Genomic DNA, 109787 nt, shown 5'->3' with positions numbered 1-109787 from the left:
GGATTCCCCAGTCCGACTGATCCGGAGGCGAGGCGCCGTGAACAGGTCCCGGTTCGTCGGCCTCGCGCTCGCCGCGTTCGGCCTCGTCTTCGTCTCGTTCGTCGTCCGCGGCACGACCCGCCTCGTCGCGCCCTACGAGGTCGCCGTGGCGCTGTCGGCGCCGATCCTCTTCGCCGCCGCGGCGCTGCTGGTCGGGCTGGTCGCGATCGCGACGCTGGACGTGACCGGGATTCGGCCGCTGGAGTGAGGGGGTCGATCGGCCGAGCCGAGCGAGCGCCGATCGTCGAGGGAAGAGTCGGAACGCCCTTTTGACCGCGGTCCCGAGTGCGGGTATGGACGTACGAACCGTCGCCGACCTCTCGCCGGCCGAGCGCCGCGCCTTCTTCGAGCGCGACGCCGGCGTCGACGCGGTCCGCGACGACGTGAGCGAGATCGTCGGCCGGGTGCGCGAGGAGGGGGACGTGGCGCTGCGGGAGTTCTCCGAGGAGTTCGACGGCGTGGCCGTCGGCAACATCGACGTGACGGACGACGCGGAGCGCGCGCACGCCGAGCTCGACGACGCGGACGACCCGGTCCTCGACGCGGTCCGCGAGGCGGCCGCCAACATCCGCGCGTTCCACGAGCGACAGCGACCCGAGGACTGGCGCGAGGCGTTCGGCGACCGCGAGCTGGGGCGCCGGTTCCGCCCGATCGACCGCGCGGGGGTGTACGTGCCCGGCGGCGCGGCGGCGTACCCCTCCAGCGCGCTGATGGGCGTCATTCCCGCGACCGTGGCGGGTGTCGACCACGTCTCGGTCGCGACCCCGCCCGCCGAGGAGCTGAACCCGGTGACGCTCGCGGCGATCCACGAGGCCGGCGCCGACGCGGTGTATCAGGTCGGCGGCGCGCAGGCCATCGCGGCGCTCGCGTACGGGACGGAGACGGTCACGAACGCCCAGAAGGTCGTGGGGCCCGGCAACAAGTGGGTCACCGCCGCGAAGGCGGTCGTGCAGGGCGACGTGGAGATCGACTTCCTCGCCGGCCCGAGCGAGGTGCTCGTGCTCGCCGACGAGACGGCCGACCCCGACCTCGTCGCCGCCGATCTGGTCGCGCAGGCCGAGCACGACCCGAACGCCTCCGTGGTCGCGGTCACCGACGACGCCGCCCTCGCCGACGCGGTCGACGAGGCGGTCGACGAGCAGGCCGCCGGCCGCGATCGCGAGGAGACGATCCGGGCCGCCCTCGACAACGACGCCTCCGGCGTCCTCCGCGCCAGATCGATGCCCGAGGCGGTGCTGTTCGCCGAGGAGTACGCGGCCGAGCACCTCTCGATCGTGGCCGACGACGACGAAGCGCTGCTCTCCCGGATCTCGAACGCGGGCTCGGTGTTCCTCGGGCCGTACTCCCCCGTGGCCGCCGGCGACTACGCGGCCGGGACGAACCACGTGCTGCCGACGAACGGCGGCGCGAAGCGGTACGGCGGGCTCTCCGTCAACACCTTCCTCCGGTCGTCGACGGTCCAGCGCCTCGACCGCGACGCGCTCGACGGGCTCTCCGACACGATCACGACGCTCGCGGAGGCTGAGGGGTTGGAGGCGCACGCCGAGAGCGTCCGGAAGCGGTTCGAGTGACGGAATCGAGTCGATGAGGCGGAAGGCGGCAGAACTGCTTCTCAGGACCGGTCGGCGAAGACGACGGCGTCGCAGTCGGCGCAGGCGTGAACCGCGCGCTCGGGGTCCCCGCTAACGCCCCCCGGCCCGCCACAGCAGTTCCGCAGCGTCGTCTCGCGGACCGGACCGTCGCAGACGGGACAGGTGTCGAGAAACGAGCGGAGCGGTCGCGCCGCCCGCCGGGCGACCCCGTCGCCGACGCCGCGCTCGCGGAGCGTCTCCGCGGCGGCCGTCTCCGCCAGCGCGACCGGCCGGCTCAGCCACGCGTCGCGCCCGCCGGCGAGCAGTATCCGGCCGTCGTGGACCTGTCCCTCGATACCGGGGCCGGCGAGCGCCGCGGCGCGCTCGGCGAGCGCCTCGTCGGGGGCGCGGCGGAGCGCGTCGATCCGGTCGGACAGCGCGGCGCGGAACGACTCGTCGAGGAGGAGCGTCTCGCTGTCGTCGACGAGGACGCCGTCGTCGACGAGCGTCGCCACGAGGGTCTCGGGATCGACCGGGTCGCCGGTTCCGTTGCTCTCGCCTCCCTCGCCGTCCTCGGGGTCCGCGCCCCCGTCGGTCGGCGCGATGCCGGCGTCGTAGCCGGGGTCGGGATCGGCGGCCGGCGAGTCGGCGTCAGTCTCGTCCGTCCCGTCGGTCCCGTCGGTCCCGCCCGTCGCGAGGTCGTCGCCCCGTTCGGCCTCGCCCGCCGCTTCGACCGTGACCGCGCCGTCGGCGAGCGAGTCGGAGTCGAGCCCCGCGCGGTGGTCGGGACCGACCTCGATCGGGAGCGGGTCGACGAGCCGCGGGGCGAACCGCGGCGTTCCGGGGACGACGTAGCCGCGGAGCCAGATCGCCGCGCCGCCGATGACGGCGGCGAGGAGTCCGAGGGACCGGCGGCGGCGGGAGAGCAACCCGGCGACGACCGCGACGCCGAGGGCGTTGAGCAGGGTGCAGGGGAGACAGCGATTCGCGCCGGTGTACTCGGGATCGGAGAGCGCTGCGACCGCGTCGCGGAGCGCGTCGACGGCCGCCTGGTCGTCGCTCATAGCTCCACCCCGGGCGACCGCTGGAGCGGTTCGCCGTGGACGGCGCGGTAGACGCGGGGGAACGCCGCGAGGCCGAGCGGCTGGACCACGCCGCCGAGCAGGGCGACCCACAGCGACCCGGCCGCCGTCGCCGCCGCCGCGACCCCGACGGTCGCGAGCAGGAAGAGTGCGCTGAAGTAGCCGACGCGAAGGGGGACGGTCGCCAGCTCGCCGCGGCGCGGCCACGCGCCGACGTCGAGGACCGCCGCCCGGAACAGTGCGATCGCGACGCTCCCGAACCCGATCGCGAGGAGCCCGGCGATCGGGACCGCGTCGGGGTACCGGCCTTGGAGGACGAGCACCGCGACGAACGCGGGCGACGACAGCAGCGAGAGCTCGGCGCCCCCGAAGAACACGCGTTCGAGCCACTGAAGCACTCCGTCTCGGAGCCGTCCCGCGACCGCGCCGGTGGAACCCATGACTGACACCCACTCGACGCTCGGGGCCCATAGCCGTTCCGCCGGCGTCGAGGGGGAGCCCTCTGCGGTTCGGACGGCGCGGTCGGGGCGGTTCGGACGGCGCGGTCGGGGCGGTTCGGACGGCGCGGTCGGGGCGGTTCGGACGGCGCGGTCGGCCGAATCCCCTCGCCAACGCGTGCGCCCGATCATGCTGAGTGTTAGCATCAATAATTATATATGGGCGTATTTTGTAACAACAGGTGTAATGGTCGACACCGAATCCGATCAGGGGAGCGGACGCGTGGGGGTATCGCGGCGACAGTTCCTGGAGGCGACGGGCGCGGCGGGGGCGGCCGTCGGGCTCGCCGGCTGTTCCGGCGGTGGGGGCGACGGGCCGATCCAGATCACGATGGACAGCGAGTGGGCGGGGATCGCCGACTCGGTCAGCCAAAGCCTCCACGACGCGGGGCTCGGCGAGGATATCGAGATCGAGATCCTGCCGGGCGACTTCGAGTCGGGGGCGCGCCGATCCGAGTTCACGTCGGCGCTGGACGCCGGGCGGGCGACCCCGGACATCTTCATGATGGACTCCGGGTGGACCATCCCGTTCATCGCGCGCGGCCAGCTCGTGAACCTGAGCGAGGAGCTCTCCGCCGAGACGCTCGATTACGTCCAGAGCGACTACCTCGACAGCGCGGTGAGCACCGCGAGCGACCCGGAGAGCGGCGACCTGTTCGGCCTCCCGCTGTTCCCGGACTACCCGGTGATGCACTACCGGAAGGACGTGGTCGAGGACGCCGGCTACGACCCGGACGGCGAGAACTGGGCGACCGAGCCGATGAGCTGGCAGGAGTTCGCCGAGATGGCCGCCGACGTGTGGGAGCAGAACGGCGGTCCCGGCGGCGACTTCGACTACGGGTTCACCACGCAGGCGGACAACTACGTCGGGCTCGCCTGCTGTACGTTCAACGAGATGATGACCTCCTTCGGCGGCGCGTACTTCGGCGATCACGAGAACCTCTTCGGCCCCATCGGCGACCGGCCGATCACGGTCAACGAGGAGCCCGTCCACGACACGATCCGCATGATGCGGTCGTTCATGGAGGGGCCGGACGCGGAGTACGCCCACCCCGACTTCCCGCAGATCTCGACGACGGACCTGCTCTCCTTCACCGAGGAGCCGGCCCGCGAGCCGTTCACGGGCGGGAACGCGATCTTCATGCGCAACTGGCCGTACGCGATCCCGATCAACCTCGACTCCGACAGCTTCGACCCGGCGGACTACGACGTGATGCCGCTCCCGTACGGCGTCGAGGCGGGCGAGGGCGCCTACGAGGGGACCGGCGGCCCCGCCGGGGCGCTCGGCGGCTGGCACCTCACGATCAACCCGAACACCTCGCGGCTCGACGAGTGTGTTCAGGTGTTGGAGGCGTTCGCCAACGAGGCGGTCATGACGAACAACTTCGCCGAGGGCGGGTACCTGCCGCCGGTCCCGTCGGTCACCGAGGAGGCCGATCCCGACGACGTGGGCGCGCTCGGCGACTTCCTCGACACGCTCGCGGTCGCGGGTCAGAACACGGTGCCGCGCCCCGTCACCGTGGCGTGGGCCGACCAGGGGAGTCAGGTCGCCTCCGAGGTCTCGGCCGCGTATCAGGCCGAGAAGTCGCCCGAACAGGCGATGTCCGACCTGCAGAGCTCGCTCGAATCGGTCGAGTCCGATCTGGCCGAGTAACGAGGGCCACGCATGTCAACCGACACGCGAGCGGACGAGGGCGGTTCGCTGCTCGCCCGGCCGCTCGACTGGCTGGAGACGCAGAGCGAGGAGGTGTACGCCTACGTCCTGTTAGCGCCGGCGTTCCTGCTGCTCGCGGTCGTCGCCTTCTACCCCCTTATCGAGACGTTCCGGTTCTCGCTGCTCGCGGACGCCGTCGCCTCGGCCGACCCGTTCGGCGAGTTCGTCGGCCTCGACAACTACGTCGCGCTGTTGACCGGCGACACGAACTTCACCCAGCAGTTCATCTCGGTGTCGCTCACCGACTCGTTCCCGTTCGTGGCGTTCGGCGCGCCGGTCCTCCAGCAGGCGCTGTTCGTCACGCTGGCGTTCGCGGTCTTGAGCGTCCTGTTCGAGACGCTGATCGGGTTCGGGCAGGCCCTCGTGCTCGACCAGGACTTCTACGGCCGTCGGTGGGTCCGGGTGTCGATCATCATCCCGTGGGCCATCCCCATCGTCATTCAGGGGATGATCTTCTTCCTCCTGTTCAACCCCACCATCGGCTTCGGGACCGAGTTTATGCAGTGGCTCGGCGTGTTCGGCGACAACCCGCTGTCGAGCAGCACGGACTCGTTTATGATCGTGTTGGTCGCCGACATCTGGAAGACGACCGCGTTCATGGCGCTCCTTATTCTGGCGGGGCTCCAGAGCATCGACCGCGGGCTCTACGACGTGGCGAAGGTGTCGGGCGCCTCGCCGTGGCAGCGGTTCCGGTACATCACCCTGCCGCTCGTGGCTCCGGCGCTGCTCGTCGCGATGCTGTTCCGGACGATGGACGCGATGCGCATCTACGGGCTGGTCGACGCCACGGCGGGCTGTGAGACCGTGCCGTCGCTGACCTGTCTCGTGATCATCGCGCTACAGGAGAGCCGGCGCTGGGCGACCGCCTCCTCGGTGGCGTTCCTGACCGCGGTCGTCATCAGCGGGTTCGTCGTCGCGTACCTGCTCGCGCTGCGCAACAGCGACGGGGGTGTGGCATGAGCGCCGACCCCGCGGGCGGCGAGTCGGTCGACGAGGCCGATCCGACCGTCGAGATGGCCGAGCAGGCCGGCGTCGACGAGCCGGACCTCGATCGCGGCATCGTCGAGGCGTGGGCCGCGAGGATGATCTCCAACCCGGACCGCGCGTACCGGGCGACCTTCTACGTCGCGACGATCTTCTTCCTCGTCACGACGCTGTTCCCGTTCTACTGGCTGTTCGTCATCGCGGTGACGCCGCGGAACGCGCTCAGCACCACCGGGGTGTTGACGCCCGGCGGGACGCCCCGCGCCGACGTCGAACTCCCGCTGATCGACGCGGCGCTCTCGGTGCCGGTCGGGATCGGCGAGATCAACCCGGCGGCGTTCGTCGAGATCTTCCAGACGCTTCCGTTCCACCGGTACGTGTTCAACAGCTTCCTGATCGCGACGGTCGCGACCGTCGCGGTGCTGCTCGTCGGGAGCCTCGCCGGCTACGTGTTCGGGAGGCTCCGGTTCCGGGGGCGAAACGCGATGCTCCTGCTGGTGCTCGTCACGTCCTTCTTCCCGCCGGCGGCGTTCTTCATCCCGCTGAACCGGCTGTTCAACACCAACGTCGAGGCGTTGCGGCCGCTGATCTCCGCCGGGTCGCTGTACAACACCCCGTACGCGATCTTCATCCCGCTGTCGGCGATCTTCCTGCCGCTGTCGATATTCATCCTGATGACGTTCTACTCGCAGATCCCCGACGGGCTGGAGGACGCGGCCCGCGTGGAGGGGACGACCCGGCTCGGCGCGCTGTTCCGGGTCATCGTCCCGCTGTCGGCGCCGGGCGTCGCGACCGCCGGCGTGTTGACGTTCATCTCGGTGTACAACGAGTACTTCTTCAGCTCGCTGATGACCGACGGGCAGCCGGACAACTGGGCCCCGATGCTCGAAGGGATACTGCGGTTCCAGGGCGAGTTCGAGGTGCTGTACAACCTCATGGCCGCCGCCAGCATCGTCGCGGTGCTGCCGGTTGCCATCCTCGTCGTCGTCGCACAGGAGAAGATCGTGAGCGGGCTCACCACGGGGGCGGTCAAGGAGTAACCATGGCATCAGTCACACTAGAGGGAATCACGAAACGGTACGAGGACGTAACGGCAGTCGACGACATGACTCTGGAGATCGAGGACGGCGAGTTCGTCACCTTCGTCGGTCCCTCCGGGTGCGGGAAGTCGACCACGATGGAGACGATCGCCGGGCTCACGCTGCCCACCGGGGGCACCATCGAGATCGGTGGGCGCGACGTGACGAACCTCCCGCCGAAGGACCGGGGGATCTCCATGGTGTTCCAGAACATCGCGCTGTTCCCGCACATGGACGTGTACGACAACGTCTCCTTCGGGCTCCGGCTCCGGAAGTACGAGCAGGAGGAGGTGGACCGGCGCGTCGAGGAGGCGGCCGACATCGTCCAGTTAGAGGGGATGATGGACCGGATGCCGAGCGAGATGTCCGGCGGACAGCGCCAGCGTGTCGCGATCGCCCGCGCCATCGTCCGGAACCCGGACGCGTTCCTGATGGACGAGCCGCTGGCGAACCTCGACGCGGAGCTGCGGGTCCACATGCGCACCCAGCTCCAGCGGCTCCACCGCGAGCTCGACACGACGATCATCTACGTCACGCACGACCAGGCGCAGGCGATGACGATGTCGGACCGGATCGCGGTGATAAACAGCGGCGTGCTCCAGCAGGTGGCGCCGCCCCTGGAGTGTTACAACGAGCCCGCGAACCTGTTCGTCGCCGGCTTCATCGGGTCGCCCGCGATGAACTTCGTCGAGGGGGAAGTCGTCGACGGCGGCTTCGAGTCCCAGTACACCCAGATCGACTCCGATCCCGAGGCCCACGGAGTCACGCCGGGACAGGACATCACGGTCGGGGTCCGCCCGGAGGACGTTCACTTGGAGCGGAACGCGGCCGAGGCGGACGCGCCGACGAAGGCGTTCGACGCCGTCGTCGACGTGATCGAACCGATGGGCAAGGAGGTGAACGCCTACCTGCTGTTCGACCGCGACGTGGAGGCGAGCGCCGAGGGGCGCGGCGAGGGCCAACTCCTCATCAACCTCGACCCCGACACGGAGATCGCCGAGGGCGACGACGTCCGGATCGTGATGGACCGCGAGAAGACGCACCTGTTCGATCGGGCGAGCGGCGACGCGATCACGCACTCGCTGGAGTAGCGGGTTCGCCGGAGCGGCGCGCGACCCGGGTTTTTTCGGAGGAGATCGACGCCGCGCTCACTCCACGTCGACGACCGTGACCCGATGGGCCTCGACGGCCTCGACCATCGCGCCCCAGCCGCCGACCTCGACGGGGCCGTCGTCGGTCTCGACCACGAGCGCGACCCGGCCGCCGTAGCTCGCGACGGTCTCGGCGGCCACGTCGTCGTCGCCGGTGACGATGACCTCGGAGAGTTGTCCCTCCACGACGCGGTCGGCGCCGGTGTCGGTGTCGGTCCCCTCGATCCGGACCCGCACGGTGTCGCCGTTCCGGAGGAGCGGGGCCACGTCGCGGACGCAGTACCGGATGTCGATGTAGTCGATCGGCGGTTCGTCGTCGATGGACGTGTAGATCGGCTCCCATGTGTCCCACTGGGTCGTGAGGAAGTACCAGTGGAACACGTACGTGTGGGTGCGGTCGTCGACGAGCACGCCGTACTCGTTGGTGGAGCCCGCGTGGGGCGCGAAGCAGGTCCGCGTCCGGTCGACGATCACCACGAACGGGGAGGGGAGCCGCCGGTGGCGCGCCTCGGAGCAGACGTCGGCGAGGTCCTCGGGGTCGGGCAGCGCCTCGGTGTCGCCGTCCGGAGTGTGGACGGAGAGGTTGACGCGGACGCCCTTTTCGGTCGCGGCCCGCAAGGCCGGGCGGAGCCGCTCGAAGTGCTCGGCGCCGACGGAGACGTTCACCTGCGTGTCGGCGTCGCGGATGAACTCGTCGGCGTTCTTGATCACCGTCTCGAAGCGAGTGACGATGCTGACGGTGGACTGCTCGACGGAGGGCTCGTTCCAGCGGCGCTCGATCTCCTCGGTCGCCTCGGTGAACCGGTTCGCCCGCGTCCGGAGGTCGTCGGTGATCTCGTCGAGGCTGTTGGCGCGGGCGTACAGCGACTCCTGCTCGTAGGTCTCGATGTAGCCGGCGCTCTCCAAGTCGCGCAACACGTCGTAGATCCGAGGGTCGGGAACCCCGCTGGCGTCAGCGATCCGGGTGACCGGCGCGGAGCCGAGTTCGAGGACGGTCACGTAGGCGTCCGCCTGATACGGCGAGAGCCCCGCGTCCTCCAGCGTCTCGGTGAGTTCTGCGCGGTCCACCTTCATCCCCCGCGTGCGATCCCGCGGCAGTCCGTGCGATCGCGGCGGTCGCGGCGGTCCGTCGCGGTTCGACTGACAGCGCCGCGCTTCGATCGCTCTCGTTCGGTGCGTGTTCCTGCCATGTTCTCAACTACCACGGCCGTGATAAAACGTTTTATTTCCGTGACGGGGGTGGCCGCCGACGGATCGCCGTTCCGACTGAAAAGGCTTTATTCGGTCGCTGGCGGAGGTGGCGTATGCACGAGACGCCGAAGAGCGACGGCGGTCGCCCGCGGTCGCGGTGGACCAGAGCGCAGGCGGCGTCGATCGAGCGCCGCCGCGGGAACGTCGCGCCGGCGGCTGGCGCCCCCGAGATCGACCCCTTTCCGGAGCTTCACGTCTGGGACACGTGGCTGCTCCGCGACCGCCACGGCGGGATCGCCGACGTGGACGGGTACCGACTCGCGTTCTCGCTGACGGCGCCGGCCGACTTCCTTCCCGGCACGCGCCACGACGTGGCCGAGATCCGGTGTTTCTACTCGCCGGACGGGACGGAGTGGCGCGACGCCGGCCCGGTCTTCGACGGCGGCGCGCTCGGCCAGCGACAGTGGGCCGGCTCGGCGCTGTACGACGACGGCGAGGTCTACCTCTACTACACCGCCGCCGGCGACGAGACCGCGGCGGAGATGACGTACGCCCAGCGGATCGCGGTCGCGCACGGCGGAACGGTGCGCGCCGACGAGGACGGGATCGAGCTCTCCGGTCCGTGGAGCCACGAGACGCTGCTGACGCCGGACGGCAAGTGGTACGAGACGGAGGCGCAGTCGCGCGGGATGACCTACACGTTCCGGGACCCGTGGTTCTTCGAGGACCCGGCGACCGGCGAGACCCACCTCCTCTTCGAGGCGAACGCGCCCGCGCCGGAGCGCGAGGGCGACGACCCGGAGACGACGCACCGGCGGGAGTTCAACGGCTGTATCGGGGTCGCCGCCTCGGAGTCGGGCGACCCGCTCTCGTGGGAACTCCGCCCGCCCCTACTGGACGCGACCGAGGTCAATCAGGAGCTGGAGCGTCCGCACGTCGTCGTCGCCGACGGGCGCTACTACCTGTTCGTCTGCAGCCACGTCCACACGTTCGCGCCGGGCGTGACCGGTCCGGACGGGCTCTACGGGTTCGTCGCCGACGCCTTCGAGGGCGAGTACCACCCCCTGAACGGCTCCGGACTGGTCGCCACGAACCCGCCGGAGGCGCCGTTTCAGGCGTACTCGTGGATGGCGTTCGCCCACGAGGAGGAGGCGCTCGTCCAGAGCTTCCTCAACTACCACGACTTCGCGGGCGACTCGCTGGACGCGATCGCCGACCTCCCCGAGACCGAGCAGCGGGGGCGGTTCGGCGGGACGCTCGCGCCGACGCTCAGGCTCGCGCTCGACGGCGACCGAACCCGGCTGCGCGGGACGCTCGACGCGTGGCGAATCCCGACCCTCGACGAGCCGCTGCCGCCGGTCGACGGCTCGGAACTCCCCGACGGCGACGCGCTCGGCGGGCCGATCCGGGAGGGCGGGAGCGTCGGGGGGTACGCCGCGGGACCGAGCGGGGCGGTCGACGGCGGGAGGGCCGGCCCGGCCGACGGGGGAGGCGAGTAGCCCGGCGGGGACGGCGAGTAGCCCGGCGGGGACGGCCTCGGAGGGAACGGCGGTTCCCACGGCGCGATCTGAACGTCGGAGAAACGCCGGAGAGCACGCCCGAACGCTCGCGGGTGTGAGAACTGCCCGAACACCGAGCCTCGGTAGAAGGCTTATGGCTGACCGTCCGATAGGTTCGGGCATGGAGCGAACGACCTCGCAGAAGCGGCCGTGGCTCGCCGCCCTGCTCGGAGCGCTCGCGACCGGGTTCGGCCACCTCTATCTCCGACGGTGGCGCCGCGCAGTCGGGTGGTTCGCGGTGCTGTTCGCGGTGAGCTACCTCTTCGTCGATCCGGCGGCGATCGACGCGCTCGCGGCCGGCGAGCCGGTCGACCCGCTGAGCGTCGCCCCGACCCTGCTCGTGGGGGGCGCCAGCGTCGTCGACGCGTACGTCCTCGCCCGCGCGCAGAACGCGCTCGCGCGGACGACGGGAACGGCCGAGGCGGGGGCGAGGGAGGCGACCGAGGAGACGAAGCACGCAACCGGAGAGACGACCGACAGCTGTCCGAACTGCGGGAAGGAGGTCGATCCGGAGCTCGACTTCTGCCACTGGTGTACGGCCGATCTGCCGGGCGGCGCGGAGGCCGACTTCGGAGGCGACGGGATCGAGGACGCCGACATCGAGGGGTCCGAGCGCTAAGCGTCGGTGTCGCGGAGCGTCGCGTCGACGTACTCCTCCGCGGTCGCCCGCGCGCGCTCGTACTCGCCCACGTCGTCGAACACCACCGACCTGGTGCGGGCGCCGTCGACGATCGTCATCAGCGACCGCGTGACGCGGTCGGCGTCGACGTCCGCGAAGGCGCCCTCGTCGATCCCGTGGTTGATGACCGCCTTGACCAGGTAGCGGACGTACTCGTCGTTCTGCCGGAAGCGCTCGGCGAACGCCTCGTTGTAGGGGGCCTGACTCCGCATCTCCAGCAGCGCGACGGACAGGTCCGGGTTCTCCTGCGGCGCGACGAGGAGCCTGTCGAGCAGGTGCGTCAGGCGCTGTTCGGGGTCGGTCGTCTCGACCTCGCGGATGGCGGCGACGAACCGGTTCAGGATGTAGTCGAGGAACGCCGCCAACAGCTCCTCTTTCGTGTCGTAGTGGTAGTGCACCGCGGCGGTCGACTTGCCGTACTCCGCCGCGATCCGCTTGACCGTGAGGTCGGCGTACCCGTACTCGCGGAGCGCGCGGTAGGTCGCCCGCATGATCTCCTCGTCCGCCTCCGAGAAGGTCCGCCCCGATGGTTCGGCCATGTCACCACGGTTCCGGCCGCGGGCGAATAACGATTGCGGCCGAACCCGACGAACCCCGTCGAGAACTTATCGAAAGGTCATCAGCGAATACCGAAGAAACCGCAGAGAGCTTGACGTATCAGAACCGCTCCGTCTTCAGAACGTTTTTGACTGACTGGTCAGTAAGTACGGTATTGACCACGATGGACCATAGCGCCACGGTGATCTCGACGGCAGCGTTCCGTACCGATCGCGAGGTGAGGGGCGCGGGGGGCCGCGGAGAGCCGGCCGACCCGCGGAGCCGCGCGGAGGCGTCCCGCTGATGGGGCTCCTCGACCGCGTCGACGCCCTGTTCAAGGGGCCCGAGGAGTTCGATCTCACGTCGGGAGGGATCGCGAAGCCGCTCTTTTTCCTCTCGATGCCGATCGTCGTCACGAACCTCTTTCAGACGGCGTACAACCTCGCGGACACGTTCTGGCTGGGGCAGTACAGCACGGACGCGTTGGCGGCGATCAGCTTCGCGTTCCCGCTGGTGTTCCTGCTCATCTCGCTCGGGATGGGGATCTCCGTCGCGGGCAGTGTGCTCGTCGCCCAGTACACCGGCGCGGACGAGGCACGCGAGGCCGAGTACGCCGCCTCGCAGACGGTGACGTTCGCGGTGCTCGCCTCGGCGCTCCTCGGCGGCGTCGGCTACTTCTTCGTCGGGTGGTTCCTCGACCTGATGGGCGCGTCGGCGGACGTGTTACCCCTCGCGTCGAGCTACATGGAGGTCATCTCGCTGGGGCTCGTCGCCATGTTCGGCTTCGCGGTGTTCATCGCGCTCATGCGGGGGTACGGCGACACGATCACCCCCATGCTCGTGATGTTCGGCTCCGTCGTGCTCAACATCGCGCTCGACCCGTTCCTCATCTTCGGGTGGGGGCCGTTCCCCCCGCTCGGGATCGAGGGCGCGGCGATCGCGACCGTCTTCTCCCGGGCGCTGGCGCTGGTCGTGGGGCTGGCGATCATGTTCCGCGGGGTGCGTGGAGTCCAGATCAATCTCCGGGACATGGCGCCCGACGCGAACTACCTGCGCCGGCTCCTCCGCATCGGCCTGCCGGCCTCGATCGAGGGGACCGGCCGGGCGATCTCGATGAACCTCCTGCTGTTCATCGTCGCGCTGTTCCCCGACCCGGTCGTCGCCGCCTACGGGATCGGCACGCGGGTGTTCTCCGTGATCTTCTTGCCGGCGATCGCGGTCGCCCGCGGCGTCGAGACGATGACCGGCCAGAACATCGGGTCGGGCAAGCCCGACCGGGCCGAGCGGGCCGCGAACCTGGCGGCCAAGACGCTGTTCGCGGTCCTCTCGGTCGCCGGGGTCGTCGTCTTCCTCGTCCCCGAGCCGATCGTCTCCGTGTTCGTCGGCGCCGATCAGGCCGACGCCGCCCGCGTGGTCGCGGTCGGCTCGCAGTTCCTCCGGATCGTCGCGCTGACGTTCGGCTTCATCGGCATCATGCGCGCGTACACCGGGAGCTTCCGCGGCGCCGGCAAGACGCTCACCGCCGCGGCCATCTCCGTGCTGATGCTCGGGATCGTCCGGTTCCCGATCGCGTGGGTCGCCGCCGGCCGGATCGGCGAGACCGGCATCTGGCTGTCGTTCGCGATATCGAACGTGGTGGGCGCGGTCATCGCGTACGCGTGGTACCGCCGGGGGACGTGGCGCCGCGGCGACCTCACCGACCGGGGCGTCGCGGGCGACGTCGACGAGCCGGTAGCGACCGCGGAGTCGACGGACGACTGAGCGCCGGATCGCCGTTCTGCCGACTGCCGGTCGCCGCCTCGGCCGCTTACTCCCCGCCTGTCGGCATCGCCTCGCCGAGTTCCCACGCCGACAGCGACGCGATCGCCGCGCGGCCGCCCTCGGCGCGCGCAGAGACGCCGACCGCGTCGTCGCGGGTCGGGTACACCCGGCTCGTGAGACAGTGGCGCCCGTTGGCGTAGATCTCGATCACGGACCGGTCGAGGAACACGCGCAGCGAAAGCGGCTCGTCGTAGGGGGTGACGGCCATCGACTGCGCGTCGGCGAACGCGCGCGCGTCCCGGCTCGACGGGGCGCGGTCGACCGACAGCGTCCCGTCACGCGCGTAGCGGATCGGGGTGTGTTCGGCGCGGTCAGGCGTCTCGAACACGGAGAGTTCGACCGCCTCGGCGTCGTCGAGGGCGATCTCCGCCTCGATCTCGATCGCCGCGCCCGAGACGTCGAGCCGGCGCCGGTCGTCGGGCGCGAGGGCGACCGTTTCGTCGTCGGCGAGCCGCCCCGTCCGGAGGTCGGTCACCTCGTCCGCGGGGCGCTGGTGGAGGTCGCCGTCGGGGCCGGTCTCGATCACGCGGGGGAGCGAGAGCGCGCCGGACCAGCCGGCGTCCCACTGCGCGTCCACGTCGCGGGCCTCGGGGAGCCAGCCCCAGGTGAGCGAGCGATCGGGGCGGTCGGGGTGGCCGGCGTCGTCGCTGCCGTCGTCACCCCCGCCCGCGTCCGCGAGCGACTGCGGCGCGTAGAAGTCGCCGTGGTCGAGCAGCCCCTCCGACTCGACCGCGAACTCCCCGTCCTCGACGCTCCCGAGGAAGTAGACGACGTTCTCATAGTCGGAGACGTGAAGGAGCCGGCGGTCGCCTAGATCGAGCAGTTCGGGACACTCCCACACGGCGCCGGCGTCGGGCCCGCCGGCGAGCAGGGGGCCCTCGTAGGTCCACTCGGTGAGCGTCTCGGCGGTGTACAGCAGGGCCGCGCCGCCGCCGCCGTCGGCGAGCCCGGTCCCGACGAGGTGGTGCCAGCGCCCGTCCTCGCGCCAGACGTTGTGGTCGCGGAACTCGGCGCGCCAGTGCTCCGTTTCGAGCACGTCGAGGTCGGCCGGCGGCGACTCGATGACGGGGTTCCCCTCGTACTTCTCCCACGACCGGAGCCCGGGGTCGTCCGTCGTCGCGAGACAGGGGAGCTGGTCGCGACCGTTGCCGCCGGTGTACAGCAGCGTCGGGGTGCCGTCGTCGTCGACGGCGCAGCCCGACCAGCAGCCGTCCCGGTCGGGACCGTCGGGGGAGGGCGAGAGCGCGACCGGCTCGTCGCGCCACGTCACGAGGTCGTCGCTGACGGCGTGGCCCCAGTGGATCGTGTTGTGGAACGGGCCGGCGGGGTTGTACTGGTAGAAGACGTGGTACCGCCCGCCCCACCGGAACAGCCCGTTCGGGTCGTTCAGCCAGTTCGCGGGCGGCGTGAGGTGGTACTTCGGTCGGCCGCCGGGGCCGTCCTCGCCGGCGGCGTCGACTCGGTCGCGGAGCCGGCGCATATCGTCGGCCTCGGTCGGGCGGGCGGGCGTGCCGTCGTCGACCGCGAGGCTCCGGAGGCAGCCGGCGACGAGGCGATCGCGCGTCTCCGCGAGGCCCGCGGCGTCCGGGGCATGTCCCTCGCGACCCTCGCCGGCCGGCGGCTCGGCGAACAGGACCGGCGCGCCGAGTCCGAGGACCGCGCCGCGCTCGCCGGAGCCTCCCGAACCGCCGACCCGCCACGAGACCGCCGTCACCTCGTCCGGGACCGCGGCGTCGCCGCGGACCGTCGAGGCGAGGGGTTCGCCGCGCTCGGGGAGCACGCGCTCGTACCGGACCGCCGGGACCGTGCCGCGCTCTCGGACGTGGTGTCGGAGCCCCTCCAGCGACGCGGTCGCCGGGTGGTCGGCGTACAGCGACCGCCACAACACGCCGGTCGGCTCCGCGAGCGACTCCTCGCCGACCCGGTCGGGCGGGACCGACTCGGCGGAGAGGCGGTCGATCGAGGCCATCGCGCGGAGCGTCAAGAGGAGGCCGCCGCCGTCGGCGAGGTACCGGTCGATCGCGTTCGCAGCGTCGGCGAGGGGATCGCTCTCGGTGAGCGGGGCGGCGCGGTGCCACCAGAGCGCGTCGAATCGGCGGAGCGGGTCGGCACCGGGTCCACGGTCGCCGACGCCCGGGCCGGGGTACGACCCGGTTGACTCTCCCGTGGCGAGCGGTTCCGAGGTCGGCGCGGGAGCAGCCCCCGTAGCGAGATCGTCGAACGCGACCGTCTCGACCGCGATCCCGTCGCGCGCGGCCAGCCAGTCGGCCGCGGCGCGCTGCTCCTCGGAGCGGTCCCCGTCGGTGAGAACCCCGACGCGGGACGGCGACGCCGTCATACTCTCGTTCACTCGCCACCGAGTCAAAACCGTGTCGCCCGGGGCGCCGGCGCCGGCAGGGTTTTTATCGTTCGGACGGAACGTGTTCGCATGAGCACCGAAACGGTCGACGCGGGAAGCGACCCGGCGATCGAGGTGACCGCAGACGCCGCGGAGGAGGCGCTCTCGCTCCTCGAGGGCGAGGGCCTCGACACGGAGGAGGCCGGGCTTCGCCTGTTCGTCCAGCAGGGCGGCTGCGCGGGCCTCTCGTACGGGATGCGGTTCGACACCGAGCCGGAAGACGACGACCTCGTCGTCGAACACCACGGGCTGCGCGTGTTCGTCGACCCGGCGAGCCGCAACTACATCGGCGGGAGCAAGCTCGACTACGAGCACGGCCTGCAGGCGGCGGGCTTCGAGGTCGAGAACCCGAACGTCGTCTCCGAGTGCGGCTGCGGCGAGTCGTTCCGGACGTAGTCGGGCCGGTTGCGGTCCGGGACAGATCGTCGGCGATCCCCGCAGCCGAGTAATCCTTTTAAACGCTTCCGACCGGTACGGACGGGCATGAGTCTCGACGCGTCGACGACGGCCGACGGCGAGCGGGTGTACACCGACCGGACGCAGGTCGAGCGGGGCGCCGAAGGTCCCTTCTACGTCGTGTTCGCCGACGCCGGCGGGTCCTCGCGGTGGGGGTATCGATGTGGGAACTGCGAGTCGTTCGACACCGCGATGGACACGATGGGACGGATACAGTGCACGGAGTGCGGCAACCTCCGGAAGCCCGACGAGTGGGACGCCGCCCACGAGTGAGTAGGGGCGAACCGGCCGGAGCGGGGCCGCCGCGTTACGACCCCGAGAAACGGAGGTTCGCCCCGCGAGCGACCGGGATCGCGTGCGATCGAAATCGTGAGAAGGTTTATCACGAAAGCCGGCCAACGTCGAGGTAGATGGCCACTGCGAGCATCCCACCGACGACGGAGGCCAGAGACGTTTTTCGCGAACTCGGGTACACCGTCTCCGAGGGCGGACAGGAGTTTGTCGCGGAGCGAAAATGGCGGCGCGTGCTCGTGACCGTACTCTGTATGGACGACGACGATCTGGACCCGTATCTGGCGGACGGCGGCGAGACATCGCGCCTCCGGTGTTTCGTCACGTGGCGCGACCGGGCGGAGGACCTGCGAGATCGGCTCGTCTCCACGAAGCCCCCGTACGACTGGGCGGTGATCGGCATCGACGCCGACGGCGAGGACTTCGCGGTGATGGAAGGCGCGCCCGGCAGTCCCTGACTGCGACGGCAGACTCACGCGCCGCCGCAGAGTTCCACCTGTTTTATATGAACGTGCGTACAACTAGCACGCGACATGGTGTTTAAAAAGATCACGCTGATCGGGACGAGCGAGGAGAGCTTCGACGCCGCCGCGGACGACGCGCTCGACCGCGCCGAGGACACGCTGGAGAACGTCTACTGGGCGGAAGTGGAGGAGTTCGGCGTCGAACTGGAGGGCGCGGCCGACCGACAGTATCAGGCGGAGGTCGAGGTCGCGTTCGAGCTGGAGGGCTGAGATCGGCGCTTTCCGGACCTCCGGGCGACACCGATCGAGTGAGTCCGGTCGGCGGGTACCGTCGCACGCCAACGGACGAGCCGCCGGCACTCCACCGAGTCGCCGGCACTCCACCGAGTCGCGATCGCTTCGACGAATCGCGGCCGTCTCGGTACCGGTCCATAGCGCTCTGTTGCCGTACGACGGGCTCATAGTTCGTTTTATTCACGCACCGCGCGTGTTCCGACGCAATGGGAGCGACTGACGGCGTTCGGCAGCGGTGTCGAGTCGCGGCGGAACCGAACCGCAATGGGGCCGTGACGCTGTACGGTTCCGACGGACGGACGTACCAAGTTATCGACGCGGACGAAGGCGCTCGCGAGCGGGTGGGGGATCTGAGTTACGGGGACACCGTCAGGGTCGTCCTGAAACCGGTCCGCTGCCGGGGCGACGGCTGGCGGATCGCACGGGTGGAGGAGGTTACCCCGCGCGGGCACCCGTTCCGGTGACCGGTCCTGGCACAGAGAGGCGCTCCGTCGCGAGGGCGACTCGCCGGGAGGTCCCCCGCGTCCCGCAGGTTGTCGAGTGTCGGCCGGCGTGACGAGACGCCGCAGCCCCTCAGTGGTGAGTCATCACCGATGCGCCCACCTATTTATCCGATCGCCCCCACGGACCGCCAATGACTGCGTCACGCGCGCCGGCGGAACCCGACGTTCGGGAGTTCGAGGCGACGGTCGAATCGGTCGACGGCCGGGAGGTCGTCCTCGACGAGACGGTCTTCTACGCCGAGTCGGGCGGCCAGCCGGCGGACCGGGGAACGATCGACGGGGTTCTCGTCGAAGACGTGATCGAGCACGACGGGACGGTGATCCACGTTCTCGACTCGGGCACTGAGAGCCTTCCCGCGCCCGGCGAGACCGTCTCCGCGATCGTCGACGACGCGTTCCGGACCTACTGCGCCCGCGCGCACACCGCCTCGCACGTGCTCTACGGCGCGGCGCGCCGGACCTGCGAGGACCTCGGCTACGCCGGCTTCGACATCTCGGAGACGAAGGTGCGCGTCGACCTGACGACCGCGGACCCCCTCGACGACACCGACCTCGTGGAGCTGGAGCGGCTCGCGAATCGGGCCGTCTGGGACTCGCTGCCGGTGTCGTGGGAGACGCTGCCCGAGGACAAGGCCCGTGCGCTCGACGGGATCGCGTTCAACACCAAAACGGAGGAGGGCGCGATGAGCGGGACCGAGGCGGTCCGGGTCGTGACGGTCGGCGAGCGCGGTGGGGAGCGAAATGGGGAACGCGGCGGCGAGCGAGACGGGAAGCAGGGCGGGGCGGACGCGCCGACGTGGGACGTGGCCGCCTGCGGCGGGACCCACGTCGAGAACACGAGCGAGATCGGCCCGATATCGGTCCTCGACCGGTCGAACCCCGGTAAGGGCGTGACCCGGGTGGAGTTCGCGGTCGGCCCGACCGCGATCGATCACGAGGGCGCGGTCCACGCGGCGGCGCTCGACGCCGCCACGACCCTCGACGCGCGGATCGGCGACCTCCCCGACGCGGTCGACCGGCTCCGCGAGCGGGCCGACCGGCTGGAGGCCGACCTGCGGGCCGCCACGACCGACCTCCTCGCCGCGTGTCTGCGCGAGTTCCCGACGATCGAAGCCGACGCCGACGGTGCAACGTGGGCGGTCGGGACGGTCGAGGACGCCGACCCGAACGACCTGCGCGAGCCGGCCCAGCGCGTCCTCGACGAGGGGGACTCGCCCGGCGCCCCCGACGCGATCGCGGCGGTCGGGACTGGGAACGCGCCGTTCGTGGTCGCCGCGGTCGCGGACGACGCGGTCGGCGGAGGTGACGCGGACGACTCGGACCGCGTGGACGCCCCCGACGCCGGCGCGGTCGTGGCCGCCGTCACCGACGAGTTCGGCGGCGGGGGCGGCGGCGGCCCGACGTTCGCGCAGGGCGGCGGGCTCGACGCCGACCCGGAGGCCGTCGTCGCGTGGCTCCGCGACCGATGACCGGCAAACTCGGCCCCGAGGCGCTCGCGGAGGTGCTCGCGGCGACCGGAGTCGACGACGCTGCGGTCGACGTGGGGCCGGCCTACGGCGAGGACGCGGCCGCGATCGACCTCGCAGGCGCTGAGTCGACCCTCGTCGTCGCCGCGGACCCGCTGTCGCTGGCGGCGGACGCGGTCGGGGAGCTGGCGGTCCACGTCGCCTGCAACGACGTGGCCGCCAGCGGCGCGGACCCGCGGTGGCTCACCCACACGCTCTTCCTCCCCGATGACGACCCGGCCCGCCGCCGGACCGTCACGGAGCAGGTCGACGAGACCGCCCGCGAGCTGGGCGTCGCGATCGTCGGCGGTCACACCGAGGTGTTGCCGTCGCTGGACCGCCCGCTCTGCTCGATGACCGCGCTCGGCACCACGGACCGATTCGTATCGAGCGGCGGGGCCGAGCCGGGCGACCGACTCCTGCTCACGAAGGGTGCCGGCATCGAGGCGACCGCGATCCTCGCGACCGACTTCCGCGAGGCGTGCGCCGAGGCCGGGGTCGCGGAGGAGACGCTCGACGCGGCCGCGGACTTCCTCGGCGAGGTGAGCGTCGTCCCCGACGCGGCCGCCGCCCGCGACGCCGCGAGCGCCATGCACGACCCCACCGAGGGCGGCCTGCTGACCGCCCTCGTCGAGACCGCGAGCGCGAGCGGGGCCGTCCTGTCCGTGGAGCGCGACCGGGTCCCGATTCGACCCGAAACGGAGGCCTGCTGTGCGGCGTTGGGCGTCGACCCGCTGGCGACGTTCGGCTCCGGCGCGCTGCTGGCGGCGGTGCCCCCGGAGCGCGTCGGCGAGGCGACCGACGCGCTGGCGGCCGCCGGGATCGACGCCGGCGAGATCGGCGAGGTGCGAGCACCGGGCGACGGCGGCGACTCTGAGGAGGGCGACACCTCTGGCGACGGATCCAGCGTCGGGACCGTCTTCCTCGACGGCGACCCGATCGACGAGGCGCCGCGAGACGAGTTGTATCCACTGTGGGAAGACCGCTGACTCCCACCCCCGATCGCTCACCTTTTTCAGCGTGAGATCGAACCGGAAGGTATGACTGGCGCACGCGTCGGCTCGTCGCTCACCGACGAACAGGAGGCGATCCGCGACCTCGTCCGCGAGTTCGCGGCCGAGGAGGTCCGGCCTGGGGCCGGGGAGGCCGACGAGGCCGAGTCGTTCCCGGAGGACGCCTGGGACGGGCTCGCCGAACTCGGCCTGACGGGGCTGACGGTGCCCGAGGCGTACGGCGGCTTCGAGGCCGACGAGACCACCTACGCGGTCGTTAACGAGGAGCTGGCGTACGGCCACCTCGCGGTCGCGACCGCGCTCTCCGTCCACTGCCTCGCGACCTCCTGTATCGCCGAGTTCGGGAGCGAAGCGCAGCGGGAGCGCTGGCTCCCCGAGATGGCGGCCGAGGGCCGCCCCGTCGGGATGTTCTGCCTCTCCGAGCCGCACGCGGGGTCGAACCCGGCGGAGATGTCGACGACCGCCGAGTACGACCCGGAGACGGACGAGTACGTCCTCGACGGAGAGAAGCAGTGGATCACGAACGGGAAGCGGGGCGGGGTCGCGATCGTCTTCGCGAAGGCCGTCGACCCCGGGGCCGAGGGGGCGGAGACGGACGACGGCGACGCCGACCGCGACGATACGGGATCGATCACCCAGTTCCTCGTCCCGGCCGACACCGAGGGGTTCGAGGTCGGCGAGAAGGAGGAGAAGCTCGGGCTCCGCGCCTCCGACACGACCGGCATCAGCTTCGACGACTGCCGGGTCCCGGCCGAAAACCGGCTCACCGAGGAGGGGGAGGGGCTCTCGGCCGCCTTCCGGACGCTCACCGGCGGCCGGATCGGGATCGCGGCGCAGGCGGTCGGGCTCGCGCAAGCCGCCTTCGACGAGGCGGAGTCGTACGCCGCGGAACGCGAGCAGTTCGGCGGACCGATCGACGACATCCAGACGATTCGGCACACGTTCGCGGAGATGGCGACCGACATCTCGGCGGCCCGCCTGCTGGTCCGCGAGGCGTGCCGGCAGGCCGAGGCCGGCGAGGACAACCGCGTCGCGGCCTCGCAGGCGAAGTACCGCGCCAGCGAGACCGCGATGTCGGTGACCAACGAGGCCGTGCAGATCCACGGCGGCTACGGCTACACGACCGAGTTCGACGTGGAGCGGTTCTACCGCGACGCGAAGATCACGGAGATCTACGAGGGGACGACGGAGATCCAGAAGACGATCATCGCTCAGGGGGTGTTGGGCAAATGACGGACGAAGACGCGCAGGGGGTCGAGACGGACGGAGACGCTCCCCAAACCGCCGCCGAAAGCGTTCCGAGCGCCGATCGACCGATCGACCTCGCCGCGTACGACGCGGTCGTCTACGACTTGGACGGCACCCTCGTCGAACTCGCGGTGGACTGGGGCGCGGTCGCGGAGTCGGTGCTCGACGTGTACGCCGAGCACGCGATGATACCCCCGACCGACGAGCTGTGGGGTCTGCTCGAAGCCGCCGGGGAGTACGGGATCCGCAACCCGGTCGAGGAGGCCATCGCGGTCCACGAGCGGGCCGGAGCGCACGAGTCGACGCTGCTCCCGCTCGGCGGGCGGCTGATCGAAGCCGTCGAGGAGATCGAGGACGGCCGAGGCGGTCCTCCCGCGGGCGTCTGCTCGCTCAACTGCGAGGAGGCCTGCCGAGTCGCGGTGGAGACCCACGGGCTCGGCGATGCGCTGGACCCGGACGCGATCGTCGGGCGCGACACGGTCGGTACCCACAAGCCGGATCCGGAGTCGTTGCTCGCGGCGATCGAGCGGCTCGGCGCCGAGCCGGCGCGTGCGCTGTTCGTCGGCGACTCGCGGCGCGACGCCGTGGCGGCGGAGCGCGCGGGCGTCCCGTTCGCGTGGGCGGCGGACCTGCTCGACCGGTGACGGCTGTCGGTCGGCGAGTCAGGCGCTGCCGGAGTCAGCGTCGCCCGCGTCCTCGGGGTCGGCGTCAGCGCCGTCGGCGTCGTCCGCCCCGGCCACCCCGCCGTCCCCCGCGTCGGTGCGCCGCGCGTAGACCGCGACGGCGACGGCGGTGACGAACCAGATGGGGGCGCCGACCCGGACGGCGAAGGCCGCACGGGCCGGCCACGAGTCGAGGGTGACGAACGCGGAGAGGGCGGCGACGACGGGCGCGCCCACGAGGATGGTGACGACGAACGTCGTCTGCATCACCCAGCCGTAGTCGATCCCCTCGTACTCGGCCCGCTCGACAGGTTGCACGGGGAGCCCTCGGTGGCGGACGTGCAAATCGGTGGCGGTCCGCGGGAGCGCGGAGAAGGGATCTGTGGGGGCGGTCCGAGCGGTCCCGATTCTCCGGATTCCGGCGACTTTAACCCGACGCCCGGCCGTGTTCGAGGTATGACCTCGGCGCGGGCACTCCGGGAGGGCGACGAGCCGATCACGATGCTGACCGCCTACGACGCCCCGACGGCGGCGGTCCTCGACGAAGCCGGGATCGACATCGTGCTCGTCGGCGACAGCATGGGCAACGCCGCCCTCGGCTACGACTCCACGCTCCCCGTGACGTTCGACGAGGTCGCGAGCCGGACCGCGGCGGTCGCCCGCGCGACCGAGGACGCGCTCGTCGTCGCCGACATGCCGTTTCTCTCGTTCGGCGTCGACGAGGCGGAGTCGGTGCGCAACGCCGGCCGGCTCCTGAAGGAGGCGAACGCCGACGCGGTGAAGATCGAGAGCGGCCCCCACACCGTCGAGATGACGCGACGGATGACCGATGTCGGGATTCCGGTGATGGCGCACCTCGGCCTGACGCCCCAGCACGTCAACCGACTCGGCGGCTACACCCGACAGGGGACCGATCAGGAGGCCGCCGAGGAGATCATCGACCTCGCGGGAGCACACGCCGAGGCCGGCGCGTTCGCGCTCGTGTTGGAGCACGTCCCCGCGAACCTCGCGGGGGCCGTCACGGAAGCCCTCGACATCCCGACGATCGGTATCGGCGCCGGGCCGGACTGCGACGGGCAGGTGCTCGTGATCAACGACGCGGTGGGGCTCGGCGAGTGGTCGCCGCCCTTCGCGAAGCGGTTCGGCGACGTGCGGAGCGAGATGCTCGGCGCCGTCGAGGCGTACCGCGACGCCGTCGAGGCCGGGGAGTTCCCGGCCGAGGAGCACTCGCACGTCGAGGCGGAACTCGAGAACTTGTACTGACTAAGCGAGCGCGGCGATCCGCACCGAACACCGCGCTTCGATCCCCACGACCGCCACCCCGGCGTGGGGTATATAGGCGTCAGCGGCCTACGTGAACCAGTGACAACCCGGACCATCCGCGCCCGCGACCGGCCGGTGTTCGGCGTCGACGTGCACAGCGGCGACGTTCGCGGCGACGACCCCTCCTACGCCCTCGTGGTCTTGGACCCCGTCGACGATGACGACCCGGACGCCCCCGACGCGGACGGCCCGATGGCGCGGGTCACTCGCGACGTGGTGTCATTCCGGAAGCTCTGCCGGCTGATCGACGACCGCGAACCCCTCTACGTCGCCACCGACAACGCCTACGAACTGGCGGCGGACAAGGGGGAGCTCGTCGGCTTCCTCCGGTCGCTCCCCGACGGGACGCGGCTGGTGCAGGTGACCGGGGCTGAGCGCCCGGAGCCGCTCTCGCGGGTCGCCTCTCGCCACGGGATTCCGTACGGGAAGGAGCCGATGAAGGAGGCGGAGGCCTCGGCCCGGCTCGCGGCCGCCAACGTCGGCCACGAGGTGACCGCCTTCACCGACGAGACGACCGTGAAGGTGTCCCGCGGCCGCTCGACCGGAAAGGGCGGGTGGAGTCAGGACCGCTACACCCGGCGCATACACGGCAACGTCCGGAAGCGGACGCGGCAGGTCCAGTCGAAGCTGACGGAGGCGAACCTCGACTTCGAGCGCGACGTGACCGAGAAGTACGGCGGCTACGCGAACGCGACGTTCGCGGTGGAGGCGCGCCCCGAAGACATCCCCGTGTCGAACTCGCGGGCCGGCGACGTGCGCGTCGAGGTCGAGCGCGAGCGCCGCGACGGGATCGAGTACGAGCCGCTGGTGCAGCGGCGCGACCGGGTGATCGTCGGGATCGATCCGGGGACGACCACCGCCGCCGCCGTGGTCGGGCTCGACGGCACCGTCCACGCGCTCTACTCCTCGCGGACCGCGGACACCGCGGACGTGACCGAGTGGATCATCGATCAGGGGCGCCCGATCATCGTCGCCGCCGACGTGGAGCCGATGCCGGAGACCGTCGAGAAGTTCCGGCGGTCGTTCGACGCCGCGGGCTGGCGCCCGACCACGGACCTGCCCGTCGACGAGAAGCTCCACCGGACCCGCGAGACCAACTACGCGAACGACCACGAGCGCGACGCGCTGGCGGCCGCGCTGTACGCCTACGACGACCACGAGGACCAGTTCGAGCGCATCGCGGCGAAGACCCCGCCGCGGCTCGACCGCGAGGCGGTGATCGCGGGCGTCGTCGCGGGCGACGCCTCCGTGGAGTCCGTCATCGCGGAGCTGAGCGAGGACGACGGGAGCGGCGGGGGTAGCGGGGGCGGCGACGGAGACGCCGACGAGGCGGACCCCACCGAGCCCGAGCGCACCGAGGAAGAGGAGACGATCCGCCGGCTCCGCGAGCGTGTCGACCGGCTGGAGTCGCACGCCGAGTCGCTGGAGGACGACCTCACGGAGCGCGAGGAGCGGATCGAAGAACTGGAGGGCGAACTGGAGGAGGCGAAGCGCGAGGAGCGGATCGAAGCGCGGAGCCGGCGTGCGGTCTCTCGACTCGAACGCGAAACGGACCGGCTGGAGCGCGATCGCGACGAGGCGCGCGAGCGCGTCGCCGAACTGGAGGGCAAAGTGGAGACGCTCAAGGAGCTGTGGCGGCTCGACCACTCGAACTTCGACGACGTGGCCGACGACCGGGGGCTCGTCAGCGTGAAGATCGTGGAACAGTTCACGCTCGACGCGATCGAGTCCGCGGACGAGGCGTACGGCCTCGTCGCCGGCGACGTGGTCTACCTCCGGGACGCCTCCGGCGCGGGTCGCCGGACCGCCGAGCGGCTGGCGGAGACGGAGCCGCGCGCCGTGATCCGTGACGGAAACCTCTCGGACGCGGCCGATCAGGTGCTGTTCGACCATAACGTGCCGGTCCTCCCGGCCGACGCGGTCCCGGTCCGCGAGGTCGACGAGCTGGCGGTTGCGAGCGAGGAGGCCGTGACGGCCGCGATCGACGACTGGGAGCACCGGGCAGAGCGCCGGCAGAAGGCCGAAAAACAGGAGCATCTCGACCGGATCATCTCGGAACACCGGGCGGGACGGACGCTGCCGGAGACCGAGGAGTAGGGGAGCAGGGCGGGCGGCCTTCCGTCGGGACGCACCCCCTCGCCACCCGTCCGCACGCATCCAGAAGTCATATGACCGACAACCGCGCAGTCGGGTGTATGGACGCTTACGAGCGGATCACCCGGAACGCGGCCGAGGTGGTCACCGAGGAGGAGATCGAGGCGCTGGCCGACGACCCCGACGGGAAGCGGGCGTACGTCGGCTACGAGCCCTCGGGCGTCCTCCACATCGGGCACATGCTCACCGCGAACAAGCTCATCGACCTCCAAGAGGCCGGGTTCGAGGTGACGGTGCTGCTCGCCGACGTGCACGCCTACCTCAACGACAAGGGGTCGTTCGAGGAGATCCGCCACACCGCCGAACGGATGCGCGACCAGTTCATCGCCTACGGGCTCGACGAGTCGAACACGCAGTTCGTGCTCGGCTCCGACTTCCAGCTCGACGACGACTACACGCTCGATCTGCACTCGCTGGAGCTCGAGACGACGCTCGCGCGGGCCGAGCGCGCAATGGCCGAGATCACCTCCGGCGACTCCGTGAAGGTGTCGCAGGCGGTGTACCCCCTGATGCAGGCGCTCGACATCCCGTACCTCGGCGTCGACCTCGCGGTCGGCGGGATGGAGCAGCGGAAGGTCCACATGCTCGCGCGCGACGTGCTCCCGAGCATCGACCGCGAGCCGCCGACGAGCCTCCACACCCCGCTCATCGCCGACCTGGGCACCGGCCGCGGGAAGATGTCCTCCAGCGAGGGCGTCACCATCTCGATGGAGGACTCCCGCGACGACATCGAGTCGAAGGTGAACGACGCGTACTGCCCGCCGACGGCCGACCCGGAGCCGACTGACGACGGCGAGGCGCGAGAGAACCCCGTCCTGCAGGTGTTCGAGTACCACGTGTTCCCGCGGTTCGAGACGGTCGTCGTCGAGCGTCCCGAGGAGTACGGCGGCGATCTGGCGTACGAGACCTACGACGCGCTGGAGGCCGACCTGGAGTCCGGCGAGCTCCATCCCGCCGACGCGAAGGGCGCGCTCGCGGAGTACCTCGACCGGCTCATCGCGCCGGGACGCGAGCAGCTCGCGGAGTAGCTCGGTAGACGCTTTTCAGTTCTCGTTCGCGGTGTGACCGCCCAGCTCGCAGCTCCCGTCCAGACAGCCGCGGCCGGCGGCCGTCTCGAAGACCGGGAGCCCGCAGTCGCACTCGTCGACGACGACGCCGGAGGGGATCGAGAAGGTGGTCTCACAGTCCGGACGGTGCTCGCAGGCGAGGTAGACGCGGCCGGGCGCGGACTGGACGGTGAGGTCGCCCTCGCAGTCCGGGCAGTCCCAGACGCGGTCGAACCGGTCGCTGACGGCGACCTCCATCGGATCGCACGCGGGGTCGAGACAGAGGTGGAACGGCTCGCCGCGCTCGATCCGGATCTTCGGGAGCCCGCAGTCGTCGCAGACCCCGTCGGTGACGCTCGCACCGGCCGGGAGCCCCCAGCGGGTCTCGCAGTCGAGACAGACCACGTCGCCGCGCGAGCGCACGAGCACCCCGCCGTCCGCCGGGCAGGTGCCGACCGGGAGGCCGGCCTCGGTGACCGGCAGCGCGCGGCTCGCGGTCGCCTCTTCGGCGACGACGCGGAGCCGACGGGCGCCGTCGCGGGCGGTGACGGAGAAGCCGTCGCCGTCGCCCTCGACGACGACCGAGTCGGGACGGGTGAGCCACGCGACCGGCTGGTAGCCGTCGGCGTCGTGGACGAGGGTGGTGTCGTCGGGCTTGATCAGGACGACGACGCGCCCGCGGTGGGTCCGGGAGCGGTCGCCGCGTTCGGTCACCCGACAGTCGCCTGCGAACACGCGGAGTCGTTCGGGCATACCCCCGGGTGGCCGCGGTATGGGTGAAAAGCGGTCGGCGCGAGGTTTATAAAGGCAACAGCAGCGCGCCGCCCTCGGCCATCCCCTCGATGTCGCCGCCGTAGGTGACGGTGACGTACAGGATCGTGAAGATGACGGCGTTGTGGAGCCCGTGGAGCAGCGCGGGAACGACCAGGTTCTCGGTGTACTCGTACACCGCGCCGAAGACGAGGCTCGGGACGAAGAGGATCGAGACGGTGGTGAGCCGGGCGGAGACGCCGCCGGTCAGCGCCATCACGTGGATGGCCGCGAAGATCGCGGAGGCGATCAGGATCGCCGGGGCGGCCGGCAGCGCCTCGCGGAGCCGTCCCTGCACCACCCCGCGGTACAGGATCTCCTCGCAGGGACCGATCACGAGGAACGACGCGGCGACGAAAAGCGGGATGATCTGCGGGTTCCCCAGCGCCAGTTCCGCGCTCTGGTTCGCCGCGGTGTCGGTGCCGAGCAGCTGGACGACGACCGACACGACCATGATCGTGATCAAGATCACGACCCAGCTCCCGATCACGATCCCGATCTCCTTGAGGCTCGGCCGGCGCACGCCGAGATAGGAGACGATCCCCGCGTGGTCGAACCCCCGCCACGTCAGGTACGCGACCGCCAGTCCGCCGAAGGCGACGTACTGGCCGAAGATCAGCGTGAGCACGACGTTGGCGGCGAGCGGGAGTCCGCCGACCGCGAGGTCGATCGCGAACACCCCGACCCCGCTCGCCAACGCGATCAGCGGACCGAGCGCGCCGAGCAGCACCGCCGTCCCGACCGCGACAGCGACGGCGCGTCCGTCGAGCCCGTCCGCCCCTGTCTCGTCCGCTCCGGGCTCGGGTCCGCGCTCTCCGGGTCCGGACCCGCCGGTCTCCGTTCCGTCTCTCCCCGTCTCGGTCGCGGTCGAACGGCCGCCCGGATCGCCGCTGGAGGGATCTGCCATTGCCGCGCCTACGACTCGCCAGGTAATATGGCTGTTCGTGCGCCCCGACGCTTGCGGGTTCCGCGGTAGGCCCGGTGGGGTCGTCTTCGGTCCCGTTCCCGGGATCACCGGTGGAGAAGCTCGTACCACAGCACGGCGGTCACGGTCCGCCCGTCGCGCAGTCCCTCGTCGACGACGGCTTCGAGCAGGTCGTCGTACGGCACCGTCTCGACCGCGATCGACTCGTTGTGGTCGAGATCCTGCTCGGCGGTGGCCTCGCAGCCGGTCGCGAGGAAGTGGTGGTGGACCGAGTTCGCCATCCCGTTCGTCGGCTCGACCGTCGTCAGGCGCTCGAAGGCGTCGGCCTCGTACCCGGTCTCCTCGGCGAGTTCGCGGGCGGCGGCGCGTTCGAGGTCGTCAGCGTCCTCCGGCTCCACCGACCCCACGGGGAGCCCGCGGTTGACCCGGCCGACCGCCTGCCGCCACTCGTCGATGACGACCGCGTCGCCGTCGGGGGTGAGCGGGAGCACCACGACCGCCGGCGGCTCGTCGACGTAGTGGTACCCGTCGGTGTCGCCGTCCGGGAAGCGCACCTCGTCGCGGTGCACGTCGAAGCCGGGGCAGCGGTAGTCGATGTCGGTGTCGAGCGTCTCCCACGCGAGTTCGTCGGCGGAGTCGTCCATGTGTCGGGGTCGATGCTCGGGCACCTAAACCCCCTCACTCGGGGGAGCCGTCTCCGCTCAGGGCTCGTCGGAGGCCGGCCGCGCGGACAGCGGCCCGGCCGGCGACCCACGCGAGCGTCCCGAGCACGAACGCCTCGACGCCGACGAAGACCAGGCCGTCGACCGCCAGCAGGGCGGCGACCCGTCCCTCCCAAGACCGCCCAGAGAGCCCGAGCAGGTAATGGACCGCGTTGTATCCGAGCAGGGCGGCGTAGACGGCCGCCCACGCGAGCGCCAGCCCCGCCCGACGGAAGGCGAGGCCGGCGGCCGCGACGACCCCGACCAGCGCCGCCTGTCCCGCGAGGAACACGACGCCGCCGCCGATCTCGAAGATCCCGAGCGCGTAGGCGGCGAAGACGACGAGAAACAGCAGCGGCGGGACGAGGAGACGATATCGCCGGTCGGGGGCGTTTCCGGTCGAGCCGAGGAGGACGCGGCGAGCGAGGGACATACCGCGGATCGTCAAAGTCGCCAGATAAATCCGGGTGCCGCCCGCGGCGTCGTCGTCGGTCCGTCCGTGTCGTCGGCGGTCCGTCCGCGTCGTCGTCGGTCCGTCCGCAGCACCGCGGACGAACCTCACCCCCAGTCGCCCAGCGATGCCTGCCCGTCCGCGGTTTCGCCCGTCCGCCGGTCTCCGGCCTCGTCCGTCTCGTCCCCGTCGGCCGCGTCCGATTCGCCCCCTACCCAGTCGGTGAGCTTCCCGCCCTCGCCGCCGGAGGCGACCGACTGCGGTTCCGGCTCGCGGTCGCGTCCGCCGTCCTCCGAGGCGCCTCCTCCTGTCTCCGCGTCGAACCCGCCGAGCGTCGCTTGATCGCTCTCGGCGAAGTCGAGCTTCGAGACGCGCACCCCGAGCTTTCGCACCCGGTCGTCGGCGAACTCGTCGAGGAGGTCCAGCGCCACCGACTCCACGAGGTCGGGGTCGTCGACGGGGCCGGGGAGGCTCCGAGCGCGGGTGTTCACCTCGTACGGGGGCTCGACCGCCTTGATCCCGATGGTGCGGTACAGACACCCCCGCTCGCGGGCGCGGCGGGCCACGTCGGCGCCCAGCGCGCGCACCGTCTCGCGCTTGCGCTCCTCGTCGGCCGTCGCCGACAGCGACGACTCCCGCGAGAGGCTCTTCGGGAGCCCCGTGGGCGTCACCTCCCGGTCGTCCTCGCCCCGCGCCCGCCGGTACAGCTCCCGGCCGCGGTCGCCGAGCGCCTCGCCGAGCCGGTCGGGGTCGGCGGCGGCGAGGTCGCCCGCGGTCTCGATCCCCATCTCCGCCAGCGTCCGCTCCGTCACCGGGCCGACGCCGTGGATCTCGGCGGTCGGCAGCGACGCGAGGAAGGGCTCGACCTCGCCCGGCGGCACGACGACGAGCCCGTCGGGTTTGTCCGCGTCGCTGGCGACCTTCGCGGTCGACATGTTCGGCGCGACGCCGACGCTCGCGGGCACCCCGGCCTCGCGCTCGATGCGCTCCTTGACGTGCCGGGCGTACCCCTCCGCCAGCGTCCGGACCTCGGCGGGGCCGGCCGCGGCGCTCGGCGGGGGACCGTCGGGATCGCCGGCGGCGTCCCACGCGGTGCGGTCGGTCACGTCGAGGTACGCCTCGTCGACGCTCACCTCGCGGAGCACGTCCGCGCAGTCGCGGAGGACAGTCTTCACGTCGCCGGCGGCCGCCTTGTAGTAGTCGAGGTCGACGGGGAGGTACCGGCCAGCCTCCTCCGGGTCGGGCGCGTCCGGGTCGTCGGGGTCGGCGTCGGCCCGGCGGGGGAGCAGCTCCAGCGCCTCCGAGATCGGCATCGCGCTCTCGACGCCGAACGCGCGGGCCTCGTAGCTCGCGGTCGCGACCGCGCCGATCGTCTCGCCCGCCTCGTAGCCCATCCCGACGACGAGGGGCTCGCCCGCCAGCTCGGGGCGCCGCAGGCGCTCGCAGGAGGCGTAAAAGCAGTCCATGTCGACGTGGAACACGACGCGGTCGCTCCCCGCGTCGTCGTCCGCGTCGGTCCCGGGGAGGGTTCCGCCCGCCATCGCCAGAGGCTCCGCGCCGCGCGGCCTTAAGAACCGGCCACGCGCGGCGGTAGTGAAACGGGTACCGTGGCGGTCGTGGAACCGGGGCGTTTCGGGGGGAACACTCGCGTCCTCACGACTGATACCCGAGCCGGTATTCGTTTATCGGGAGAGCCTGAAGCCCGTGCCATGTCCGAACGGATCGACGTGTTACACGTCGACGACGACTCGTCCGTGCTGGACCTCACGGAGGCGTACCTCGAACGCGAGCTGGAGTCCGTCGCGGTGACGATCGTCACGGAGCCGTCGGCCGCGCTCGACCGGATCGAGTCGATCGTCGAGCGCCCCTCGTAGCCGGCGGCGGAGCAGTCCCGGAATCGGAACGCGGTCCGCGGGTACGGATCCGGTTCCGCCGCCGGAACCGGATCGATCCCCGCCGTTCGCAAACGCCTTTGTGCTCGCGGGCGAACCCGCGTTCCGATGGGGTTACTCTCGGGCGTCGCCGACACCGACCGCCGAGTTATCGTGCTCGCGCTCGCTCGGATGGTCGGCGCCGCCGGCAACTCCTTTCTCATCGTCGTCCTGCCGCTGTACATCGCGAGCGACCTAGTCGACATCGAGTCGCTCCTCGGGACGGCGGTCGGCGTCGGCGCGGCGTCGGTGACCCTGACCGAGCCGCTGCTCATCGGGCTCGTGCTCTCGCTGTTCGGCTTCCTCAACAGTCTCTCGCAACCGCTCACAGGGCGGCTCTCGGACCGGACGGGCGTGCGACGGCCCTTCGTGTTGGCCGGCATCCTCCTTCTGGGGACCGCCAGCGGACTGTACACGGTCGCGGATGCCTACTGGCAGCTGATCGCGCTCCGCGCGGCGCAGGGGTTCGGCGCGGCGCTCATCATCCCGGCGACGGTCGCGCTGGTCAACGAGTACGCCGCGAGCGACGCCGACCGCGGCGGCAACTTCGGCGTGTACAACACCTTTCGGCTGATCGGGTTCGGCTTCGGCCCGGTCGTCGCCGGCGCCGTCGTCGAGCGCGGCCCCTACGACCTCTCCGCGATCGGGCTGCCGGTCCTCGACGGGTTCGACGCCGCGTTCGTGGCGGCCTGCGCCGGCGCGTACCTCAGCTTCGCCCTCGTCTTCCTCCTCGTCCGCGACGCCGCCGAGTCGAGCGAGGCGAGCGACGACCTCTCGATCCGGGTCCGCGGCGAGGGACGCCTGCTGGACCCGGTGTTCGCGCTCGGGCTGGCGACGGTCGCGATGGGGATCTGCATCGCGCTGTTCGCGACCCTCCAGAACCAGGTGAACGTCCGGCTCGACCAGCCGCCGGTGTGGTTCGGCCTCCAGTTCGCGGCGGTCACCATCGCGAACGTCCTCTTTCAGGTGCCGGTCGGGCAGGCCAGCGACCGGATCGGGCGCCGCCCCTTCCTCTTGGCCGGGTTCGTGCTGCTCGCGCCCACGACGCTGTTGCAGGGGGTCGTCACCGACCCGCTGGTGATGACGCTCGTCCGGCTGGCGCAGGGCGTCGCCGTCGCGTGCGTGTTCGCGCCGTCGCTGGCGCTCGCGGGCGACCTCGCGCGGGAGGGCGAGTCCGGAACGACGCTGTCGGTGCTCACGATGGGGTTCGGCTTCGGGGTCGCGATCGGGCCGCTGGCGTCCGGCTGGCTCGTCGGCTTCGGCTTCGTCGTTCCCTTCGCGGTCGGCGCCGCGCTCGCCGTCGTCGCGCTCGTGACCGTCGTGACGCAGGTCGAGGAGACGCTGGGGGCGGGCGAGGGCGCCGCGGACGCGGCCGCGGCGGATTGATGCCCCCCGCGGACTGACGACGGGCGCGCCGGGCTGACGACGGACGGGGGCCGCCGACTGAACCTTATAAGTCCCCGACGGCCGAACCGGCGGCCGTGTCCCGCGACCGCGTCCACTGCGTCGACTGCCGGGAGCCGATCCCGAGCGACGCGCGGATCTGTCCCCACTGCGAGACCGTCCAACCGTCGCCGCTCCTCGACGTCGGCGTCGTCGTCGCCGGCGTGTTCGCGTTCGTCTTCGGCGCGATCCTCGCGCTGATGACGCTGGGGACGACCCGCATGCTCGGGCTCGGACTGATCGTAGTGGGGTTCGGCCTCGCCGTCGGCGGCTACACCCGGCACATCGACCGGCAGGCGGGCCGTCGGGGGCGGTGAGGCCGGGCGTCGGGAGCGGTGAGGACGGATGTCGAGTCGGCTTCCCGCCGGTGTCGACGTTCTCGTCTCGCGACCTTTTAAGTCGGATCGGTGTTCACGTGGAGACATGATCACGCCACTCTCCGCCGGACTCGTCGTTGCGGGGCTGCTCCTCGCGTTCGTCGGGGCCGCGGTCTCCGTCTACGCCGTCACGATAACCGGGGTCCTCGTCGGGGCCGGTGCGGGCTACCTCGCCGCGCCGAACCTCGCGGGGGTGCTCGGGGCCGACGGGCTGGTGCTGGTCGGCGGAGCCGCCGCGCTCGGCGCCGCGGTGGGCGGGGTCCTCGCGTACGCCGGGCTCTCCTTCGCGGTCGTCGCAATCGGGGGAATCGTCGGCGGCTTCGCCGGGCGGTTCGCGGTCGGGCCGATGTACGCGGCCGACGCGGCCGGGATGGAGGGGACGCTCCTCCTCGTCGGCGCCACGCTGGCCGGCGTCGCGGTCGGCGCGCTGCTCGGGTTCGTGATGAGTCGGACGACGCTCGTCGTCTCCACGGCCCTCATCGGCGCGGCGTTCGCGTCGCGGTCGATCACGCCCGCGACGCTGGACGCGGCCGCCGCGCAGACGACGGTCCAGCCGCTGCTGTTCGACGTGACGGCGCCCGCGTTCCTCGCCGTGTTCGTCCTCGGGGCGCTCTCGCAGCTCGGGCTGTTCCGGTTCGGCTACGTGACGAAGCTCGTCGGCCTCCTCCCCGGCGCGCGCCGGTGGACCGCGAGCGACGACACGGACGCTGAGAGCGCCGAGAGCGCCTGACCCGGACCGCCGCTACTCCTCGTCGTACTCGTAGAACCCCCTACCCGTCTTCTTGCCGAGGTCGCCGGCCGCCACCTTACGTTTCACGAGGTACGCCGGCTTGTAGCGGTCGCCGAGCTCGGCGTGGAGCGTCTCGCTGGCGTCTAACACCACATCGAGCCCGATGTGGTCGGCGAGTTCGAGGGGACCCATCGGGACGTTCGTCCCGAGCCTCATCCCGCGGTCGATGTCCTCCCTGTCGGCGACGCCCTCGTCGTACGCGCGGACGCCCTCGTTGATCCACGGCATCAGGACGCGGTTCGTGACGAAGCCGGGCTTGTCGTCGGCCTCCCACGTCTCCTTGCCGAGGTCCTCCGCGAACGCGTGCGCGAAGTCGACCACCGCGTCCGCGGTGCGCTCCCCGACGACGACCTCCACGCCGTCCATGATCGGAACCGGATTCATGAAGTGGAGCCCGATCACGTCGCCCGCGCGGTCCGTGGCGCTCGCGATGCTCGTGATCGACAGCGTCGAGGTGTTGGTCGCGAGGGCCACGTCGTCGTCGGTCACTTCGTCGAGGTCGGCGAAGACCTCCCGCTTCACGTCGAGGTCCTCGACGGCGGCCTCGATGACCACGTCCGCGGCCGCGAGCGCGTCGAGGTCGGTCGTACCCTCGATCCGGTCGCGGATCGCCGCCGGGTCCTCGTCGAGTCGCTCGTTCCCGTCGAGCCGAGCGAGGCTGTCGTCGATACTCCCGAGTCCGCGCTCGACGTACTCCGGCTCGATGTCGCGCATCACGACCTCGTAGCCGGCGGTCGCCGCGACCTGTGCGATCCCGTTGCCCATCGTGCCGGCCCCCACCACGCCGACGACGTCGATGTCGGATAGCTCCCGCATGCGGGACGCTGTCGCGGCGGCGATGGTAAGTATTGCGACTCCGGGGACGAGGGTCCGCGATCCGTCCGAGAGCGCGCAGAATTAACTATTTGAGTAGTAATTGAGGGATCGGTGAACCGGTCGATAGCGCCGCCGAGGAAGGCTGTATATACGGTCTCTAACCGGACGTAACGAATCGAACGACCATAGCGTTTTTTTACCGATGTAACGGGAGTACGAACTGATGCTTCCTCACGCCGACGACGCCATCTCGCGGGACGGCAAGTCGCTCATCCTCGCGTACGACCACGGGCTCGAACACGGCCCGGTCGACTTCGATCCGAATCCGGCGACGGCCGATCCGGAGCGGCTGTTCGAGCTCGCCACCCACGACGCGGTCACCGCGCTGGCCGTACAGAAGGGGGTCGCGGAGGCGTACTACCCCGACTACGAGGACGACGTGAACCTCCTGTTGAAGCTGAACGGCACCTCGAACCTCTGGATGGGCGAACCCGACAGCCCCGTCAACTGCTCGGCCGAGTACGCCGCCGACCTCGGCGCCGACGCGATCGGTTTCACCCTCTACGGCGGCTCGAACCACGAGATCGAGATGGCCGAGGAGCTCCGCGAGGCCCAGGAGGATGCCCGCGAGCACGACATGGGCGTCGTCATGTGGTCGTACCCGCGCGGACAGGGCGTCAAAAACGACACGAGCTCCGACACCATCTCGTACGCGGCCCGGCTCGGGCTGGAGCTCGGCGCCGACGTGGTGAAGGTGAAGTACCCCGGCTCCGCCGAGGCGATGGGCGAGGCCGTCCGGATGGCCGGCCCCACGAAGGTCGTGATGTCCGGCGGCACGATGCGCGACGACACGGCGTTCCTCCGGAACGTCGCGAACGCCATCGGCGCGGGCGCGACCGGACTCGCGGTCGGGCGGAACGTCTTCCAGCGCGACGACCCCGAGCGCATCCTCGACGCGCTCGAAGCCGTGGTCTTCGAGGAGGCCGACCCGGCGGAGGCGCTGGCGGTCGCCGAGAGCGCGGACTGATGGCCGAGAGCGACCCGACCATCGACGGAGGCGACGATTCCGTCGTCGAGGCGGTCTTCGACGCGGTCGCGGCCACGGCCCCCGAGATCCGTGCCGCGCTCCCCGGTCGACGCGTCGAGAGCGGGACCGACAACCCCTCCGGGGAGTCGGTGTTGGCCGGCGACCTCTACGCCGACGAGCTGCTCGCGGACGCGCTGACCGCGGTCGACGGCGTCGGCTCATTCGTCAGCGAGGAGCGCGAGGCCGCCGTCGACGCGGGCGGCGCGGTCAGGAGCGACGGCGACGGCGCGTACGCGGTCGCGATCGACCCCCTCGACGGCTCCTCGAACCTCCGGTCGAACAACGCGATGGGGACCGTCGTCGGGGTGTACGACGCCCCGCTTCCCGCGACCGGACGCGACCTCGTCGCCGCCGGCTACGTGCTCTACGGCCCGATCACGACGATGATCGTCGCCGACGACGCCGGCGTGCGCGAGGAGGTAGTGGAGCGGGAGCCCGCCGGCGAGGAGGGCGAGGCCGGCGACGGTACGGGCGTCTCTCGCTCGGTCGTCGAAGACGACCTGACGCTCCCGGACGACCCCCTCGTGTACGGGTTCGGCGGGCGCGTCCCGGACTGGCCCGACGACTTCACCGCCTACGCCCGCGAGATCGAAGACGAACTGAAGCTCCGGTACGGCGGCGCCATGGTCGGCGACGTGAACCAGGTGCTCACCTACGGCGGGATATTCGCGTACCCCTCCCTGACCAGCGCGCCGGAGGGCAAGCTCCGGCTCTCCTTCGAGGCGAACCCGATCGCCTACATCGTCGAGCGCGCGGGCGGGGCCGCGACCGACGGCGAAATCGACATCCTCGACGTCGAACCCGAGGGCGTCCACGACCGGGTCCCTCTCTACGTCGGCAACGAGGCGCTGATCGAGCGACTGCGGGCGGCGCTGGACTGATCGGTGGGTTCGCGGCCCCTTCCGCCACCGATCTCTCCGCGTTGGTAGACTTGCATGGAAAACTGTTTAGGATCTACCGCAAATCTTGCGCCCATGAACGTCCACGTCGGCGCGGCGGCGACGCCGGAGGAGGCCGAGGCGATCGCGAAGTCCCTCGCCGAGCACCTCGGCGTCGACGTCGATGTCCACGTCGGGGAGCGCGACGAGCCCGCGGCGAGCGCCTCTCCCCCCGAGGTCGAGTACCCCCTCGACGACGACCTCGGGCCGACCGACCGGGAGCGCGACCTCCAAGCGGAGATCGACGACATCCTCGAAGGCGGCCCCGAGAAGTACCGCGGCCGCCTCCCCGAGCAGGGGAAGCTGTTCGTCCGCGATCGCCTCGACCTCTGGTTCGGCGGCGAGGGCGGGACGCGCGGCGCGGGCGACGCGAGCGCCGCGGAGGGCGACCCGGCCGGGGTCCACTTCGAGGACGGGAAGTTCGCCGCGTTCGACGACTGGCACCCGAACGCGCCGGGACGAGCCGGCCGGGACGGGAACGAGGAGGGTAGTGACGAGGACGGCGAGAGCGACGAGTCCGAGGGGACGAGCGACCGCCTCCCGGGCGACGGCCTCCTCACCGGCGCCGCCGAGTTCGAGGGGCGCGACGTGCACTTCATGGCCAACGACTTCACCGTGAAGGCGGGGTCGATGGCGGCGAAGGGCGTCGAGAAGTTCCTGCGGATGCAACAGCGCGCGCTGAAGACGGGCAACCCCGTGCTCTACCTGATGGACTCCTCGGGCGGCCGGATCGACCAGCAGACCGGCTTCTTCGCCAACCGCGAGGGGATCGGGAAGTACTACTACAACCACTCGATGCTCTCCGGCGCGGTGCCGCAGATCTGCGTGCTGTACGGTCCCTGCATCGCCGGCGCCGCCTACACGCCCGTCTTCGCCGACTTCACCGTGATGGTCGAGGGGATGTCCGCGATGGCGATCGCCTCCCCGCGGATGGTGAAGATGGTCACCGGCGAGGAGATCGAACTGGACGAGCTGGGCGGGCCGCGGGTCCACGCCGAGGAGTCCGGCTCGGCCGATCTGGTCGCCCGCGACGAGGAGCACGCCCGGGAGCTCGTCGCCGACCTGATCGGCTACCTCCCCGACAAGGCGGGCGAGAAGCCCCCGCAGCGCGAGACGAAGCCGCCGACGTATTCACCAGAGGGGATCGACGAGCTGATCCCCGAGTCGCCGAACCGCCCCTACGACGTGCGCGACCTGCTCGACCGGATCGCCGACGCGGAGTCCGTCTTCGAGCTGAAGGAGGGGTACGGCGAGGAGATCGTCACGGCGTTCTGCCGGATCGACGGGCGCCCCGTCGGCGTCGTCGCCAACGACCCCGCGGTGCGCTCGGGCGCCATCTTCCCGGACGCGGCCGAGAAGGCGGCCGAGTTCATCTGGACCTGCGACGCCTACGAGGTCCCCCTGCTGTACCTCTGCGACACGCCCGGATTCATGGCCGGCTCGCAGGTCGAGACGGACGCGATCTTGGAGAAGGGGAAGAAGATGATCTACGCCACCTCCTCGGCGACGGTCCCGAAACAGACCGTCGTCGTCCGGAAGGCGTACGGCGCGGGGATCTACGCGATGGGCGGCCCCGCCTACGACCCCGAGGGCGTGATCGGGCTCCCCTCCGGCGAGATCGCGATCATGGGGCCGGAGGCTGCGATCAACGCGGTGTACGCCCGGAAGCTCGCCGAGATCGACGATCCCGAGGAGCGCGCCGAGACCGAGCAGCGCCTGCGCGAGGAGTACCGCGAGGACATCGATATTCACCGGATGGCGAGCGAGGTCGTCATCGACGAGATCGTTCCGCCCTCGACGCTCCGGGAGGAGCTGGCCGCCCGCTTCGCGTTCTACGAGGACGTGGAGAAGGACCTACCGGACAAGAAACACGGGACGGTGTTGTGACGTGATCGACACCGGCGTCAAAGCGCCCGACTTCATCGCGCCCGCGGTCGCTGCCGAGGGGAAAACTGGAGTGGTCAGCGCCTCCGAGCTGGAGCTGTTCCGGCTCGTCGACCGACACGAGGCCGTCGTCTGCTGTTTCGCGCCCGCGAACTTCGTTCCGACCTGCACCGCCGCCTTCGCCGCGGTCCGCGACGCGGGCTGGCACGACCGCGACGACCTCGCCGTCGTCGGACTCACCGGCGACTCGCTGTACGCGGGGTTCGCGTACGCCGATCGGTTCGACCTCCCCTTCCCGATCGTCTCCGACTTCCACGGGGGGATCGCGGAGTCGTACGACCTGCTCGCCGACTCGTGGGAGGGCCACTCGGACATTCCGCGCCGGGCGGTCGTCGTTGTCGGCGGCGACTGGACGGTGCGGTTCGCGGAGGCGACGACCGACGCGCTCGACCGTCCGGCGCCCTCGCCCGTCCAGAACGCGACCGCGGCGCTCCGCGAGATCGGGGTCGACGCCGACCGCCCCCGCGTGAACTACGACGGGCCGTGGTGATCACGCTCCCGCGTCGCCGTGTGGTCCCCGCCTCGCGTCGCCGGGGTTATTTGACGACCCCCGCTGAGGGTCCGACATGGAAGCCGCCTTGGCGGAGTACCTCGACGAGTTCACGCGCCGTGACTGGGAGACGCTCGACCCGACCGCCGTCACCGATCCCGTCCGAGTCGCGGTCGTCGGCCTCGGCTGGTTCGCCCGCGACTGGGCGCTACCGGGAATCGCGCGGTCGGCGTACACCGAGGCCACCGTCGTCACCGACATCGACGCCGACGCGGTGGAGGCGGTCGCCGCCGAGCGCGACCTGACCGGCGTCACCCCCGAGGAGTTCCGATCGGGCGCCGTCGCTGACGCGTACGACGCGGTGTACGTCGCGACGCCGAACGCGACCCACTTGGAGTACGTCCGGGCCGCCGCGGAGCAGGGGAAGGCGGTCCTCTGCGAGAAACCCCTCGAAGCGACCCTCGACCGCGCCCGCCGGCTCGTGGCCGCGTGTCGGGAGGCCGACGCGCCCCTGATGGTCGGCTACCGGATGCAGACCGACCCCGCCGTCCGGCGGCTCCGCGAACTCCTCGACGCCGGCATCGCCGGCGAGGTGATCCACGTCCACGCGACGATGTCGCAGACGATGCTCGGCGAACTCGGGGGCGACCACGACCAGTGGCGGCTCGATCCGGAGCTGTCGGGCGGCTCCGCGCTCATGGATCTGGGCGTGTACCCGCTCAATACGACGCGGTTCGTGCTCGGAGCCGACCCGGTCCGAGTGTCGGGTCGGACCCGAACGAACCACGAGGCGTTCGCCGGCGTCGACGAGCACGCCACGTTCCGACTGGAGTTCCCCGGCGGCGTCGACGCGCTGTGTTCGGTGAGCCAGAACGCCCAGCACGCGAGCCGGCTGGAGGTCACCGGCACGGAGGCCCGGCTGATCCTCGATCCGGCGTTCTACGAGCGCGAGGACCGCGGGTTCGCCGTCGTCCGCGACGGCACCCGCGTCGACGTCGACTTCGACCAGGTCCACCAGATCGAAGCGGAGTTCGCGTACTTCGGCCACCAGCTGCTGGCGGACGAACCGTTCCACCCCGACGGCGAGCACGCCCTCGCGGACATGCGCGCGCTCGACGGGATCTACGAGTCGGCCGAGACCGGGCGGCCGGTCGATCTCGGCGACGACGCGGCCTGAGGCCGCGCGGCGTCAGTCGATGACCGCGAGCCGCCTCACTGCTCGATCCCGTACACGTCGTCCGTCCAGTCGCGCGCCGGAGTGTCGTACACCGGCCGGTCGCGGTCGCGTTCGTCGAGCCGCCGCCGGTCGGCCTCGTCGAGCTCCCAGTCGAGGTCGGCGTTTGCCCGGACGTGATCTGGGGTCGACGACCGCGGGAGCGCGACCACGTCGTTGTCGAGCGCCCACCGGAGCACGACCTGCGCGGGGTGTTTGTCGTACTTCTCGGCGAGCTCGGCGACGACCTCGTCGTCGAACACGTCCGTCCGCGCGAGGGGCGCCGCCGCCTCGATCACGGTGTCGGACTCGCGGCAGTAGTCGACGAGGTCGGGGCGCTGGAACCACGGGTGGAACTCGATCTGGTTGACCGCGATCGGCACGTCCGAGACGTGGTGGGCGCAGCTCAGCTGGTAGGCGCTGAAGTTCGAGACGCCGACATCGCGGACGAGCCCGCGCTCGCGCAGCTCGGCCATCGCCCGGAGGGTCTCGCGCAGCGAGATCGCGGGGTTCGGCCAGTGGACCAGATACAGGTCGAGGTAGTCGGTTCCGAGCCGGTCGAGCGACGCCTCGCACGACTCGATCACCGACTCGTAGTTGAGGTTCTTCGCGAGCACCTTCGAGGTGAGGAACACGTCGTCGCGGTCGTACTCCGCGAGCGCGTCGCCGATCGCCGCCTCGTTGTGGTACCCCTCGGCGGTGTCGATGTGCGCGTAGCCGGCGTCGAGCGCCGCGCGGACGCTGTCGGTCGTCCGGTCTCCGAGGTCGTACGTGCCCAGCCCGAGCGCCGGTAACTCGGCGCCGCTCGGGAGCGTCTTCGTAGGTACGGTCACACGACACGGGTTCGGCGGATCGCCGATTGAAAGTACCGGTAGGGGAAGGGCGGCTCCGGTGAACGACTTATCAAGGAGTTCATCCTGACACTGCTGCGGTCAATACAGGGGACTCACAAATCATTCAGTACGGGGGAGTCTCGGAACGTTCTGAACAGGCAACTCGTGATTTGGCCAACCGTTTTTCAGTTGTTTATTTCGATCTGACCCGATTAATCTCCCCGCTCATAGGAGAATACCGTCGTGCGATCGTTCTCCTCATGGACGTGGATCAACAGCAAATCGTTAATAGTGAAGTTCGCGGTGATTTCGCCGGTGTATGCCACCGTCGCCGGGCCGTCACAATCGTCACCAGTCGCCTCTGTGGTGAGTTCAACGATCACATCGCCCTCATTGCTGGCAAACGCCGCAGTCTCAAGCGTGACGCAGTCTAGGTCTGCTCCAAAGGTACCCTCCACAGTAGCGCGGTCGTCGTTTACCTTGACTGTTGCCTTGTCCTCCGGATCGTCGTTGATCGTCACTGATTCTATCTCAACAGTTGCCGAGGCGTCGGGAGGAGTATCACCGAGGCACCCACCACCGACGGTAGCAAGTCCAATTCCGGTACTGGCGAGAAATCCTCGGCGTCTCATATATGAGACACGATGAATGTTAGATATATGCTTTGTCTCACTTGTTCAGGTAGGTGGTTGTTTTGAGTCGGTCAATACGCAGTCTTCACTGACTAGCTGATTCAGACGAGAATTCATCTGAAGAAGAGGATTTCAACAAAGCCGAAACGGTCCAATTGAACAGAAGAAAGCGAATGCTGACCAAGAGAGTCTGCTTCGAGAAATGCACCGGCCGAGACTCCACGCGAGCGCAGCGAGCGGGGAGTCAGGGCGGTGCACGACTGAAAGGAGTGCACCGGCCGAGATTTGAACTCGGGTTGCAACCATGGCAAGGTTGCGTGATACCACTACACTACCGGTGCGTGCTTCGCATCTCCACATAGCCCGAGTCGGAGATATAAGGGTTCCGAACGACGGTCGACGACCCCGGTTCCCTTCGATCGCGCGGGCCGTCCCGGTCCGCGTTTCCCGAGTGGGTCAGTCCGGCCCGAGTCGATTCCCGCCTTTGGTCAATTCGGCCCGTTCCGGATCGTGTGACTCGGTCGCTCGATCGCCCGGTCGAAACCGCCGCCAGACCCCGTGTGAACGCGCCACAGCCCGAAAGCGGGACCGCTACCCTTTTACGATGTCGTCCGAAATCGAGGAGTACAGTCTCGCCACGATGCGTACCGAAGACGGACTCACGATCTGCATTCCGTCTTCGGTCGTCCGGGAGGCCGAAGACACTCGCGAGGCGACTCGCAAACTCGGCTACGTCGCCCGTGCGGCGGCGGTGTTCCGGGCGGATCGACTGGTCGTCTTCCCCGACAGGGAAGGCGAGCGGCGACGGGACGGCGAGTACGTTCGGACCGTGCTGGGGTACGCCGCGACCCCTCCGGGGCTCCGCAAGGACCTCTGGGGGGAGCGCGACGAACTCCGGTACGCCGGTGTGCTCCCGCCGCTCCGCGTGCCGTGGCGGACCGGCTCGACCCCTAGCGGGGAAGAGTCGAAAACACAGGGACTCGTGACCGAGGTCGGACCTGAAGGCCGCGTCCGGGTCAATTCCCCGCTGCGGGAACACCCGATCTCCCTGCTCGTTCCCTCCGGAATGGAGGTCGAGCAGGGGGAGCGCGTCACCATCAGGGTCTCTTCGAGAGAACCGGTCCGCGCCCGCATCACCGGGAAACCGGAGGACGGTTTCCAGGTCGTGGAAGCGGACCTGTCGGAAGCGCTCGCCGGCGACGGCTTGGCCGTCGCGACGTCGCGACACGGGGAGGAACTCTCCGTCTCGCGGCTCGGCACCATCGTCTCGGACGCGCGGGAGGCCGGCGGGTACACCGTCGCCTTCGGCGCGCCCGAGCGAGGGCTTCCGGAGATGCTCGGGCTTTCGCCCGCCGGCATTCGGGCGGCCGTCGCCGACGGCCGCTCGGTCGAACCCGATCCGGGGTTCGACCTCTGGCTGAACACGATCCCGGCACAGGCGAGCGAGGTCGTCCGGACGGAGGAGGCTCTGTTCGTGACTCTCGGCTCGCTCACACTCACGGAGTAAACACATGCCACAACCAAGCCGACCACGAAAAGGCTCGCTGGGCTACGGCCCGCGTACCCGCGCAGACCGCGAGGTCCCGCGCATTCGATCGTGGCCCGACGACGACGGAGCCCCCGCACTGCAGGGGTTCGCCGGCTACAAGGCCGGAATGACGCACGTCGTTATGGTCAACGACGAGGCCAACTCGCCGCGTGAGGGAATGGAAGAGTCCGTTCCCGTCACCGTCGTCGAGACGCCGCCGATGTACGCGGTGGCCCTGCGCGCCTACGAACAGACGCCGTACGGAAAGAAGCCGGTCGAAGAGGTATGGGCGACCGAGTTCCACGAGGAGCTCGACCGCGCGCTCGACCTCCCGGCGGAAGACACCTTCGAGGAAGACGCCGAGGAGCTGCGCTCGCTGCTCGACCAGGACGCGGTCGACGACGTCCGCGTCATCACCCACACCGTCCCCTCGGAGCTCGCGAATGTACCCAAGAAGAAGCCCGACATCATGGAGACCCGAGTCGGCGGCGGCTCCCTCGAGGAGCGTGTCGACTTCGGGCTCGACCTCGTCGCGGAGGGCGGCGCCCACGAGTTCGGCGACGTCTTCCGTGCGGGTCAGTACACCGACGTGTCGGGCATCACGAAGGGGAAGGGGACCCAGGGTCCCGTCAAGCGCTGGGGCGTGCAGAAGCGGAAGGGCAAACACGCCCGTCAGGGATGGCGGCGCCGGATCGGCAACCTCGGTCCGTGGAACCCCTCCCGCGTTCGCTCCACCGTTCCCCAGCAGGGGCAGACCGGCTACCACCAGCGCACCGAGCTCAACAAGCGCCTCATCGACTTCGGCGAGGGCGACGGCGCCTCCGTCGACGGCGGCTTCGTCAACTACGGCGAGGTCGACGGCGACTACGCGCTCATCAAGGGCTCGCTGCCCGGTCCGGACAAGCGCCTGCTTCGGTTCCGCCCGGCCATCCGGCCGAACGACCAGCCGCGCCTCGATCCCGAGGTCCGGTACGTATCCACCGCATCCAACCAGGGATAATCCATGAACGCAACAGTACACGACCTGGACGGCGGGGACGCTGGCACGATCGATCTGCCGGCGATCTTCGAGACCGCGTTCCGACCGGACCTCATCGGTCGGGCGGTCTCCGCCGCACAGGCTAACCGGAAACAGGCCTACGGTGCCGACGAGTTCGCCGGGCTGCGAACCCCCGCGGAGTCGTTCGGCTCCGGTCGCGGGCTCGCACACATCCCGCGCTCCGAGAACGTCGCCCGCCGCGTCCCGAACGCCGTTTCGGGCCGCGCCGCGCACCCGCCGAAGGCCGAGAAGGACCAGTCGAAGAGCCTGAACGACAAGGAACGACAGTTCGCGATTCGGTCGGCCGTCGCGGCCACCGCCGACGCCGAGCTCGTCGCCGAGCGCGGTCACGCGTTCGACGAGGACCTCGATCTGCCGCTCGTCGTGAGCGACGAGTTCGAGGACCTCGAGAAGACCCAAGAGGCCCTGGGCGTGCTCGAAGCCGTCGGCGTCGACGCCGACATCGAGCGCGCCGAGGATGGTCGCTCCGTCCGAGCCGGCCGCGGGAAGACCCGCGGTCGCAAGTACAGCCAGCCGAAGTCCGTCCTCGTCGTCACCAGCGAGGAGCCGTCCCGCGCCGCCCGGAACCTTTCGGGCGTCGATGTTGCGACCGCGCGAGAGGTCAACGCTGAAGACCTCGCGCCGGGTACGCACCCGGGCCGACTCACGCTGTGGACCGAGAGCGCCGTCGAGGAGGTGGCCGACCGATGAACTCCATCATCGAGCACCCGATCGTCACCGAACAGGCGATGAACGAGATGGACTTCAAGAACAAGCTGCTGTTCCTCGTCGACATCGACGCGACCAAACCCGAGGTCCGCGAGGAAGTGCAGGACCGGTACGACGTCTCCGTCGTCGACGTGAACACGCAGGTGACCCCGCAGGGCGACAAGAAGGCCACCGTCACGCTCTCCGAGGACGACGACGCGACCGATATCGCATCGCGCATCGGGGTGTTCTAAGATGGGACGACGAATCCAAGGACAGCGGCGTGGGCGCGGCGGCCCGACGTTCCGGGCCCCGTCCCACCGCTACAAGGCGGAACTGTCGCACAAGAAGCTCGAAGACGTGGACACGATCACCGGCGAGATCGTCGGGATCGAACACGACCCCGCCCGCTCGGCTCCGCTCGCGGAGATCGAGTTCGAGGACGACGACCGTCGGCTCGTGCTCGCGCCGGAAGGCGTGAGCGTGGGCGAGACGATTCAGGTCGGCGTCTCCGCGGAGATCAAGCCCGGGAACACGCTCCCGCTGGCGGAGATCCCCGAGGGCGTCCCGGTCTGTAACGTCGAGAGCAACCGCGGGGACGGCGGGAAGTTCGCGCGCGCCTCCGGCGTGTCGGCGACGCTTCTTACCCACGACCGCGACGTCGCGGTCGTCCAGCTCCCCAGCGGCGAAGTGAAGCGGCTCGACCCGCAGTGCCGCGCCACGATCGGCGTGGTCGCCGGCGGCGGTCGGACGGAGAAACCCTTCGTCAAGGCCGGTAACAAACACCACAAGATGAAGGCGCGCGGGACCAAATACCCCCGCGTGCGCGGCGTCGCGATGAACGCCGTCGACCACCCCTTTGGCGGGGGAGGTCGCCAACACCCCGGCCAGCCGAAATCGGTCTCGCGGGACGCCCCGCCGGGACGGAAGGTCGGTGACATCGCATCCAAGCGCACCGGACGAGGTGGCAACAAATGAGTTCTGACTACCGCACCGGCCGCGAGGGCAAGGAGTTCGCCTACCGCGGTCACTCGCTCGACGAGTTGCAGGAGATGGACGTAGAGGAAGTCGCGGAACTGCTCCCCGCACGCCAGCGGCGAAGCATCGTTCGTGGCCTCGGCACCGAACAGCAGAAGCTGCTGGAAACGGTCCGGAGCCGCGACAAGGAGACGACGGCGGACGACCCGATCCGGACGCATCTGCGCGACATGCCTGTGCTGCCGGAGTTCGTCGGCGTCACCTTTGCCGTGTACAACGGACACAGCTTCGAGCGCGTGCAGGTCGAACCCGAGATGATCGGTCATTACCTCGGCGAGTTCCACCTGACTCGAAGCACCGTCGAACACGGTCAGGCCGGCATCGGCGCGACCCGGTCCTCGAAGTTCGTGCCCCTCAAGTAACCCATGGGAATCAACTACAGCGTCGAGGCCGACCCGGAGACCACCGCCAAGGGGATGCTCCGCGAGCGGCCCATCAGCGTGAAGGACAGCAAGGAGATCTCCCGGGAGATCAAAGGCGAGACGGTCGCCGACGCCGAGGAGTTCCTGCAGGAAGTCATCGACGAGGAGACATCGGTGCCGATGCGCCAGCACAACGCCGGCGCGGGCCACCGTTCCGACATCGACGGCTGGGACGCGGGACGGTACCCCGAGAAGGCCGCCAAGGACTTCCTGAAGCTCTTAGAGAACGTCAAGAACAACGCGGACGAGCAGGGGTTCGACGGCGACGAGATGGTCATCAAACACGTCGCCCCCCACAAGGTCGGCGAACGACCCGGGCGGAACCCGCGAGCCGCGGGCGCCACCGCGTGGAACACCACTCTCGCCGACGTCGAGCTCATCATCGAGGAGCCGGAGGCTGACGAATAATGGCTGACGAACACCAATTCATCGAGGACGGCCTGCGCCGTTCACAGATCAACGAGTTCTTCGCGGACGAGCTCGGCCGCGCCGGCTACGGCGGCATGGACGTCGCCCAGACGCCGATGGGAACGCAGATCGTCCTGAAGGCCGAAAAGCCCGGCATGGTGATCGGGAAGGGCGGGAAGAACATCCGCAAGATCACCACCGAGCTCGAGGACCGATTCGACATGGACGACCCGCAGATCGACGTTCAGGAGGTCGACGAGCCCGACCTGAACGCTCAGATCGTCGCGGACCGTCTCGCGAACGCCTTAGAGCGCGGCTGGTACTTCCGGAAGGCCGGTCACACGACGATCGACCGGATCATGGACGCTGGCGCGCTGGGCGCCGAGATCGTCCTGTCCGGGAAGGTCACCGGTGCCCGCTCGCGCGTCGAGAAGTTCAACCGCGGCTACATCAAGCACAACGGTGAGCCCGCGGAGGAAGTCGTCGACCACGGCCAGGGCGTCGCGGTGATGAAGCTCGGGACGATCGGCGTCAACGTGAAGATCATCCCGCCGGGCGCGCAGCTCCCGGACGACTTCGACATCCGCGAGGACGCAGAGGTCCCGAAGGTCGAGCAGGCGGCGGCCGACGTCGACGCCGACGAGGGCGTCGAATCGCTGCTCGAAGAGGAGCCCGAGGAGGTGCCCGACGTGGGCGCCGACGACGAGGACGTCGAGGTCCCCGACGAGGACCCCGCAGAGGTCATCGACGAAAAGGTCGTCGAGGAAGTCGTCGAGGAGACGCAGGAGACGGCCACGGAGGCGACCGACGCCGCCGCCGAGGAGCCGGTCGGCGACGCCGAGGCCGACGACGTCGAGGAGCTCGACGAGGAGATCGAGGAAGAAGCCGCAGACCTCGTCGCAGAGATGGAAGCCGCGGACGAAGACGAGGAGGACGAGTAAATGGCGATCCTCTACACAGACGAGATCCGCGACATGACCGCGGCCGAGCGCCAGGTCGAACTGGAAGAGCTCGAGACCGAGCTGCTCAACTCGAAGGCGCAGCGGGCCGCCGGCGGCATGCCGGAGAGCCCCGGTCGCGTGAAGGAGCTGAAGAAGACGATCGCGCGGATCAAGACGATCCAGGCGGAAGAAGGCGACTTCGACGAATAACGATGATCTCCCCCGACACACTCGTTCGGCACGAACTCGTCGGCCTCCCCGTTCGGGTGGCCGACGCCGACAGCGACGCCTACGTGGGCATCGCCGGTCGCGTGCTGTCCGAGACGTTCGGCACCCTCGTGGTGCGGACGGGATCGGGGGACAAACGCGTGCCCAAGTCGGGCGCGACGTTCGAGTTCGCGGTCGTCGATCGACCGACCGCCCGCACAGATGAAGCCGCCGACGACGGTCAGTCGTCGGGGTCCACGTCCCAACTCGGGTCGGATACTACGGGGGTCCGCCCCCGTCAGTCTGGCCCGTCCGGGTCCACAAGCGTCGTCACCGGTGACGGCGCGGGTCCGGCGAGCCGACGCGGCGAGTGCAAAGACGCGGTCTACGCGACGGTGGATGGCGAGCGGTTACGGTATCGACCCGCCGAACGCACCGAACAAGGTGTCACACAATGGCGATAGGAATCGACGTACCCACGCCTCCGGAGCCAGACAACCCGGAGGATTACGACTACGAGAAGTGCCCGTTTTACGGGCAGCTCTCCGTCCGCGGCCAGACCCGTGAGGGGACGGTCGTGTCGACGGATATGGCAAAGACCGTCATCGTCGAGCGAGAATACGACGTGTTCGTACCGAAATACGATCGGTACATGAAGCGTCGGTCGCGCATCCCGGCCCACGTGCCGGGCGTGCTCGACTCGCTCGAAGTCGGTGACGAAGTGAAAATCGCGGAGACGCGACCGCTCTCGAAGACGAAGTCCCACGTCGTCGTCGAGAACCTGTCGGGTGATCAGTGATGGAGGCGCTCAAGGCCGACGTCACGCAGGGGCTCTCGAAGGGCTCGCTCATCACGTGCGCCGACAACACCGGCGCCCGTGAGCTGAAGGTGATCTCCGTGTCGGGCTACTCCGGCACGAAGAATCGCCACCCGAAGGCAGGTATCGGCGACAAGGTGACCGTCTCGGTCACCAAAGGGACCCCGGAGATGCGGCGGCAGGTGCTGGAGGCGGTCGTCGTCCGCCAGCGCAAGCCGATCCGCCGTCCGGACGGCACGCGCGTGAAGTTCGAGGATAACGCGGCCGTCATCATCGACGACCTCGAGGAGCCGCGGGGCACGGAGATCAAAGGCCCCGTCGCCCGCGAGGTCGCCGAGCGCTTCGGGAGCATCGCCTCGACCGCGACGATGATCGTCTAATCATGACGAAACAGCCACGCAAACAGCGAAAACGGTCGGAGACCGCGCCGCTCCACGAGCGGCAGAACCAGGTCCGGGCCACCCTCACGGAGGAGCTCCGCGAGGAGTACGGCCAGCGGAACGTCCGCGTCAACGCCGGCGACACCGTCGAGGTGCTTCGCGGCGACGCGGCCGGGACGGAGGCGGAAGTCGTCGCCGTCGACCTGTCCGCGGAACGGATCACCGTCGAGGACGTCACCGTCGAGAAGGCGGACGGGGAGGAGGTTCCCCGTCCCATCCCGGCGAGCAACGTCCGGGTGACCGAACTGGACCTGGAAGACGAGCGCCGGGAGGCGCGGCTCCAGGAGGATAACGAATGACGCGACATCAGAAGCGACTGGCAGTACCGAACTCCTGGCCGGTCGAGCGCAAGACGAACACGTTCACCGTCAAGGCCGGCGCCGGCCCGCACGGTGAGGCGGGCGTTCCGCTCGTCGTCCTGCTGCGGGACGTGCTCGGCTACGTCGACTCGACGAAGGAGGCGCGCTACGCGCTGAACAACGACTCGGTCCTCGTCAACGGGGACGCCGTCTCGGACGAGCAGCGTCCGATCGGGATGTTCGACATCCTGGCGTTCCCCGAGCGCGGGGAGTTCTTCCGCGTCTTCCCCGACGAGGGCGGTCGGCTCGCGCTGACCCCCGTCGACGAGGAGGCCGCCGGCAGCCGGCTCGGGAAGATCACGAACAAGTCCGTCGTCCCCGGTAGCGACGCGCAGCTGACGCTCCACGACGGGACGAACGTCCTCGTGGACGCCGACACCGAGTACGACACGAAGGACTCGATCGTCGTCAACAACGAGTCGAAGGAGATCGTCGCCCACTTCGAGTACGAGGAGGGCGCCTTGGTCACCGCCGTCGCCGGCCAGCACGCCGGCCGCATCGGCGAGGTGGCCGACATCGACGTGACGCTCGGCTCCGGCTCGAACACGGTCTTCGTCGGCGACGACGAGGACGGCTACGAGACGGTCGAGGAGTACCTCGTCGTCATCGACGAGAACTTCACCGGCGACGCCGACGAGACGGGTGGTTCGGATGAGTGAATCCGAGAGCGCGTCCCACGAGATGCGCGAGCCGTACCTGGAGAAGGTCGTCGTCCACATGGGCGTCGGGCAGGGCGGTGAGCCGCTCGCGGACGCCGAGGAGATCATCGAGGAGATCACGGGCCAGCAGTCGGTCCGGACCACCTCGAAGCGTACCATCGCCGAGTTCGGGATTCGCAAGGGCGACCCGATCGGCGTCAAGGTGACGCTGCGGGAGGAGGACGCACACGAGTTCCTCGCGACCGCGCTCGACATCGTCGACGTCTCCGAGAGCCAGTTCGACGACACGGGGAACCTGAGCTTCGGGGTCGAGGACCACACCGACTTCCCGAGCCAGGAGTACGACCCGAACATCGGCATCTACGGCCTCGACGTGACGACGACGATCGTCCGTCCCGGCTACCGCGTGTCGAAGCGGGACAAGGCGACCGCCTCGATCCCCGCGAAACACCGGATGACCGTCGAGGACGCGGCCGCGTTCCTCGAAACGAACTTCGACGTTGAGGTAACGGAATGAGCGAAGCGAACAACGACACGGGCGAGCACGCGTCGAAACGTACCGACTCCCGGCACACGTGCCGGCGGTGCGACCGCGAGCAGGGGCTCGTCGGCAAGTACGACATCAACCTCTGCCGGCAGTGTTTCCGCGAGGTCGCCCGAGACATGGGATTCGAGAAGTACAGCTGATCATGACGGGAAACGATCCATTCACCAACGCGCTGGCCGGCATGGACAACGCCGAGAGCGTTGGCCACCTGTCGTACACGGTTGAGCCCGCCTCCAACATCATCGGCTCCGTCCTCGAGGTCCTCTACGACCGCGGGTACGTCGACGGCTTCGAGTACGTCGACGACGGGAAGGCCGGGAAGTTCGAGGTCGAACTGAAAGGAGCGATCAACGAGTGTGGCGCCGTCAAGCCCCGCTACTCCGCGGGTGCCGACGAGTTCGAGAAGTGGGAGAAGCGGTACCTCCCCGCCCGTGACTACGGGACGCTCATCGTCACGACGAGCCACGGCGTCATGAGCCACTACGAGGCCCGCGAACAGGGCATCGGCGGCCAAGTGATCGCATACGTCTACTAACAATGAACAGAGTCGAAATCGAGATTCCGGACGACGTCTCCGCCGAGACCGATCACCTCGAACTCACCGTCGAGGGTTCCAACGGGAGCGTCACGCGACGCCTCTGGTACCCCGACGTCGAGGTCACGATCGAGGACGGTGTCGTCGCGATCGCTTCCGAGAACGAGGACGCGAAGACGAACGCCACGGTCGGCACCTTCGAGAGCCACGTCGCCAACATGATCCACGGCGTCACCGACGGATGGGAGTACACGATGGAAGTGTACTACGCCCACTTCCCGATGCAGGTGACCGTGGAGGGCGACGAGGTCGTCATCGAGAACTTCCTCGGCGAGCGAGCACAGCGACGCACTCCGATCCGCGGGGACACGGACGTACAGATCGACGGCGAGACGGTCATCCTCTCGGGCTCCGACAAGGAGGCCGTCGGGCAGACCGCCGCCGACATCGAACAGCTGACGAAGGTGACCGACAAGGACACGCGCGTCTTCCAAGACGGCGTGTACATCGTCGAGAAGCCCACCGGAGGTGCCTAACCAATGGCCGAAGAACTCGAAGACATCAGCGGTGTCGGTCCCTCGAAGGCGGACGCCCTTCGCGCGGCCGGCTACGAGACGGTCGAGGACGTGAAGGCCGCCTCCCAGTCGGAGCTCTCCGAGGTCGACGGCGTCGGCAACGCGCTCGCGGCGCGTATCAAGGCCGACGTCGGCGGGCTGGAGGTCGACGAGGAGGCGGACGCGGAGATCGAAGACGAGACGGACGAGGAGGAGGCGGCCGACGAGGCCGACGCCGACGAGGACGTCGAGACGGAGCTTCGCCCCCGCGGTCACGCCGACAAGACGCCGGAACTGGACGACGAGACCGCTCGCGCGCTCGCACAGAAGCACCGCGAGGGGAAACCGCAGTTCAACCGGCAGGACTACCACAAGAAAAAGCGCATCCCGACGTCGTGGCGCAAGCCGCGCGGCGGGCTCTCCAAGCAGCGCCGCCGCATGAAGGCGAAGGGTCCCGTCGTCGAGGCGGGGTTCCGCTCGCCGACGGCGGCCCGCGACCTGCACCCGAGCGGCTTCGAGGAGGTCCGCGTGCACAACACGGACGGCCTCGAGGGCGTCGACGGCGACACGCAGGCGGTGCGGATCGCCTCGAAGGTCGGCGGTCGCAAGCGCGAACTGATCGAAGACGAGGCGGAGGAGCGCGGCATCCGCGTGCTGAACCCGACCTACGTCGAAGTGGAGGTCGACGATGAGTGATCTGAAGGCGCAGAAACGGCTCGCAGCGGACGAGCTGGACGTCGGCAAGGACCGCGTCTGGCTCGACCCCGAGGCACAGGAGGAGATCGAGGACGCCATCACGCGAGAGGACGTCCGCGAACTCATCGAACAGGACACCATCCGCGCGGAGGACGCGAAGACGAACTCCCGCGGTCAGGCCCGCGAGCGCGCGGAGAAGCGCTCGTACGGACACAAGTCCGGCGCCGGTACCCGGAAGGGGAAGGCCGGCGCACGACAGAACACGAAAGAGGACTGGAAGGCGCGGATCCGCGCGCAGCGCGCCCGCCTGAAGGAACTCCGCGACGACGAGGACGTGCTCGACGCCAGCGAGTACCGCACGCTCTACAACAAGGCGAGCGGCGGCGAGTTCGAGGACGTCGCGCGGCTGGAGGCGTACATCCAGACGCAGTACGGTTACGAGGTGACGGACTAATGGCGACAGGACCACGATACAAGGTGCCGATGCGGCGCCGCCGCGAGGTCCGGACGGATTACCATCAGAGGTTGCGCCTGCTGAAATCGGGCAAGCCTCGCCTGGTCGCTCGGGTGAGCAACGCTCACGTCAGGGCGCAGCTGGTGACTCCCGGATCTGACGGCGACGAGACCCACGCGGCCGCCTCCAGCGAGGAGCTCGGCGAGTACGGCTGGGACGCCCCCACGGGCAACCTCCCCAGCGCGTACCTCACCGGGTACCTCGCGGGCGCCCGCGCCGTCGACGCCGGCCTCGACGAGGCCGTCCTCGACATCGGGCTCAACACGGCGACGCCCGGCAACAAGACGTTCGCAGTACAGGAAGGAGCGATCGACGCCGGCCTCGAAATCCCGCACAACGACGACGTGCTGGCCGACTGGTCGCGCACGCGTGGCGAGCACATCGCCGCGTACGCCGAACAGCTCGACGAGCCGCTCTACGGCGGCGATTTCGACGCGGCCGACATACCCGAGCACTTCGACGACGTGCTCGCGACAATCCAGGAGGACCATGAGTAGACACAACGACGGCTGGGAACCGCGGACGCGACTCGGCCGCAAGGTACAGAACGGCGACATCTCGTCGATGGAACAGGCGCTCGACTCCGGCCTCCCGATGAAGGAGGCCGAGATCGTCGACCAGCTCCTCCCGGGGCTGGAAGACGAGGTGCTGGACATCAACATGGTCCAGCGCATGACCGACTCCGGCCGCCGCGTGAAGTTCCGCTGCGTGGTCGCCGTGGGCAACCGCGACGGCTACCTCGGCTACGCGCAGGCCCGGGACGATCAGGTCGGCGGCGCCATCCAGAAGGCGATCGACGTCGCGAAGCTGAACATCATCGAGGTCGACCGCGGCTCCGGGTCTTGGGAGGACCAGCCCGGCGGCACGAACTCCCTCACCCGCACGGCCGAGGGGAAGGCCGGCTCCGTCACCGTCGAGATCCAGCCCGCCCCGCAGGGGCTCGGACTGGCCGCGGCGGAGACGGTCCGGAACATCTTGGAGCTCGCCGGCGTCGAGGACGCCTGGACGAACTCCGACGGCAACACCCGTACGACCGTGAACCTCGCGAAGGCGACGTTCAACGCCTTAGAGAACGCGGCGCAGTCCCGCACTCCGCAGCACGCGCGCGAGGTCCACTACGACGAGGTGAGCGAGTGATGCAAGCGATCGTGCAGCTCCGCGGTGACGTGAACCTCGAACACGGCGTCGAGGACACCCTCGACATGCTGAACATCGGGCGCGTCAACCACGCGACGTTCGTCCCCGAGACGGACTCGTACCGCGGCATGGTCACCAAGGTGAACGACGTCGTCGCGTTCGGGGAACCGAGCGTCGACGCGGTCGCGACCACCGTCGCGCGGCGCGGCGAGCCCTTGGAGGGCTCGGCCGACGTCGACGACGAGTGGATCGACGACAACACCGACTACGCCGATCTGGAGGCGCTGGCCGAGGCGCTCGTCGACGAGGAGACGACCCTGCGCGAGCAGGGCCTCTCGCCGACGCTCCGGCTCCACGCCCCCCGCGGCGGCCACGAGGGCATCAAGCACCCCGTGATCGAGGGCGGCGAACTCGGAAAACACAGCACCGAGGAGATCGACGGTCTCCTGGAGGCGATGCGATGACGAGCAAGAAACGTCGACAGCGCGGCTCCCGAACCCACGGCGGCGGAACGCACAAGAACCGGCGCGGCGCCGGTCACCGCGGCGGTCGCGGCGCGGCCGGCCGCGCGAAACACGAATTCCACAACTATGGCCCGCTCGGGAAGTACGGCTTCAAGCGGCCCGAGGGGACGCAGACCGAGGTCCTTGAAGTGACGGTCCAGAAGCTCGACGAGGACGCGGCGCTGTACGCCGCGGAGGGTCTCGCCGAGGAGGACGGCGACGCGTACGTCATCGACGCGCGCGACGTCGTCGAGGACGGCCACGAGGCCGACGTCGTGAAGGTGCTCGGCGGCGGACAGGTCCGTCGCGAGCTCCGCGTCACCGCCGACGCGTTCACGGCGGGCGCGGTCGAACGCATCGAGGACGCCGGCGGCGAGGCGGCGCTCTCCGAGCGCGCCGAGGAGGCGGCCGACGAACCGGAAAGCACTTCCGACGACGAGGGCGACGAGGCGTAACCAATGAGTTGGAAGGAGGTCGCCGAACCGGTGCTCACGCGGATGCCCGTCGTGGAGCGACCCGCGGGTCACGTTCCGTTTAAGCGGAAGCTTATGTGGACGGCCGGCATCCTGATCGTCTACTTCTTCCTGACCAACATCAACCCGTTTGGGTTGGCCGCGGGTCAGGGGACGGACTTCTTCGGGCAGTTCCGTTCGGTGCTCGCCGGGGAGTCCGGATCGCTGCTGCAGGTCGGTATCGGACCGATCGTCACGGCGTCCATCGTGCTGCAACTGCTGGGCGGGGCGAACCTGCTCGGCCTCGACACCGACGACCCGCGTGACCAGGTCCTGTACCAGGGCCTCCAGAAGCTGTTGGTGTTCATCGTCACCGCCGTGACGGCGGCGCCGATGGTGTTCACCGGCGAGTTCCTTCCAGCGGACGAGGCGGTCGCGGGAGCGCTCGGTATCAGCACGTTCGGCGTCGAGCTGCTGATATTCGCGCAGATATTCGTCGGCGGCATCCTCATCCTGTTCATGGACGAGATCGTGAGCAAGTGGGGGGTCGGCTCCGGCGTCGGGCTGTTCATCATCGCGGCGGTGAGCCAGCAGATCGTCGGCGGGTTCTTCAGCTTCTCGGCGCTCGGCACGTCCGGCTTCTTCGCGAGCTGGTACGGCATCATCGTCGGCGACGTGCCGGTGTCGCTGTCGCCGTTCACGGCCGAGGGACTCCAGAATCTGCTGTTCGATCCCGGAAACATCTTGGCGCTTTTCACCACGCTGTTCATCTTCGGGATCGTCGTGTACGCGGAGTCGGTCCGCGTCGAGATCCCGCTGTCGCACGCGCGGGTGAAGGGCGCTCGCGGACGCTTCCCGGTGAAGCTCGTCTACGCGTCCGTCCTGCCGATGATCCTCGTTCGCGCGCTGCAGGCGAACATCCAGTTCCTCGGGCAGCTCCTCTCCTCGCAGTGGGCGGGGATGCCCGGGTGGCTCGGCGTCTACAGCAACCAGGGACAGCCCATATCCGGGCTGTTCTACTACCTGAACCCGATTCAGGCCCGGACGGAGTGGATGTGGTTCCTCGGCGAGATCCCGGCGTCGGTCGAGCCGTGGATGATCGCGGTCCGGCTGGCGATCGACCTCGCGTTCATGATCGTCGGCGGCGCCGTCTTCGCCGTCTTCTGGGTGGAAACGACGGGGATGGGGCCGGAGTCGACCGCGGAGCAGATCCAGAGCTCCGGGATGCAGATCCCCGGCTTCCGCCGGAACCCGCAGGTCGTCGAGAAGGTGATGGAACGGTACATCCCGCAGGTGACCGTCATCGGCGGCGCCCTCGTCGGGCTGCTCGCCGTGATGGCGAACCTGCTCGGCACCATCGGTCAGGTCTCCGGAACCGGACTGCTGCTGGCGGTCTCCATCACGTACAAGCTGTACGAGGAGATCGCGGAAGAGCAGCTGATGGAGATGCACCCGATGATGCGCCAGATGTTCGGGAACGAGTAACGAACATTTGTAGAACGGCGTTCGTTCCCTCCCACGGCCCTTTCGGGCCGATTCACCGCTCCAGTAGTTGACTATCTCTCAGCGGTAGCGCCAACCAAAGGGCGCAATCCGGGGTGACGAGCGGATACCACTCGCGTCCGGATCGCCCCGCTCGGCTCGGCTGAACGGGGAGCCTTCGAAATCCACTCGCGAGCGCCGCGTCGCGAGCGCCTTCCGCGCTGATCTCACCGCGGAAACAGCGTCGGTCGCGGCGGATGCGCGTTTCCTGTCGCGCACGCACGACGAGGGGGCGTCGCACAGCCGAAGCTGGATCGCGGGATCGCGGAGGCGAAGCGGAGCGCTCCGAGGGCGGACGGGCGGACCTCGAGAAGCGGGGACCGGGGGTCCGGGCGAGCCCGCGTCGGGCGCAGCGGCCCGCGGGTCGCGTGCGTGAAACCAGCGGGGCGCCGCGAGCGTCCCCCTATCCAAGAGAACAGGTGCGACGCCCCGCTGCGGGCTCACTCGATCCTCGGCGTCGGTCCGTACTAAGTGTTGTGACTGCGTGCCGTGCGAGACCGAAGGGAGAGCCGCGGCGGGACCGGGGCGCGACGACACGCCGAGCGACAGGATGCGTGAAGCGGTTCGGTCACGCGTCCTCGCTGCCGCCGGACGCCTTCTCGCCGACGGTCTCTTCGACGGTCTTCTCCACCGTCTCTTCGACTTTCTCGCCGACGGTCTCTTCGACGGTCTTCTCCACCGTCTCTTCGACCTTCTCGCCGACGGTCTCCTCCACCGTCTCTTCGACCTTCGCACCGACCGTCTCCTCGACGGTCTCTTCGACTTTCTCGCCGACGGTCTCTTCGACGGTCTTCTCCACAGTCTCTTCGACTTTCTCACCGACCGTCTCTTCGACCTTCGCACCGACCGTCTCTTCGACCGTTCCGGTGACCTCCTCGCTGACGGTGTCGGTGACCTCGTCTGCGACCTCGCTGACCTCCTTGTTGACCGTGTCGCCGACCGTCTTCTCGACTTCCTTGCTGACCGTCTCGCCCACGGTCTTTTCCACCTCCTTGCTGACGGTGTCGCCGACGCTCTTCTCGACCTCCTTGTTGACGGTCTCGCCCACGCTCTTCTCGACCTCTTTGCCGACCTGATCGGCGACCTCGCGGGTCATCCAGTCCGGGTCGAACCGGGCCATCTTCCAGACGACGTGGACGACGTAGGAGGCGAACACCCCGATCCCGAACGCCACCCCGATGTCGTTCACTTCGAGCGTCGCGATGAGGACGATCGATAAGGCGATCAGCGCGCCGTAGGCGATGTCGGTGATCGCGTCGACGCGGGCGGGACTCACCATGTCTCATCCGCCTCCGAGACCGTGACGCGTCCGCGGGTCGCTCCGTCGCCGATGTCCGTTCGCCGGCTCCGCGTGGTAATCATTCGTATACTCCCATTTCCGCGCTGACGGGCTAAAACTCCCGCTTCGCGGCGGCACCGGTCGCGTGACCGCGTCGCGCGGCGCGGAGCGGGGTCCTTTTGTGGCGGATGGCCGAACGCGGGGTATGGACATCGAGGAGGGCGGTCTCACCGTCTCCGTTCCGGAGGCCCGCGACGGGGCCAGCGAAGGCACCGGCGGCGGGGTCTTCTTCAACCCCACGCAGGAGCTGAACCGCGACGTGACCGTCGCGGTGCTGCGCGCGTACCGCGACCGCGAGCCGCGCGCGGCGTCGTACCTCGACGCGATGGCGGCCTCCGGGGTCCGGGGCGTCCGCGCCGCCGCCGAGGGGTACGACGTCACCTGCGCCGACGTGGACCCCGATGCGGTCGAGCTGGCCGCCGAGAACCTCGCCGCGAACGGTCTGGACGGCGAGACCGCTCACCGCGACGTCAACGCCCTGCTGTACGAGAACGTCTTCGACGTGGTGGACCTAGACCCCTACGGGACGCCGATCCCCTTTGCGGACGCCGCGCTGGCGAACGCGCGCAATCTCGTCTGCGTCACCGCGACCGACACCGCGCCCCTCTGTGGCGCCCACCTGAACAGCGGGATCCGCAAGTACGGCGCGGTCCCGCGCAACACCGACTACCACCCCGAGATGGGGCTCCGGACGCTGATCTCCGCGCTGGTCCGGACCGCCGCGCGCTACGACAAGGCGGCCCGCCCGATCGTCTCGCACGTCTCGCGCCACTACGCGCGGACCTACCTCGAACTGGAGTCGGGCGCGCAGGCGGCCGACGACTGTATCGGCGAACTCGGATACGTCGACGGCTGCGAGGACTGCCTCTGGCGCGAGCCGACCCAGAGGCTGATCGCGGACCCCGTCGACGACTGCCCCGTCTGCGGGAGCGACCGCGTGCTCACCGCCGGCCCGCTCTGGCTCGGTCCCGTCGCGGACGCGGAGTTCACGCGGGCGGTCCGCGAGCGCGTCACCGACGACATGGGGGAGGCGAAGCGCGCCCGGAAGCTGCTCGGAACCGTCGCTCGCGAGCTCGACACGCCCACGCACTACGATCAGCACCGCCTGTACAAGGAGTGGGGAGAGGCCGCGATCGGGATGGACGAGTTCGTCGAGCGCCTGCGAGGGGCCGGCCACGAGGCGAGCCGCGCGCACTACCGCGGCACGGCGGTCAAGAGCACGGCGTCGATCCCCGCAATGCGCGAGGCGGTCCTCGGCGACGACGCGGCCTGACGGCTCGGCGCTCTCCTCCCCCGACCGCTTCCACCCGCACCCGTCCCGTTTTTGTCGCCGTCGTCCGAACCCGCGGGCGTGTCCCGTCACTCGACCACCGCGCTCGGAACCGCCCGTCACGTCGTCGACACCGCGCTCGACCGGCAGGTGACGTTTCTCGCCGCCGCCATCGCCTACTACGCGTTCGTCTCGCTGATCCCCGCGCTGCTCCTGCTCGTCGTCGTCGCCAGCGCGGTCTTCGGCGAGACGATCGCCGCCGAGCTGGTCGCCGCCACCGGTAACTTTCTCACGCCCGCCGGCGAGGAGGCCGTCGTCGCCGCAGTCTCCTCCGCCGGCGGGCGGACGGGGGCGAGCGTGCTCGGGGTGGCGGTGTTGCTCTGGTCGACGCTGAAGGTGTTCCGCGGGCTCGACACGGCCTTCGTCGAGCTGTACGGTGTCGAGGGGTCGCCGGACTTCCTCAAGCAGGTCACCGACGCCGCCTCGGTCGTGCTCGGCGTGGGGGTCGGGATCGCGGTGATGGCCGCCGTCGGCGCGTTCGTCGCGGCCGCGGACGCGGTTCCCCTCGTGGAGGCCGCGAGCGTCCTCGCGCTCCCCGCCTTCCTCGCCGTCGTCTTCCTCCCGATGTACTACCTCCTACCCCAGCCCGCGATCGGGGTCAGCGAGGCGCTTCCGGGGGCCGTTTTCGCCGCCGTCGGCTGGACGCTGCTGCAGGCCGGCTTCCAGGTGTACGCCGCGAGCGCCGGGCAGTACCAGGTGTACGGCGTGATCGGCGGGATCTTGCTGCTCGTCACGTGGCTGTACCTCGCCGCCGTCGTCGTCGTGGTCGGCGGCGTCGTCAACGTCGTCCTCGCGGGGCGGGGAAGAGCGTCCCCCGCGAGCGGCGTCGGCCTCGCGGGCGGGATCGCCGTCCCCGACGACGGCGCGGACCGGCAGTTACAACACGACCGCGACCGACCCACGGGTATGAACGGTGAGTCGGACGGCGCGGGCGACGCCGGCGACGAGGAACGCCCGGCGGGCGCGCCGGACGTGGCGGCGCTCCAGGAGGAGGTGAGCCGGCTGCGGGCGGAGTTCGACGCGTTCGAGGACGACGTCGAGCGGCGCACCGTCGACAAGCCGGCCGTCGAGTCGGAGCTGAAGCGGTACGTCCGGTCACGGATGCGGCGCGGCCACGCCCGCGGCTGGGGACCGTACCTCGTGCTTCTGTACGGCACGGTGCTGACACTCGGCGCGTTCTCGTTCCTCAACGAAGGTTACGCCATCGCCGCGATGCTCATCCTCGGGCTGTCGACGCTCGGGCTGTACACTCTCTTTATCATCGTCGGCATCGGCCTCAACCTGCTCGAAACGCCCGGCAAAGCGCTCGATTACGCCCGCGATCGGGGCGACGACTAATCCGACTGATCGACTCGTGACAGGATTCGTCACCGCCGAACGCGGGATCGGCGAGATCGTCCTCGTCGACGCGCTCCCGGAAGTCGTCGTCGTCGCGTTCGCCGCCGTCACCCACCTCGCGGACCCGTGGTTTTTGTTCGGGCTGCTGGCGGTCGGCTACTGGTTCGCGAGCGACCGGCTCGCGGCCGCGCCGCGCCGCGCCGGCGCGACCGCGATCGCGGCCGTCACCTGCGCGTACGCCGCCACGGCGCTCGGGAAGGCGTGGTTCGCGGTTCCCCGCCCGCCCGGCGCGGCCGGTCCCGCGGACGTGCCGACGTGGCTCCCCGGCCTGCTGTCGGCGTGGTACGAGGCGCAGGTGCTCTCGGACGGCTTCGGCTTCCCGAGCGGCCACGCCACCGGCGGCGCGGCGGCGTACCTCGCGTTAGCGCTCGTGTACGACCGGGCGTGGACCGCGCGGAAGCGGCTCCTCGGGGGGGTCGCGGTCGCCCTCGCGGTCGCGGCCTCGCGGATCGTCATCGAGGTCCACTACCTCGTCGACGTGCTCGCGGGACTGGTCGTCGGGGGCGGTGTCGTCCTCGGCGCGCTGTGGCTCGCGGGCGACCCGCGGGTCTGGCGGGGCGGGAGTGGGTCTCACTCCCGCGGCGCCACCGCCGCGCTCGATCCCACGCTGCCCTTCCTGTTGGCGACGGTCGTCTCGCTCGGCGCGCTGACCGTCGCCGTCGCGAACGGGCACACCGGCGAGGTGGTCGAGGCGGGGATCGGGATCGCCACCGGCGCCGGCGGCGCGATCGGCTGGCGGCTCGTCGACGGCGACGAGCCCGCGATCCCGGTCCGGATCGCGGTCCCCGCGCTCGCCGTCACCGGGGGGCTCTGGGTGAGCGCGTACGCGCTCTCGGGGGCGTTCGCGGTCACGCTGGCCGCGACGACCGCCGCCGTGGTCGCGGTCGTCGCGCTGCCGGCGCTGCCCGAACGGGTCGAGGCGCTGTCGGCGGCCCGGGACTGAAGCGGGGCGACGAACGGTCATCGCGATCGGTGGCGGGAGTGAGTGTTGCAGTTCGTCGGCGACGATGAGATATTTAAACGCGTTTGAGCGAGGGCGATGGTCGCTTATAAACGGCTGTGCGGTGGCGCGTGCCGACGAGCGCCCGCAGGGCACGAGTCGCACGCGCGAGGGAGTCAGTCGCCATAGGCGACTGACGAGGCTGGGGAGGTGTGAGGTGCGGTTGCGGTGCTGTACGGGTGGGACTCAAAGGGGTAGTCGCCGGCGGCGGAGCCGCCGGCTGCCAGAGGCGCGAAGCGCCTCGCGGCTGGGGCTTTGGAGACCTTCACCGCAGAGCCGTCGATAACCGATAAACAGCCGACAGCGACACTGCTCGATCACTTATAAATAACCGACCCGCCACAGTGATTCACGTACTCCCGCTATCGATCGTTCGTCAGGTTCAGGTGCTCGTCGGGGACGAACCGGCGACACTCAAAAAATACGCGGAAAAGTGAAACCGGACGACGCGAGAGCCGCGAGAGTCGGGAGAGACCGAAAAGCCGAGCCGCGCCGTCGCCTCAGAACGTCTCCAGGTAGCGGTCCTCCTCCCACTGCGACACCTGAGTGAGGTACTCGCTGAACTCCTGGGACTTGGCCTCGGCGAACTTCTCGGAGGTGTGCGGACCGAGCGCCTCCTGCAGCACCTCGTCGGCCTCCAGCTCCTCGACGGCGGCGCCGAGGTTCGGCGGCAGCGTCTCGATGCCGTACTCCTCGCGCTTCTCGTCGTCGAACTCGTAGATGTCCTCGCGGACCGGGTCGCCGGGGTCGGCGCCCGTCTTGATCCCGTCGAGGCCGGCCGCGATCATCGACGCCAGACCGATGTAGGGGTTACAGGACGGGTCGGGACTGCGGACCTCGAACCGGGCGGAGACGCCCGCGGCGTCGGGGACGCGGACGAGCGCCGAGCGGTTCGTGTCGGACCACGCGACGTAGATGGGCGCCTCGTAGCCGGGCACGAGGCGCTTGTAGGAGTTCACGGTCGGGTTGGTGACGGCCGTGAACGCGGGGGCGTGGTTCAGGATGCCGCCCATGAACTGGTAGGCCGTCTCGCTCAGGTTGAACTCGTCCGAGTCGTCGGCGAAGGCGTTGCCGTCCTCGTCGAACAGCGAGATGTGGCTGTGCATCCCCGAGCCGTTGATGTCGGCGATCGGCTTGGGCATGAACGTCGCGTGCAGGTCGTGCTGTGCCGCGACCGCGCGGACGACGGCGCGGAACGTCGCGATGTTGTCCGCGGCCGTGAGCGCGTCGTCGTACTTGAAGTTGATCTCGTGTTGCCCCTCGGCGACCTCGTGGTGGGACGCCTCGATCTCGAAGCCCATCTCTTCGAGGGTGAAGATGATCTCCTTGCGCACGTCGGACGCGAGGTCCTTCGGCGCCAGATCGAAGTACCCGCCGTTGTCGTGGGGAATCGTCGTCGCGTTCCCGTCCTCGTCAGTCTTGAACAGGAAGAACTCCGGTTCCGGTCCGATCGAAACCGTGTATCCCATGTCGTCGGCCTCTGAGAGGACGCTCTTCAGCACCTGGCGCGGGCCGCCCTCGAACGGCTCTCCCTCCGTGGTGACGATGTCGCAGATGAGTCGCGCGGCCGCGGAGCCGTCCTCGCCGCTGCGCCACGGGAGCACGGCGAACGTGTCGGGGTCCGGGACGAGCCGCATGTCCGACTCCTGAATCCGCACGAATCCCTCGATGGAGGAGCCGTCGAAGTAGATACCCTCGGTGAACGCCTTCTCCGCCTGGTGGGCGGGCACGGAGACGTTCTTCACGACGCCGAGGATGTCGGTGAACTGGAGCCGCAGGAAATCGACGTTCTCCTCTTCGATCTCGTCGAGTACCGCCTGTTCTTCGGCTGTGAGGCCGCCGTCCGGTTTCGCGTGTTCGTCCGTCATGTTCTGGACGGTACATTCGTTATCTGCCAGTATAAAGGCCTTATCGCTTGGCGCATGAACCGCCAGTCGCGCAAAAATGCTGGACGTTCGTAAAATTATAAACCCCTGGCGACGTGGATAGGTGTGATGACGTACGAAAACCTCGACGCGAAGCTCGTCAACTCCCTTCTCAGCAACGGGCGGGCGAGTCTCAGGAGCCTCGGCGACGAGCTCGACGTATCGGTGACGACGGTGTCGAATCACCTCCGCGATCTCGAAGACGAGGGCGTGATCCGGGGGTACACGCCCATCGTCGACTACGACAAGCTCGGCTACGACGTGACCGCGGTGCTCCAGCTCAAGGTCGAGGGGAGCGCGCTCCCCGACGTGACCGAGAAGCTCCGGCAGGAGAAACAGATGGTGAGCGTCTACGAGGTCACCGGCGATTACGACGTGATCGCCATCGGGAAGTTCACCGACACGGACGGGATGAACGAACAGATCAAGTCGATCCTCACCGACGCCGATATCCGCGAGTCGAACACCAGCGTCGTCCTCAACCCCGTCACGGAAAACGAGCAGTTCGACCTCGACCTCAACGAGGAGTAGTCGCCCGCAAGCCCGCCCTCCTTCGCGTTCCGTCTGTCCTACTGTTCCGCAGCCGCCGCCTCCAGGACTTCCACGGCCGGCAGCGGCTCGCCCGTCAGCGCGCGGATGTACGCCCCGCCCGCGATGGAGACGTGCGAGAAGTCGCCCTCGTCGAGCCCGTACATCTCGATCGCCCGCGAGGTGTCGCCGCCGCCGACCACCGAGAAACAGTCGGTGTCGGCGATCGCTTCGAGCACGCCGACCGTCCCGTCCGCGAACCGCTCGTCCTCGAAGACGCCGAGCGCGCCCTTCACGAACACCGCGTCGGACTCGCGGATCGGCGGCTCGTAGGCCGCCACCGTCTCCGAGCCCACGTCGAGGTACCCCGACGTCTTCTCGCCGATGTCGTCGACGGCGACCTCGGCGCGGTCGCCGTCTGGACCCTCGTATGCGAGGTCGGTCGCGAGCCGGATCGCGTCGCCGCGCTCGTCAAGCACCGACTCGATCAGCTCTCGGTTCTGCTCCCACTGCTCGTCGAACAGGTCCATCTCCCCAATGTCGTGGCCGACCGGGTGACCCGCGGCGCGCAGGAACAGTTCGCCGGCGACGCCGCCGAGCAGGAAGCGGTCGACCCGGTCGTCCAAGGCGTCCATCACGCCGATCACGTCGGTCGCCTTGGTGCCGCCGACGACCATCGTCACCGGCCCGTCGAACTCGCGGGTCGCGATGGCGGTGTTGGCCTCGTACTCCGTCTCCATCACGCGGCCCGCGTACGAAGGGAGGACGAGCGGGAACCCGACCAGCGAGGCGTGTTTGCGATGGGCCGCGGAGTAGGCGTCGTTGACGTACGCGTCGAAGTGCGGCGCCAAGGTCCGTACGAACTCCGTCTCGGCCTTCTCCTCGGGCGACTCCTCGGGAAGCTCGTCGTCGCACATCCGGGTGTTCTCTAAGAGGAGCACCTTGCCCGCGCCGAGCGCGTCGATGGCTTCCAGCGCCTCGTCGCCGTAGGTGTCGGCCACGAACGCCACGTCGCGGTCGACGTGGTCGGCGAGGACCGCGGCGTGGCCCGCGAGCGACGTGAAGTCGTCGCGGCCGGGGCGGCCCTGGTGGGCCATGAGTACGACGCGGTGTCCCGCCTCGGCGAGCTCGCGGACGGTCTCCGCGTGGCGCTCGAACCGGCGGTTGTCTTGCGGTGCTCCGTCCTCGATCGGGGAGTTGAGGTCGAGCCGAACGAGGACGCGCGAGTCTGCCGGGAGGTCGTCGATGGTGTCGAACGTGGACATGGGTGAACGGTCGTCGATGAGGTATTTAACGAATGGTTCTCCGGGGGAACGTTGCCGCCGGGGGTGTCGCTATTCGTCCGTCAGCCGCCGTCAGGCGCTTGCGCCCGATCGGCCGCTTACGCCTCGTCCTGCACGTACGCGGCCATGTCGAGCATCCGGTTCGAGAAGCCGTACTCGTTGTCGTACCAGGTGAGGATCTTCAGGAGCTTCCCGCCGGCGATGACGTTCGTCGACTGCAGGTCGACGTAGCTGGAGAAGGGGAGGCCGGCGATGTCGCTGGAGACGACCTCGTCGTCGGTGTAGCCTAAAACGCCCGCGAGCGGGCCGGAGTCGGCGGCCTCGCGGAACGCCGCGTTCACATCCTCCTCGGTGACGGGCTCGTCGAGGCTGACGACGAACTCGGTGATCGAGCCGGACGGGACCGGGACGCGCATCGCCATCCCGTCGATCTTCCCCTCCAGCTGCGGGAGGACCTCCTGGGCGGCGCCCGCGGCGCCCGTCGAGGTCGGCACGATGTTCTCGGCGGCCGCGCGCCCGCGGCGGGTCTTCGCCTTCGGGCCGTCGATGAGGCTCTGGGAGCCGGTGTACGCGTGGACGGTGGTGAGGGTGCCGGCGTCGATGCCGAACTCCGCGTCGAGCACCTTCGCGACCGGCGTGATGGAGTTGGTCGTACAGGAGGCGTTCGAGATCACGTCGTCGCCGTCGTACTCGTCGTGGTTGACGCCGTAGACGAGCTGTTTGACCGGCTTCTCGCCCTTCGGGGGCGCCGAGATGATCACGGTGTCCGCGCCGCCGTCGAGATGCGCGCTCGCGTCCTCGCGGGTGCGGAAGACGCCCGTACACTCTAAGGCCACGTCGACATCGAGCTCGTCCCACGGGAGGTCCGCGGGGTCCTGCACGTTGTACAGGTCCACCGCGGTGCCGCCGATCGTGAGCGCGTCGCCATCGCGCTCGACGCCGTCGAGCCGGCCCATGACGGTGTCGTACTTCGCGAGGTACGCCATGTCGTCGAAGTCCATCACGTCGTTGATCCCGACGAGCTCGATCCGCGGCGACTCCAGCACCGCCCGGAACACGTTCCGCCCGATCCGACCGAACCCGTTGAGGCCCACCCGGACGATCTCGTCGTCGCTCACGTCGTCGCCTGCGGCGAGATATGATTTACTCATGTCCGAAAAAAGCGAGCCCAGATACTTAAATCCGACCGAGTCGCCGCGAGACGGTCACTATCGTTCGATTTTGTTACGGACGGTCGGTTTTTGCTCGGCGTCCCGCCGCTTCCAATTTCGAGCGATCGATCGGACGCCCGAGAGAACGAGGGCTGAGCGCCAGCACCTCCGCATACCGCCCGCACGACCCCGAGCGGCGGCGAAGACGGTCGTGGACAGAAGGCTTATCGGGATCACCACCTCACATGAGACATGGACAGAGACGACCGTGACGATCCGTTCGGAGACTTCTTCGAGGAGATCGAACGGATGATGAACGAGATGGCCAACGGGAACCCCGGAAGCGAGGACGCCGGCTTCGGCTCGGCGACGCATGTGGACGCGTACACGACCGACGACGGGGTCCGACTCGTCGCCGACCTCCCGGCCGTCTCGAAAGACGAGCTCTCCCTGCAGTGCGACGGGGAGGCGCTCACCATCTCCGCGGCGTCCGATCGGCGAGAGTACGACGAGACCATCGATCTTCCCGTTCCGGTCGACGAGCACTCGGCGGACGCGACGTTCAACAACGGCGTGTTGGAGGTCGCGTTCGACCGCGACGACGACTCCGCGTCGATCGACCTCGCGTAGTCGCCGGCTCCCTTTATCCTCTTGTAGCCGTCCGCTCGATCAGCCCGGCGAGCCGGTCGTAGAAGTCGGGCTCGTACTTCGTGGCCGCGTCGACCGTCGGCCGGGCGTTCGTCTCGTTGATGACCAAGCGCCCGTCCGTCGTCAAGATGTCGACGCCGAGGTAGTCGATTCCGAGGACCTCCGCGGTCCGCTCGGCCAGTTCGCGTGCACGGTCCGGGAGGTCGACCCCGGTGGCCGCCGCGCCGCGGTGGACGTTGTGCTTCCACCGGCCCTCCTCGACCGCGTCAGCGGGGAGCTCCCGCTCGACCGCGCCGACGTACGCGCCGTCGACGACCATCGCCCGGTAGTCGCGCGCGTCGGGGAGGAACTCCTGGATCAAGTACGACTTGTCGCCGGTCGCGCGGTAGTCGTGGACGAGGTTCAGGTAGTCGACGACGCCCAGAAGCGAGTCGAGGTCGCCCGCGGTCGCGACGCCGACACCCCGGGTCGCGGAGTTCGGCTTGACGACGACCGGGTAGGAGAACGGTTCGACGGCCTCGGCGACGACCGCCTCGTCGACGGGGTTCGACACCAGCGTCGTCCGCGGCGTCGGGAGTCCGGCCTCGTCGAGCGCGGCGAGTACACCCGCCTTGTTCCGCGAGGTGAGGACGGCCTCCCGGTCGTTCACCCACGGGACCGACAGCCGCGCGTCGACTACGGCGCCCTCCATGAGCCGGGAGGGGTAGACGAAGCCGGCGTCGAAACCGTCGAACTCGCCGTCAGCGCCCTTCGCAGCCTCGCGGTTTCCGCCCCTGGAGACGCGAAGCGCCCGCTCTTTCGTCTGCACATGGTCGACCGCGATCCCGCGGTCGGCGAGCGACCCGCGCACGCGCTCGAACGTCTCCTCGTTGGTCGCCATCGCGAGCCGGAGCATACGTCCGCTCGGGACCGTTCGGACTTAAAAATCGCGAGGGACGTGTCGTGTCCGCAATCCCGCCCCGCTCACTGCAGGTGGCCTTCCTCGCGGAGCTGTTCGGCCTCGCTCTTCTCGTAGCGCCACGCGATGTCGGCCTTTTCGTCCTGCCAGTCCCACGGCTCGACGAGGACGATGTCGTCCTCCCGTATCCAGACGCGCTTCTGCATCCGACCGGGGATGCGGGCGGTCCGCTCTTTCCCGTCCGCACAGCGCACCCTGACCCGGTTCGCGCCGAGCATCTCGACGACCTCAGCGAACACCTCGTCGTCGTCCGGCATCCGGAGGTCGTTTCGACCGCCGCCGTCTCCGTTGCTCATGCGTACGCGGTGATACGCGCTCTCGAAAATAAAAGGGCCGCTCTCCGCGCAAGGGGCTTTTTAAACCACGACGGCGGCGATCGGAGCCATGCGCGACACCCTCGGGTCCGAAGGCATCGCCGGCGTCGCCGTCGTCCTCATCGCGGTCGGGATTCTGACCGTCCACGACCCGATCGTCGGCGCGGGCGTCATGATCCTGTCGGCTGGCCTCGCGCTGATCGCGAAGGGGATCGCCGACTCCACGATCGGGCGTTCGGGCTCAAGTAGCCGTCACGCGGCGCGTCTCGGGAGACTTCGAGGGTGCGCCTTCGCCGCGCTCCCGAAAGAATGATAGTTCGCGGCCGCCCCGGACCGGTATGGTCGACGTACCCGCGTTCGCCGTCGAACTGATCGAACTCCTCGCCGTCGTCGTCGGCGCCGGCGCCGCCTCGACGATCGGGGTCGTGCTGGAACGCTTCGGGCTCACCGCGGTCACTGCCGGCGACCTCGCGCTCGGCGCGTGGGCGGCCGGGATGGGCCTGCTCGCGCTGTACGTCGGAGTCGTCGCCCTCGGTTACGAGCAGGCGCTTCCCCGGCTCCGGCGGCTCGCCGCCGGCGAGTGAGCGCGACCGCGTGACTGCGTGACTGCGTGACTGCGTGACTGCGTGACTGCGTGACTGCTCGGCCGCCGCCGGATGGCCCGCCCGATCCGTACCCGCGCCTTTTTACTCGACCTCGGTGAGGGGAAGAGTATGGACAAGATCCTCACGAACTGGCTCCTCGGTCTGATCGCCGCCCTCCTCGCCGTGCTCGTGCTCGACTCGACCGGGCAGTCGTTCCTCGCCCCGCTCGCGCCCGTCGCGAACGTGCTCGCGCTGGTGACGTTCCTCGCGTTCGTGCTCCTGACGGGCGCGTTCCTCGTGTACACGGCGTCGTTCCGAGACCTCTAGGCCCCTCCCCGCGACGATCCCGTCCGCCGCGGGTACCTTTTTACCCCGCGTCCGCCTGCTCCGTCGTATGGAGTACACGACGCTCGGGAGCACCGGGACGACGGTCTCGAAGATCTGTCTCGGCTGCATGAGCTTCGGCGACTCGGACTGGCGCGAGTGGGTGCTCGACGAGGAGGAGGGGAAGGCGATCGTCGAGCGCGCGCTCGAACTCGGAGTGAACTTCTTCGACACCGCCAACATGTACTCGAACGGCGAGTCTGAGCGCGTCCTCGGCGAGGCGCTGGCGGGCCACCGCGAGGAGAGCGTCGTCGCCACGAAGGCGTACTTCCAGATGGACGAGTCCGACCCGAACTCGGGCGGGCTCTCGCGGAAGGCGATCGAACAGGAGCTGGAGCACAGCCTCGACCGACTCGGGATGGAGACGATCGACCTGTACCAGATCCACCGGTGGGACGACGAAACCCCGATCGAGGAGACGCTGGCAGCCCTCGACGACGCGGTACGACGCGGCAAGGTCCGCCACATCGGTGCCTCGTCGATGTGGACCCACCAGTTCGCCGAGGCGCTGCACGCGAGCGACCGCGAGGGGTACGAGCGGTTCGTCACCATGCAGAACCACTACAACCTCGCGTACCGCGAGGAGGAACGCGAGATGCTCCCGTTCTGTGAGAGGGAGGGGATCGGCGTGATGCCGTGGAGCCCGCTCGCGCGCGGGTACCTCACGCGCCCGCACGCAGACGTTGACACCACGCTCCGCGGGGAGACCGAAGAGCACCTCTACGAACACCCGTATCGCGAGGGCGGCGGGCCGGCGGTCAACGAGCGCGTCGCGGAGCTGGCCGACGAGAAGGGCGTGAAGATGGCCCAGATCGCGCTGGCGTGGCTGTTCCACAAAGAGTGGGTCGACACCCCGATCGTCGGCACCTCCAGCGTCGAACACCTCGAAGATGCCGTCGAGGCGCTCGACATCGACCTCTCGGAGTCGGACGTGGAGTGGCTCGAAGCGCCGTACGAGCCGGTCCGCGTCTCCGGCCACGAGTAGTCGGCGAGACGGACCGCTTCGACCCGTTCTGCCGCCTAAATCGTGTTTTAGGAATATACCGACAAGCTATTTGTGTGGCACTCGTTGACAATGATGTATGCCCGACGACACCGACCGATCCGCCGTCCGGTCGCGCACCGAGTACGCGCGCGGTCGGACGCGGTGCCCGAACTGCGGCGATCGCGTACCGGCGGCCGGCCGAGACGCGGAGACGGCGGAGTGTCCGAACTGCCACAGTATGGTTCGGCCGTGACGCCGGTGCCGATCCCGTCCCGGTCGCGGGGCGAGGCCGAACTCGTCGGTTCGCCGCGGTTCGTCGTCCGCTTATAAACGCACCGTCGCGGGCGGCACGACAACTCTTTTCGGCCGGGGCGCCGAATCAAGGTCCATGGCAGACGACGACGCCACCGACGCCGACGGCGGCGAGGAACAGGGCGACAGCACCGCCGGAGCCGAGGGCGACGACGGCGAGGAGAAGTCCTTCCGCGAGCGCGTCGAGGAGATCCGCGAGCGACGCGAGCAGGAGCGCGAGGAAGGCGACCGACCCGAGCCCGAAGAGATGATGGGCGGCGGCGGCGGCCCGCCGGGGATGGGCGGCGGTGGCGGCGGCAACCCCTTCGCGCAGATGATGTCCGGCATGATGGGCGGCGGCGGTCCGGGCGGCGCGGGCGGCCCGCCGGGGATGGGCGGCGGTCCCGGCGGTCCCGGCGGCGCAGGCGGTGGCGGCGAGGAACGCGGCGACCAGGCCGGCAACGAGGAACTCGTCCGCGAAGTGCGTCAGCTCCGCGACGAGGTCCGCGACGCCACCCGCCAGCTCCAGCGCATCGCGCAGGCGCTCGAAGACGACTGACTCGGCGACAGATCTCTGCGGCCGCGGTTCTCTCCGTTTTCGACGCGTAGAGCGTCGTGCTCGTTCGTGGATCGATAGCGGGAGTAAGTATAGCAAGTCGGTCGTAGCCCGGTTTATAAGTGATCGAGTGGTGTCGCTGTCGGCCGTTTATAAGTGAATAATGGAACCGCGGTGAAGACCTCCAAAGCCCCAGCCACTGCGGGCGGCGCACGCTCGCTGCGCTCCTCACTCGGTCGCGTTGCTCCCTCGTTGCGGTGCTTACATCGCCTGCGCCGCCCGCAGCGACTGTCCCTTTGATTCCCACCCCGACCGCACAGCAACGCAGCCTCACCCCTCCCCAACCTCGCTGCGGCCGCCATGGGCGGCCGCGGGCTCCCTCGCACGCGCTCCTCGCGGCCGCCGGTGGCGGCCGCTCGGAGGCGCGCGCCACCGCACTGTTGTTTATAAGCAATCGTCGCCGTCGCTCCCGGCTATTTAAATACCGAATCGCAAGCGCCGGTTTGCAATACCCACTCCCGCTATCAGTCGCGTCCCACTCCGGACACCGTCTAAAAAATCGCGTCGTCGAGAGTTCGTTATCGACGCCAGCCTGTCCCGTCTAACACTCCGACCAACCGCACGACTCGCACGTCTTGCAGCCCTCGGAGTAGTAGAGGTTCATCCCGCCGCACTCGGGACACTCGGGCGACTCGCCCGCCGCGATCAGCTCCTGCATCGCGTCGTCCGCGTCAGCCGCGTCGTCTGCGGCCTCGGGACCGCCAGCGGCCGGGGCGTCGGTCGCCGTGCCGGCGTCGACCGCGCCGCCGTCGGTCTGACTCGGCGGCTCGGTGGCGGTGGTCCCCACGTCGTCGAGGCTCTGCTGTTGGGGGATCCCCTTGTCGACCTCGTCGTCGAGGTAGCGGCGGAGCGCGGTGCCGATCGCGTCCGGGATCGACTGGATCTGCTCGCCTTTGTCCCACGCGACCTTCGGGCTCCGGGTGCCCTGCAGCTCGTCGACGATCTCCTCGGGGTCGACGCCCGAGCGGAGCGCCGTCGAGATGACCTTCGCGAGCGCCTCCGTGAAGGAGTTGGTGTAGCCGCCGGAGTGGCCGATGTTCGCGAACAGCTCGAACGGCAGCCCCTTGTCGTCCTCGTTGATGGTGACGTACAGCTTGCCGTAGCCCGTCTCGACCCGCTGGGTGACGCCGTTCAGGGAGTCGGGACGCGGACTGCGCTCGCTGTAGTCGATCCGGGGCTGCTCGCTGGCTTCGAGCAGGTCCGAGATCTCCGCGTCGATCGCCGCCTGCACGTCCTCGTTGTCGAGGAACGACTCGATGCCGCCGAACACCTCGCCGATCTGCTCGACGATCGCCTCGGCCGCCTCGCTCTCGTCGGCGAACTCCGTGTTCTTCGCGCGCGTCGTGAGCACCTGCTTCGAGCGGGTGCCGTCGCGGTAGACGGTGACGCCCTTCCCGCCGTGGTCGTAGATGTAGCGGTACACCTCTTCCATCTCCTCGGCGGTGGCGTCGTTCGGGAAGTTACACGTCTTCGAGATGGCGGAGTCGACGCCCTTCTGACACGCGCACTGGACCGCCGCGTGCTGCTTGCCCGAGAGGTCGCCGGTGACGACGAACAGCTCGCCGATCGCGTCCGGCACCGTCTCCAACCCGTCCACGCCGTTGAATTCGTTCGTCGCCATCTGGTCTTGTGCCTCCCGCTTGACCGCGTCGACATCGACGTCGTTCTCCTCTAAGGTGCGCAGGAAGTAGTCGTCGAACTCGACGAGCATCTCGTCGCCCTGCACGTCATCGGAGACGTTCTTGTAGTAGGCGACGTTGTAGATGGGCTCACACCCGCCGGTGGTGTTGCCGATCATCGACGTCGTGCCTGTGGGCGCGATCGTCGTCGTGTTGTGGTTGCGCACCGGGAAGCCGTCCTCCCACTCGTCGGCGTCGAGGCCGGTGTAGTGCTCGAACCAGTCACGGTACTCGGTGGGGTTGGCGTACTTCGAGTCCTCCCAGTCGTTGAACGTCCCGCGCTCTTGCGCGAGCTCGTGGGAGGTCTGTTTCGACGCGTGGTTGATGTGGGTCATCAGCTGGCGGGCGACCTCGTTGCCCGGCTCGGTGCCGTACTGGATCCCGAGCTGGATGTACAGCTGTGCCAGCCCCATAACCCCCAACCCGATCTTCCGCATGTCGCGGACCTTCTGCTCGATCTTCTCGACCGGGAAGTCCGACATCGTGACCACGTTCTCCAAGAAGCGGGTGCCGTAGTCGATCCGCTCGTCGAACTCCTCGAAGTCGATCGCCTCCGCTAAGAACGCCGACATCGCCGCTTCCTGTGAGTCGTACTCGTCGGCGTGCTCGTCGGACCAGACGCGCCAGTCCGGCGCGTCCTGCGCCGCGAGCGTCGAGAGGTTGATGTGACCGAGGTTACACGCCTCATATTCTTCGAGCGGTTGCTCCCCGCAATTATGGGTCACAATCCCGTTAGCGACGAATGAGTGCGTTTCCGGCTCAGTCAGGTCGTAGACGGCTTCGTGGCCGTCGCCCTCGACTGCGGAAACGGTCGCTTCGAATCCCTCACTGTACGGTCCGCGGTCGTAGTTCGTGAGACGCTCATCGAGTGCGTCCTGTTTCGAGTCGAGGAGGAATCCGATCTCCTCCGCGAACCGGACGAGATTGTCCTTCGAGATGACGAGATCGTGATCGGCCTGTCGCTCGCATTCCGCAGTTCCGCCCTTTCCGTCGGGCATTTCTTGAAGGCCCGCCTCGTGGCGCTCTTCGTAGATCTTGCTGAAGATTCCGAAGTTGAGCAGGAGTTGCTGGACCTCTTTTAACAGATCGGTGCTCGTACTCGTGAGCCGGACGGAGACGCCCTTCTCGACGTTCCCCTGAACGCCGCCGTCCGCGGAGAACAGCGCACGGAGGTACCCGCGCGCCATCTCCTCGCTCCCGCGCATCACGGCTTCGGGAACCTGATGCTTCCGGTCAACTAAACCGGCCTCCTCGGCGTACTCGTACAGCCGAGCCGAGCGGATCCGCTGCTCGACGGCCTGCGCACCGCGGTAGTCGTCACTTCTGGCAATCTCGTTGACGCCGACCTCGTAGTCGGCGTTACCGACAGGATCGCGAACGACTTCGTTCACGTCAGCTGCGAACGATTCCGAGACCTCGGCGTCCTCGTCGTAGAAGTTGAGGACGGCGCGTTCCTCCCCGGTCTTGAGATGGCCGTCACCGACCATCCAGCCGAGTACGCGACCTTCCGCCGCCGTTCCGTGCTGGCCGAAGGAGCCTTTTCGATTCTGGATGTGAACCGTGTCGCCGGCGTCGAGATTCCCGGCCTCGACCCATCCGTCGTCGGTCATGACGCGGTGGTCGTCAGTCAGACGGAGTTCGTACCCCTCTTCGGTCGTGAGTTTATAAACGTCCTTCTCGCCGGTCTTGTAGACGCTGCTCGCTTCCTTGAGCGTCTCCTCACTGAGGCGACCGTCCACGACGACGTCGCGTGCGACGCCCTGCTCGTAGAGTTCCTCGGCTTCGATGAGCCCGTTCTCAGTGCTGATCAGCGTGTCGCCGGTGACACAGGGGTTCGTCGCGAGGATCCGGTGGTCCGGGTGCTCCTCCACGTCGAACGAATGTTCCTTGTTCACGCGTTCGAGGTAGATGACGCCCGGCTCGCCGTTCTCGTGGGCGCCCTCGATCATGTCGTCCCAGAGCTCCTGTGCCGGGATTGACAGCTCCTCGCCGACCTCGACGTGCTCGCCGAGGCCGAACATGTCGTAGATCTCCTTCGTCTCCGGGGTCGCGATGTGCGGCTCCTCCGTGCGCGGGTTGGTGAAGGTGAACTCCTCGTCGTTGTACAGCGCCTCCATGAAGTCGTCGGTGACGCCGACGCTGATGTTGAAGTTCGACAGGTGGCCCTCGACCGCGTTCCGGAGGTGCTCGGGGACCTTCCCGTCCTCGTCGATGAGGCCGCGGGCCTCCTCTAAGGCGTCCGTGAAGGAGTTGTGCGTGAAGTCGTCGGGGTCGTTCAGCCGCAGCGAGTGGGCCAGCGAGACGTCCTTGTTCTTCGAGTGGATGAACTGGATGACGTCCGGGTGCGAGACGCGCATGACGCCCATCTGGGCGCCGCGGCGCGCGCCGCCCTGTGCGATCGTCTCGCACATCTGGTCGAACGTGCGCATGAAAGTGATCGGTCCTGAAGCGATCCCGCCGGTTGACCCAACAGAATCTCCATATGGACGGAGTTTCCAAAACGCATACCCCATTCCGCCACCGCTCTGAAATACCTCCGCGGCCTCCTTGGCGGTCTGGTGGATGTCCGTGATATCGTCCTCCGGAGAGTCGACGAAGCAGGCGGAGAGCTGCTGGAGTTCGTCGCCCGCGTTCATCAGGGTCGGAGAGTTCGGCATGAACGAGAGGTTCTCCATCCCGTCGCGGAACCGATCGGCGGTCGCCTCGACGTGGTCGCGGACGCCCTCGGGGAGCTCGGGGACGATCGTGTCGTACGCGAACTTGTTGACGTTGTGCGCGGTGAGTGTCGTCTCCGCGTCGTCTGCAGCGGTAGTCCCTGCGCCGAAGACCTCTTCGGCGAGCTCGTCGCGCCGCGGGTGGTCGGGCTTGAGCTGGTCGGGCGTGACCGTGATCTCGAGGTCCTGATTCTCCGCCTCGAAGACCGCCTCCGCGAGCGCGACGTTGCGCGCGACGCGGTCGAACAGCTCCTCGGGATCTTCGATCGGCTCCCCGTCCGCGTTCTTCCGGAGGTAGCGCGCGGGCAGGATGTTGTGGTAGGCGTTGGCCGTGAGACGTTCCTCCATCGTCTCGCCCGTGGTGCGTTTGATCGGCAGTTCGAGTTCGTCGGCGGCGACGCCGTCGCTGCTCATTCGACGGTCACCCCGCTCGGTTGGCGTGGGATATGGATCATCTGTAGTGTTGGTGTACTGGCGAGGCGGGCCCTTGTACGTTCGGATGTTCGGACCCGACGGGCGTCTATATGTTTGATTCGTTATGCAACGTCCGTTCCGCACGTCTGACGCTGGATTTCGGTACGTCGGCAACAAACGGGCTCCGGACACATAAGCGTAGCCAGACCGGAGTGAAACTGATCGGTGATCGAAAAAACCGCAGTAAGGCGGTGTGTTCCCACCGGAACAGAAGGGGGGTTGTTTGGCGCGGTTTTTCGCGGAGACGGCGGGCATCTCCGTCCTCTCGCCCGCCACGCCTGTGATCGATCGTCGGGGTTCGACGCGGTTCTTGCCGCAGACCTATCAAAACCCGATAACTGTCGGTCGCGCTCGCCCCCCAAGCTTATGCCGGGCGTCGCCGTGAATCCGGACATGACTAGCTCTCTCGCTGCGCTCGCGGTCTCCGCACCGCTTCAGGTCGGCCTGCTCGCCAGCCCGACCGGACAGCTGCTCGTCGCGCTCGTCGCCGTCGCGGTCGTGATCATTCTCGGGAAGTTCGTGCTGAAGCTCGCGTGGCGGCTCGTCACGATCGGAATCGTCGTCGTCGCCGCGCTCTACCTGCTGTCGGTGCTCGGCGTCGTTTAAAAAGAAACCCGCAGCCGCGACCGGTCCGGAGTTCTACTGGAACGCGGTGCCGGGCTCGGTCTCCGCGCGGTCGACCTCCGACCGCCGGAACTGCTTTTCGATCTCCTCGTAGCGCTCGCGCGTCTCGGGGGTGACGCTCGGGTTCACCTCGCTCAGGGCGTCCTCGAAGTGCTGCATCGTCACGCGGACGTTGCCCACGGACTCGCCCACTTCCTCGCGCGCCACGCTGCCGACGAACTCCCGGGAGGCGTTCATCGACGCCTCGCGGGCCACCGCCTCGATGTCGGCGCCGACGTATCCCTCCCCCTTCCGGGCGATGACGTCCAGATCGACGTCGTCGGCCAGCGGCTTGTTCCGCGTGTGAACCTCCAAGATCTTCCGACGTGCGCCTTCGTCCGGCACGGGAACGTGGACGTGGCGGTCCAGCCGACCGGGGCGGATCAGCGCCGAGTCGATCAGATCCGGGCGGTTCGTCGTCGCGATGACGACCACGTCCTCCAGCGATTCGAGCCCGTCGAGCTCCGTCAGCAGCTGGGAGACGACGCGCTCGCCGACGCCGGAGTCGCCGGAGTTCTTGCCGCGCTCGGTCGCGATCGAGTCGATTTCGTCGAAGAACACGATCGTCGGCGCGTTCTCGCGGGCCTTGCTGAACACCTCGCGGACGCCCTTCTCGGACTCACCCACGAACTTGTTCAGCAGCTCCGGCCCCTTGATCGAGATGAAGTTCGACTCCGCTTCGTTGGCGACCGCCTTCGCGAGCAGGGTCTTCCCCGTGCCCGGCGGGCCGTACATCAGCACGCCCTTGGCGGCCTGCATGTCGAGCTCCTCGAACACCTCGGGGTACTCCAGCGGCCACTGGATCGTCTCGCGGAGCCGCTCTTTGGTGTCCTCCAAGCCGCCGACTTGGTCCCAGCTCACGTCGGGGACCTCGACGAACACCTCGCGGAGCGCGGAGGGTTCGATCCCCTTCATCGCCTCCTTGAGGTCGGACTCCGTGACCTGGATGGAGTTGAGCACGTCGGCGTCGATCTCGTCGCTTTCGAGGTCGAGCTCGGGACGGATGCGCCGCAGCGCGTGCATCGCGGACTCCTTCGCCAGCGACTCCAAGTCGGCGCCGACGAAGCCGTGGGTGTTGTCGGCGTACTCGTCTAAGTCGATCTCCTCGACCAGCGGCATGTTCCGCGTGTGGACCTGCAGGATCTCCTTGCGGCCCTCGCGGTCGGGGACGCCGACCTCGATCTCGCGGTCGAACCGGCCGCCGCGCCGGAGCGCGGGGTCGATCGCGTCGACGCGGTTGGTCGCGCCGATGACGACGACCTCGCCGCGCTCCTCGAGCCCGTCCATCAGCGAGAGCAGTTGGGCCACGACGCGGCGCTCCACGTCGCCGCCGGCGTCCTCGCGTTTGGGCGCGATGGAGTCGAGCTCGTCCATGAAGATGATCGCGGGCGCCTCCTCGGACGCCTCCTCGAACACCTCGCGGAGCTTCTCCTCCGACTCGCCGTAGTACTTCGACATGATCTCCGGCCCGGAGATCGTGTGGAAGTCCGCGTCGATCTCGTTGGCGACGGCCTTGGCGATCAGCGTCTTCCCCGTGCCCGGCGGACCGTGCAGGAGCACGCCCTTCGGCGGGTCGATGCCGAGCCGCTTGAACAGCTCCGGGTGCCGCATCGGCAGCTCGATCATCTCGCGGACCTGTTCGAGTTCGCTGTCGAGCCCGCCGATGTCCTCGTAGGTCACGTCGGGGCCCTCGCTCGCTCCCTCACCGCTGCCGCTCCGGTCGGTCAGCTCCTCGGCCGGGACCTCCGAGATCTCGATCTCGGTGTCGTCGGTGATGACGACGGTCCCCGAGGGGGTCGTCGAGGCGACCTTCATCGGCACCGCCTGCGACTGGCCGCCCATCAGCCCGAAGCCGAGCGACGTGCGGATCGTCTGCCCCTCGGTCACCGGCTGGCCGGAGAGCTTGTCGCGGATGAACGGGGCGATCTGCCCCCGCACGCGGAGCTGGCTCGGGAAGGCGATGGTGACCGACTCCGCCCGCGAGACGTCGACGTCCTCGACGGTCACGCGGTCGTCGATGCCGACGTTGGCCTCCTGCCGGAGGCGGCCGTCGATGCGCACGACGCCGGTCCCGTCGTCCTCGGGGTAGCCGGGCCAGACGCGGGCGATCGCGGCGCCGTCCGACCCCTCGACGCGGACGATGTCCCCGCCGGAGAGGCCGAGCTCCTCGGCGGCGACGCGGTCGATCGCCGCGAGGCGACGCCCGGCGTCCTTCTGTTTCAGCGGTCTGACGGTGAGCTTCATCGCTGACCCTCCACGGTGACCACGCCATTCTCCACGACGGCCGAGTCGGCCGCGCCCGGGAGATCGAACTCCGACTCGACCGGCTCGCCGTCGCTCTCGATCACGACGATGGCGGTCTCGCCGACGGTGTCGACGGAGACGTTCTCGGCGTCGGCGCCCAGATCGGCGGCGACGACCCACCCGTCCTCGTACTCGTACCGGCGGAGCAGCGCGCCGTCGCCGGTCGATCGGGTCTGTTGGTGATTCATGCTAACTATAAGTTAGGCGCGAGGATACATAAATACATCGCCAAAAACCGCATGACGTGAGATATTGACGGCGTATCGGTGGTGTTGCGGTTCGGGGTCGATCGCGGCGCCGTCGGCGACCGCTCTGCGCGGCGGCGGCCTTTATGAGGCGGCGCGCGGGAGCAACGCCCATGGAACGGGTCACGCACGATGGCCGCGACACCGCCTATCGGGTCTCAGACCGCGGCGGCGACGGGCCGACGGTCTGTCTCGTCCACGGGAGCGGCGGGAGCAAGGACGTCTGGAAGGCGCAGGCGCGCGCGAGCGACCGGTTCCCGGTCGTCGCTCTCGATCTGTCGGGCCACGGTGACAGCGACGGCATCGACAGCGACGGCATCGACAGCGACGGCATCGACAGCGGCGACGCTGGCGCCCCCGCCGGCCCCGAGACGCTCGACGCGTACGCGGACGACGTGGTCGCCGTCGCGGAGGCGACGGGCGCGACCGTCCTCTGTGGCAACTCGCTGGGCGGGGCCGTCGCGCTGTGGGTCGCCTTGGAGCGCGACCTCGCGCTCGACGGCCTCGTGCTCGCCGGCACGGGCGCGAAGCTCGCCGTCGACGAACCCCTCCGCGACGCGCTCGCGACCGACTTCGACCGGGCGATCGATCTCCTCCACGAGCCCGACCGGCTGTTCCACGACGCGCCGCCGGAGTACGTCGAGCTGTCGCGCGCCGGAATGCGAGCGTGCGGGCGCGCCGTCACCGAATGCGACTTCCGCACCTGCCACGCCTTCGACGTTCGCGACCGGCTCGACGAGATCGGGGTCCCGTCGCTCGCGGTCGTCGGCGAACACGATTCGCTCACGCCGGTCGCGTACCACGAGTACCTCGCGGACCGGATCGAAAACTGCGAGCGCGCGACCGTCGAGGGCGCCGCGCACCTCGCGATGCTCGAACGACCGGCGGCGTTCAACGCGGCGCTCGCGACGTTCTGCTCGCGGGTCTCGCCGTAACGACGGTCGACCCCGAATCCGGGAGGAATCCCCGCCGAAGTAGCTCGGCCTGTCGCGCCGCTGACCCGGTGCGCCGCTGACTCGGTGCGCGTCGTGTGCCCCTCGTCTCGCTGCCGTCCGCCGCCGTCGTCAAAAAGCCGCGGCGAGCGAAGCGGTCGTCCGAGGCGCGTCCCCCGACGGGGACGCGACCCGTGCTTGGAAGCCGTCTGGACGGAACTCGATGCGGTACCTCCGGATCGTCGATCGCTGTTGGTCTCGGTCTCCGATGCCTTCCGTACTCACCTCTTGATCCACGTTAGCATACAACGATACATAAGTCGTTCGCTAGGGAACTCCGCCGACCGTCGGCACCCTTTTTAAATGACGCCCTCGATCGGCGTGCAATGGACGGCTCCGCCGGCGGTTCCGATCGCTCCGGTTCCCAGGAGGGTTCCGACCTCCGCGACGGCGACGCCGCTTCCGACGCCTCGCACGGTCCTGACGCCTCGCACGGCCCTGACGCCTCGCACGGGGTCAACGATTCGACCCACGGCCCCGCGGACCCGGACATCAACGATCTGCTCGCGAAGCTCGACGCCCTGAGCGACACGGTCGACGAGGGCCACGAGCGCGAGAAGGTGCGCCAGACCATCTCGCTCGTCGAACGCATGCCCGGCAGCGCCGCGTTCACCACGCGGATCACCAAGTACACCTCCCGCGACATGGCCGAGGCGTTCGTCGGGGCGGTCCTCTTCTCGCTCCCCCTGCTCGTGGAGGGCGGCGTCTTCGAGATCGCCGCTTGGCTCGCCGCGGCGACGGTCGGGGGCGTCCCGGTCTTCCTGCTCGCGCACGTGGCCTTCGTCCTCGTCATGACCGCCGGGCTGCTCTACTTCGCCGACTTCCGACAGATCGAGATCAGGCACCCGATCCTCGGGATCATCCCGCGGCGGTACGCCGGGGTGTTGCTCGTCTCGCTTCTCACCGCGGCGTTCATGCTGTTCCTGTGGGGCCGGCTCCACGAGGGCGATCCGACGGCGGCCGAACGAGGTGCCCGCGTGCTCGTCGTGTGGGCCGCGGCCGCGTTCGGCGGCGGGCTCGGCGACATCCTCCCGGGCGAGTCGCAGGGCGAGGACATCGGCGAGATCGACCTCGACTTCGACGACTAATCCAGCCCGAGAGGGACCGTTCCCCCTTTCCACACCTTTTTCGCCGCGGCGACCGTACCCGTGTGCATGTCAGCGTTACGCGACGCGCTCCGGGATCTCCCGGACGCGGTGTTTGCGGACCTGCTCGAATCCGACGAGGGGTACGTGCTCGTCGTCGACCTCCCGGGCGCCGCCGCCGAGACCACCGAGGTCCTCGCGGAGGACGGCCGGATCGTCATCGAGGGGCGCCGCGAGAAGGCGGTCCCCGAGGGGTTCCGCTACGTGCGCGAGGACCGGCCGCTGTTCCTCGACGCGGAACTCCCCCTCCCCGGCGACGCGGACGGCGGCGGCGCCGACGCCGAGATGGACCGCGGGGTCCTCGAAGTGACGATCCCGAAGCGGACCGACGGCGCCTCCCGCACGATCCCGGTCGACGAGGCCGACGGCGACGTCGACGACGGCTCCGAGGCCGAAGCCAACGGCGGGAACGACGGGACGGCGGCCGGCGACGGTGAGGCCGACGCCTGACGGGTGGTCACGCTGGTCAACCTCCGCGCCTACTGGCGTTTTTTCGTGGTCATGCGGCGCTTCTCGCCGCTGATCGTCGCCTACTGGCGAGACCGGAAGCGGTACTTCCTGTTCGGCGGCGGGCGCGAGGTCGACGCCGAGACCCAGCGCGAGCGCGCCGCCGTCCTCCTCGACATCCTGCTCACGCTCGGCCCCACGTTTATCAAGCTCGGCCAGATCCTCTCGACGCGGCCGGACATCCTCCCGCCGGCGTACATCGAGGTGTTGGAGGGGCTCCAAGACGACGTGCCGCCGGCCCCGTGGGCGGAGTCGAAGACCGTCCTCGAAGACGAGCTCGGGCCGGTCGACGAGACGTTCGACGACTTCGACCGGGAGCCGATAAGCGGCGCGAGCCTCGGGCAGGTGTACACCGCCCGGTACGAGGGGACCGACGTGGCCGTCAAGGTCCGGCGGCCGGGGATCGAGTCGCTCGTCGAGGCCGATCTCCGAACGATCCGGTGGTCGATCCCGCTGGTCCGACAGTTCATCGGGAGCGGACGGGCGTTCTCGCTGGAGAACCTCGCCGACGAGTTCGCGAAGACGATCCGCGAGGAGATGGACTACGACCGCGAGCGGGCGATGCTCGAGGAGATCCGCGCCAACTTCGCCGACGAGGACCGCGTCCGGGTCCCGACCGCCTTCGAGGCGGTCTCCGGCCCGCGCGTGCTCACCATGGAGTACATCCCGGGGACCAAGATCAGCGACGTCGACGCCCTCGACGACGCCGGGATGGACCGGAACGCCATCGCCGAGACGCTCCAGGAGGTGTACCTCCAGATGATCATCGAGGACGGCGTGTTCCACGCCGATCCCCATCCGGGGAACCTCGCGGTCGACGACGACGGACGGGTGATCTTCTACGACTTCGGGATGGCCGGACGGGTGGACCCGTTCGTTCAGGAGAAGATCGTCGACTTCTACGTCGCGGTCGCCCGACAGGACATCGACGGCATCCTCGACACGCTGATCGCGATGGGCACCCTCTCGCCGGAGGCCGACCGCGAGGTGATGGGGAACGTGATGGAACTGGCCATCGCGGACGCCAGCGGCGAGGATATCGAGCAGTACCAAGTGAACCAGATCATCGAGCAGGTGGAGTCGACCATCTACGAGTTCCCGCTCCGGCTCCCGCCGAACCTCGCGCTCGTCCTCCGCGTCGCCACCGTCGTCGAGGGGGTCTGCGTCACGCTCGACCCCGAGTTCGACTTCATCTCGACCGCGACGGAGTACCTCAAGGAGGAGGGGTACTACGAGCAGACCGCCCGGAACCTCGCCGAAGACGCCGGACAGCAGGCCCAGAAGACGGCGGAGGCGCTGTTCACGGTCCCGCCGAAGGCCGACGACTTCCTCGACCGGGCGAACCGCGGCGATCTCCACGTCGACGTCACGATCGACGACGGCTCGAACGTCCTCGACAAGCTCGCGATGCGGATCGCCTACTCGGTGCTGCTCGCGGTCGGCGTGCTCTCCGCGACGATCCTCTACTCGTTCGCCCAGTCGTGGCGGCTCGCGGCGATCGTGCTCCTGCTCGCCGCCCCGCTCGCCGTGGCGCTCTACCAGTCGTTCCGGAAGAAGCGCGGAATACGGGCGACTCCCCAGTTCACCAGACAGGGGATGAAAAAGCGGCGCGAGGACTAGCTCCCCTCACGCCGAGGGCGCGTGAGCCGGGGCGCTCACGCCGAGACGACCTCGATCGGAACGAGGAGGAAACAGAGCGCCCCGACCGCGAACGTCCCGATCCCGACGGCGAGGCGGGGCCAGCCGAGCCGTTCCTCGTCGGCCGGGTTGGCGGGGCCGTTGAACGCGATCACGAGCGCGAACACGCCCCAGAACGCCCACAATCCCACCGACTGATCGAGCCCGAAGCCGCGCCAGAAGTAGAGGTACGCGGCGATCGAGAGGAGGGCGCCGGGAACCAGCGCCGCGATCGTCTCCTGTCGCGGGCCGACCATCGCCCGAACCATGTGCCCCCCGTCGAGCTGACCGACCGGCAGGAGGTTGAGCAGGGTGAAGAACATCCCGACCCAGCCGCCGATCACCACCGGGTGCGCGGAGAGAGTCGGGTCCTCGTACGCGGTCGGCTGCCCGAGGAGATCGGCGATGATCCCCAGAAGCGGCGGGTTGTTGAACCGGATCATCGTTCCCGACGAGCTGGCGATCTCGGCCGGAACCCGGATCGGGTCGAGCGAGAGCCCGATCGCGGTGACGACGACGGTCGCGACCAGCCCGGCGATCGGGCCGGCGACGCCGATGTCGAACAGGGCCTTCCGGGAGGGCATCCGGCCCCGCATACGGATGATCGCTCCGAGGGTTCCGAACGGGAAGACGAACGGGATGACGTACGGCAGCGAGACGTCCACTCCGTGGTACCGCCCGGCGACGTAGTGGCCGAGCTCGTGGGTCATCAGGACGCCGAGCACCGCGGCCGTGAACGGCCACGCCCGCAGCATGACGAGCGGGTTCGCGGCGATCTCCTCCCACCCGACGTAGTACCAGCCGTACGCGCCCACGAACAGCGTCGAAAGGATCGTCGCCGCGAACATGGCGACGTTGACCCACGGGACTCCCTCTCGTCCGCGGTCGAACGGGGTCGCGACGACGACGTGCCCGCCCTCGACCGTCTCCACGTCGACGTCGTACCCGGCGTCGCGGAACCGGGGAACCAGCTTCCGCAACAGCGTGCGCTCCGGAACGTACGACTCCCCGACGTACCAAACGCGGTCGTCCTCCCGACGGACCTCGTCGACGCGGAAGAACGTCCGGAGGGGCTCTGGACGCGGAACGTCGGACGACCCCGACGGCTCCCCGTCCTCGTGTTCTGGCATCGTCGGCCGTAACTCGTCTGCGAGTATAAACCCCGCGTCGATCGATGCGCCCGCCCCGGTCGTTTCGGCTTCCCCGGAGCGCGTTTCGATCGACAGGTATCCCTCGGCGAGTAGAAGCGGAGGAACCGGTCGTCAGCGGAGAGAAGGAGGATCGGAAAGAGTCGTCGACCGATGCGAGGGAGCTGTGAAAGAGTCGTCGACCGGTGCGGGGGGTTGTCAGCGTGATGCGGGGACGCGCGCGAGCGCGTTGGTCGGCGGCGACGCTTCCGGCGGTCAGGCGGGCTCGACGCGCCACGTCGTCGCGCCCGTGTACGACCACTTCTCGACGGTGAGCTCCGTGGCGGAGTCCCGGAGCTTCACCATCAGGGCGCCGATCTCCTTCGGCGAGAGGTCGACGTCCTCGGAGATGAACTTCCCTTTGAAGTACATCTCGCCGTCCTCCGCGCGGTCGAGCAGGTACCGCTTCAGCCGCTCTTCCTTGCTGAGGTCGTCGGTCGAGGTCGCGGTCGTGGAGGGGTTCGCAGTCGCGCTCATGGTACACTCACCGCTTGTCCCCGGAGGGTGTTATAAAGGCAAGACCGTTGGAAGGTGTTCAGCGGCTTTCAGGGCGTTTCAGACCACTCCGGCGGGATGAAAGGTGTCTGACGCACTCTTTACGAACGTTTTAAATCGTCTTAGACGTTTTATAATATCTCCAGAATCTCTTAACGTGCCACAGGTGTGTTCGGCGAGGTCGACGCAGTCCGCACGAGGATCACCCGTCTGTCCGCGGTGATCCCCCTGACAGACCGTCCGGAACACTCTCTCGCCCGCGCCTCACGCTCCTCGACCTCGCCGCCCGCTCGGAGCTCTCTTCGGTCGCTCCCGAGCGCTCGCGGGACCTCGTCGCGGCGCCTACTCCCGCCGGTGGACCCAGAACTCCTCGGCCTCCGTGGTCTCCTTTTTGAATATCGGCACCTCGTCTTTCAGGCGGTCGATCCCGTCTTCGACGGTCCGGAACGCCTCCCGGCGGTGGCCCGCGAGGACGACGACGAACACGATGTCCTCGCCCGCCTCGATCACGCCCGTCCGGTGGTGCATCCGGATCTCGAACACCCTGTCGCGCTCGGCCAGCTCGGCGGCGATGGCGTCCATCCGCTCCGCCGCGACCCCCTCGTACGTCTCGAACGCGAGGTGGGTCGTCCGGTCGTCGTCTGGGGCGTCGCGCGCACGAACGCGCCCGGTGAACGTCGCGACGGCGCCCGCGCGGTCCGCGTCCGCAGACGCCTCCACGCGGCGTACGAGCGCCTCACGGGTGATCCACGGCTCCGCGTCGGCCAGATCCGCGACGAGCCGATCGAGGTCGATCCCGCCGCGCGCGTCCGCGACGGCGACGACCGAGCCGGGGACGTCCGACGGCTCCGCGTCCGGGCCGAGCAGAACCGTCGGGACGCGCAGGCGGGACTCGCCGACGGCGACGAGGTAATCGTGATCGGGCGCGAGCCCGTCGAGGAGGTCGTCGAGCCCGTCGACGCGGCCGCGGCCCGTCCACGAGCCGTCGGAATCGAGCGCGAGCGTCGTGTCGGCGGTCGCCTCCGGCTCCCCCCGGTCGTCGGGGTCGTCCCGGCCCACCGCGGCGCCCCCGTCGGTCGCCTCGGAGTCGACGGATCGGCGGACACGCTCGTCCTCTCCTCCGCAGTCGACGACCGCCACTCGCCCGTCGAGCCGGTCCGCGAGCGGCCCAGCGAGGTCGGCCGCACCCGGGCCGACGATCGATATCGGTTGCATACCCGACAGCGGGCTGCGAGCGGCTTAGGCGTTTCCCGGGACGCCGGGGAGTAGTCGGGAGCGACCCGGTCTCGCTTGATAATCCTTAAGACCGCGACAGGGATATTCGACGGTAATGAGAGTCGTCGTTTCTATCGGCGGGAGCGTGCTCGCGCCCGATCTGGACCCCGACCGGGTGGCCGCGTACGCCGGGGCGATCGAGCGACTGGCGGCCGACGGCTGCGAGGTCGGCGTCGTCGTCGGCGGGGGCGGCGTCGCGCGCGAGTATATCGAGACGGCGCGCGATCTGGGCGCCAACGAGGTCGAACTCGACCAGCTCGGCATCGGGACCACCCGGCTCAACGCCCGCCTGCTCATCGCCGCGCTCGACGGCGGCGCGAATCTCTCGCCGGCGACGGGGTACGACGAGGCCGCCGCCGCCCTCCGCCGTGGAGAGGTGTCGGTGATGGGGGGCGTGACCCCCGGCCAGACCACCGACGCGGTCGCCGCCGCCTTCGCGGAGTCGGTCGACGCCGACCTGCTCGTGTACGCGACGAGCGCGAACGGCGTGTACGACGCCGACCCCAACGTCGAGCCGGACGCAACCCAGTTCGGATCGATGTCGCCGTCCGAACTCGTCGACATCGTCCTCCCGATGAGCCGGGACGCGGGCGCGTCTGCCCCCGTCGACCTGCTCGCGGCCAAGCTGATCGACCGGGCGGGAATCCGGTCGATCGTCCTCGACGGTACCGACCCGAGCGCGGTCGTCGACGCCGTGCTCCGCGGCGACCACACCGGCACCGACGTGATTCCGACCGGCAGCGACGAGCCGACCTACTGGACGGGGGCGAGCGACGCGTGAGCGCCGACGACGCCTCCGCCGACGCGGCCGCGGATTCGGCGTCCGAGGACTCCCCGCACAGCGACTCCCCCCACATCCTCTCTGAACAGGCCCGGGAGGCCGGCGGCGCGGCGGGAGCCGACGGCGAGGGCGACGAGGGCGACGGCCAGGGGTTCCGGGCCTTCTGGGCCGACGTGATCGCCGACGAGATCGAGGCGCGCGACCCCGACGAGCCGATCGTGATCAAGGGCGGCGTCTCGCCCTCGGGGGTCGCCCACCTCGGTAACTTCAACGAGATCATCCGGGGCTACTTCGTCGCCGAGGTGCTGCGCGAGCGGGGCCACGAGGTGCGGCAGGTGTTCACTTCCGACGACAAGGACCCTCTCCGCAAGCTCCCGCGGAAGCTGGCGAACGCCGACGGAGAGATCGTCGGACTCGGCGAGGTGGACGCCGGCGCGCTCGGCCGGAACCTCGGGAAGCCGTACACCGCGATCCCGGACCCGTTCGGCGAGCGCGAGTCGTACGCCGCCCACTTCGCCGCGCTGCTGAAGGCCGACGCCGACCGACTGGACATTCCGGTCGAGATGGTGTCGAACACGGAGCTGTACGCCGACGGCGCCTTCGACGACGCGATCCGGACCGTCCTCTCGGACCTCGACGGCGTCCGCGAGGTGCTCTCGGGGTACCAGGACAAGGTCGACGGCGAGTACGTCCCCTTCAACCCGGTCTGTGCCGAGTGCGGGAAGATCACGGAGACGGTCACGAGTATCGGCCTCGACGCCGAGACCGTCGAGTACGTCTGTACCGACATGGAGGTCGGCGACGAGACGATCGACGGCTGCGGCCACGAGGGAACCGCGGCGTTCCGCGAGGGGAAGCTCCCGTGGCGGCTGGAGTGGCCCGGCCAGTGGGACGTGCTCGGCGTCGACTTCGAGCCGTTCGGGAAGGACCACGCGGAGGGGTCGTGGCCCTCGGGCGTCGACGTGGCGCGCAACGTCTTCGGACTCGAACCGCCGGTGCCGATGGTGTACGAGTGGTTCACGCTCAACGGCGAGCCGCTCTCCTCGTCGGCCGGAAACATCGTCACCGTCCCGGAGCTGCTCGAACTGCTCGAACCCGCGGTGCTCCGATACTTCTTCGCGCTCCACCCGAAGAAGGCCCGCGACCTGAACATCGAGCGACTCGATCAGCTCGTCGACCGCTTCGACCGGTTCGAGCGCGCGTACTTCGGCGAGGTCGGCGACGAGGACCTGACCGCCTTCGCCGAGCGCGCGTACCCCTTCGTCGTCGGGCGCGCGGACGACCCGCCCGCCGAAAAGCCCGTGCGGCTCCCGTACACCTTCGCGGCCGTCCTCGGGATGGTCGACGACCCCGCGTTCCGCGAGCGGCTCGCCCGCGACGAGGGACACATCCCCGACGACGCCTCCGCCGAGACCGTCGAGGCCGCCCTCGATCGCGTCGAGAAGGCGCGCAACTGGGCGGAGCGCACCGGCAACGAGTACGACTATCGGCTCCAGACGGAGCTACCCGAGGCAGACTTCGACGAGAACGTCGCGGCCGCGCTCGACGACCTCGCCGACTTCGTCGCGGCCGGCCACGACGGCGACGCGATCCAGTCGGAGATGTACGAGACGGCGCGCGCACACGACGTGGAGGTGAGCGACTTCTTCGCGGCGGGGTACCGGCTCTTCTTCGACGACACGCAGGGGCCGCGGCTCGGCGAGTTTCTCGGCGAACTGGAGCGCGACTACGTCGTGGCGCGGCTCCGCCGGGAGGCGTAGATGCCCGAGGACCGCTCGCTCGACGAGTTCGGGGGATCGGACGGCGACCCTCCCGACGCTGAGCCCATCGGTATCGACCCCGACGCTGACCCTGCCGATGTCGAGGCTCCGGTTCCCGCGACGGCGACGTGGACAACCGGCGGCGCCGACTGCGAGCGGTGCGGCGAGAGCGTGACGCGCCGCTGGCTCGACGACGGGGACCGGGTCTGTCCCGACTGTAAGTCGTGGTGATCCGAGTCAAAGTTTAATACGGAACGGAGTCTGTCGTTACTTGCGACGAAGATCGCATGATGTTTAGTGGTATATAAATGAAATTAGCACTCGATTCCGTCTTCGGCCGGTCTCCGCGGGAACTCGCCGTCGGGTACCTCTGTCTCGGGGCGCTGCTCGTCGTCGCGGCCGACCTCGCGGTCGCGTCGGCGGTCGGATCGCTCTCGACGTGGACGCCGGTTCGCGCCGCCGACGGGTGGGCGCTCGTCGGCGCCTCGTCGCTCGTCCTCTACGGCGCGGTGGCGCACCAGCGGCGCCGCGCGGTCGACGCGAGGCGCGAGCTGGAAACGTCGAACCAGCAGATTCAGGTGTTGAGCCGCGTGTTCCGGCACAACGTACGGAACGACCTCAACGTCATTCAGGGGTACACGGACCTGCTCGTCGACCGGATCGACGACGAGCGGAGCCGGGAGTGTCTGGAGACGATCCGAGAGACGACCGACGACGTCGTCGAGATAAGCGAGAAGCTCCGCGTCATCGAGGAGGCGTCGCCGGCCGCCCCGAGCGGCCGGGTCGACCTCGTCGAAGCGGTCCGCGAGGCGGCCGCGGACGTCGACCGCACGGACGTCTCGCTCACCGTCGACGCGCCCGCCGAGGCGTGGGTCCGCGCGGACGACTCGATCGAGTACCCGATCCGGGAGGTGTTCGAGAACGCCGTGACGCACAACGACGAGTCGGTGCGGCGGGTCGACGCCCGCGTCACCAAGGACGGGTCGACGGTCTGTCTGGAGGTCAGCGACAACGGACCGGGGATTCCCGCCGACGAGCGCGCGGTGTTGCGCGCCGAGGAGGAGACCCCGCTGTCGCACGCGAGCAGCATCGGGCTCTGGCTCGTCAAGTGGCTGTGTGAGACGCAGGGCGGAACGGTCGGGTTCGAGGCGACCGACGACGGGACGACGGTTCGGCTCCGGTTCGAGTCGGCCGACGGCGGGTGAGCGCGAAACGCGCGAGACCGTCCGGAGCGCGGACCTACTCGATCTCCGTGATCGTCACCGCGTACACCGCGCCGCAGTTTCCGCACTCGACGTGCACCCCGCGGCTCGCATCGCCGCGGGTGAACTCGGAGATCTCTTCCGAGCACGAGCACTCGAACCGGACTCTCATTGCCTCGGTTACGCCGTTCTAATACTTAAAGGAAGCCGTCTCGAACGGCGTTCGGGACCCGGAAGGGCCGGCCGTCGTCGGCGATCGGTCGCGGTCGGCGACCGGCGGCGATCAGTCGTCGTCGACGATCACTTCGACCGGTTCGTCGCTCGCATCCGCGTCGCCGGACGCGCCGGCGGCTCCGGCCGACTGCGTCTGCTGGTAGTAGAGCCCGCCGGCGACCGCGAGGACGATCCACGACCGCCAGTTCGCGAGGTTCAGCGTGTAGCCGATGCCGAACGGCTTCTCCACCAACATCCCCTTGCCGGGCTGCCAGTACGACGAGAGCAGCCGCCCGAGGCTCGGCCGCTCGAAGTTGTACGGAATCCCGAGTATCTCTCCCGAGGACGGTTTGTCTGCCATACCGGTACGTCTCTCGCCGGGCATATAAAGCGTGGCGCAACTCGCCGCTGTTCGTCCTCCGCAGACCGCTCACTGGTCCTCCCCCGGCCGCTCACCGGTACCGTCCGCGCCCCTCCACGTCGCGGAGCCGGTCGAGGACGTCGCCGTCACCGACGGCCGCGTACCCGGCCTCGAACGCCTCGATGAGCGGGTCCGGGTCGGTCGCGGTCGCGCGGACCGCCCCCTCGAACACGTGGAGGTCAATCGCGTGGTCCTCGACGTGGCCGGTGTGGTAGGCGAGCCCGAAGTCGATGAGCGCGGTTCGGTCGGCGACGGTCGCTGCGTCCCGCGTTTCGCCCGCCTCCGTCGTCCACTCCTCACCGGACGCGTCCGGTCCCACCCGCACGTTCCGGGTGGTCGGGTCCCCGTGAACGATCCCCGCGTCGTGGAGCCGCGCGAGGTGTCGACCGACCGCAGCCGCGCGCTCCGTCCCCTCGTCGAGGGCGGCGGCGAGGTCGCGGTCGCCGACGTGCTGGAGGGTCAGCGTCGCGTTCGGCACGTCGGCGTCGTACACCAGCGGCGTCGGCACCCCCGCCCGGCGCGCCTCGCTCGTCAGTCGGGCCTCTGCCACGGTCCGGTCACGTCTGAGCGTCCGGTCGAGGTCCGGGTGGCGGTACGCCTTCGGGACGCGGCGCTTGATCACGCGGCGGTCGGCGGCGTCGGGGGCGCTCCCGCCTCCGGCGCCGCCGTGTCCGCGTCCGCCGCCCGCGACGATCTCCACCGTCGCTTCGGCGCCGCGCCGATCGATCTCCGCCCCGTCACCCCCCGCTCCGGGAGCGCGGCCCCGGGCGACCGACTCCCCGTCCCGCCACGTCACGGGCACCTGATCCGGGCGGAAGTTCGGGTCGATCGCGGACTCCGGAATCGGGATGGTGTCGCCCGCCCGCGCCATCTTCGCGCCCAACACGGCGATCATTCCGGCGTTGTCCCGGAGGAAGCGCGGCTCCGGGGCGTGGAACTTCGCGCCGCGGGCCGCACACATCGACGCCAGCATCTCGCGGAGCCGGTCGTTCTGCGCGACTCCCCCGCCCAACACGAGTTCGTCGGCGCCCGTCAGCGAGAGGGCGCGCTCCGAGACCTCCGTGAGCATCGCGAACACGTGCTCTTGCAGCGAAAAGCAGATCTCTTCGACGGGAACCCCGTCGTCGGACGCGTCGTTGGCCGCGGAGCTGATCCCGGAGAAGGAGAAGTCCATCCCCTTGACGACGTACGGGAGGTCGAGGAGGTCGTCCGGTCCGTCGCTTCCCTCGGCGTACCGCCGCGCAGCCGCCTCGACCTTCGGGCCACCGGGATGGTCCCAGCCGACGTGGCGCGTGAACTTGTCGATCGCGTTGCCGACGCCGGCGTCCATCGTCTCCCCGAGCACGCGGTAGCGCCCGTCGTGGTAGCCGAGCAGGTGGGCGTTCGCGCCGGAGGCGTTCAGACACACCGGGTTCCCGAAGCCCGACTGATGGCGACCGATCTCCAAGTGCGCCACCATGTGGTTGACGCCGACCAGGGGCACGTCGAGCACCCCCGCGAGCGACCGCGCGGCGGTCCCGACGGTCCGGAGACACGGGCCGAGTCCCGGACCCTTGGAGAAGGCGACCGCGTCGATCGCGTCCGGACCGTGTTCGTCCTCGGCCGCCGTGAGAACCGCGTCGACGACCTCTGGGATCGCCTCGGACATGTGCTCGGCGGCCTCGCGCGGGTGAATGCCGCCGCTGTCCGGCTCGTACGGGTTCGATTCGATGAGAACGGAGTCGGTCTCGGCGTCGTACAGGGCGGCGCTCGCGCACCACGCGGTCCCCTCGATACCGAGAACGCGCATTCGGCGGGCGTTAGGCTTCCTCGGCGTCCGCGTCGCCCTCGCCGCCGATCTTGTTGCGTTCGAGCATGTACTCCTGCTCGACGTCGAGCGCGTCCTCGGCGCTGTCGTACACCTTCGCGTAGCCGACCGTCTTGCGCATGCCGAACTTCGTGTCCAGCTCGTGAACGACGACCTCTTCGGAGGCCTTGTCGAGCTTGGCCGCGAGCGAGTCGCGGACCGACAGCCGGGAGGGCGTCGCCTCCTCGTGGGTCGTCTCGAAACGGATGTCCGTGCGGTGCAACATCGGGTTCTCCTCCTCGGAGATGATATCGACGTCCATGGTTCAGTTAGGCGTATATCCCCCCGAAAGCTGTAAAAGGATTTCGAAGCGGGGGTGCCGTCGAGATCCGGCGCGCGGTCGTCTCTGTCGGGACCTACCGGCCGCCGTCCGGAGCGATCCCCAGCGCCTCGTCGGCCGCCTCGACGTCGCCGTCGAGCCCCTCGAACAGCTCTCGCGCCTCCGCGCGGGACTCGGGCGTGACCGGAACGCGGACCATCCCCTCGCCGGGCTGGCCGTAGACGACGCTCGCGCCGTCCGGTGCGGCGAGGATCGCCGGCAGGGCGGCGAGGTCCTCCTCTCCCGTCACCTCGATGATGACGGGGTCGGCGGCGGACAGCGCCTCGGCGAGCGCTTCGAGCAGCTCCGCCGACAGCGACGCGGCGGGGTTCTCCACCGAGATCCGGCGGTCGTTCGCGGCCGCGAGCGCTGACTCGATCGCCGCGTCGACCGCCTCGCGCTCGGTCTTCCCGTCGATGAGTGCGACGTCGGGGACGCGGCCCGCCTCCCGCAGGTGGTACGTGACCACGTCGCCGACCGCGACGACGGGGGCGTCGGGCGCGGCCCGTTCGGCGCGAGTCTGCGCCGCCGCCGCGAGCAGTTCCTCGGCGTCAGTCGTCACCGGGCCGAGCGGCTCCTTGAACGCGTCGCGCAGGGAGTCGGGGAGTGTGAGCATGGGGAGTGGATGGCGGTCGAAACCGCGACTATGAGCCGTCCCGCGAACCGCCGCTTACCGGACCTTCAGCGCGTACGAACCGGGCTTCGTGACGTTCATCTCCTCGGCGATCTGGCTCTCCTCGGGCTGGGTGATGATGACGTAGCCCGCCCAGTCCTCGGTGAGCGACGACGACCCGCAGTGTTCGCAGGTCTGGGAGTCGGGGTCGTTGACGTGGTGACACTCACGACACGCCAGGCGGTCCTCGGCCATCAGTCGGCCTCCTCACCGGTCTGTTCGCGGTGTTGTCGCTGGCCCTCCAACCATTCGTGTTTCCCGAGGCCGGGCTGTTTCGCGGTGAGCCCGATCTTCGAGTCGCGCGGGTTGCGCTCGTCGATGCTCTTGGTCACCACGCGCACCCGGACGGCGTCGTCGACCCCGAGAGTCTTGTCGGAGTCCGAGGAGGCGAGCTGCTGGTTCACCCCGTCGAACGTGAGGTACTCGTCGGTGATCTGCGAGACGTGGAGCAGGCCGTCGACCGGGCCGATCCCGACGAACGCGCCGAACTCGACCGTCTCGACGACCGTGCCGTCGGCGACCTCCTGCATGTCGGGGTCGTAGGTCAGCGCGTCGAACTCGGCTTCGTAGTAGACGCCGGGGCGGTTGTGTAACACCGCGCCCTCGCCGATGTCGTGGACCTCGATGACGCTCACGACGCTCCCCACGTCCTCGTCCATTCGTCCTTCCAGTTTGTCCTGCAGCAGGGCTTTCACCCGCTCGTCGGTGACGTCCGCCAGGTGTTTCGGCGGCACCTCGACCGTGTCCTTGAGTCGAACTCGTTTGTACATATTCGTTGGTTGTCCGCGTCCGCTAGGGTTCCGTTATCGCCAGTGCGTTCCGACCCCTTAAACCGATTACTGGTGCGCCCGCGTCCAGCACCCGGTTCGCCAGCGGTCGATCGTTGGTGACGACGCCGTCGACCCGGCCCTCGGCGGCCAGTTCGACCAGCGCGTCGTCGGCGTACGATTCGTCCGTTGCCACCGTCTCCGCCCGCGTCGCGAGGTCCGCACCCACGCTCGCCCCGGTCGCCGCCGCGCCGTTCCCGCCCTGTAGCCGGTCTAACTCCGATACGACCGCCGTCGGAACGACGGTCTCGTAGGCGCCGAGGAGCCGATCGAGCTCCTCGAACAGCCGCAGGTCCGCCTCGACCGGCGCCATCAGTGCGCTCGCGTCGAGCGCGACGACCGGGGCGCCGTCGGGACCGTCTCCCGCGAGGGCCTCGGTAGGGGCGTCGCCGGCGTCGGCGTCACCGAGGTCGGCGTCCGAGTCGTCCGTGCGGGCGGTGTCGGTCACGCTACGAGAGCGTCCCGACGCCGATGAGCCGCCAGCGCGCGCCGACGCGCCGATTGATCGCGATCTGTGCGCCCTCCTCGGCGCAGACCGGTCGCTTGAGGCTCACCTCGCACTCGCCCTCGCGCGCACTCGTCACCGCGCCGACCGTCGTCGCGGTGCCGACCGTGAGCATCAGCGGCTCGCCGGTGTTGATGTCCTCGATGTCGCTCTCGCCGCTCTCGTCGTCCTCCTTCCCGACGACGCGGTCGAGGAGGTCGACCTGCATCTCGAACTCGTTGCGCGTCGGCGGGAGCGTGCCGGGCTCGCCGGCGACCTGTCCCGCGAGCGCGTCGCCCTTCGTCAGGCTCGGGTCGAGCCCGGTGCCGACGCCGAGCAGCCCGCCCGGCCGGGCGGACTCCACGTCGTTGCTGCCGGCCTGCAGCGAGCGTACCGTCGTTTCGAGGGGGCGCCACTCGGTCTGGCCCTCCTCGTCGACCTCGCGGCCCGGTCGGATCTCCAGTCCGTCGCCGACGGACAGCTCGCCGCTGACCAGCGAGCCGCCGACGACGCCGCCCTTGAGGTCCGCCGCGGTCGCGCCCGGGCGGTTGATGTCGAAGGAGCGGGCCGCGTACATGCGGGCGCTCTCGCCGGGGTCGCGGTCGGGGGTCGGAATCTCCGACTCGATCGCGTCGATGAGGAGGTCCATGTTGACCTCCTGCTGGGCCGAGACGGGGACGATCGGCGCGTCCTCCGCGACGGTCCCCTCGACGAACTCCTGGATCTGCTGGTAGTTGTCGACGGCGCGGTCGCGACCGACCAGATCGACCTTGTTCTGCGCGATGACGATGTTCTCGATCCCGATAAGATCGAGCGCCATCAGGTGCTCTTCCGTCTGCGCCTGCGGAACGTCCTCGGTCGCGCTCACGACCAGCACGGCCCCGTCCATGATCGAGGCGCCGGAGAGCATCGTCGCCATCAGCGTCTCGTGGCCCGGTGCGTCGACGAACGAGACCGTCCGGATCGGCTCGCTCTCGGAGCCGTCCTCGCACTCCTCGTCGACGGTGTAACACTCGGGCGCGTCGACGCCGGGACAGCGCCGGAACGTCGCGTCCGCGTACCCCAGCCGGATCGAGATGCCGCGTTTCATTTCCTCGCTGTGCTGGTCGGTCCACGAGCCGGACAACGCCTGCACGAGCGTCGTCTTCCCGTGGTCGACGTGACCGACGAGACCGATGTTCACCTCCGGTTGTGTGTTGGCTTCAGTCACTGTTGGACCTCCTAACGGAGTAGTCTTACCGGAAATTCGCTCCGTGCGAGTGATAAAGTTGCTGTTATAGGTGCGAAACGCGTACGCGGACGAGGCAGCGGCGAGCTTTCCGGACCCACCAGTTTGGTGCGGTGGCGCGTGCCTCCGAGCGCCCTGATAAGGGCGCGAGGAGCACGCGCGAGGGACGCCGCGAGCGCTTTTAAGCGCGAGCGGCGAGGCTGGGGAGGCGTGAGGCTGCGGTTGCGGTGCGGTCGGGTGGGACTCAAAGGGGCAGCCATGGAGGGCGAAGACGGGCGACGCAAGGACCGCAAGGAGGGAGCGATAGCGACCGACTGAGGACCGCAGCGAGCCCATCGAGTCCTCCACGGCTGGGGCTTTGGAGGTGTTCTCCGCGCCGACAACAGCTCTGAGACGAACCGCTGATCGCGAGCGGTTCACGTTCGACGCCGCTTTACGCCTCACGACCGTATCCGCGTCCGATATGGGATACGCGTGCCCCGTCTGCGACACCCCGCAGCGCGACGGCGAACACCTCGCGCATCACCTCGCGTTCACGGCGATGTTACACGGCGGCGACCATGAGGCGTGGCTCGACGACCGCGTCCCCGACTGGAGCGACCGGGAACCCGCGGGACTTGCGGCCGAGGTGACGCCCCACGCCGAAGACGCCGAATACCACGAGGTGTTCGAGGACACCGTCAATCGCGGGCGCCCGGACGTCGATCTCGGAGCGCACGATCACACAGGAAACAACCACTCGGGACACAGCCATACCGGTCACGATCACGTCGCGGGCGGCGGCCCGGGGACGACCGACTCGACCGGTGAGACCGATCCCGAGGTGGCCGACGCGATCCGCGAGGCACGCGAGATGGCGCGGGAGGCGGGCGACGGTGAGGACGGTGCAGGCGACGCGGACGGCGAGGGCGACGCGGACGACGAGAGCGACGCAGCCGACAGCGACGACTCCGACAACCCCGACGACCCGTCCGCGTAACGGAACGCCCTTTTCAGTCGACGGCGAACGACGGGTATGCACACCAGAGGGACGTTCGCCCCGGAGACCCGCGCCGACGCGCTCGAACGCTACGAGGACGTCGGGCCGGTCGCGCAGGTCGTCGTCCGCGAGGCGACGAAGGCGATGTCGTTCGGCGCCGACGAGTACGACGATCGGGTCACTCCGGAAGTGATCCGGACGGCGCGCGACGCGACGTTCGCCGAACTGCTCGCGGTCCACGTCGGCGAGGACGGGGAGTTCGACGAGTGGCTCGCGGACAGCGAGTTCAACGAGGAGAGCGTGGTCCGGATCGGCTCCGACAACGTCGACAACGTGGTGTGGCACCCGATTCCCTTCGCCGACACCGTGATCGCGGCGACGTATCAGGACGAGCCCGACGCGGCCGCCAGCACCCTCCGCCGGAACGCCTTCGGCCGGGTGTACCGCGAGGAGTTCTACGAGTCTGGGCGGTAGACGAGACCACTTCTCAAAAGCGCCCGTTGACATCCGCCGCCGGCAACACATTCGGACTCGACTGCGGTCAGCACAGACACAGCGACGATCGAGAGCGGGAGTACGTGAATTACTGCGACGCATCGGTTGTTTATAAGTGAACGAGCGGTGTTGCTGTCGGCTGGTTATACGTCGTCGACAACGCGGTGAACACCTCCAAAGCCTCGCGGCTCCCTTCGGTCGCCGCGTCCAGCGAGGGACCGAAGGTCCCTCTGGCAGTCGGGCGAAGCCCGACGACCTCGCACGCGCACCTCGTGGCCGCCGATGGCGGCCACTCGGCGGCGCGCGCCACCGCATCGCGTTTATAAGTAACCGCTGCTGCCGCTCACGATTATTTAAATGCCATCTTAATTCAAGCAGGGAATCCCGGCCTTTAGGCCGGGAAGGAATGCGACACGGTACTGACCAACCACTACTCGCTGGCCGGGCCGGAATCCAACTCCCGTTGCGCGTGGAGTAGCATCCCTTTCCACGTTAGACCGTGGCGCTTCTTCGTCTCTTTCAGAGACTCGTACTGTTCCTCGTCTACCTCGAAGTTGATATGTGGCATAAGTCATTCTTGCGCTCCGCCACACTTAACTTTATCTACGTTCTATCTACGGGTGTGTCCGAGACGGTGACGAAGACGCTACAGGCCACGCTCGCAACACCCACTACGGGCAAAGAGCACCGCCTTCAGCGACTCTTGGACACGTACCGCGAAGCACTCCACGACGCCTTCGATAACAGGACCGACACAATGTCTGCCGTCAACGACGTTGTGACGCCCTACGACTTGCCGTACCAAGCCAAAGACGCGCTCAAATCCTACGTCCCGAAACTCCGCTCGACGTACAACGCTGAGGAGTTAGACGACGAGCATCCGCTTCGACTCGTCAACCGGGCCGCGAAGTTTGACTACTCGGAAGAGCGCGAACACGGTTTCGTGTGGCAGGTTCCGATGCCCGGTCGGGGGACGAACTTCTGGGTCCCGCTCCGTATCAATCCGGAGCAAGAATCCCTGTGGTTCGACCTTCTTGATGGAGGCGCGACGGCGGGCGAACTGCGGCTACAGCGACACCGCACATCGTGGGAGTTGCACGTCACCGTCGAGTATCCGGTCGAAGAACTGACCGATTCGGACGACGAGACATACATTGGCTTCGACGTAGGCGAGAGCGCGTTGATCACGGGCTGTGCCCTCAAACGCGACGTACCACGGAAGCCGATGATCGTCAGCGGCAGTCAAGCGCGACACCTCCGCAAAGAGATGTTCACCACGCTCCGGCGGCTACAGTCGCGAGACGCCGCCGAGTGGCGCGTGGACGAACGATTCGATCACTACCAGAACGCCCTGACGGATATCATTGAGAAAACGTCTCGACAGGCCGTCGAGTACGCCGGTTCCTTCGAGAATCCGGTGATTGTCCTCGAAGACCTGTCGTACATCCGTGAGCGGTTGGACTACGGCAAGTTCATGAATCGGCGGCTTCATGCGTGGGCGTTCACTCGGCTACAGGGCCGGATCGAAGACAAGGCGACCGAGGCAGGGATTCGCGTCGAGTACGTCAACGCGGCGTACACCAGCCAGACGTGTCACGCCTGCGGTCGTCTCGGTCGGCGGAGTGAACAAGCCGAGTTCGTGTGTCCGCACGACGGCTGCCACGTATCGGAGTTCCAAGCAGACATTAACGCGGCGGCGAACATCGCCGGTCGCGTCAACCCGTGGGGAGAGAGCGTCCGTTGGGAACCCGGACGCGATGACTCGCCACAGGATGGGAGCGCCTGTGACAGCGCCACAGTCCACCGAGAGACGAGTCCGAGATCCGGACAGATGACGCTCTCGGCGTACTCGGACTGAAACCTGCCTGACGGATTCCCCTCGTAGGGGAAGCCCCGCCGTTTACGGCGGGGAGGATGTCACATCGTCGCCATCGATCTGCTTCACCTACTCCCACTCTCGATCGTCGCAGTTCTGCAGTAGCCACTGGTTCGAACGAGAAAAACGGGAGAATCAAAGGTCGAAACCGCGGGATGCGGCTACCGCGCCGTCGTCGACGCCTACTCGAGCGTGCCCTGGCTGACGAGGGTGTCGTCCTCCAAGTAGTGCTCGATGTGGTGGCCGTGTTCCTCGACGCCTTCGAGGATCTCGCGGAGCAGCTCCTCGGTGTTGTAGTCGCCGAGGTTGTTGGCGAGCTGGATGTGCTCGCGGAGCTGTTCGATGATGTCGCCGAAGATCTCCAGGTCGTTCTCCAGCGAGGTGCGGATGTCGTAGGCGTCCGCGTCCTCGGGGCTCACCGGTGCGTGCTCCTCGAAGTTCGCGCCGCCCGAGAGCGGCACGCCGCCGAGCGCCTGCGCGCGCTCGGCGATCACGTCGGCGCCCGCTTCGAGGTCCGCGGCGACCTCGCCGAGGTACTCGTGGATGTCGTGGAACTCGGCGCCCTCGACGAGCCAGTGGTGCTTTTTCACCTGGTGGTAGAGGACGTACGTCGCCGCGAGGTCGGCGTTGAGTGCGTCGACGAGCTGTTCGGCCTTCTCCTCCGGGATACGCAGGGCTTCGCTTTCGTGAACGTCTCCGTAGCGTTGGCGGGCCTCTTTCTGAGTGCTCATGGCTACTTCGACGTACGCTCGCGGGCCACTTAACAGTTCCCACTATCGAAACACAAATTCTGAGTAATGAAAATATTTTTTGCACCCTTAAAATACTCCGGCGGCGAGGTCGACGCTGTCGCCGGCGAAGGAAAACGTCTTAATGGAGTACGCGTGCAGTTTGTGGTGTATGAGCAACGGCGACGACGACCCGGCCGACGCCTCCGAGGGGGCCGACGCCGCGGACGACGCGGAGGAGGCGGGCGGTGCCGGCGAGTCGACGGACGCCGCGCCGACGCTTCCCGACGAAGCGACCGAGGACTCGTTGAACGAGTACCTCGACGAGATCGCGGACCGCCTCGACGACGCCGAGACCGAGGCTGACCTCGACGACGTCGACGTGCTCCTCGACGACGCCGAAGAAGGGCTCGACGAGGCCGATCTCCCCGAGCCTGACGAGGACGAGGAGGACGCCGACGACCCGCGCGGCGGCCTCGAAGACCGGATCGCGGAGCTCCGGGACGGCGTCGAGGAGGCCCGCGGACCCTACGCCGAGGACGTGATCGACGCGATCGAAGCGGCGGCCTCGACGCTCGGAGACACCGAGTGGACCGCAGACGGGCGCGATGACGCCGCAGACGCGGTCGACGCCTTCGTCGAGGAGGCGTCTGAGTCGGTCGCCGTCGACGCGTCCACCGAGCATGAGGACCTCAACGATCTCGTCGAGGCGCTCGACGCGGTCGCCGAGGCGGTCGCAGACGCCGGTCTCGATCCCGACGACGACGCCGAGACGATCGCGGCGCTCCTCGACGCGACCGACGGGCTCGAAGCGGGGCTCGACGACGCGGAGGAGTGGGACGACCTCGAGACTCACGAGCAGCTCCGTGCGCAGGAGTACTACGACGTGCTCGGTCACTACAAGGACTTCCCGGTCGAGTGGGCCGCGCTGAAGGAACACGAGGCGCGCGGCAACGTCGACATGATCCTGCTCGCGCTCGACTCGCTGCAGTCCGACTTCATGGAGCGTCACTGCCTCGAAGCGTTCGAACGCATGGGGAAACGCGGGAAGACCGAGGCGTCGGTTGAGGAGCTGCTCGGCCGCGCCGAGAAGCGCGACCAGCCGGCGATCCGCATCCTCGGCAAGATGGCGGCCGACGAGGCGACGGAGACCCTCGTCGAGTACGTCCCGGAGGAGTCGAACCCGCAGCTCCAGAAGGTCGTGTTCAAAGCCCTCGGTGAGATCGGCGCCGTGGAGGCGGTCCAGCCGCTCGCGAACGAGCTCGATCCCGAGAGCGACACCGCCGACCTCGTGCGTCCCCACGCCGCCCGTGCGCTCGGGCTCATCGGCGACACGCGCGCGATCGATCCGCTCGCCGACGCGCTCGCCGAGGACGACTCCGACGACGTGCGCGCCGCCGCCGGCTGGGCGCTCCGCCAGATCGGCACGCGCAAGGCGCTCGAAGCGGTCGCCGAGTACGGAGACGAGCACTCCTTCATCGTCTCCACCGAGGCCGAGAAGGCCGAGCGCGCGCTCGACGAGGCGGCACCGACCGCCTGACGGCGACCCGGATTCGGACGATATTTTTTACCCGACGACGCGGGCAGACCCCGCGTGTCGTCGACCCTGACGCTCCCCGGAGACCCGTCGGTCGGTAGCGTCGGGACCGTCGCCGCCGTCGCGCTCCTTCTCGTCGTCCTGACGCTCACCGTGCCGACCGCGGTCGCGGCCGATCCCGGAGACGGGATCGACGACGCCGGAGTCGAGATGGGGGCCGTCGGGGAGACGGGCAACGGGACGGCTCCGACCGCCGACCCGCGGATCGTCGAGCTGTTTCCGAACCCGACGGCGGCGGAGAACCGGGGCGAGTACCTCGTCGTGCGCCTCCCCGAGCGCGGGAACTGGTCGCTCTCGGACGGCTACCACGAGACGCGGCTCCCGGCGAACGCGAGCGGCCGGGTGGCGCTGTCGATGGACCCCGCGAACACGACGGCGCTGCTCGACGACGAGGCGGCGAGCGTCGATCGCGGTCCGGCCAAGCTCCGCGCGCTCAACGGCTACTTCCCGCTGTCGGCCGCCGGAGACCGGATCGAACTTCGACGGAACGGGGCTGCGGTCGATACCGTCGCCTACGACCGCGCCCCGGAGGGACACCGCTGGCGCGTCGACTGGGGGGAGTGGCGAGCGCGCGGCCACGACCCGCGGACGGCGACGCGCACCGAGAACGCGACCGTGACGCCGTTCGTGTTGCCGGACAGCCCGAGTGTGCCCGTCGAACCGCTCCGCGCGGCCGACGACCGACTGCTGCTCGCCGGCTACACCCTCGAGTCGGACCGCGTCGCCGACCTGCTCGTCGCGGCCGCCGGTCGCGGCGTCGACGTGCGAGTTCTCGTCGAGGGATCGCCGGTCGGCGGGTTCTCCGCGCGGAGCGCCCGCTTTCTCGACCGGGTCGCGGCCGCCGGGGTCGAGGTCCGCGTGCTCGACGGCGACCCCGAGCGGTTCCGCTTCCACCACGCGAAGTACGCGGTGGCCGACGACCGCGCGGTCGTCCTCACGGAGAACTGGAAGGCGTCCGGGACCGGCGGGCGGACCAACCGCGGCTGGGGAGTGGTGACGAACGGACGCGAGGCGGACTCCGAGACCGCGGCCGACGACCTCGCCGCCCTCTTTCGCGAGGACGCGACGGCGCCCGACGCCCGGTCGTGGAGCGCGTTCCGGACCGACACCGAGTTCCACGAGTCGGGGACGGCGAACGGGTCGTATCCGACGCGGTTCGAGCCGCCGGGTGCGACGACCGCGGACGTCGAACTCCTGACGACCCCGGGCAACGCCGCCGACCGCCTGGTCGAACGGATCGACGCCGCCGACGACCGCGTGTTGGGCGTGGTCCCGCGGACGGGCGGACCGGACAACCGGATCGTCCGTGCGCTCCGGCGGGCGGCCGACCGCGGCGTCGACGTTCACCTCCTGCTGTCCGGCGCGTGGTACGACCGCGAGACGAACCGCGCGCTCGTCGACGAACTCGCCGACGAGCCGATCGAGGTGGCCATCGCTCAGCCGCGAGGCCGGTTCGGGAAGGTCCACGCCAAGGGGCTCGTCGTCGACGACACCGCCGTCGTCGGCAGCCTCAACTGGAACGAGGGCGCGGCGACGGAGAACCGGGAGGTGCTGCTCGCGGTCGAAGACGAATCGGTCGCGGAGTTCTACGCCCGCGCGTACGCGGCCGACTGGCGCGGCGGCGGGGTCCACCTGCCGGTCGGGTTGCTCGGCGGACTGGGAGTCGCCCTCGCGGGCGCCGGAGCCGTCGCTCGCAGGGAGGTGGCGTTCGCGTAGCAGCGCTCGAAAAACTGATCGACGGGACCCGGTTCAGTCGTCGATCGCGACCGTCGACGAGAGCGCCTCGTCGATCTCTGCGTCGGCCATCTTCTCGACGAGCGTCTCGATAACGGCGCTCCGTCGGCCCTTCACGAACTTGATCGAGCCGACGACAAGGTGGCCGCCGCCCGAGACGCCCGCCTCCGGAAGCTCCTCGTTCAGTTCGGTCACCATGTTCGGGATGTCGAGCCGGACGCCGTCGGACCGAAGCACGCAGAAGTCGGGGCCGTAGCCGATGGTGATGACGGGGTCGCCCGTCTCAGTGACGCGGGTGTCGTGAAGCTCGCCGGTCGTCTTTCCGGGCGCGGGGTAGGTGAACCGGTGGGCGTACTCGTCGAGGTCGATGCGGTAGAGGTGCGCGCCGGAGGCGAGCCGCTCGTGGTCGACGTGGTCGTCGACGGCGTCGAGCTGGCGTTGCACGTCGCGGTCGGCCCGCTCGGAGAGGAACTCGACCAGCTCCTCGTGCCGCTCCTCGTCCTCACAGCCGACGTTGAGGGCGTCGTTGACGAGCGTCTTCCCCTCGGAGTAGCGCAGCCAGTGGGCGGCGTAGTCGAGCGCCTCGCCGATGTCGAGCAGGTCGGACTCGTCGTAGCCGGCGTCCTCGGCGAGCGCGACGTAGTCGTCCATCGCCTCCGCCTTCGACCGGTCGGAGAGCCCGGCGACGGCCGGGACGTGTTCGAGCTCGCCGGAGATCGACGGGTCGATCAGCCGGGCGAGCTCGACGCACATCATTCCCGTCGTGACCCGGTAGTCCTCGCCGTGGAGGTACGGATTCACGTGGGCGTCGAGCAGCGGCTCGACCGCCTCGGGGTCGGGGTGATGGTGGTCGACGGCCGCGATGGGGATGTCGTAGTGCGCGAGGTTCTCGTAGGCGGGCACGTCCTCCTCGGTCGACCCGTTGTCGAGCATCAGCAGGAAGGGGAGCTTCTGGCCGTGGCGGGCGCGCCCCTCCAGCGCGAAGTTCAGGTCGCGGGTCACGTCCTCCATCTCGTAGTACGGCGCCTTGCTCGGGAGCCGCTTGAACAGGTGTCGGGCCGCGTCCGGGTCCTCGTGCACGTCACAGACGAAGTTCTCTAAGGCGAGCTGGACGGGGATCGCGGCGCACATCCCGTCGCCGTCGGCGTGGTGCCGGACGCGGATCGGACGCCCGGAGAGCACGGTTCGACGGAGCAGCCGCGCCAGCTCGCGGAGGTCGTCGTGGATCGGCTCGAACGCTTCCCACTCGACGAGGGGGTCGACATCGGCGGGCTCGGCGCGCTCGTCGAGAGCCGCCTCGAACCGCTCGCGGGCCTCGGTCGCTCGCTCCTCGGGGAGCCGCTTCAGCGAGTCGACCTCCAGCTGGAGGGCGTTCTCGCGCGTCTCGATCGTCCCGCTGACGTGGACCATGTCGCCGACTTCGACCTCGGGGTACGCCCGGACGCCGGCCTCCTCGAAGGCGGCACAGGAGACGACGCCGGAGGCGTCCGCGACGGCGAAGATCGTCGGGCCGCCCGTCTGCTTCGCCTGCACGACCTCCCCTTCGACGGTGACCTCGTCGCCGGGCGCGAGCCCGCGGATGCGGGAGACGGTCGGCTCGTGAGCGACCGTCTCCGTGCGGTAGTCGTCGAGGTCGACGTCGTCGAACGCCACGTCGCCGTTCTCTTTCACCTCGGTCAGCCGGACGACCAGCCGGTTGCCGACGGCGTAGGTGCTGTCGAGGTTCGACTCGTGGACGAGCCCCGAGAGGGCGTCGGAGACGTCGACGAAGATCCCGTAGTCGACGACACCGTTGACCTCGGCGTGGTACAGCGCGTCGGCCTCGGCGTCTTCGAGGGTGCAGTCCGGTGCCAGATCGTAGACAGTCGGCCGGTCGTCGGCCGCCCCCTCCGCCGCGTCGGCGTCGGGTTCGGGGCTCGAATCGCCCCGCGTGCCGGAATCCCCGGCGGTGTTCTTGCTCATGGACGCTCATCGGGAACGGCCGGTGTTAAGCCTGTTCTCTTGCGTCTCCGCCGTCGTCGGTCGCGGCTCAGACGCCGCCGGAGACGCGCTCCGACCGCGCTCTCGGCGGGGACCGCCGCCGCCCCGCGGTCCGGAATCCATATGGGGCGACGGCGTCTCTCGTCGCGTATGCGACTGTTCCGCTCGGACGAGCTCCTCGGGATCGCCCGGGAGACTATGGAGTTCGTCCTCGAGGCGAGCGAGGAGAGCCACCCCGACGAGTACATGGGGTTCCTCCGCGCGGACGACGCCCGGAAGCTCGACCTCGACCGGGACGGACAGGTGATCACCGATGTGCTCGTCATTCCGGGCACGGAGTCGAACCCGACGAGCGCTAGCGTCCGCACGCACATGAAGCCGAACGACATGCGCGCGGTCGGCTCGGTCCACTCGCACCCGAACGGCGCCCTCCGGCCGAGTGACGCCGACCTCGCGACGTTCGGGCAGGGGCGGGTCCACATCATCGTCGGCGCGCCCTACGGGTGGGGCGACTGGAAGGCGTTCGACAACGAGGGCAACCAGACCACCCTCGACGTGCTCGACGTGGAGGTCCCCGACGAGCACTTCTTCGATTTCACGCAAGAGGATATCGACCGCGAGATCGGCGAGGAGCGACGCGACGGCGGCGGCTTCCTCTCGTGGTTCCGATGACGCGGGTCGTCGCACAGGGGACCTTCGACCTGCTTCACCCCGGCCACGTCCACTACCTGGAGGACGCCGCGACGTACGGCGACGAGCTCCACGCCATCGTCGCCCGCCGCGCCAACGTCACGCACAAGCCGGCGCCGATCCTCTGTGCCGAGCAGCGCCGCGACATGGTCGCCGCGCTCGACGCGGTCGACGAGGCGCACCTCGGCCACCCGGAGGACGTGTTCGTCCCCATCGAGCGCCTCGATCCCGACGTGATCGTGTTGGGCTACGACCAGCACCACGACGAGGCCGACATCGCAGACGCGCTCGCGGAGCGCGGCATCGACTGCCGGGTCGAGCGCGCCTCGGCCCGCGACCCCCGGTACGAGGACGAACTGCTCTCCAGCGGCGACATCGTCGATCGGATCTTGCAGCGGCGGGGGTCCGACCGCGACGCGACGTAGCGACGACGCCCGCGCCGCGACAGAGCGGAGCCACGAGGCGGCGGACGCCGATAATACGACGAAGCGCGGAACCTATATGGGTCGGTTCCTAAGAGCGGCCAAGTGACGATACCCGACCGATTCCCCGCGGTGCTCGCGGCGGCGGCGATGGGCGTGTACCTGCTCATCGTCGTCGGCGCCACCACCTCCCTCACGGAGGCGGCCGCGGCATGCGGGGGCTGGCCCGCCTGCGGCGACGGCACCGCCCTCCCCGCCGAGACCGCCGGGTGGGTCGCGCTCGGCCACCGGCTCCTCGCCGTCGTCGTCGGAACGCTCGTCGCCCTCTCGGCCGCCCTCGCGTGGCGCGACGACGCGAGCCGCCGGATTCGGGCCGCGCTTACTCTCGCCCTGTTCGTGTACCCGGCGCAGGCCGGAGTGGGCGCGCTCGTCGCGGTCGGCGGGCTCCCGGCCGCGCTCGGCTCCCTCCACCTCCTCCTCGGCGTGGCCATCTTCGCGGCCGTGCTCGCCGGGCTCGCGTGGTGGTTGGAAGCCGAGACCGGGGACCCGGACGACGCCCCGGACGACTTCCAGTCCGGGACCGACGACCTCCCGCCGGTTGAGGAGGTCCCCGATCCCGACGTTCCGACCGCGACCGGTCCGCGGCTGAAGGCGACCGCGGCGGCGTATTTCCGGCTGATGAAGCCGCGGCTGATGTGGCTGCTCTGTCTGGTCGCCGCCGCCGCGATGGCGCTGGCGGAGCCGGTGGCGACGGAAGGCGCCCCCGGGTTCACCCCCCGCGTCGTGGCCGCGACGCTCGTCGGCGGCGCGCTCTCGATCGGCGCCTCCGGCACGTTCAACCACGTGTTCGAACGCGACGTGGACAAGCGGATGCAGCGCACCAACGACCGCCCGCTGGCGACGGACCTCGTGCCGGTGTCCCGCGCGCTCGCGTTCGGGGGGTTCCTCACGCTCGTCTCGGTCGGTCTGTTCTGGACGGTGAACGCGCTGACGGCGGCGCTCGGGCTGATCGCGATCGCGTTCTACAGCGTCGTGTACACACTGGTTCTGAAGCCGAACACGGTGCAAAACACCGTGATCGGCGGGGCCGCCGGCGCGCTCCCGGCCCTCATCGGCTGGGCCGCGGTGACCGGCGAGATCGGCGGCGGCGGGCTGTTGCTCGCCTTGATCATCTTCCTGTGGACGCCGGCCCACTTCTACAACCTCGCGCTGGCCTACAAGGACGACTACGAGCGCGGCGGCTTCCCGATGATGCCCGTGGTCCGCGGCGAGACGACGACGCGCCGGCACATCGTCTGGTACCTCGGCGCGACGCTCGTCGCGGCCGTCGCGCTCGCGGCCGTCGCCGAGCCGCTCGGCGCGCTCTACGCCGTCGTGGGCGTCGCGGTCGGCGCCCTGTTCCTCTGGACGGTCGTCCGACTCCACTACGAGCAGAGCGAGGACGCGGCGTTCCGGGCGTTCCACGCGTCGAACGCCTACCTCGGCCTCCTGCTGTTCGCCGTCGTCTTCGACGCGCTCGTGGTCTGAGCGCGACGGTCCGGGAGAGACGTCGGTTGGACGCCCCATTTTAACACCGCTCGCGTTCTACGCTTCCCCGTATGACCCGCATCGAAGTCGAGTACTGCGTCCCGTGCGGCATGTTGAACCGCGCCCAAGACGTCTCGGCGGCCATCCTCAAGCAGTTCGGCGAGCGGATCGACGAGGTCGCGTTGGTGACGGGCGACGACGGCGTGTTCGTCGTGCGCGCCGACGG

General features: G+C 69.2%; 121 protein-coding genes, 1 tRNA gene and 1 pseudogene (2 of these 123 running past the window's edge). 85 read left to right on the top strand and 38 right to left on the bottom strand.

From position 1 onward, the window contains the following. From ESO89_RS01605 to hisD, 3 genes are all read left to right on the top strand, one after another. A protein-coding gene (locus tag ESO89_RS01605) for a phytoene/squalene synthase family protein (RefSeq protein ID WP_128903931.1) crosses the window boundary here: on the top strand, positions 1-20 show its end. 946 nt of this gene lie to the left of the window's left edge; 20 of the gene's 966 nt are visible here — the last part of the coding sequence; its start codon lies off the left edge, out of view; it ends in the stop codon at positions 18-20. 17 nt (positions 21-37) lie between these two features. After that, positions 38-247, top strand: a complete 210-nt coding sequence (locus tag ESO89_RS01600) for a hypothetical protein (protein ID WP_128903930.1) — start codon at positions 38-40, stop codon at positions 245-247. An 85-nt stretch (positions 248-332) separates the two neighbouring features. Continuing rightward, positions 333-1610, top strand: a complete 1278-nt coding sequence (hisD, locus tag ESO89_RS01595) for a histidinol dehydrogenase (protein ID WP_128903929.1) — start codon at positions 333-335, stop codon at positions 1608-1610. Between the two features lie 41 nt (positions 1611-1651). Here the strand turns inward: hisD and ESO89_RS01590 are convergent, their stop codons facing one another. Beyond that, on the bottom strand, positions 1652-2674 hold the full coding sequence (locus ESO89_RS01590) for a hypothetical protein (RefSeq protein ID WP_128903928.1): 1023 nt from the start codon (positions 2672-2674) through the stop codon (positions 1652-1654). Then, positions 2671-3132 (bottom strand): hypothetical protein, encoded by a 462-nt coding sequence (locus ESO89_RS01585; protein ID WP_128903927.1) that lies wholly within the window; start codon positions 3130-3132, stop codon positions 2671-2673. Before ESO89_RS01585 ends, ESO89_RS01590 begins: the two co-directional genes overlap by 4 nt. 244 nt (positions 3133-3376) lie before the next feature. Between ESO89_RS01585 and ESO89_RS01580 the strand changes: the two genes are divergently transcribed. From ESO89_RS01580 to ESO89_RS01565, 4 genes are read left to right on the top strand one after another with little or no spacing between them, the layout of a single operon-like run. After that, the gene (locus tag ESO89_RS01580) at positions 3377-4843 is read left to right on the top strand and encodes an extracellular solute-binding protein (protein WP_128903926.1); all 1467 of its coding nucleotides are present in this window, start codon (positions 3377-3379) and stop codon (positions 4841-4843) included. Positions 4844-4855: 12 nt separating this feature from the next. Further along, a complete protein-coding gene (locus tag ESO89_RS01575; protein WP_128903925.1) occupies positions 4856-5863 on the top strand; it encodes a carbohydrate ABC transporter permease in 1008 nt (335 codons plus the stop codon). 53 nt (positions 5864-5916) lie between these two features. Continuing rightward, a complete protein-coding gene (locus tag ESO89_RS01570; RefSeq protein WP_128904102.1) occupies positions 5917-6927 on the top strand; it encodes a carbohydrate ABC transporter permease in 1011 nt (336 codons plus the stop codon). 2 nt (positions 6928-6929) lie between these two features. Next, positions 6930-8057, top strand: a complete 1128-nt coding sequence (locus ESO89_RS01565) for an ABC transporter ATP-binding protein (protein WP_164932727.1) — start codon at positions 6930-6932, stop codon at positions 8055-8057. 57 nt (positions 8058-8114) lie between these two features. Here ESO89_RS01565 and ESO89_RS01560 read toward each other — a convergent pair whose 3' ends face one another. Further along, complete coding sequence (locus ESO89_RS01560; RefSeq protein ID WP_128903924.1) at positions 8115-9191, bottom strand: TrmB family transcriptional regulator; 1077 nt, start codon at positions 9189-9191, stop codon at positions 8115-8117. A 230-nt stretch (positions 9192-9421) separates the two neighbouring features. Between ESO89_RS01560 and ESO89_RS01555 the strand changes: the two genes are divergently transcribed. After that, positions 9422-10807, top strand: coding sequence for a glycoside hydrolase family 68 protein (locus ESO89_RS01555; RefSeq protein ID WP_128903923.1), 1386 nt, complete (start codon positions 9422-9424; stop codon positions 10805-10807). A gap of 181 nt (positions 10808-10988) precedes the next feature. Next, a complete protein-coding gene (locus ESO89_RS01550) occupies positions 10989-11486 on the top strand; it encodes a zinc ribbon domain-containing protein (RefSeq protein ID WP_128903922.1) in 498 nt (165 codons plus the stop codon). Here ESO89_RS01550 and ESO89_RS01545 read toward each other — a convergent pair. After that, positions 11483-12085, bottom strand: coding sequence for a TetR/AcrR family transcriptional regulator (locus ESO89_RS01545; RefSeq protein WP_128903921.1), 603 nt, complete (start codon positions 12083-12085; stop codon positions 11483-11485). The two genes, ESO89_RS01550 and ESO89_RS01545, sit on opposite strands and share 4 nt — an antisense overlap. Before the next feature lie 301 nt (positions 12086-12386). Between ESO89_RS01545 and ESO89_RS01540 the strand changes: the two genes are divergently transcribed. Then, the gene (locus ESO89_RS01540) at positions 12387-13844 is read left to right on the top strand and encodes an MATE family efflux transporter (RefSeq protein ID WP_128903920.1); all 1458 of its coding nucleotides are present in this window, start codon (positions 12387-12389) and stop codon (positions 13842-13844) included. Positions 13845-13890: 46 nt separating this feature from the next. Here the strand turns inward: ESO89_RS01540 and ESO89_RS01535 are convergent, their stop codons facing one another. Continuing rightward, positions 13891-16242: a glycoside hydrolase family 32 protein gene (locus ESO89_RS01535; RefSeq protein WP_128903919.1), complete on the bottom strand. Its 2352-nt coding sequence runs from the start codon at positions 16240-16242 to the stop codon at positions 13891-13893. Between the two features lie 90 nt (positions 16243-16332). On the opposite strand from ESO89_RS01535, the gene ESO89_RS01530 reads away from it, so the two are divergent. The 9 genes from ESO89_RS01530 (at position 16333) to ESO89_RS01490 (ending at position 22720) form a co-directional block, all read left to right on the top strand. Continuing rightward, complete coding sequence (locus ESO89_RS01530; RefSeq protein ID WP_128903918.1) at positions 16333-16698, top strand: HesB/IscA family protein; 366 nt, start codon at positions 16333-16335, stop codon at positions 16696-16698. 87 nt (positions 16699-16785) lie between these two features. After that, positions 16786-17031 (top strand): DUF5816 domain-containing protein, encoded by a 246-nt coding sequence (locus ESO89_RS01525; protein WP_128903917.1) that lies wholly within the window; start codon positions 16786-16788, stop codon positions 17029-17031. Positions 17032-17168: 137 nt separating this feature from the next. Further along, on the top strand, positions 17169-17507 hold the full coding sequence (locus ESO89_RS01520; RefSeq protein ID WP_128903916.1) for a DUF7116 family protein: 339 nt from the start codon (positions 17169-17171) through the stop codon (positions 17505-17507). A 75-nt stretch (positions 17508-17582) separates the two neighbouring features. Continuing rightward, on the top strand, positions 17583-17783 hold the full coding sequence (locus ESO89_RS01515; protein ID WP_128903915.1) for a dodecin: 201 nt from the start codon (positions 17583-17585) through the stop codon (positions 17781-17783). Between the two features lie 230 nt (positions 17784-18013). Beyond that, positions 18014-18271, top strand: a complete 258-nt coding sequence (locus ESO89_RS01510; RefSeq protein ID WP_128903914.1) for a hypothetical protein — start codon at positions 18014-18016, stop codon at positions 18269-18271. A gap of 170 nt (positions 18272-18441) precedes the next feature. Next, on the top strand, positions 18442-19779 hold the full coding sequence (locus ESO89_RS01505) for an alanyl-tRNA editing protein (protein WP_128903913.1): 1338 nt from the start codon (positions 18442-18444) through the stop codon (positions 19777-19779). Beyond that, positions 19776-20804, top strand: a complete 1029-nt coding sequence (locus ESO89_RS01500; protein ID WP_128904100.1) for an AIR synthase family protein — start codon at positions 19776-19778, stop codon at positions 20802-20804. The genes ESO89_RS01505 and ESO89_RS01500 overlap by 4 nt, the downstream gene beginning before the upstream one ends. A 51-nt stretch (positions 20805-20855) precedes the next feature. After that, positions 20856-22061, top strand: coding sequence for an acyl-CoA dehydrogenase family protein (locus ESO89_RS01495; RefSeq protein ID WP_128903912.1), 1206 nt, complete (start codon positions 20856-20858; stop codon positions 22059-22061). Continuing rightward, complete coding sequence (locus ESO89_RS01490) at positions 22058-22720, top strand: HAD family hydrolase (protein ID WP_128903911.1); 663 nt, start codon at positions 22058-22060, stop codon at positions 22718-22720. Before ESO89_RS01495 ends, ESO89_RS01490 begins: the two co-directional genes overlap by 4 nt. 18 nt (positions 22721-22738) lie before the next feature. On the opposite strand, the gene ESO89_RS01485 is transcribed toward ESO89_RS01490, so the two are convergent. Next, positions 22739-23056 carry a DUF5822 domain-containing protein gene (locus tag ESO89_RS01485; protein WP_128903910.1) on the bottom strand — a complete coding sequence of 106 codons (318 nt, stop codon included), beginning with the start codon at positions 23054-23056 and terminating at the stop codon, positions 22739-22741. 138 nt (positions 23057-23194) lie between these two features. On the opposite strand from ESO89_RS01485, the gene panB reads away from it, so the two are divergent. The 3 genes from panB to ESO89_RS01470 all read left to right on the top strand — a co-directional run bounded on the left by panB (position 23195) and on the right by ESO89_RS01470 (position 27243). Further along, positions 23195-24001: a 3-methyl-2-oxobutanoate hydroxymethyltransferase gene (gene panB / locus ESO89_RS01480; RefSeq protein ID WP_128903909.1), complete on the top strand. Its 807-nt coding sequence runs from the start codon at positions 23195-23197 to the stop codon at positions 23999-24001. 99 nt (positions 24002-24100) lie between these two features. Beyond that, the gene (locus tag ESO89_RS01475; RefSeq protein WP_128903908.1) at positions 24101-26158 is read left to right on the top strand and encodes a DUF460 domain-containing protein; all 2058 of its coding nucleotides are present in this window, start codon (positions 24101-24103) and stop codon (positions 26156-26158) included. 98 nt (positions 26159-26256) lie between these two features. Next, on the top strand, positions 26257-27243 hold the full coding sequence (locus ESO89_RS01470) for a tyrosine--tRNA ligase (protein WP_128903907.1): 987 nt from the start codon (positions 26257-26259) through the stop codon (positions 27241-27243). A 15-nt stretch (positions 27244-27258) separates the two neighbouring features. On the opposite strand, the gene ESO89_RS01465 is transcribed toward ESO89_RS01470, so the two are convergent. The 5 genes from ESO89_RS01465 to ESO89_RS01445 form a co-directional block, all read right to left on the bottom strand. Continuing rightward, positions 27259-28014: a PDDEXK family nuclease gene (locus ESO89_RS01465; protein ID WP_206731712.1), complete on the bottom strand. Its 756-nt coding sequence runs from the start codon at positions 28012-28014 to the stop codon at positions 27259-27261. Between the two features lie 46 nt (positions 28015-28060). Beyond that, a complete protein-coding gene (locus ESO89_RS01460) occupies positions 28061-28978 on the bottom strand; it encodes a CPBP family intramembrane glutamic endopeptidase (protein ID WP_128903906.1) in 918 nt (305 codons plus the stop codon). Between the two features lie 104 nt (positions 28979-29082). Further along, positions 29083-29640, bottom strand: coding sequence for an NUDIX hydrolase (locus ESO89_RS01455; protein ID WP_128903905.1), 558 nt, complete (start codon positions 29638-29640; stop codon positions 29083-29085). A gap of 34 nt (positions 29641-29674) precedes the next feature. After that, complete coding sequence (locus ESO89_RS01450) at positions 29675-30130, bottom strand: hypothetical protein (protein WP_128903904.1); 456 nt, start codon at positions 30128-30130, stop codon at positions 29675-29677. Between the two features lie 125 nt (positions 30131-30255). After that, positions 30256-31689: a Y-family DNA polymerase gene (locus tag ESO89_RS01445; RefSeq protein ID WP_128903903.1), complete on the bottom strand. Its 1434-nt coding sequence runs from the start codon at positions 31687-31689 to the stop codon at positions 30256-30258. A 168-nt stretch (positions 31690-31857) separates the two neighbouring features. Here ESO89_RS01445 and ESO89_RS18360 point away from each other — a divergent pair, with 168 nt between their 5' ends. From ESO89_RS18360 to ESO89_RS01430, 4 genes are all read left to right on the top strand, one after another. Further along, entirely contained in the window at positions 31858-32022 is a 165-nt protein-coding gene (locus ESO89_RS18360; RefSeq protein WP_164932718.1) for a hypothetical protein, read from the top strand. A 126-nt stretch (positions 32023-32148) separates the two neighbouring features. Further along, entirely contained in the window at positions 32149-33465 is a 1317-nt protein-coding gene (locus tag ESO89_RS01440; RefSeq protein WP_128903902.1) for an MFS transporter, read from the top strand. A gap of 95 nt (positions 33466-33560) precedes the next feature. Further along, positions 33561-33839 (top strand): zinc ribbon domain-containing protein, encoded by a 279-nt coding sequence (locus ESO89_RS01435; RefSeq protein WP_128903901.1) that lies wholly within the window; start codon positions 33561-33563, stop codon positions 33837-33839. 106 nt (positions 33840-33945) lie between these two features. Further along, positions 33946-34629 carry a phosphate ABC transporter permease gene (locus ESO89_RS01430; RefSeq protein WP_128903900.1) on the top strand — a complete coding sequence of 228 codons (684 nt, stop codon included), beginning with the start codon at positions 33946-33948 and terminating at the stop codon, positions 34627-34629. Between the two features lie 12 nt (positions 34630-34641). Here the strand turns inward: ESO89_RS01430 and ESO89_RS01425 are convergent, their stop codons facing one another. Then, positions 34642-35505: a 3-hydroxyacyl-CoA dehydrogenase family protein gene (locus tag ESO89_RS01425; RefSeq protein WP_128903899.1), complete on the bottom strand. Its 864-nt coding sequence runs from the start codon at positions 35503-35505 to the stop codon at positions 34642-34644. A 223-nt stretch (positions 35506-35728) separates the two neighbouring features. Between ESO89_RS01425 and ESO89_RS01420 the strand changes: the two genes are divergently transcribed. From ESO89_RS01420 to gfo6, 5 genes are all read left to right on the top strand, one after another. Continuing rightward, on the top strand, positions 35729-36532 hold the full coding sequence (locus ESO89_RS01420) for a class I fructose-bisphosphate aldolase (RefSeq protein ID WP_128903898.1): 804 nt from the start codon (positions 35729-35731) through the stop codon (positions 36530-36532). Beyond that, positions 36532-37473: a class 1 fructose-bisphosphatase gene (locus ESO89_RS01415; RefSeq protein ID WP_128903897.1), complete on the top strand. Its 942-nt coding sequence runs from the start codon at positions 36532-36534 to the stop codon at positions 37471-37473. The genes ESO89_RS01420 and ESO89_RS01415 overlap by 1 nt, the downstream gene beginning before the upstream one ends. A 93-nt stretch (positions 37474-37566) precedes the next feature. Beyond that, positions 37567-39417 (top strand): acyl-CoA carboxylase subunit beta, encoded by a 1851-nt coding sequence (locus ESO89_RS01410; RefSeq protein ID WP_128903896.1) that lies wholly within the window; start codon positions 37567-37569, stop codon positions 39415-39417. A gap of 1 nt (position 39418) precedes the next feature. Further along, on the top strand, positions 39419-39964 hold the full coding sequence (locus ESO89_RS01405) for a redoxin domain-containing protein (protein ID WP_128903895.1): 546 nt from the start codon (positions 39419-39421) through the stop codon (positions 39962-39964). Positions 39965-40040: 76 nt separating this feature from the next. Continuing rightward, positions 40041-41141, top strand: coding sequence for a D-xylose 1-dehydrogenase Gfo6 (gene gfo6 / locus ESO89_RS01400; RefSeq protein WP_128903894.1), 1101 nt, complete (start codon positions 40041-40043; stop codon positions 41139-41141). 35 nt (positions 41142-41176) lie between these two features. Here gfo6 and ESO89_RS01395 read toward each other — a convergent pair whose 3' ends face one another. The 3 genes from ESO89_RS01395 to ESO89_RS01385 form a co-directional block, all read right to left on the bottom strand. Continuing rightward, positions 41177-42010: an aldo/keto reductase gene (locus ESO89_RS01395; RefSeq protein ID WP_128903893.1), complete on the bottom strand. Its 834-nt coding sequence runs from the start codon at positions 42008-42010 to the stop codon at positions 41177-41179. Between the two features lie 212 nt (positions 42011-42222). Next, the gene (locus tag ESO89_RS01390) at positions 42223-42642 is read right to left on the bottom strand and encodes a hypothetical protein (protein ID WP_128903892.1); all 420 of its coding nucleotides are present in this window, start codon (positions 42640-42642) and stop codon (positions 42223-42225) included. Between the two features lie 270 nt (positions 42643-42912). Beyond that, positions 42913-42983 (bottom strand) — tRNA-Gly (locus ESO89_RS01385). Between the two features lie 299 nt (positions 42984-43282). Between ESO89_RS01385 and ESO89_RS01380 the strand changes: the two genes are divergently transcribed. Genes ESO89_RS01380 through secY form a run of 25 tightly spaced genes read left to right on the top strand, consistent with a single transcriptional unit; the run spans position 43283 to position 57631 of the window. After that, entirely contained in the window at positions 43283-44149 is an 867-nt protein-coding gene (locus ESO89_RS01380; RefSeq protein ID WP_128904098.1) for a putative RNA uridine N3 methyltransferase, read from the top strand. A 4-nt stretch (positions 44150-44153) separates the two neighbouring features. Next, the gene (locus ESO89_RS01375; protein WP_128903891.1) at positions 44154-45170 is read left to right on the top strand and encodes a 50S ribosomal protein L3; all 1017 of its coding nucleotides are present in this window, start codon (positions 44154-44156) and stop codon (positions 45168-45170) included. 3 nt (positions 45171-45173) lie between these two features. Further along, a complete protein-coding gene (gene rpl4p, locus ESO89_RS01370) occupies positions 45174-45920 on the top strand; it encodes a 50S ribosomal protein L4 (RefSeq protein ID WP_128903890.1) in 747 nt (248 codons plus the stop codon). Then, on the top strand, positions 45917-46171 hold the full coding sequence (locus ESO89_RS01365) for a 50S ribosomal protein L23 (protein ID WP_128903889.1): 255 nt from the start codon (positions 45917-45919) through the stop codon (positions 46169-46171). Before rpl4p ends, ESO89_RS01365 begins: the two co-directional genes overlap by 4 nt. A gap of 1 nt (position 46172) precedes the next feature. After that, positions 46173-46895 (top strand): 50S ribosomal protein L2, encoded by a 723-nt coding sequence (locus tag ESO89_RS01360; RefSeq protein WP_128903888.1) that lies wholly within the window; start codon positions 46173-46175, stop codon positions 46893-46895. Then, positions 46892-47317, top strand: coding sequence for a 30S ribosomal protein S19 (locus ESO89_RS01355; protein ID WP_128903887.1), 426 nt, complete (start codon positions 46892-46894; stop codon positions 47315-47317). The genes ESO89_RS01360 and ESO89_RS01355 overlap by 4 nt, the downstream gene beginning before the upstream one ends. A gap of 3 nt (positions 47318-47320) precedes the next feature. Beyond that, positions 47321-47785 carry a 50S ribosomal protein L22 gene (locus ESO89_RS01350; RefSeq protein WP_128903886.1) on the top strand — a complete coding sequence of 155 codons (465 nt, stop codon included), beginning with the start codon at positions 47321-47323 and terminating at the stop codon, positions 47783-47785. Beyond that, entirely contained in the window at positions 47785-48726 is a 942-nt protein-coding gene (locus tag ESO89_RS01345) for a 30S ribosomal protein S3 (protein WP_128903885.1), read from the top strand. Before ESO89_RS01350 ends, ESO89_RS01345 begins: the two co-directional genes overlap by 1 nt. Continuing rightward, positions 48727-48936: a 50S ribosomal protein L29 gene (gene rpmC / locus ESO89_RS01340; protein ID WP_128903884.1), complete on the top strand. Its 210-nt coding sequence runs from the start codon at positions 48727-48729 to the stop codon at positions 48934-48936. It abuts the gene before it with no gap. A gap of 2 nt (positions 48937-48938) precedes the next feature. Continuing rightward, positions 48939-49397, top strand: a complete 459-nt coding sequence (locus tag ESO89_RS01335) for a ribonuclease P protein component 1 (protein WP_128903883.1) — start codon at positions 48939-48941, stop codon at positions 49395-49397. Continuing rightward, on the top strand, positions 49388-49732 hold the full coding sequence (locus ESO89_RS01330) for a 30S ribosomal protein S17 (protein ID WP_004047221.1): 345 nt from the start codon (positions 49388-49390) through the stop codon (positions 49730-49732). The genes ESO89_RS01335 and ESO89_RS01330 overlap by 10 nt, the downstream gene beginning before the upstream one ends. Next, positions 49732-50130: a 50S ribosomal protein L14 gene (locus ESO89_RS01325; RefSeq protein WP_004597429.1), complete on the top strand. Its 399-nt coding sequence runs from the start codon at positions 49732-49734 to the stop codon at positions 50128-50130. Before ESO89_RS01330 ends, ESO89_RS01325 begins: the two co-directional genes overlap by 1 nt. Before the next feature lie 2 nt (positions 50131-50132). Beyond that, on the top strand, positions 50133-50489 hold the full coding sequence (gene rplX, locus ESO89_RS01320) for a 50S ribosomal protein L24 (protein WP_128903882.1): 357 nt from the start codon (positions 50133-50135) through the stop codon (positions 50487-50489). Then, a complete protein-coding gene (locus ESO89_RS01315) occupies positions 50486-51208 on the top strand; it encodes a 30S ribosomal protein S4e (RefSeq protein WP_128903881.1) in 723 nt (240 codons plus the stop codon). The genes rplX and ESO89_RS01315 overlap by 4 nt, the downstream gene beginning before the upstream one ends. After that, the gene (locus tag ESO89_RS01310; RefSeq protein ID WP_128903880.1) at positions 51201-51725 is read left to right on the top strand and encodes a 50S ribosomal protein L5; all 525 of its coding nucleotides are present in this window, start codon (positions 51201-51203) and stop codon (positions 51723-51725) included. Before ESO89_RS01315 ends, ESO89_RS01310 begins: the two co-directional genes overlap by 8 nt. Beyond that, positions 51722-51895 (top strand): 30S ribosomal protein S14, encoded by a 174-nt coding sequence (locus tag ESO89_RS01305; RefSeq protein ID WP_004047216.1) that lies wholly within the window; start codon positions 51722-51724, stop codon positions 51893-51895. The genes ESO89_RS01310 and ESO89_RS01305 overlap by 4 nt, the downstream gene beginning before the upstream one ends. Positions 51896-51897: 2 nt before the next feature. Next, positions 51898-52290, top strand: a complete 393-nt coding sequence (locus ESO89_RS01300; RefSeq protein ID WP_128903879.1) for a 30S ribosomal protein S8 — start codon at positions 51898-51900, stop codon at positions 52288-52290. Positions 52291-52292: 2 nt separating this feature from the next. Further along, complete coding sequence (locus ESO89_RS01295) at positions 52293-52826, top strand: 50S ribosomal protein L6 (protein ID WP_128903878.1); 534 nt, start codon at positions 52293-52295, stop codon at positions 52824-52826. Positions 52827-52829: 3 nt separating this feature from the next. After that, a complete protein-coding gene (locus tag ESO89_RS01290; RefSeq protein ID WP_128903877.1) occupies positions 52830-53540 on the top strand; it encodes a 50S ribosomal protein L32e in 711 nt (236 codons plus the stop codon). Beyond that, complete coding sequence (locus ESO89_RS01285) at positions 53533-53994, top strand: 50S ribosomal protein L19e (protein ID WP_128903876.1); 462 nt, start codon at positions 53533-53535, stop codon at positions 53992-53994. The genes ESO89_RS01290 and ESO89_RS01285 overlap by 8 nt, the downstream gene beginning before the upstream one ends. Further along, complete coding sequence (locus ESO89_RS01280; protein ID WP_128903875.1) at positions 53994-54551, top strand: 50S ribosomal protein L18; 558 nt, start codon at positions 53994-53996, stop codon at positions 54549-54551. Before ESO89_RS01285 ends, ESO89_RS01280 begins: the two co-directional genes overlap by 1 nt. Further along, on the top strand, positions 54544-55191 hold the full coding sequence (locus tag ESO89_RS01275) for a 30S ribosomal protein S5 (protein ID WP_128903874.1): 648 nt from the start codon (positions 54544-54546) through the stop codon (positions 55189-55191). Before ESO89_RS01280 ends, ESO89_RS01275 begins: the two co-directional genes overlap by 8 nt. Next, positions 55191-55655 (top strand): 50S ribosomal protein L30, encoded by a 465-nt coding sequence (locus tag ESO89_RS01270; RefSeq protein WP_128903873.1) that lies wholly within the window; start codon positions 55191-55193, stop codon positions 55653-55655. Before ESO89_RS01275 ends, ESO89_RS01270 begins: the two co-directional genes overlap by 1 nt. Continuing rightward, positions 55652-56149, top strand: a complete 498-nt coding sequence (locus ESO89_RS01265) for an uL15m family ribosomal protein (protein WP_128903872.1) — start codon at positions 55652-55654, stop codon at positions 56147-56149. Before ESO89_RS01270 ends, ESO89_RS01265 begins: the two co-directional genes overlap by 4 nt. A 3-nt stretch (positions 56150-56152) precedes the next feature. Beyond that, positions 56153-57631 carry a preprotein translocase subunit SecY gene (gene secY, locus ESO89_RS01260; RefSeq protein ID WP_128903871.1) on the top strand — a complete coding sequence of 493 codons (1479 nt, stop codon included), beginning with the start codon at positions 56153-56155 and terminating at the stop codon, positions 57629-57631. Between the two features lie 625 nt (positions 57632-58256). Here secY and ESO89_RS01255 read toward each other — a convergent pair. After that, complete coding sequence (locus ESO89_RS01255; RefSeq protein ID WP_128903870.1) at positions 58257-58967, bottom strand: hypothetical protein; 711 nt, start codon at positions 58965-58967, stop codon at positions 58257-58259. A 205-nt stretch (positions 58968-59172) separates the two neighbouring features. Between ESO89_RS01255 and ESO89_RS01250 the strand changes: the two genes are divergently transcribed. The 3 genes from ESO89_RS01250 (at position 59173) to ESO89_RS01240 (ending at position 62698) form a co-directional block, all read left to right on the top strand. Then, a complete protein-coding gene (locus tag ESO89_RS01250) occupies positions 59173-60300 on the top strand; it encodes a tRNA (guanine(26)-N(2))-dimethyltransferase (RefSeq protein ID WP_128903869.1) in 1128 nt (375 codons plus the stop codon). A 78-nt stretch (positions 60301-60378) separates the two neighbouring features. Next, positions 60379-61695: a YihY/virulence factor BrkB family protein gene (locus tag ESO89_RS01245; protein ID WP_128903868.1), complete on the top strand. Its 1317-nt coding sequence runs from the start codon at positions 60379-60381 to the stop codon at positions 61693-61695. A 16-nt stretch (positions 61696-61711) separates the two neighbouring features. Then, positions 61712-62698, top strand: a complete 987-nt coding sequence (locus ESO89_RS01240) for a phosphatase PAP2 family protein (protein WP_128903867.1) — start codon at positions 61712-61714, stop codon at positions 62696-62698. A 557-nt stretch (positions 62699-63255) separates the two neighbouring features. Here the strand turns inward: ESO89_RS01240 and glnA are convergent. Further along, positions 63256-64623 (bottom strand): type I glutamate--ammonia ligase, encoded by a 1368-nt coding sequence (gene glnA / locus ESO89_RS01235; RefSeq protein WP_128903866.1) that lies wholly within the window; start codon positions 64621-64623, stop codon positions 63256-63258. Positions 64624-64749: 126 nt separating this feature from the next. Between glnA and lrp the strand changes: the two genes are divergently transcribed. Then, entirely contained in the window at positions 64750-65211 is a 462-nt protein-coding gene (gene lrp / locus ESO89_RS01230; RefSeq protein ID WP_004047126.1) for an HTH-type transcriptional regulator Lrp, read from the top strand. A gap of 38 nt (positions 65212-65249) precedes the next feature. Here the strand turns inward: lrp and ESO89_RS01225 are convergent, their stop codons facing one another. Together ESO89_RS01225 and gap are read right to left on the bottom strand one after the other, a co-directional pair. Further along, positions 65250-66473: a phosphoglycerate kinase gene (locus ESO89_RS01225; protein ID WP_128903865.1), complete on the bottom strand. Its 1224-nt coding sequence runs from the start codon at positions 66471-66473 to the stop codon at positions 65250-65252. 116 nt (positions 66474-66589) lie between these two features. Then, positions 66590-67642: a type I glyceraldehyde-3-phosphate dehydrogenase gene (gene gap, locus ESO89_RS01220; RefSeq protein WP_128903864.1), complete on the bottom strand. Its 1053-nt coding sequence runs from the start codon at positions 67640-67642 to the stop codon at positions 66590-66592. Between the two features lie 252 nt (positions 67643-67894). On the opposite strand from gap, the gene ESO89_RS01215 reads away from it, so the two are divergent. Further along, positions 67895-68272, top strand: coding sequence for an Hsp20/alpha crystallin family protein (locus tag ESO89_RS01215; RefSeq protein ID WP_128903863.1), 378 nt, complete (start codon positions 67895-67897; stop codon positions 68270-68272). Between the two features lie 13 nt (positions 68273-68285). On the opposite strand, the gene ESO89_RS01210 is transcribed toward ESO89_RS01215, so the two are convergent. Beyond that, the gene (locus ESO89_RS01210; protein ID WP_128903862.1) at positions 68286-69185 is read right to left on the bottom strand and encodes an ATP-grasp domain-containing protein; all 900 of its coding nucleotides are present in this window, start codon (positions 69183-69185) and stop codon (positions 68286-68288) included. A 68-nt stretch (positions 69186-69253) separates the two neighbouring features. After that, a complete protein-coding gene (gene eif1A, locus ESO89_RS01205; RefSeq protein ID WP_128903861.1) occupies positions 69254-69544 on the bottom strand; it encodes a translation initiation factor eIF-1A in 291 nt (96 codons plus the stop codon). An 88-nt stretch (positions 69545-69632) separates the two neighbouring features. Between eif1A and ESO89_RS01200 the strand changes: the two are divergent. The 6 genes and pseudogenes from ESO89_RS01200 to ESO89_RS01180 all read left to right on the top strand — a co-directional run bounded on the left by ESO89_RS01200 (position 69633) and on the right by ESO89_RS01180 (position 72365). Continuing rightward, a pseudogene (locus ESO89_RS01200) lies at positions 69633-69811 on the top strand (DUF7470 family protein). Between the two features lie 89 nt (positions 69812-69900). Then, entirely contained in the window at positions 69901-70146 is a 246-nt protein-coding gene (locus ESO89_RS01195) for a hypothetical protein (protein WP_128903859.1), read from the top strand. Between the two features lie 129 nt (positions 70147-70275). Beyond that, positions 70276-70473, top strand: coding sequence for a hypothetical protein (locus ESO89_RS01190; protein ID WP_128903858.1), 198 nt, complete (start codon positions 70276-70278; stop codon positions 70471-70473). Between the two features lie 67 nt (positions 70474-70540). Continuing rightward, positions 70541-71515 (top strand): aldo/keto reductase, encoded by a 975-nt coding sequence (locus ESO89_RS01185; RefSeq protein WP_128903857.1) that lies wholly within the window; start codon positions 70541-70543, stop codon positions 71513-71515. A gap of 97 nt (positions 71516-71612) precedes the next feature. After that, positions 71613-71768 carry a hypothetical protein gene (locus tag ESO89_RS18355; RefSeq protein WP_164932725.1) on the top strand — a complete coding sequence of 52 codons (156 nt, stop codon included), beginning with the start codon at positions 71613-71615 and terminating at the stop codon, positions 71766-71768. 135 nt (positions 71769-71903) lie between these two features. Beyond that, complete coding sequence (locus ESO89_RS01180; protein WP_128903856.1) at positions 71904-72365, top strand: hypothetical protein; 462 nt, start codon at positions 71904-71906, stop codon at positions 72363-72365. Positions 72366-72963: 598 nt separating this feature from the next. Here the strand turns inward: ESO89_RS01180 and ESO89_RS01175 are convergent. Beyond that, positions 72964-77229 (bottom strand): LAGLIDADG family homing endonuclease, encoded by a 4266-nt coding sequence (locus ESO89_RS01175; protein WP_128903855.1) that lies wholly within the window; start codon positions 77227-77229, stop codon positions 72964-72966. A gap of 426 nt (positions 77230-77655) precedes the next feature. On the opposite strand from ESO89_RS01175, the gene ESO89_RS01170 reads away from it, so the two are divergent. Further along, positions 77656-77895 (top strand): hypothetical protein, encoded by a 240-nt coding sequence (locus ESO89_RS01170; protein WP_128903854.1) that lies wholly within the window; start codon positions 77656-77658, stop codon positions 77893-77895. 33 nt (positions 77896-77928) lie between these two features. Here the strand turns inward: ESO89_RS01170 and ESO89_RS01165 are convergent, their stop codons facing one another. Together ESO89_RS01165 and ESO89_RS01160 are read right to left on the bottom strand one after the other, a co-directional pair. Beyond that, complete coding sequence (locus ESO89_RS01165; protein WP_128903853.1) at positions 77929-80196, bottom strand: CDC48 family AAA ATPase; 2268 nt, start codon at positions 80194-80196, stop codon at positions 77929-77931. After that, on the bottom strand, positions 80193-80444 hold the full coding sequence (locus tag ESO89_RS01160; RefSeq protein ID WP_128903852.1) for a DUF7127 family protein: 252 nt from the start codon (positions 80442-80444) through the stop codon (positions 80193-80195). The genes ESO89_RS01165 and ESO89_RS01160 overlap by 4 nt, the downstream gene beginning before the upstream one ends. Before the next feature lie 170 nt (positions 80445-80614). On the opposite strand from ESO89_RS01160, the gene ESO89_RS01155 reads away from it, so the two are divergent. From ESO89_RS01155 to ESO89_RS01140, 4 genes are all read left to right on the top strand, one after another. Then, positions 80615-81436, top strand: coding sequence for an alpha/beta fold hydrolase (locus ESO89_RS01155; protein ID WP_128903851.1), 822 nt, complete (start codon positions 80615-80617; stop codon positions 81434-81436). 383 nt (positions 81437-81819) lie between these two features. Next, on the top strand, positions 81820-82581 hold the full coding sequence (locus ESO89_RS01150) for a DUF2391 domain-containing protein (RefSeq protein WP_128903850.1): 762 nt from the start codon (positions 81820-81822) through the stop codon (positions 82579-82581). 66 nt (positions 82582-82647) lie between these two features. Continuing rightward, positions 82648-83088, top strand: coding sequence for an Hsp20/alpha crystallin family protein (locus ESO89_RS01145; RefSeq protein WP_128903849.1), 441 nt, complete (start codon positions 82648-82650; stop codon positions 83086-83088). Positions 83089-83091: 3 nt separating this feature from the next. Further along, on the top strand, positions 83092-84765 hold the full coding sequence (locus tag ESO89_RS01140) for an ABC1 kinase family protein (protein ID WP_128903848.1): 1674 nt from the start codon (positions 83092-83094) through the stop codon (positions 84763-84765). A gap of 35 nt (positions 84766-84800) precedes the next feature. Here ESO89_RS01140 and ESO89_RS01135 read toward each other — a convergent pair whose 3' ends face one another. The 3 genes from ESO89_RS01135 to ESO89_RS01125 all read right to left on the bottom strand — a co-directional run bounded on the left by ESO89_RS01135 (position 84801) and on the right by ESO89_RS01125 (position 87719). After that, complete coding sequence (locus tag ESO89_RS01135) at positions 84801-85952, bottom strand: site-2 protease family protein (RefSeq protein WP_128903847.1); 1152 nt, start codon at positions 85950-85952, stop codon at positions 84801-84803. Between the two features lie 273 nt (positions 85953-86225). After that, entirely contained in the window at positions 86226-86486 is a 261-nt protein-coding gene (locus ESO89_RS01130; protein ID WP_128903846.1) for a DUF7123 family protein, read from the bottom strand. 360 nt (positions 86487-86846) lie between these two features. After that, entirely contained in the window at positions 86847-87719 is an 873-nt protein-coding gene (locus tag ESO89_RS01125) for a molybdopterin synthase (protein WP_128903845.1), read from the bottom strand. 115 nt (positions 87720-87834) lie between these two features. Here ESO89_RS01125 and pyrH point away from each other — a divergent pair, with 115 nt between their 5' ends. The 4 genes from pyrH to ESO89_RS01105 all read left to right on the top strand — a co-directional run bounded on the left by pyrH (position 87835) and on the right by ESO89_RS01105 (position 91525). Beyond that, complete coding sequence (pyrH, locus tag ESO89_RS01120; protein WP_128903844.1) at positions 87835-88560, top strand: UMP kinase; 726 nt, start codon at positions 87835-87837, stop codon at positions 88558-88560. Next, positions 88557-90320 (top strand): lysine--tRNA ligase, encoded by a 1764-nt coding sequence (gene lysS / locus ESO89_RS01115; RefSeq protein WP_128903843.1) that lies wholly within the window; start codon positions 88557-88559, stop codon positions 90318-90320. Before pyrH ends, lysS begins: the two co-directional genes overlap by 4 nt. Next, on the top strand, positions 90321-90551 hold the full coding sequence (locus ESO89_RS01110) for a DUF7573 domain-containing protein (protein WP_128903842.1): 231 nt from the start codon (positions 90321-90323) through the stop codon (positions 90549-90551). A gap of 77 nt (positions 90552-90628) precedes the next feature. Next, complete coding sequence (locus ESO89_RS01105) at positions 90629-91525, top strand: sensor histidine kinase (protein ID WP_128903841.1); 897 nt, start codon at positions 90629-90631, stop codon at positions 91523-91525. 34 nt (positions 91526-91559) lie between these two features. Here ESO89_RS01105 and ESO89_RS19145 read toward each other — a convergent pair whose 3' ends face one another. The 9 genes from ESO89_RS19145 to ESO89_RS01065 form a co-directional block, all read right to left on the bottom strand. Next, positions 91560-91694 (bottom strand): hypothetical protein, encoded by a 135-nt coding sequence (locus ESO89_RS19145; protein WP_277750246.1) that lies wholly within the window; start codon positions 91692-91694, stop codon positions 91560-91562. Positions 91695-91805: 111 nt separating this feature from the next. After that, positions 91806-92096: a DUF5808 domain-containing protein gene (locus tag ESO89_RS01100; RefSeq protein WP_128903840.1), complete on the bottom strand. Its 291-nt coding sequence runs from the start codon at positions 92094-92096 to the stop codon at positions 91806-91808. A 91-nt stretch (positions 92097-92187) separates the two neighbouring features. Beyond that, positions 92188-93945, bottom strand: coding sequence for a bifunctional N(6)-L-threonylcarbamoyladenine synthase/serine/threonine protein kinase (locus ESO89_RS01095; RefSeq protein ID WP_128903839.1), 1758 nt, complete (start codon positions 93943-93945; stop codon positions 92188-92190). A gap of 10 nt (positions 93946-93955) precedes the next feature. Beyond that, positions 93956-94264, bottom strand: a complete 309-nt coding sequence (locus ESO89_RS01090) for a 30S ribosomal protein S24e (protein WP_004047156.1) — start codon at positions 94262-94264, stop codon at positions 93956-93958. A 94-nt stretch (positions 94265-94358) separates the two neighbouring features. Continuing rightward, positions 94359-94937 carry a GTP-dependent dephospho-CoA kinase family protein gene (locus tag ESO89_RS01085; RefSeq protein WP_128903838.1) on the bottom strand — a complete coding sequence of 193 codons (579 nt, stop codon included), beginning with the start codon at positions 94935-94937 and terminating at the stop codon, positions 94359-94361. A gap of 54 nt (positions 94938-94991) precedes the next feature. Then, a complete protein-coding gene (gene spt4, locus ESO89_RS01080) occupies positions 94992-95189 on the bottom strand; it encodes a transcription elongation factor subunit Spt4 (protein ID WP_004047158.1) in 198 nt (65 codons plus the stop codon). Beyond that, positions 95189-95764 (bottom strand): DNA-directed RNA polymerase, encoded by a 576-nt coding sequence (locus ESO89_RS01075; RefSeq protein WP_128903837.1) that lies wholly within the window; start codon positions 95762-95764, stop codon positions 95189-95191. The genes spt4 and ESO89_RS01075 overlap by 1 nt, the downstream gene beginning before the upstream one ends. A gap of 22 nt (positions 95765-95786) precedes the next feature. Then, positions 95787-96269 carry a PIN domain-containing protein gene (locus tag ESO89_RS01070; protein WP_128903836.1) on the bottom strand — a complete coding sequence of 161 codons (483 nt, stop codon included), beginning with the start codon at positions 96267-96269 and terminating at the stop codon, positions 95787-95789. Between the two features lies 1 nt (position 96270). Beyond that, positions 96271-97515, bottom strand: coding sequence for a translation initiation factor IF-2 subunit gamma (locus ESO89_RS01065; RefSeq protein ID WP_128903835.1), 1245 nt, complete (start codon positions 97513-97515; stop codon positions 96271-96273). A 481-nt stretch (positions 97516-97996) separates the two neighbouring features. Here ESO89_RS01065 and ESO89_RS01060 point away from each other — a divergent pair, with 481 nt between their 5' ends. The 3 genes from ESO89_RS01060 (at position 97997) to ESO89_RS01050 (ending at position 100865) form a co-directional block, all read left to right on the top strand. Continuing rightward, the gene (locus tag ESO89_RS01060; RefSeq protein WP_128903834.1) at positions 97997-98512 is read left to right on the top strand and encodes a DUF5810 domain-containing protein; all 516 of its coding nucleotides are present in this window, start codon (positions 97997-97999) and stop codon (positions 98510-98512) included. Positions 98513-98548: 36 nt separating this feature from the next. Beyond that, the gene (locus ESO89_RS01055; RefSeq protein WP_128903833.1) at positions 98549-98986 is read left to right on the top strand and encodes a DUF5809 family protein; all 438 of its coding nucleotides are present in this window, start codon (positions 98549-98551) and stop codon (positions 98984-98986) included. Positions 98987-99629: 643 nt separating this feature from the next. Then, a complete protein-coding gene (locus ESO89_RS01050; RefSeq protein ID WP_128903832.1) occupies positions 99630-100865 on the top strand; it encodes an RNA-guided endonuclease TnpB family protein in 1236 nt (411 codons plus the stop codon). Between the two features lie 200 nt (positions 100866-101065). On the opposite strand, the gene dpsA is transcribed toward ESO89_RS01050, so the two are convergent. Then, positions 101066-101614, bottom strand: coding sequence for a DNA starvation/stationary phase protection protein DpsA (dpsA, locus tag ESO89_RS01045; RefSeq protein WP_128903831.1), 549 nt, complete (start codon positions 101612-101614; stop codon positions 101066-101068). A 169-nt stretch (positions 101615-101783) separates the two neighbouring features. Here dpsA and ESO89_RS01040 point away from each other — a divergent pair, with 169 nt between their 5' ends. Both ESO89_RS01040 and ESO89_RS01035 read left to right on the top strand, forming a co-directional pair. After that, the gene (locus ESO89_RS01040; protein ID WP_128903830.1) at positions 101784-103151 is read left to right on the top strand and encodes a HEAT repeat domain-containing protein; all 1368 of its coding nucleotides are present in this window, start codon (positions 101784-101786) and stop codon (positions 103149-103151) included. 54 nt (positions 103152-103205) lie between these two features. Next, positions 103206-104924, top strand: coding sequence for a phospholipase D-like domain-containing protein (locus tag ESO89_RS01035; RefSeq protein ID WP_241686085.1), 1719 nt, complete (start codon positions 103206-103208; stop codon positions 104922-104924). 33 nt (positions 104925-104957) lie between these two features. On the opposite strand, the gene ESO89_RS01030 is transcribed toward ESO89_RS01035, so the two are convergent. Further along, positions 104958-106904, bottom strand: a complete 1947-nt coding sequence (locus ESO89_RS01030) for a DHH family phosphoesterase (protein WP_128903829.1) — start codon at positions 106902-106904, stop codon at positions 104958-104960. Between the two features lie 168 nt (positions 106905-107072). Here ESO89_RS01030 and ESO89_RS01025 point away from each other — a divergent pair, with 168 nt between their 5' ends. The 4 genes from ESO89_RS01025 to ESO89_RS01010 all read left to right on the top strand — a co-directional run. Then, a complete protein-coding gene (locus ESO89_RS01025; protein ID WP_050026215.1) occupies positions 107073-107594 on the top strand; it encodes a Mov34/MPN/PAD-1 family protein in 522 nt (173 codons plus the stop codon). Then, a complete protein-coding gene (locus ESO89_RS01020) occupies positions 107591-108037 on the top strand; it encodes an adenylyltransferase/cytidyltransferase family protein (RefSeq protein WP_206731711.1) in 447 nt (148 codons plus the stop codon). Before ESO89_RS01025 ends, ESO89_RS01020 begins: the two co-directional genes overlap by 4 nt. A gap of 102 nt (positions 108038-108139) precedes the next feature. Continuing rightward, entirely contained in the window at positions 108140-109561 is a 1422-nt protein-coding gene (locus tag ESO89_RS01015; RefSeq protein ID WP_128903827.1) for a heme o synthase, read from the top strand. 71 nt (positions 109562-109632) lie between these two features. Next, on the top strand, positions 109633-109787 hold the 5' portion of the coding sequence (locus tag ESO89_RS01010) for a SelT/SelW/SelH family protein (protein WP_128903826.1). The gene runs 88 nt beyond the window's last position; only the first 155 of its 243 coding nucleotides appear in the window; its start codon is at positions 109633-109635; its stop codon lies beyond the right edge, outside the window.

Origin of the sequence: Halorubrum amylolyticum (assembly GCF_004114995.1) — an archaeon.
Taxonomy (GTDB): Archaea; Halobacteriota; Halobacteria; order Halobacteriales; family Haloferacaceae; genus Halorubrum; species Halorubrum amylolyticum.
This window is presented reverse-complemented; position numbering and strand designations above follow the sequence as displayed.

Bases quoted from the DNA above. Each gene is read 5' to 3' on its own strand.
- hisD (WP_128903929.1), top strand. From the start codon at position 333: ATGGACGTACGAACCGTCGCCGACCTCTCGCCGGCCGAGCGCCGCGCC.
- ESO89_RS01590 (WP_128903928.1), bottom strand. From the start codon at position 2,674: ATGAGCGACGACCAGGCGGCCGTCGACGCGCTCCGCGACGCGGTCGCA.
- ESO89_RS01585 (WP_128903927.1), bottom strand. From the start codon at position 3,132: ATGGGTTCCACCGGCGCGGTCGCGGGACGGCTCCGAGACGGAGTGCTT.
- ESO89_RS01580 (WP_128903926.1), top strand. From the start codon at position 3,377: ATGGTCGACACCGAATCCGATCAGGGGAGCGGACGCGTGGGGGTATCG.
- ESO89_RS01575 (WP_128903925.1), top strand. From the start codon at position 4,856: ATGTCAACCGACACGCGAGCGGACGAGGGCGGTTCGCTGCTCGCCCGG.
- ESO89_RS01570 (WP_128904102.1), top strand. From the start codon at position 5,917: ATGGCCGAGCAGGCCGGCGTCGACGAGCCGGACCTCGATCGCGGCATC.
- ESO89_RS01565 (WP_164932727.1), top strand. From the start codon at position 6,930: ATGGCATCAGTCACACTAGAGGGAATCACGAAACGGTACGAGGACGTA.
- ESO89_RS01560 (WP_128903924.1), bottom strand. From the start codon at position 9,191: ATGAAGGTGGACCGCGCAGAACTCACCGAGACGCTGGAGGACGCGGGG.
- ESO89_RS01555 (WP_128903923.1), top strand. From the start codon at position 9,422: ATGCACGAGACGCCGAAGAGCGACGGCGGTCGCCCGCGGTCGCGGTGG.
- ESO89_RS01550 (WP_128903922.1), top strand. From the start codon at position 10,989: ATGGAGCGAACGACCTCGCAGAAGCGGCCGTGGCTCGCCGCCCTGCTC.
- ESO89_RS01545 (WP_128903921.1), bottom strand. From the start codon at position 12,085: ATGGCCGAACCATCGGGGCGGACCTTCTCGGAGGCGGACGAGGAGATC.
- ESO89_RS01540 (WP_128903920.1), top strand. From the start codon at position 12,387: ATGGGGCTCCTCGACCGCGTCGACGCCCTGTTCAAGGGGCCCGAGGAG.
- ESO89_RS01535 (WP_128903919.1), bottom strand. From the start codon at position 16,242: ATGACGGCGTCGCCGTCCCGCGTCGGGGTTCTCACCGACGGGGACCGC.
- ESO89_RS01530 (WP_128903918.1), top strand. From the start codon at position 16,333: ATGAGCACCGAAACGGTCGACGCGGGAAGCGACCCGGCGATCGAGGTG.
- ESO89_RS01525 (WP_128903917.1), top strand. From the start codon at position 16,786: ATGAGTCTCGACGCGTCGACGACGGCCGACGGCGAGCGGGTGTACACC.
- ESO89_RS01520 (WP_128903916.1), top strand. From the start codon at position 17,169: ATGGCCACTGCGAGCATCCCACCGACGACGGAGGCCAGAGACGTTTTT.
- ESO89_RS01515 (WP_128903915.1), top strand. From the start codon at position 17,583: ATGGTGTTTAAAAAGATCACGCTGATCGGGACGAGCGAGGAGAGCTTC.
- ESO89_RS01510 (WP_128903914.1), top strand. From the start codon at position 18,014: ATGGGAGCGACTGACGGCGTTCGGCAGCGGTGTCGAGTCGCGGCGGAA.
- ESO89_RS01505 (WP_128903913.1), top strand. From the start codon at position 18,442: ATGACTGCGTCACGCGCGCCGGCGGAACCCGACGTTCGGGAGTTCGAG.
- ESO89_RS01500 (WP_128904100.1), top strand. From the start codon at position 19,776: ATGACCGGCAAACTCGGCCCCGAGGCGCTCGCGGAGGTGCTCGCGGCG.
- ESO89_RS01495 (WP_128903912.1), top strand. From the start codon at position 20,856: ATGACTGGCGCACGCGTCGGCTCGTCGCTCACCGACGAACAGGAGGCG.
- ESO89_RS01490 (WP_128903911.1), top strand. From the start codon at position 22,058: ATGACGGACGAAGACGCGCAGGGGGTCGAGACGGACGGAGACGCTCCC.
- panB (WP_128903909.1), top strand. From the start codon at position 23,195: ATGACCTCGGCGCGGGCACTCCGGGAGGGCGACGAGCCGATCACGATG.
- ESO89_RS01470 (WP_128903907.1), top strand. From the start codon at position 26,257: ATGGACGCTTACGAGCGGATCACCCGGAACGCGGCCGAGGTGGTCACC.
- ESO89_RS01465 (WP_206731712.1), bottom strand. From the start codon at position 28,014: ATGCCCGAACGACTCCGCGTGTTCGCAGGCGACTGTCGGGTGACCGAA.
- ESO89_RS01460 (WP_128903906.1), bottom strand. From the start codon at position 28,978: ATGGCAGATCCCTCCAGCGGCGATCCGGGCGGCCGTTCGACCGCGACC.
- ESO89_RS01455 (WP_128903905.1), bottom strand. From the start codon at position 29,640: ATGGACGACTCCGCCGACGAACTCGCGTGGGAGACGCTCGACACCGAC.
- ESO89_RS01450 (WP_128903904.1), bottom strand. From the start codon at position 30,130: ATGTCCCTCGCTCGCCGCGTCCTCCTCGGCTCGACCGGAAACGCCCCC.
- ESO89_RS01445 (WP_128903903.1), bottom strand. From the start codon at position 31,689: ATGGCGGGCGGAACCCTCCCCGGGACCGACGCGGACGACGACGCGGGG.
- ESO89_RS18360 (WP_164932718.1), top strand. From the start codon at position 31,858: ATGTCCGAACGGATCGACGTGTTACACGTCGACGACGACTCGTCCGTG.
- ESO89_RS01440 (WP_128903902.1), top strand. From the start codon at position 32,149: ATGGGGTTACTCTCGGGCGTCGCCGACACCGACCGCCGAGTTATCGTG.
- ESO89_RS01430 (WP_128903900.1), top strand. From the start codon at position 33,946: ATGATCACGCCACTCTCCGCCGGACTCGTCGTTGCGGGGCTGCTCCTC.
- ESO89_RS01425 (WP_128903899.1), bottom strand. From the start codon at position 35,505: ATGCGGGAGCTATCCGACATCGACGTCGTCGGCGTGGTGGGGGCCGGC.
- ESO89_RS01420 (WP_128903898.1), top strand. From the start codon at position 35,729: ATGCTTCCTCACGCCGACGACGCCATCTCGCGGGACGGCAAGTCGCTC.
- ESO89_RS01415 (WP_128903897.1), top strand. From the start codon at position 36,532: ATGGCCGAGAGCGACCCGACCATCGACGGAGGCGACGATTCCGTCGTC.
- ESO89_RS01410 (WP_128903896.1), top strand. From the start codon at position 37,567: ATGAACGTCCACGTCGGCGCGGCGGCGACGCCGGAGGAGGCCGAGGCG.
- gfo6 (WP_128903894.1), top strand. From the start codon at position 40,041: ATGGAAGCCGCCTTGGCGGAGTACCTCGACGAGTTCACGCGCCGTGAC.
- ESO89_RS01390 (WP_128903892.1), bottom strand. From the start codon at position 42,642: ATGAGACGCCGAGGATTTCTCGCCAGTACCGGAATTGGACTTGCTACC.
- ESO89_RS01380 (WP_128904098.1), top strand. From the start codon at position 43,283: ATGCGTACCGAAGACGGACTCACGATCTGCATTCCGTCTTCGGTCGTC.
- ESO89_RS01375 (WP_128903891.1), top strand. From the start codon at position 44,154: ATGCCACAACCAAGCCGACCACGAAAAGGCTCGCTGGGCTACGGCCCG.
- rpl4p (WP_128903890.1), top strand. From the start codon at position 45,174: ATGAACGCAACAGTACACGACCTGGACGGCGGGGACGCTGGCACGATC.
- ESO89_RS01365 (WP_128903889.1), top strand. From the start codon at position 45,917: ATGAACTCCATCATCGAGCACCCGATCGTCACCGAACAGGCGATGAAC.
- ESO89_RS01360 (WP_128903888.1), top strand. From the start codon at position 46,173: ATGGGACGACGAATCCAAGGACAGCGGCGTGGGCGCGGCGGCCCGACG.
- ESO89_RS01355 (WP_128903887.1), top strand. From the start codon at position 46,892: ATGAGTTCTGACTACCGCACCGGCCGCGAGGGCAAGGAGTTCGCCTAC.
- ESO89_RS01350 (WP_128903886.1), top strand. From the start codon at position 47,321: ATGGGAATCAACTACAGCGTCGAGGCCGACCCGGAGACCACCGCCAAG.
- ESO89_RS01345 (WP_128903885.1), top strand. From the start codon at position 47,785: ATGGCTGACGAACACCAATTCATCGAGGACGGCCTGCGCCGTTCACAG.
- rpmC (WP_128903884.1), top strand. From the start codon at position 48,727: ATGGCGATCCTCTACACAGACGAGATCCGCGACATGACCGCGGCCGAG.
- ESO89_RS01335 (WP_128903883.1), top strand. From the start codon at position 48,939: ATGATCTCCCCCGACACACTCGTTCGGCACGAACTCGTCGGCCTCCCC.
- ESO89_RS01330 (WP_004047221.1), top strand. From the start codon at position 49,388: ATGGCGATAGGAATCGACGTACCCACGCCTCCGGAGCCAGACAACCCG.
- ESO89_RS01325 (WP_004597429.1), top strand. From the start codon at position 49,732: ATGGAGGCGCTCAAGGCCGACGTCACGCAGGGGCTCTCGAAGGGCTCG.
- rplX (WP_128903882.1), top strand. From the start codon at position 50,133: ATGACGAAACAGCCACGCAAACAGCGAAAACGGTCGGAGACCGCGCCG.
- ESO89_RS01315 (WP_128903881.1), top strand. From the start codon at position 50,486: ATGACGCGACATCAGAAGCGACTGGCAGTACCGAACTCCTGGCCGGTC.
- ESO89_RS01310 (WP_128903880.1), top strand. From the start codon at position 51,201: ATGAGTGAATCCGAGAGCGCGTCCCACGAGATGCGCGAGCCGTACCTG.
- ESO89_RS01305 (WP_004047216.1), top strand. From the start codon at position 51,722: ATGAGCGAAGCGAACAACGACACGGGCGAGCACGCGTCGAAACGTACC.
- ESO89_RS01300 (WP_128903879.1), top strand. From the start codon at position 51,898: ATGACGGGAAACGATCCATTCACCAACGCGCTGGCCGGCATGGACAAC.
- ESO89_RS01295 (WP_128903878.1), top strand. From the start codon at position 52,293: ATGAACAGAGTCGAAATCGAGATTCCGGACGACGTCTCCGCCGAGACC.
- ESO89_RS01290 (WP_128903877.1), top strand. From the start codon at position 52,830: ATGGCCGAAGAACTCGAAGACATCAGCGGTGTCGGTCCCTCGAAGGCG.
- ESO89_RS01285 (WP_128903876.1), top strand. From the start codon at position 53,533: ATGAGTGATCTGAAGGCGCAGAAACGGCTCGCAGCGGACGAGCTGGAC.
- ESO89_RS01280 (WP_128903875.1), top strand. From the start codon at position 53,994: ATGGCGACAGGACCACGATACAAGGTGCCGATGCGGCGCCGCCGCGAG.
- ESO89_RS01275 (WP_128903874.1), top strand. From the start codon at position 54,544: ATGAGTAGACACAACGACGGCTGGGAACCGCGGACGCGACTCGGCCGC.
- ESO89_RS01270 (WP_128903873.1), top strand. From the start codon at position 55,191: ATGCAAGCGATCGTGCAGCTCCGCGGTGACGTGAACCTCGAACACGGC.
- ESO89_RS01265 (WP_128903872.1), top strand. From the start codon at position 55,652: ATGACGAGCAAGAAACGTCGACAGCGCGGCTCCCGAACCCACGGCGGC.
- secY (WP_128903871.1), top strand. From the start codon at position 56,153: ATGAGTTGGAAGGAGGTCGCCGAACCGGTGCTCACGCGGATGCCCGTC.
- ESO89_RS01255 (WP_128903870.1), bottom strand. From the start codon at position 58,967: ATGGTGAGTCCCGCCCGCGTCGACGCGATCACCGACATCGCCTACGGC.
- ESO89_RS01250 (WP_128903869.1), top strand. From the start codon at position 59,173: ATGGACATCGAGGAGGGCGGTCTCACCGTCTCCGTTCCGGAGGCCCGC.
- glnA (WP_128903866.1), bottom strand. From the start codon at position 64,623: ATGACGGACGAACACGCGAAACCGGACGGCGGCCTCACAGCCGAAGAA.
- lrp (WP_004047126.1), top strand. From the start codon at position 64,750: ATGACGTACGAAAACCTCGACGCGAAGCTCGTCAACTCCCTTCTCAGC.
- ESO89_RS01225 (WP_128903865.1), bottom strand. From the start codon at position 66,473: ATGTCCACGTTCGACACCATCGACGACCTCCCGGCAGACTCGCGCGTC.
- gap (WP_128903864.1), bottom strand. From the start codon at position 67,642: ATGAGTAAATCATATCTCGCCGCAGGCGACGACGTGAGCGACGACGAG.
- ESO89_RS01215 (WP_128903863.1), top strand. From the start codon at position 67,895: ATGGACAGAGACGACCGTGACGATCCGTTCGGAGACTTCTTCGAGGAG.
- ESO89_RS01210 (WP_128903862.1), bottom strand. From the start codon at position 69,185: ATGCTCCGGCTCGCGATGGCGACCAACGAGGAGACGTTCGAGCGCGTG.
- eif1A (WP_128903861.1), bottom strand. From the start codon at position 69,544: ATGAGCAACGGAGACGGCGGCGGTCGAAACGACCTCCGGATGCCGGAC.
- ESO89_RS01195 (WP_128903859.1), top strand. From the start codon at position 69,901: ATGGTCGACGTACCCGCGTTCGCCGTCGAACTGATCGAACTCCTCGCC.
- ESO89_RS01190 (WP_128903858.1), top strand. From the start codon at position 70,276: ATGGACAAGATCCTCACGAACTGGCTCCTCGGTCTGATCGCCGCCCTC.
- ESO89_RS01185 (WP_128903857.1), top strand. From the start codon at position 70,541: ATGGAGTACACGACGCTCGGGAGCACCGGGACGACGGTCTCGAAGATC.
- ESO89_RS18355 (WP_164932725.1), top strand. From the start codon at position 71,613: ATGCCCGACGACACCGACCGATCCGCCGTCCGGTCGCGCACCGAGTAC.
- ESO89_RS01180 (WP_128903856.1), top strand. From the start codon at position 71,904: ATGGCAGACGACGACGCCACCGACGCCGACGGCGGCGAGGAACAGGGC.
- ESO89_RS01175 (WP_128903855.1), bottom strand. From the start codon at position 77,229: ATGAGCAGCGACGGCGTCGCCGCCGACGAACTCGAACTGCCGATCAAA.
- ESO89_RS01170 (WP_128903854.1), top strand. From the start codon at position 77,656: ATGCCGGGCGTCGCCGTGAATCCGGACATGACTAGCTCTCTCGCTGCG.
- ESO89_RS01165 (WP_128903853.1), bottom strand. From the start codon at position 80,196: ATGAAGCTCACCGTCAGACCGCTGAAACAGAAGGACGCCGGGCGTCGC.
- ESO89_RS01160 (WP_128903852.1), bottom strand. From the start codon at position 80,444: ATGAATCACCAACAGACCCGATCGACCGGCGACGGCGCGCTGCTCCGC.
- ESO89_RS01155 (WP_128903851.1), top strand. From the start codon at position 80,615: ATGGAACGGGTCACGCACGATGGCCGCGACACCGCCTATCGGGTCTCA.
- ESO89_RS01150 (WP_128903850.1), top strand. From the start codon at position 81,820: ATGGACGGCTCCGCCGGCGGTTCCGATCGCTCCGGTTCCCAGGAGGGT.
- ESO89_RS01145 (WP_128903849.1), top strand. From the start codon at position 82,648: ATGTCAGCGTTACGCGACGCGCTCCGGGATCTCCCGGACGCGGTGTTT.
- ESO89_RS01135 (WP_128903847.1), bottom strand. From the start codon at position 85,952: ATGCCAGAACACGAGGACGGGGAGCCGTCGGGGTCGTCCGACGTTCCG.
- ESO89_RS01130 (WP_128903846.1), bottom strand. From the start codon at position 86,486: ATGAGCGCGACTGCGAACCCCTCCACGACCGCGACCTCGACCGACGAC.
- ESO89_RS01125 (WP_128903845.1), bottom strand. From the start codon at position 87,719: ATGCAACCGATATCGATCGTCGGCCCGGGTGCGGCCGACCTCGCTGGG.
- pyrH (WP_128903844.1), top strand. From the start codon at position 87,835: ATGAGAGTCGTCGTTTCTATCGGCGGGAGCGTGCTCGCGCCCGATCTG.
- ESO89_RS01110 (WP_128903842.1), top strand. From the start codon at position 90,321: ATGCCCGAGGACCGCTCGCTCGACGAGTTCGGGGGATCGGACGGCGAC.
- ESO89_RS01105 (WP_128903841.1), top strand. From the start codon at position 90,629: ATGAAATTAGCACTCGATTCCGTCTTCGGCCGGTCTCCGCGGGAACTC.
- ESO89_RS19145 (WP_277750246.1), bottom strand. From the start codon at position 91,694: ATGAGAGTCCGGTTCGAGTGCTCGTGCTCGGAAGAGATCTCCGAGTTC.
- ESO89_RS01100 (WP_128903840.1), bottom strand. From the start codon at position 92,096: ATGGCAGACAAACCGTCCTCGGGAGAGATACTCGGGATTCCGTACAAC.
- ESO89_RS01095 (WP_128903839.1), bottom strand. From the start codon at position 93,945: ATGCGCGTTCTCGGTATCGAGGGGACCGCGTGGTGCGCGAGCGCCGCC.
- ESO89_RS01090 (WP_004047156.1), bottom strand. From the start codon at position 94,264: ATGGACGTCGATATCATCTCCGAGGAGGAGAACCCGATGTTGCACCGC.
- ESO89_RS01085 (WP_128903838.1), bottom strand. From the start codon at position 94,937: ATGCTCACACTCCCCGACTCCCTGCGCGACGCGTTCAAGGAGCCGCTC.
- spt4 (WP_004047158.1), bottom strand. From the start codon at position 95,189: ATGGCCGAGGACCGCCTGGCGTGTCGTGAGTGTCACCACGTCAACGAC.
- ESO89_RS01075 (WP_128903837.1), bottom strand. From the start codon at position 95,764: ATGTACAAACGAGTTCGACTCAAGGACACGGTCGAGGTGCCGCCGAAA.
- ESO89_RS01060 (WP_128903834.1), top strand. From the start codon at position 97,997: ATGGGATACGCGTGCCCCGTCTGCGACACCCCGCAGCGCGACGGCGAA.
- ESO89_RS01055 (WP_128903833.1), top strand. From the start codon at position 98,549: ATGCACACCAGAGGGACGTTCGCCCCGGAGACCCGCGCCGACGCGCTC.
- dpsA (WP_128903831.1), bottom strand. From the start codon at position 101,614: ATGAGCACTCAGAAAGAGGCCCGCCAACGCTACGGAGACGTTCACGAA.
- ESO89_RS01040 (WP_128903830.1), top strand. From the start codon at position 101,784: ATGAGCAACGGCGACGACGACCCGGCCGACGCCTCCGAGGGGGCCGAC.
- ESO89_RS01030 (WP_128903829.1), bottom strand. From the start codon at position 106,904: ATGAGCAAGAACACCGCCGGGGATTCCGGCACGCGGGGCGATTCGAGC.
- ESO89_RS01025 (WP_050026215.1), top strand. From the start codon at position 107,073: ATGCGACTGTTCCGCTCGGACGAGCTCCTCGGGATCGCCCGGGAGACT.
- ESO89_RS01020 (WP_206731711.1), top strand. From the start codon at position 107,591: ATGACGCGGGTCGTCGCACAGGGGACCTTCGACCTGCTTCACCCCGGC.